At 70.2% G+C, this 103,451-nt stretch carries 61 protein-coding genes and 7 pseudogenes; 30 read left to right on the top strand and 38 right to left on the bottom strand.

Annotation, left to right across the window (positions count from 1 at the left end; translation table 11 throughout):
* Positions 1 to 253: 253 nt before the first annotated feature.
* The 3 genes from ACIBLC_RS36125 to ACIBLC_RS36115 form a co-directional block, all read right to left on the bottom strand.
* On the bottom strand, positions 254 to 3,691 hold the full coding sequence (locus ACIBLC_RS36125; protein WP_399215656.1) for a BTAD domain-containing putative transcriptional regulator: 3,438 nt from the start codon (positions 3,689 to 3,691) through the stop codon (positions 254 to 256).
* 108 nt (positions 3,692 to 3,799) lie between these two features.
* The gene (locus ACIBLC_RS36120; protein WP_399215655.1) at positions 3,800 to 4,222 is read right to left on the bottom strand and encodes a DUF6924 domain-containing protein; all 423 of its coding nucleotides are present in this window, start codon (positions 4,220 to 4,222) and stop codon (positions 3,800 to 3,802) included.
* Positions 4,223 to 4,255: 33 nt separating this feature from the next.
* Positions 4,256 to 4,681, bottom strand: coding sequence for a DUF6924 domain-containing protein (locus ACIBLC_RS36115; RefSeq protein ID WP_399215654.1), 426 nt, complete (start codon positions 4,679 to 4,681; stop codon positions 4,256 to 4,258).
* A gap of 240 nt (positions 4,682 to 4,921) precedes the next feature.
* On the opposite strand from ACIBLC_RS36115, the gene ACIBLC_RS36110 reads away from it, so the two are divergent.
* Positions 4,922 to 8,326: a right-handed parallel beta-helix repeat-containing protein gene (locus ACIBLC_RS36110; RefSeq protein WP_399215653.1), complete on the top strand. Its 3,405-nt coding sequence runs from the start codon at positions 4,922 to 4,924 to the stop codon at positions 8,324 to 8,326.
* Between the two features lie 114 nt (positions 8,327 to 8,440).
* Here the strand turns inward: ACIBLC_RS36110 and ACIBLC_RS36105 are convergent, their stop codons facing one another.
* The 10 genes from ACIBLC_RS36105 to eccD form a co-directional block, all read right to left on the bottom strand.
* The gene (locus ACIBLC_RS36105) at positions 8,441 to 9,523 is read right to left on the bottom strand and encodes a type VII secretion system-associated protein (protein WP_399215651.1); all 1,083 of its coding nucleotides are present in this window, start codon (positions 9,521 to 9,523) and stop codon (positions 8,441 to 8,443) included.
* Between the two features lie 50 nt (positions 9,524 to 9,573).
* On the bottom strand, positions 9,574 to 24,816 hold the full coding sequence (locus ACIBLC_RS36100) for a hypothetical protein (RefSeq protein ID WP_399215650.1): 15,243 nt from the start codon (positions 24,814 to 24,816) through the stop codon (positions 9,574 to 9,576).
* 3 nt (positions 24,817 to 24,819) lie between these two features.
* Positions 24,820 to 25,161 (bottom strand): hypothetical protein, encoded by a 342-nt coding sequence (locus tag ACIBLC_RS36095; RefSeq protein WP_399215649.1) that lies wholly within the window; start codon positions 25,159 to 25,161, stop codon positions 24,820 to 24,822.
* A 79-nt stretch (positions 25,162 to 25,240) separates the two neighbouring features.
* On the bottom strand, positions 25,241 to 25,681 hold the full coding sequence (locus tag ACIBLC_RS36090; protein ID WP_399215648.1) for a YbaB/EbfC family nucleoid-associated protein: 441 nt from the start codon (positions 25,679 to 25,681) through the stop codon (positions 25,241 to 25,243).
* A 73-nt stretch (positions 25,682 to 25,754) separates the two neighbouring features.
* On the bottom strand, positions 25,755 to 28,409 hold the full coding sequence (locus ACIBLC_RS36085) for an AAWKG family protein (RefSeq protein ID WP_399215647.1): 2,655 nt from the start codon (positions 28,407 to 28,409) through the stop codon (positions 25,755 to 25,757).
* A 30-nt stretch (positions 28,410 to 28,439) separates the two neighbouring features.
* The gene (locus ACIBLC_RS36080; RefSeq protein WP_399215646.1) at positions 28,440 to 28,874 is read right to left on the bottom strand and encodes a type VII secretion system-associated protein; all 435 of its coding nucleotides are present in this window, start codon (positions 28,872 to 28,874) and stop codon (positions 28,440 to 28,442) included.
* Positions 28,875 to 29,038: 164 nt separating this feature from the next.
* Complete coding sequence (locus ACIBLC_RS36075) at positions 29,039 to 29,344, bottom strand: WXG100 family type VII secretion target (protein WP_399215645.1); 306 nt, start codon at positions 29,342 to 29,344, stop codon at positions 29,039 to 29,041.
* Positions 29,345 to 29,396: 52 nt separating this feature from the next.
* A complete protein-coding gene (locus tag ACIBLC_RS36070; protein ID WP_399215644.1) occupies positions 29,397 to 29,741 on the bottom strand; it encodes a hypothetical protein in 345 nt (114 codons plus the stop codon).
* A 98-nt stretch (positions 29,742 to 29,839) separates the two neighbouring features.
* The gene (gene eccB / locus ACIBLC_RS36065) at positions 29,840 to 31,348 is read right to left on the bottom strand and encodes a type VII secretion protein EccB (RefSeq protein ID WP_399215643.1); all 1,509 of its coding nucleotides are present in this window, start codon (positions 31,346 to 31,348) and stop codon (positions 29,840 to 29,842) included.
* A 118-nt stretch (positions 31,349 to 31,466) separates the two neighbouring features.
* Positions 31,467 to 32,867, bottom strand: coding sequence for a type VII secretion integral membrane protein EccD (eccD, locus tag ACIBLC_RS36060; RefSeq protein ID WP_399215642.1), 1,401 nt, complete (start codon positions 32,865 to 32,867; stop codon positions 31,467 to 31,469).
* 639 nt (positions 32,868 to 33,506) lie between these two features.
* Here eccD and eccCa point away from each other — a divergent pair.
* From eccCa to ACIBLC_RS36030, 6 genes are all read left to right on the top strand, one after another.
* Positions 33,507 to 37,484: a type VII secretion protein EccCa gene (gene eccCa / locus ACIBLC_RS36055; protein WP_399215641.1), complete on the top strand. Its 3,978-nt coding sequence runs from the start codon at positions 33,507 to 33,509 to the stop codon at positions 37,482 to 37,484.
* A 362-nt stretch (positions 37,485 to 37,846) separates the two neighbouring features.
* Positions 37,847 to 40,903, top strand: a complete 3,057-nt coding sequence (locus ACIBLC_RS36050) for a BTAD domain-containing putative transcriptional regulator (RefSeq protein WP_399215640.1) — start codon at positions 37,847 to 37,849, stop codon at positions 40,901 to 40,903.
* Complete coding sequence (locus tag ACIBLC_RS36045) at positions 40,900 to 41,745, top strand: alpha/beta fold hydrolase (protein WP_399215639.1); 846 nt, start codon at positions 40,900 to 40,902, stop codon at positions 41,743 to 41,745. Before ACIBLC_RS36050 ends, ACIBLC_RS36045 begins: the two co-directional genes overlap by 4 nt.
* A gap of 278 nt (positions 41,746 to 42,023) precedes the next feature.
* Complete coding sequence (locus ACIBLC_RS36040) at positions 42,024 to 43,238, top strand: ricin-type beta-trefoil lectin domain protein (protein ID WP_399215638.1); 1,215 nt, start codon at positions 42,024 to 42,026, stop codon at positions 43,236 to 43,238.
* A gap of 29 nt (positions 43,239 to 43,267) precedes the next feature.
* Positions 43,268 to 46,063, top strand: coding sequence for a BTAD domain-containing putative transcriptional regulator (locus ACIBLC_RS36035; protein WP_399215636.1), 2,796 nt, complete (start codon positions 43,268 to 43,270; stop codon positions 46,061 to 46,063).
* A 164-nt stretch (positions 46,064 to 46,227) separates the two neighbouring features.
* Positions 46,228 to 47,529: a S8 family serine peptidase gene (locus ACIBLC_RS36030; RefSeq protein WP_399215635.1), complete on the top strand. Its 1,302-nt coding sequence runs from the start codon at positions 46,228 to 46,230 to the stop codon at positions 47,527 to 47,529.
* Positions 47,530 to 47,643: 114 nt separating this feature from the next.
* Here the strand turns inward: ACIBLC_RS36030 and ACIBLC_RS36025 are convergent, their stop codons facing one another.
* From ACIBLC_RS36025 to ACIBLC_RS36005, 5 genes are all read right to left on the bottom strand, one after another.
* On the bottom strand, positions 47,644 to 49,752 hold the full coding sequence (locus ACIBLC_RS36025) for a xanthine dehydrogenase family protein molybdopterin-binding subunit (protein WP_399215634.1): 2,109 nt from the start codon (positions 49,750 to 49,752) through the stop codon (positions 47,644 to 47,646).
* Between the two features lie 47 nt (positions 49,753 to 49,799).
* Positions 49,800 to 50,789 (bottom strand): FAD binding domain-containing protein, encoded by a 990-nt coding sequence (locus ACIBLC_RS36020; RefSeq protein ID WP_399215633.1) that lies wholly within the window; start codon positions 50,787 to 50,789, stop codon positions 49,800 to 49,802.
* A complete protein-coding gene (locus ACIBLC_RS36015) occupies positions 50,786 to 51,346 on the bottom strand; it encodes a 2Fe-2S iron-sulfur cluster-binding protein (protein WP_399215632.1) in 561 nt (186 codons plus the stop codon). Before ACIBLC_RS36015 ends, ACIBLC_RS36020 begins: the two co-directional genes overlap by 4 nt.
* 90 nt (positions 51,347 to 51,436) lie before the next feature.
* Complete coding sequence (locus tag ACIBLC_RS36010) at positions 51,437 to 51,925, bottom strand: DUF5709 domain-containing protein (protein WP_399215631.1); 489 nt, start codon at positions 51,923 to 51,925, stop codon at positions 51,437 to 51,439.
* A gap of 130 nt (positions 51,926 to 52,055) precedes the next feature.
* Positions 52,056 to 52,964, bottom strand: coding sequence for a DUF3152 domain-containing protein (locus tag ACIBLC_RS36005; RefSeq protein ID WP_399215630.1), 909 nt, complete (start codon positions 52,962 to 52,964; stop codon positions 52,056 to 52,058).
* A gap of 161 nt (positions 52,965 to 53,125) precedes the next feature.
* On the opposite strand from ACIBLC_RS36005, the gene ACIBLC_RS36000 reads away from it, so the two are divergent.
* The 5 genes from ACIBLC_RS36000 to ACIBLC_RS35980 all read left to right on the top strand — a co-directional run bounded on the left by ACIBLC_RS36000 (position 53,126) and on the right by ACIBLC_RS35980 (position 57,549).
* Positions 53,126 to 53,824, top strand: a complete 699-nt coding sequence (locus ACIBLC_RS36000; RefSeq protein WP_399215629.1) for a response regulator — start codon at positions 53,126 to 53,128, stop codon at positions 53,822 to 53,824.
* Positions 53,825 to 53,867: 43 nt separating this feature from the next.
* Positions 53,868 to 55,343, top strand: coding sequence for a sensor histidine kinase (locus ACIBLC_RS35995; RefSeq protein ID WP_399215628.1), 1,476 nt, complete (start codon positions 53,868 to 53,870; stop codon positions 55,341 to 55,343).
* The gene (locus tag ACIBLC_RS35990) at positions 55,340 to 55,864 is read left to right on the top strand and encodes a hypothetical protein (protein ID WP_399215627.1); all 525 of its coding nucleotides are present in this window, start codon (positions 55,340 to 55,342) and stop codon (positions 55,862 to 55,864) included. Before ACIBLC_RS35995 ends, ACIBLC_RS35990 begins: the two co-directional genes overlap by 4 nt.
* A 148-nt stretch (positions 55,865 to 56,012) precedes the next feature.
* Positions 56,013 to 56,435, top strand: coding sequence for a PPOX class F420-dependent oxidoreductase (locus tag ACIBLC_RS35985; protein ID WP_399215626.1), 423 nt, complete (start codon positions 56,013 to 56,015; stop codon positions 56,433 to 56,435).
* A 55-nt stretch (positions 56,436 to 56,490) separates the two neighbouring features.
* Positions 56,491 to 57,549 carry an NAD(P)-dependent oxidoreductase gene (locus tag ACIBLC_RS35980; RefSeq protein WP_399215625.1) on the top strand — a complete coding sequence of 353 codons (1,059 nt, stop codon included), beginning with the start codon at positions 56,491 to 56,493 and terminating at the stop codon, positions 57,547 to 57,549.
* Here ACIBLC_RS35980 and ACIBLC_RS35975 read toward each other — a convergent pair.
* The 3 genes from ACIBLC_RS35975 to ACIBLC_RS35965 form a co-directional block, all read right to left on the bottom strand.
* On the bottom strand, positions 57,513 to 57,863 hold the full coding sequence (locus ACIBLC_RS35975; protein WP_399215624.1) for a hypothetical protein: 351 nt from the start codon (positions 57,861 to 57,863) through the stop codon (positions 57,513 to 57,515). The two genes, ACIBLC_RS35980 and ACIBLC_RS35975, sit on opposite strands and share 37 nt — an antisense overlap.
* 40 nt (positions 57,864 to 57,903) lie before the next feature.
* Positions 57,904 to 58,599 carry a type 1 glutamine amidotransferase domain-containing protein gene (locus ACIBLC_RS35970; RefSeq protein ID WP_399215623.1) on the bottom strand — a complete coding sequence of 232 codons (696 nt, stop codon included), beginning with the start codon at positions 58,597 to 58,599 and terminating at the stop codon, positions 57,904 to 57,906.
* A 161-nt stretch (positions 58,600 to 58,760) separates the two neighbouring features.
* Positions 58,761 to 59,348 (bottom strand): PadR family transcriptional regulator, encoded by a 588-nt coding sequence (locus ACIBLC_RS35965; RefSeq protein WP_399215622.1) that lies wholly within the window; start codon positions 59,346 to 59,348, stop codon positions 58,761 to 58,763.
* A gap of 96 nt (positions 59,349 to 59,444) precedes the next feature.
* Between ACIBLC_RS35965 and ACIBLC_RS35960 the strand changes: the two genes are divergently transcribed.
* From ACIBLC_RS35960 to ACIBLC_RS35950, 3 genes are all read left to right on the top strand, one after another.
* Positions 59,445 to 59,837: a nuclear transport factor 2 family protein gene (locus ACIBLC_RS35960; protein WP_399215659.1), complete on the top strand. Its 393-nt coding sequence runs from the start codon at positions 59,445 to 59,447 to the stop codon at positions 59,835 to 59,837.
* A 57-nt stretch (positions 59,838 to 59,894) separates the two neighbouring features.
* Positions 59,895 to 60,269 (top strand): ferredoxin, encoded by a 375-nt coding sequence (locus tag ACIBLC_RS35955; RefSeq protein WP_399215621.1) that lies wholly within the window; start codon positions 59,895 to 59,897, stop codon positions 60,267 to 60,269.
* 129 nt (positions 60,270 to 60,398) lie between these two features.
* Complete coding sequence (locus ACIBLC_RS35950) at positions 60,399 to 61,577, top strand: acyl-CoA dehydrogenase family protein (RefSeq protein WP_399215620.1); 1,179 nt, start codon at positions 60,399 to 60,401, stop codon at positions 61,575 to 61,577.
* A 430-nt stretch (positions 61,578 to 62,007) separates the two neighbouring features.
* Here ACIBLC_RS35950 and ACIBLC_RS35945 read toward each other — a convergent pair whose 3' ends face one another.
* The 6 genes and pseudogenes from ACIBLC_RS35945 to ACIBLC_RS35920 form a co-directional block, all read right to left on the bottom strand.
* Entirely contained in the window at positions 62,008 to 62,961 is a 954-nt protein-coding gene (locus tag ACIBLC_RS35945; protein ID WP_399215619.1) for an SGNH/GDSL hydrolase family protein, read from the bottom strand.
* A 154-nt stretch (positions 62,962 to 63,115) separates the two neighbouring features.
* Entirely contained in the window at positions 63,116 to 63,772 is a 657-nt protein-coding gene (locus ACIBLC_RS35940) for a response regulator (RefSeq protein WP_399215618.1), read from the bottom strand.
* Positions 63,769 to 65,106: a sensor histidine kinase gene (locus ACIBLC_RS35935; RefSeq protein ID WP_399215617.1), complete on the bottom strand. Its 1,338-nt coding sequence runs from the start codon at positions 65,104 to 65,106 to the stop codon at positions 63,769 to 63,771. The genes ACIBLC_RS35940 and ACIBLC_RS35935 overlap by 4 nt, the downstream gene beginning before the upstream one ends.
* Before the next feature lie 556 nt (positions 65,107 to 65,662).
* Positions 65,663 to 67,879 (bottom strand): annotated as a pseudogene (locus tag ACIBLC_RS35930) (MMPL family transporter); the annotation flags it as partial.
* Positions 67,880 to 68,069: 190 nt separating this feature from the next.
* Positions 68,070 to 69,005 carry an NADPH:quinone reductase gene (locus ACIBLC_RS35925; RefSeq protein WP_399215658.1) on the bottom strand — a complete coding sequence of 312 codons (936 nt, stop codon included), beginning with the start codon at positions 69,003 to 69,005 and terminating at the stop codon, positions 68,070 to 68,072.
* A gap of 65 nt (positions 69,006 to 69,070) precedes the next feature.
* A pseudogene (locus ACIBLC_RS35920) lies at positions 69,071 to 69,205 on the bottom strand (PadR family transcriptional regulator); the annotation flags it as partial.
* A gap of 709 nt (positions 69,206 to 69,914) precedes the next feature.
* Between ACIBLC_RS35920 and ACIBLC_RS35915 the strand changes: the two are divergent.
* A complete protein-coding gene (locus tag ACIBLC_RS35915) occupies positions 69,915 to 72,104 on the top strand; it encodes an RICIN domain-containing protein (protein WP_399215616.1) in 2,190 nt (729 codons plus the stop codon).
* Between the two features lie 232 nt (positions 72,105 to 72,336).
* Positions 72,337 to 73,335: a LacI family DNA-binding transcriptional regulator gene (locus tag ACIBLC_RS35910; protein WP_399215614.1), complete on the top strand. Its 999-nt coding sequence runs from the start codon at positions 72,337 to 72,339 to the stop codon at positions 73,333 to 73,335.
* A 162-nt stretch (positions 73,336 to 73,497) separates the two neighbouring features.
* Here the strand turns inward: ACIBLC_RS35910 and ACIBLC_RS35905 are convergent, their stop codons facing one another.
* Positions 73,498 to 75,765 (bottom strand): glycosyl hydrolase family 95 catalytic domain-containing protein, encoded by a 2,268-nt coding sequence (locus tag ACIBLC_RS35905; protein ID WP_399215613.1) that lies wholly within the window; start codon positions 75,763 to 75,765, stop codon positions 73,498 to 73,500.
* A gap of 643 nt (positions 75,766 to 76,408) precedes the next feature.
* On the opposite strand from ACIBLC_RS35905, the gene ACIBLC_RS35900 reads away from it, so the two are divergent.
* From ACIBLC_RS35900 to ACIBLC_RS35870, 7 genes are all read left to right on the top strand, one after another.
* Positions 76,409 to 77,692, top strand: a complete 1,284-nt coding sequence (locus tag ACIBLC_RS35900; protein WP_399215612.1) for an extracellular solute-binding protein — start codon at positions 76,409 to 76,411, stop codon at positions 77,690 to 77,692.
* Positions 77,693 to 77,790: 98 nt separating this feature from the next.
* Entirely contained in the window at positions 77,791 to 78,639 is an 849-nt protein-coding gene (locus tag ACIBLC_RS35895) for a carbohydrate ABC transporter permease (RefSeq protein WP_399215611.1), read from the top strand.
* A complete protein-coding gene (locus tag ACIBLC_RS35890; RefSeq protein ID WP_399215610.1) occupies positions 78,636 to 79,454 on the top strand; it encodes a carbohydrate ABC transporter permease in 819 nt (272 codons plus the stop codon). The genes ACIBLC_RS35895 and ACIBLC_RS35890 overlap by 4 nt, the downstream gene beginning before the upstream one ends.
* Positions 79,455 to 79,680: 226 nt before the next feature.
* Positions 79,681 to 81,996 (top strand): beta-glucosidase, encoded by a 2,316-nt coding sequence (locus ACIBLC_RS35885; RefSeq protein ID WP_399215609.1) that lies wholly within the window; start codon positions 79,681 to 79,683, stop codon positions 81,994 to 81,996.
* Between the two features lie 360 nt (positions 81,997 to 82,356).
* Positions 82,357 to 83,214 (top strand): oxygenase MpaB family protein, encoded by an 858-nt coding sequence (locus tag ACIBLC_RS35880; protein WP_399215608.1) that lies wholly within the window; start codon positions 82,357 to 82,359, stop codon positions 83,212 to 83,214.
* A 63-nt stretch (positions 83,215 to 83,277) separates the two neighbouring features.
* Positions 83,278 to 85,557 (top strand): tetratricopeptide repeat protein, encoded by a 2,280-nt coding sequence (locus ACIBLC_RS35875; protein ID WP_399215607.1) that lies wholly within the window; start codon positions 83,278 to 83,280, stop codon positions 85,555 to 85,557.
* Between the two features lie 90 nt (positions 85,558 to 85,647).
* Positions 85,648 to 87,219 carry a phytoene desaturase family protein gene (locus tag ACIBLC_RS35870; RefSeq protein ID WP_399215606.1) on the top strand — a complete coding sequence of 524 codons (1,572 nt, stop codon included), beginning with the start codon at positions 85,648 to 85,650 and terminating at the stop codon, positions 87,217 to 87,219.
* Between the two features lie 28 nt (positions 87,220 to 87,247).
* On the opposite strand, the gene ACIBLC_RS35865 is transcribed toward ACIBLC_RS35870, so the two are convergent.
* Entirely contained in the window at positions 87,248 to 89,041 is a 1,794-nt protein-coding gene (locus ACIBLC_RS35865; RefSeq protein WP_399215605.1) for a serine hydrolase, read from the bottom strand.
* A gap of 171 nt (positions 89,042 to 89,212) precedes the next feature.
* On the opposite strand from ACIBLC_RS35865, the gene ACIBLC_RS35860 reads away from it, so the two are divergent.
* Complete coding sequence (locus tag ACIBLC_RS35860) at positions 89,213 to 90,340, top strand: NAD(P)H-dependent flavin oxidoreductase (protein ID WP_399215604.1); 1,128 nt, start codon at positions 89,213 to 89,215, stop codon at positions 90,338 to 90,340.
* Entirely contained in the window at positions 90,337 to 91,899 is a 1,563-nt protein-coding gene (locus tag ACIBLC_RS35855) for an acyl-CoA synthetase (RefSeq protein ID WP_399215603.1), read from the top strand. The genes ACIBLC_RS35860 and ACIBLC_RS35855 overlap by 4 nt, the downstream gene beginning before the upstream one ends.
* Positions 91,900 to 92,060: 161 nt before the next feature.
* On the opposite strand, the pseudogene ACIBLC_RS35850 reads toward ACIBLC_RS35855, so the two are convergent.
* Positions 92,061 to 92,799, bottom strand: a pseudogene (locus tag ACIBLC_RS35850) (IS701 family transposase); the annotation flags it as partial.
* Positions 92,800 to 93,013: 214 nt separating this feature from the next.
* On the opposite strand from ACIBLC_RS35850, the gene ACIBLC_RS35845 reads away from it, so the two are divergent.
* Together ACIBLC_RS35845 and ACIBLC_RS35840 are read left to right on the top strand one after the other, a co-directional pair.
* Positions 93,014 to 93,346, top strand: coding sequence for a type II toxin-antitoxin system PemK/MazF family toxin (locus ACIBLC_RS35845; protein WP_399215602.1), 333 nt, complete (start codon positions 93,014 to 93,016; stop codon positions 93,344 to 93,346).
* Positions 93,347 to 93,530: 184 nt separating this feature from the next.
* Positions 93,531 to 94,028 carry a GNAT family N-acetyltransferase gene (locus ACIBLC_RS35840; RefSeq protein WP_399215601.1) on the top strand — a complete coding sequence of 166 codons (498 nt, stop codon included), beginning with the start codon at positions 93,531 to 93,533 and terminating at the stop codon, positions 94,026 to 94,028.
* A gap of 4 nt (positions 94,029 to 94,032) precedes the next feature.
* Here the strand turns inward: ACIBLC_RS35840 and ACIBLC_RS35835 are convergent.
* Positions 94,033 to 94,907: pseudogene (locus ACIBLC_RS35835) on the bottom strand (IS5 family transposase).
* Positions 94,908 to 95,450: 543 nt separating this feature from the next.
* Positions 95,451 to 96,405 (bottom strand): annotated as a pseudogene (locus ACIBLC_RS35830) (ISAzo13 family transposase); the annotation flags it as partial.
* Positions 96,406 to 96,939: 534 nt separating this feature from the next.
* Here ACIBLC_RS35830 and ccrA point away from each other — a divergent pair.
* Both ccrA and ACIBLC_RS35820 read left to right on the top strand, forming a co-directional pair.
* A complete protein-coding gene (gene ccrA / locus ACIBLC_RS35825) occupies positions 96,940 to 98,307 on the top strand; it encodes a crotonyl-CoA carboxylase/reductase (RefSeq protein ID WP_399215600.1) in 1,368 nt (455 codons plus the stop codon).
* On the top strand, positions 98,304 to 99,290 hold the full coding sequence (locus ACIBLC_RS35820) for a 3-oxoacyl-ACP synthase III family protein (RefSeq protein ID WP_399215599.1): 987 nt from the start codon (positions 98,304 to 98,306) through the stop codon (positions 99,288 to 99,290). The genes ccrA and ACIBLC_RS35820 overlap by 4 nt, the downstream gene beginning before the upstream one ends.
* 227 nt (positions 99,291 to 99,517) lie before the next feature.
* On the opposite strand, the gene ACIBLC_RS35815 is transcribed toward ACIBLC_RS35820, so the two are convergent.
* The 6 genes and pseudogenes from ACIBLC_RS35815 to ACIBLC_RS35790 form a co-directional block, all read right to left on the bottom strand.
* A complete protein-coding gene (locus tag ACIBLC_RS35815; protein ID WP_399215598.1) occupies positions 99,518 to 100,450 on the bottom strand; it encodes a LuxR C-terminal-related transcriptional regulator in 933 nt (310 codons plus the stop codon).
* A 344-nt stretch (positions 100,451 to 100,794) separates the two neighbouring features.
* Positions 100,795 to 101,205 (bottom strand): hypothetical protein, encoded by a 411-nt coding sequence (locus tag ACIBLC_RS35810; RefSeq protein ID WP_399215596.1) that lies wholly within the window; start codon positions 101,203 to 101,205, stop codon positions 100,795 to 100,797.
* Between the two features lie 524 nt (positions 101,206 to 101,729).
* Positions 101,730 to 101,900, bottom strand: a pseudogene (locus ACIBLC_RS35805) (metallophosphoesterase); the annotation flags it as partial.
* A 356-nt stretch (positions 101,901 to 102,256) separates the two neighbouring features.
* Positions 102,257 to 102,496: pseudogene (locus ACIBLC_RS35800) on the bottom strand (hypothetical protein); the annotation flags it as partial.
* Positions 102,481 to 102,828 carry a transposase gene (locus tag ACIBLC_RS35795; RefSeq protein ID WP_399215595.1) on the bottom strand — a complete coding sequence of 116 codons (348 nt, stop codon included), beginning with the start codon at positions 102,826 to 102,828 and terminating at the stop codon, positions 102,481 to 102,483. The gene ACIBLC_RS35795 and the pseudogene ACIBLC_RS35800, both read right to left, overlap by 16 nt.
* 65 nt (positions 102,829 to 102,893) lie before the next feature.
* Entirely contained in the window at positions 102,894 to 103,292 is a 399-nt protein-coding gene (locus ACIBLC_RS35790) for a transposase family protein (RefSeq protein ID WP_399215657.1), read from the bottom strand.
* Positions 103,293 to 103,451 lie beyond the last annotated feature (159 nt).

The raw sequence follows: 103,451 nt of genomic DNA, 5'->3' as shown, positions 1-103,451 counted from the left end.
CCAGGGCGAGGGTCTGGGTGACGTCGTTGACGTTTGCCGCGGTCGTGATGACCGTGAGGGGAGTGCCGAGGCAGTCGCAGATCAGGTGGTGTTTGTTGCCCGTTTTCCGCCGGTCGACCGGCGACGTACCAGTGTCGGCGCCCCTTTTTTACGCGGATGTGAGAGCCGTCCACGCAGGCCCTCGACCAGTCGAGGCGGCCGACCGCGTTCGGTTCGGCCAGCAGGATCCGGTGCAGCTGGTCGAAGACCCTTCCTACGGGGCGAACGTCCGGCGCCGGTCTCCGGCGGCTCGCAGATCCGCTGTGGCCCGGCGGGCGGCGGTTATGTGGTGGGCCGAGTTCCAGGCGTGCGCGACCCGTTCAGCCTGCGCGTAGGAGTCGGCCGCGGCCTGATCCTCTTTCACCAGCCGGTACAGGTCGCCGAGGGCGTGGGCGAGGGGACGACTGGCGTAGGCGCCGCCGGCGGTGCCGCCGAACTGGTTCCGGACGGGCGTCAGGTGTCCGATCAGCACGGTCGCGGCGTCGGTGTCGCCCTGCAGAACGGCGAGTTCGCTGCGGTAGTCGAGCTCCAGCCCGTACAGGTGGTCCGTCATCGGCCGCGACGGGAAGGACACCAGCCGCGACTCGTCCGTGCGGCCCAGGCGGGCCAGGACGAGCGCGTGCAACACGGCGATGGGGTCGCCGACGGTCGCGTGCAGGTCCCGGACGTCCTGCTCGATCTCGGACGTCCTGCCCTGCGTGAGCCGGATGGTCATCAGGCCCAGTGTGCGCGGGGCGGCGGCCTGGTGCGCTCCGATGCGCTGCAGCAGGACGTCCGCCTCGGCGTATCCGGCCTCCGCCACGCCGAAGCGGCCCGTGATCGTGGCCAGCATGGCCGAGGCGAGGGTGTTGATGCCCTGCGCCCACAGCATCCGGTAGCGGCGCGCTATGTCCAGGCCGTCGGTGGTGTGCCTGCGTACCAGGTCGGGATCGTTGCGTGCGGCGGCCGTCAGGGAGTCCAGGTGCTCGCACACCCAGCGGTAGGCAGGCAGATCGTAGGTCAGGGCGAGCCGGCGCAACTCGGCGACGAGGGGCGGGCGGGCCGTGTTCTGCGCCTCATGGGGCATCAGCCTCGCGGATGTCATGAGAGCGGAGGCCAGCAGACGGGGGTCGCCGTCAGCGCGAGCCAGGGTCAGTTGGGTGTGCGCCGCCTCGGCGGCCCGCGGTGCGTCCTCGGCGGCTACGGCGTCCACGAGGACCTGGAGCACTCGTGCGCGCGTCGGATCGTCCAGTGTGCTGTCCTGCGCCAGTTGCTCGAGTCGGGTCAGCGCGGTCCGGTCGAAGAAACCCTCCAGCCTGCTGCGCCACAGCGAGGGTTCGGTCCAGGCGCCGTAGACCGCCGCCACCAGATCATCGCGGTTGGCGAGTATGGCCAGGTCGACGGCGCGCTGCCGGGTTCTGCGGGCGGCGTCGGTCGCGCCGGCCCGTACCTGCGCACCCAGCAGGCGCACCAGGAGGACGACCATGGCCTCACGATGCCCGTCGGAGTCGGACGCGGCGGCGGCGTGCGCATCCAGCGCCTGTTGGATCAGGTCCACGGCCACGTCGTGGGCGTACCGCCGCTCGGCCAACTCGGCCGCGCGCAGCGCGTAGTCGATGGCCAGGGGCGCGGTCGAGCTTCTGCCGGAGCGGGCGAAGTGGTGGGCCAGCGCGGCGAGATCGTCCGGGCGCCGGCAGCGCAGTTGCCGAGCCACGCGGTCGTGCAGACGGGAACGCCGTACGACGGACAGGTCCGTGTACACGGTGTCACGCACCAGGGCATGCACGAAGCGGACGCGACCGGGGCCGGGCTCGGTCAGCAGATCCGCGGCGAGGGCGGCCTCCAGTCCGCACAGGAGCGTGTCCTCGTCCAGGTCGGCCGCGTCGATCAGGAGCGAGACATCGGCTTCGAGTCCCACGACGGCCGTGAGCTGCAGGGCGGAGCGAGCGTCGGCAGACAGAAGAGCCAGGCGTCTGCGCAGCACGTCGCGCACGCCCTGCGGGACCTCGGAGACGGCCACCAGAGCGCCCTCACGGGCCAGCAGCCGCGCGCTTTCCAGGATGTAGAAGGGGTTTCCGCCGGTGCGGTCGGTGAGCGCCGTCACGGTCCTCGCGTCCACGGGCCGGCCGCAGACGGCCTCCACCAGTGTCGCGACATCTTGTGCCGGCAGACCACCGAGCGCGATCCGGTGCGGAGAGCCGGGGGCGAGATGGGCGAGGGTCTTGCCCAGAAGTTCCCCCGCTTCGGCCGGACGATAGCTGGCGACGGTGAGGAGGGGGACGCCGGTGACCGCGGCCGCGGCTTCCAGCAGGGCGAGCGTCTCGCCGTCGGCGCGGTGCAGGTCCTCCAGGAACACGGCGAGCGGCTGCCGGCCCGCCGCGTCCCGCAGCCAGGCGGCGAAGGCGCGGTGCGTACGGAAGCGTCCGACGGTCGCCGCGTCGCCCGTCGGGGCCTCCCCGGCACCGGGTTCGCCCAACAGCGCGGCCAGTTCTCCCGGTTGGGCCGGGGGGATGTCGCGGGCGAGTGCGCCTAGAGCCTCCACCCAGGCCCAGGCGGGCGGCGCTCCCTCGTACTCCGGGCAGCGGCCGACCACCACGAACCACCCGTCGGATCGCAGGTGTTCGGCGAACCGGACCAGAAGCGCCGTCTTCCCGGCGCCGGCTTCGCCGGTGACCAGCGTGGTACTGGCCGCGTGCCGGGCGGCCAGCGCGGCGCCGGCGACCGCGCGCAACTCGTCGTGTCTGCCGACGAAGGGGGCGCGTCCGTTCGTGGACAGGTCGGCGGCGGCGCCGGTGTCGACAGCGGTAGCCGCACCGGCAGCTGCAGTGGTAGGGGCGACAGTTGCCGGTACGGGGGTCGCAACGGCGTTGTCCAACAAGGCAGTTGTCGATGCCGGAACTGGTTCCGGTACGACCGCGCGGAGCACGTCGAGCCGCCGGGCCAGCACGGCCTGCTCGAGCTCGACCAGGACGGGCGAGGGATCACAGCCGAGTTCGTCCCGCAGTATTCGCGCGGCACGACGCAACGAGGAGAGAGCGCCGGCCTGCCGGCCGCACGCCCAATGGGCGAGCGCCAGCAGTCGCCACCCCTCCTCCCGCAGCGGGTTCTCCTCGACCAGGGCCTGGGCGGTCAGCGTCGCCTCGTCGGCGTGCCCCGCGCGCAGATCGGCGTCGACGGCGAGTTCCCGCGCCTGTGCGTACAGCTCGGTCAGCCGGTTCACTTCCGACGCGGCCCACATCTCGTCCGCGTGCTCCAGGAACGCGGGGCCCTGCCACCATCCGAGGGCCTCGGTCAGCAGTTCGCGGGCCTGGCCCACCGGAGCGCTCCGGGCACGACCCACCTGCGCCTCGAAACGCCAGGCGTCCACGGCGTCCGGGGGCAACCGCAGAACGTATCCGGGCGGGGCGGTGACCAGAACGGTCGCGGGCGCCCGTGCGGGCCGCCGCGGTTCGAGCAGGCGGCGCAGGTTCGACACGTAGGCGTGCAGGGAGACGATGGCCTTGGCCGGGGGAACTCCGCGCCACACGGCGTCCACCATGCGGTCCACCGACACCACCGCCCCCCGGGCCGCGACCAGTAGCCCGAAGACAGCTCGCTGCCGCGGGGAACCCAGTTCGACCGGTGTTCCCTCGACGTCGGCACCCAGGGAACCCAGGACTCGTATTCGCAGCACGGACGGGAATGTACCGGAGATGTCCCCCGGAGAAACTCCGGCGCACCAGGCCGGGGCCGGGGTCCGGCGGACGGGCCACCGTGCCGCCGGTGAGCACGTGCTGTCGGGTCAGCGATAGACCCCGTCGGGGGCGAGCCCTTCCACGTAGTCGCCGAAGTCCGCGTTCGCCAGCGACAGATTCGCCTCGATCTCGGCGAGCGCCGACGCCGTGGCCGGGAACGTTCCGCCCGGGCCGTCGTCAGCGACCTCGACAACGAGGAGAACACGGTCACGCGCTGACGCCACCGGCTGCGCGAAGGTGACGGCATCCGCCACGAAGACACAGGGATAGTCCGCGTGGTCGGGGACGAGGGTCACGAGCTGCCGCGCCGTCATGCCTTCGTACCGTGCTTCGTCCACTGTGCGCAGATCCACGAGCAGGCCCTCGGGGACGTAGCCGCGCAACCATGCGCACAACTGCTCCCACGCCGTCTGATCGGTGAAGTGGGTCCTGACCAACAGGACGCCACTGCCCCCTGGAAGTTCGTTCACAGGAAACTCGTTCTCTCTCAGCTCGATCCCTGATCAGAAACCCCGGAACACGCCGTCCTCGTCCGCGGCTGCGACGAATTCGTCCCAGTCCATGTTGGCCCAGGTGAGGTTGTTCTCGATCGACCACAACTGCGAGGTCACCACCCGAAGTTCCGCGTGCCGCGCGGAGCCGGTCCGGACGACGAGGAGCGGGTTCCCCGGCGCGCTGAGTGCGTGTTCGTCGGCGATCACCACCAGCTGCTTCTCCGGTGGCGTCAGGCCCGCTATCCGCTCCGGCGAACAATCCGCGTACGCGACGTCGTCGACAACGTCGACGTTCGCCAGGAAGTCATCCTCGGAAGGTGTTCCCACGCGCACGAGCAGGGTCTGCCACGACCGCTCGTCGGAGAAACAGGTACGCACCAGGGGAGCCGCGTGGTTGTGGCACGGCAGTGGCGCGGGCGTGAGTGGCTGGGGCACGGTGTGATCCTCGCGAAAGGGCTGCTGACGCACGACCGCGTGCAGCGCGGGCAAGTCAGAGAGAGCGTACGCGAGTTCGAGACCGCAGGAGTCCGGTCCCACGGTCACTTCCTACGCACAACGGGCTGCCTATGATCCGGGTGCCCACAGCCGACCCCATCGGCGCGGCTCCGTGGCCAAGGCCCCGGGTCACCGCGCCGTCCGCGTACCGCGTGTACGTGGCTCAGGAGGTTTTGAACAGTGTCACGGCAGGTGCTCACAGTCTGCCCGGACCGCCCTGACGGGTACCGCACCATCAGCGAAGCCTTGGCGCAGGCACGTGCCGGTGCCGTCATCAGCGTGGCTCCGGGGCGCTATCCCGAAAACCTCACGGTGCGCACCCGGGTGACGATCGTCGCCTCCGGTGGCCGGGACAGCGCCGAGATCTGCCCCCGCCACGGCAGCGCCCTGGTCCTCATGGCCGAGGAGGTCATGCTCACCGACCTGCTCCTGCGCGGCGGCGAGGAGGACGTGCCGGTGGTCGATGTGCCCCGGGGGCAGGTGGCCATGGAGCGCTGCACCGTCGTGGGTTCCGGGTGGACGGCGGTGCTGGCCCGGCTGTCGGGGTCGCTGGCCATGCGAGGCTGCCGGATCAGCAACCCGGCGGGCGCGGGCGTCGTCGATGTCGCCCCGGGCGGGAGCGTGGTCGAGGACTGCGTGGTCGAGCATGTCGGATCGTCCGCGATCGTCCTCGGCGAGCAGTCGCGCGCCACGATCCGCGGCTGCCGTCTGCGGGACGCCCGCGGCAACGGTGTGCTGGCCAACGGCGAGGCGCGCGGCTCCGTGGAGGACTGCGAGATCTCGGACACCGACAAGCCTGCCGTGGCTCTGGAGGGACTCAGTTCGACGACGGTGCTGCGCACCGCCGTCCACGACGTGTCCACAGGTGTCTTCGTGACCTCCGGCGCCCGCCCGGTGTTGGAGGACGTCACCGTCACCGTGACCTCGCAGGCGGGGATCGTCGTGGCCGCCGGAAGTGATCCGACGCTGCGGCGCTGCCGCACCGCGGAGACCGCGGCGACCGGGTTGTTCGTCGGCGAGCGGTCGCGGGGGACCTTCGAGGAGTGCGAATTCCTGTCGTCCGCCGGCCATGCCATCCATGTACTGGGCGGAGCGACCCCCGTTCTCGATCGTGCGGTGGTACGCGACTGCGCTGACGCGGGCGCGGCCGTCCTGCTGGCCGAGGACTCCGCCGCCGAGTTCGACCGGCTGGAGATCGGTTACGCGGCCGGAGTCGCCGTCTCGATCCGTTCCGGCGCCAACCCCCTGCTCCACCGTGCGGTCGTGCGCTCCCCGGGAACCGACGGTGTTGAGGTCAGCGACGGCGGGCGCGGCCGGCTCGAGGGCTGCCTGATCGAGGACGCGGGCGCGAACGCCGTCCGGATCACCGACGGCGGCAACATCTTCCTGGGCGACTGCACGCTTCGCGCGGCCAAGGAGAGCGGGGTCCTCGTCTCCGAGGGCGGCAGGGTGACACTGCGCGACGGTGAGATCCACGCGAGCGGCGCCTCGGGAGTGGTCGCGGGCACCGGTGCGGACGTGACCGTCACCCGGGCCCGGATCACCGCTTCGGGAGCACACGGAGTCCAGGTCTCGGCCGGGGCGCGGGCCGCCCTCGCCCAGTGCGAGATCACCGGCGGTCTCGGTGACGGCATCCGGGTCGACAGCGCCGACGCGGTGTCGGTCACCGGCTGTGTCACTCGTGACAACCGGGGGTCCGGCCTGCGCCTGACCCGTGCCACCGAGCGGCTGGCCGTCGAGGACCTGTCCAGTGGGGACAACGCCGTACCGGACTCCTGGGGCACGGAACTCAGCGGCGACGGAGCCCGGGACGCGGGACCGGCCGCCCGCGGCGGCGAGGATCCGAGGGGCCTCGCCGACCCGCGGGCGCAGCCGCCGACGGCCAAGGGGCCGATGGCCGAACTGGAGGCTCTGGTCGGCCTGGAGGGCGTCAAACGACAGGTCGCCACGCTGGTCAACCTCAACCAGCTGGCACAACGCCGGGCGAAACTCGGCATGCCCGTACCGCCGATGAGCCGCCACCTGGTCTTCGCGGGACCACCCGGCACGGGCAAGACCACCGTGGCACGCCTCTACGGCGGAATCCTCGCCGAGCTCGGCGTGCTGCGCTCAGGACATCTGGTCGAGGTCTCCCGGGCCGATCTGGTGGCCCAGGTCATCGGTGGCACGGCCATCAAGACCACCGAGGCGTTCAAGGAGGCACTCGGCGGAGTGCTCTTCGTGGACGAGGCCTACACACTGCTCTCCGACAGCAAGGGTTCGGGGGCCGACTTCGGTCGGGAGGCCATCGACACCCTCGTGAAACTGATGGAGGACCACCGCGACGACGTGGTGGTCGTGGTGGCCGGGTACACCGCGGAGATGGAAGGTTTCCTCACCGCGAACGCCGGGCTGGCCTCCCGTTTCACCCGCAGCATCGAGTTCGCCGACTACTCCGACACCGACATGGTGACGATCACCGAGAACATGTGCACGGCTCACCGTTACGCGTTGCACTCGAGTACGCGTGACGCACTGGTCCGTCTCTACGAGCGCATGCCACGCGACGCGGGATTCGGCAACGGCCGCGCCGCACGCCGTGTGTTCGAGGAGATGGTCGACCGCCAGGCCGTCCGGCTCGCGACCGTGGTCGACCCCGCGGAGAGCGATCTCACGCTGCTGCTTCCGGCCGACGTCGGCGACGACGAGGACGGGCAGGGCGCGACGGGCCCCCGCGACCCGGGGGAACTGCTCGCCGGGCTGGAGGCGATGGTGGGCCTGGGCGCGGTCAAACGCGAGGTCGGCGACATGGTCAGCGTCCTTGCCGCTGCCAAGCAGCGCGAGGCCGTCGGTCTGCCCGCCCCGAGACTCGGCCACCATCTGGTCTTCGCCGGGCCCCCCGGTACCGGCAAGACCACCGTGGCCCGCCTGTACGCGGACCTGCTCCACGCGTTGGGTGTGCTGCCGCGTGGCCAGTTGGTGGAGGTGGCCCGTGCTGATCTCGTGGGCCGGTATGTGGGCCACACCGCCCAGTTGACGCGCGAGGTGTTCGAACGGGCTCTGGGCGGCGTGCTGTTCATCGACGAGGCGTACGCCCTCACGCCGGAGCACGCGCCCTCGGACTTCGGCCGTGAGGCGGTCGACACCCTGCTGAAGCTGATGGAGGACCATCGTGACGAGGTCGCCGTGATCGTCGCCGGGTACAGCGACGAGATGCGGCGGTTCCTCGCCTCGAACCCCGGCCTGGCGTCGCGCTTCTCCCGCAATGTGCACTTCGAGGACTACACCACCGGGGAACTGGTCACCATCGTCTGCGCGCAGGCGACCGAGTCGGGCTACACCTGCGTTCCCGGGACGGTCGACGTCCTGCACACGTACTTCGACGCGCTGCCCCGGGACCGGTCCTTCGGCAATGCCCGCACCGCCCGGCAGCTCTTCCAGTCGATGACGACACGCCAGGCCCGGCGGCTCGGCGGCCTGGCCTCGCCAGGCCTTGAGGAGCTTCAGCAGTTGCTGCCCGAGGATGTGCCCGACGTGTCGAGCACCGCGTGGACACAGGCCGAGCGGTCCGTCCAGCAGAACCCCGGCCGGCACTTGTCCGTCTGAGTGGAGGGGCCGCGGCCGGCCTCCAGCTCTTGGTGCCGATAGAGACGGACGTGGACCGACGTGGGCCGAAGTGGGCCCTGCGACGCACGCGGGGACCACTTCGCCACGGGTCGGTCAGCGGCCCTCCGTTGTCATCAGCGCTGAGGCCACGCTCTCGGAAAGGGTGCGGGACGGCGCAGCGTTCGGCGGCTCGGGGACTTCCGGAGCATCCGTGACGCCGGCCGGCCGCGCCATGGCGTCGACTGCGGGCGGCTCGGACGGCTCGGACCGGGGCGTGGACGCCAGGGGGTCGGGCGTGGAGCCCGCGGTCTCGATACTGAAAGCGGATCCGACCGATGGGTCGCTGTCCTCGTCCGGTGCGCCGCCCCGCTCCGAGGTGAGGTCCACGTCCCGTGACGTGTCGTACGGCTCGGTCTCCACATGCGTTTTCGCGAGTGCCCGGTCGAGTGCGTCGGGTTCGACGCACATGGACACGGGCGCGGAGCAGTTCAGGTAGAGCTGATGCTCTTCCGGCAGCTGTTCGGCGAGGTCCGACACCGTGTGGATCTCGTACAGGAGACGCCCCGCGGTAGCCAGGTGAGCCTGCGAGGTGAAGGCGAGCACGACGGGGCTGCCGTCCGGCGCGACCGCTGTCACCGGTCGGCCGTCCGGGCCGACGAGCACCGCCACGTCAGCCTGTGCGAGAAGATCGGGCACCTCGTGCTCGCGCCCGTAACCCGCGGCGGCTCGCTGCACTGCGGCGTCGATCGGATCGGTGGGCCGGGCCCAGCCACGGGCAGCCGGGGACCGCACATAGGACGGGTTGTGCCGCCACTCCACGATCTCGCCGGAGGCGTCGGAACGCCACTCACCCACGACCGTCCACTCGGGCGGAGGCCAGGCCTGGGTCCAAGAGGGATCGACGAGGGCGAACCAGTGGTCACCGGCCAACAGGGCGGCCTGTGCGATGTGTTCGGGCGGCGGCGGTACGGCCTGGGCGAGGGCGTTGTCGACCGGGTCAGCCTCGGTGAGGGCGTCCTCCCGCTCCGGGGCGAGGTCCTCCGGAACGACCGGTCGGCTGAGGATCGGGGGAGTGGCGTCCTCGTAGGCCTCGGTCAGCGTGGGGGCCGAGCCGTCCACCGCCTCTTCCCGGCTCCGGAGCAGGTACGGCAGGTCGTCTGTCAGGGCGTTGCCGGTCTGCGGCGTGCTGTCAACCATGATGCTGTCTTTCCCTATTGCTGAGTCGACACTGCTGCGTCGACGGCCGGTTACGGAATTGACGGTGCGCGGTTCTCGTCCTCATCGGGGCGTGGCACGGCGAAGCGGAAGCGGCCGTCGTCCCGTACGAGGACCGCACGCGTTCGTCCCGCGTTCGCCGTTGTCTCCGTGCCGGTGTCCCGGTCGACCACGGTGAGGTCGAGGAGCAACAGCCGCGCCAGGGCGGTCACGGCAAGGGCTGTGGTCGCCGTGTCCCAGCCGTTGGACCGCAGTAGTCGCAGGCGTGCGGACAGCAGAGGTGTCAGCTCGTCGGGTCCGACGGTGACGGTTCCGTTCTCCTCCGCCAGAAGCCGGATCTCCTGAGGTGTCATGCCGATCCGCCGAAGCTCTTCCGCGGTGGCCGACAGCGGGCCCGGCGAGAAGTCCGGAGAAGGCTCCGGCAGGTCTGCCTCGCTCAACTCGGCGACCGAGCTTGCGCGGAGGGAGTCGACGACGTCCGGGTGCGGGGTGCCGTCCTCGCGATACCAGACGGTTTCCAGTTCGGAATCCCGGACGGCTTCCATAGCGGCCTCGACGAAGCCGTCGCCGGCACCCAGCACCGGGCGGAGTACGAGAACGGTGCCGCTCCGCATGACCAGGGTGTCCGGCTCCGCGGGCCGATCGACGACGCTGTCGGGGTTCGGCGACCGGTCGTCGGCCGCCTCGTCGTCCGGCCAGTCGACGGTGACCGTCGCCGTGCGACGGGTCAGCGGATCCTCGTACAGGGCCCTCGGCGCGTCGTCGAACACGTCCTCGAAGGTGAGGTCCCGCACGGTGAGGGGCTCGGTCGCGGCCGGCTGCAGCTCGGCGAGCTTGAGATCGAGCCACCGCTGCAACTCCGCCCGGGTGTTGGACGCACGCAGCAGGCCCGTCGTCTCCGCCGAGTCACGGCTGTTGCCGCGTCCGGCCACCCGGATCTCCGGAGGCCGGAGCCCTCGTGCCCGGTCCCGCACCGCGCGCACGGCGATCCGCTGGGCGAGGTCCTCGATACGTCGCGCCTCCCGCGCCGGCACGTCCTTGCCGCCCTTGCCGAACACAACCGTCAGCGCGGTTTCGGCGCGCTCGTGACGGTCCTTGCTTCCGGGCTCGCGCAGCGATGTCCATTCGATGCCGTCAGGAACGTCGTCGCCGAGGACGACGGTCGCTGTACGGCGCGTGACCGGATCGACTCGGTTCTGGTCCGAGGTGTCCTCGAAGCCGTACTGGATGTCGAGCCGGCTGGTGGTGAGCGGATCGGCGGTCGCACCCTGCAACTCCCGCAGTGCCGCCGCGAGATGACCTTCGAGGATGCGTGCGGTGTTCTTTGCCCGGGTTCTTCCCGTGTAGGCGGCGTGGTCGGTGCTGTTGCCCCGGCCTATGACGCGGATGGCCTGGGGCTTTCGTCCCTCGGCGCGGTCCCTGAGCGCCCGCGACACTATGCGTCGAGCGAGTGCGCGGACGTCCCGGTCCTGGTCCGGTTCGATCCATCGCGATCCGCGCGGGAAGCGCACGGTCAGCGGCTTGTCGATCGGGCGCTCGGCCTCGGGTGAGGGCCGCGTCCCCGGTACCTCGTCCGTCTCGCCCGTCCCGCCCGGGACGTTGGGCTGGTCGGCCTGCGTCAGGAACACGGTGCCTTCGGAGACCGGGAAGACGCCGTCGCTTGTCGCGGGCCCCGGAGCGGGGAGGAAGCGTCCGGTCGCCGGTGAGGCGCCGCCGGTCACAGTGGGCTCCTGCACGGGCGCGACTCCGGCACGGCCGGTGCCGGTCGCCGCGGCCGTGCCGTACAGGCGCTGGAAGAGGGGCATCAGCTTGGGCTCGTGTGTCGCGATCCAGGCGGCGCCGTTCGCGCGCGGGCGGCCGGTGCTGGAGTCGTACCCGCTGTTCATCCCCAGGTAGACGCTGGTCAGTTGGATGAAATAGGTGAGGGGGAGCCGCGACGAGAGATTCTCGGTGGGCGTTCCGCGCATGTCACGGCGGACTCCGTCGGGCCAGGGCGCGTCTTGGCCGAGTGCCTTCCGGGCCCTGAAGGAGGCGGCCATGCGACGGCGATCGTCGACACTCAACGCGAACGAGTAGAGGGTCTGGGCGAGTATCCGCAGAGCGTCCGCGGGGGCGGGCAGCGACTCCTCCGCGATCACCGTGTCGGTGATCCCCCCGGCGGACCTGGCCCGGTCCCACTGAACGCCGTTGGCCTCGGTGGTACCGCGGCGGTCCTGGAACGCCGGGAGATCCACCAGCCTGGTCCCCGGAGGCAGGACGGTGACCGCCGTGCCGCTCTTCAGCAGGCGGGCGGTCACCTCGGGATCGGCCAGGAGCCGGGCGAGCAGATCCCGGGCCTGCCGTCCGGCCGTCTCGGATCCCGAGGGAACCTCGACCATGAGCCGCGCCGCCGTGGCGGCGAACTCGTGTGCGTCGAGACGCGATTCGAGGGTGTCCACGAACCCGTGGTGGACCGACAGCCAGCGCCGGTGCTCGGGCCTGAGGCCGGCCAGAACGCTCGCACGCTCCTGTGGGCTCCGCTGCGGGAGCTCGCGCAAAAGTCCTTCGGCGTTCGCAGGACGTACGACGTCGTTGCGCGCTCGGTCGAGAGAGGCGACCGGTGAGTCCCCGAACCATTCCCTCACCGCGTCGAAGGCCAGCTCCTCCGCCGTCGTCCGGTCGGTCGGGTTGACCGGTCCGTCCAACCGGGCCTGCTCCGCGGATCCGAACAGCCGCCGAAGGATCGGCACCAGCGCGGGCTCGTTCGCCTTGACCCAGTCGGCTCCGTTGTTGACCGGCAGGTACGTGCTGGGGTCGTATCCCGCGTGTGCGCCCATGTAGGCGGTCACCACCTGCGCGAAATACTCGTCCGCGTCGATCGAGGAGTAGTTGTCCGTCGGGTTGCCGAGGATGTCCCGTCTGATGCCGTCCGGCCAGGACGCGTCGGGTCCCGCACCGCGTTTCACCAGATACGTCGCGTCGATGACGTCGCGCTCGTGCGCGGTGAGGGCGTGCCCCATCAAGGCGTGGGCCATCTCGTGGACCGCCGTGGAGTCACCGGACCAGGCGGCGCCCTCGCCGACGGCCGACGGTTCGCCGAGCAGGTTCTCCTCGGGGATGACCACCGTGGTACCCATCGAGATGCCTCTGGTGTTCTCCACGGAGCGGCCGGTAGCGGTCTTCCGTCCACGCAGCGACATCGTCTGCGGAAGATCGGTGATCTTCATGTCCTTCGGGAGGACGACGACCCGTACGCCACGCGTGAGCAGTGCCGCCGCGGCATCCGCGTTGCCCAGCGTGTGCGCCACGATGCGGTGCGCTTGGACACGGGCCGAAGCCGCCTGCCCCACAGCGGCCGGTACCTCGACCAGCAACTGCGCCGCCAGCCGGGCGAACTCGGCGGCCGGCAGATCTGTCTTCAGGCGGTCAACGAGGCTGATGCCGAGCGAGAGCTGTCGCCGGCGTTCCACGGGCATGGAGGCCAGCTCTCCTCGGGCCGCCAGCTCACGCACGGCCTGTGCGGCATGGGCGACCTGCGACTGCTGGAGGGGCGTCAGCACCTGCGCCGGCGCTGTTGTCCGGCCGGCCGTCACCGCGGCCGGCGGTGAGGTGTACGTCGTTCCACCGGAGACGGCGGAACGACCGTCGTCGGCCGCGGTCGGAGCGGCGAGGATGCGCTCGCCGAGGACCGAGCGGGGTGCGGCCACCACGGTCGGCCGCTTCGGCGTGGTGCCGGGCTCCGCGGACCGGTGCGTCACGGGCTCGCCCGTGAACGTCGTACCGCCGGGCTGTCCGGTGTCGTGAGTCCTCTGGGGCGAGGGGATGGACGTACCGGACGTGCCCTGTGGCCTTTCCATGCTCAGCGCGGCCGGAGCCGACGTGGGCGGCGCGGAACCGTACAGGCGGTTCAGGAGCGGTAGCAGTGCCGGCTCGTGGGCCGTGACCCAGGCGGCGGTGTTCGCCCGAAGGCGCCCGGTGTTCGGGTCGTGCCCCGCGTTGAGTCCCAGGTAGCTCCTGGACAACTGCACGAAGTAGGTGGCGGGGTTGATGGAAGCGTAGTTGTCCTTCGCGGCTCCGTTCCGGTCCCGCCGGATGCCGTCGGGCCACGGCGCGTCCGGGCCCCGGCCCATTCTCGCCCGGTAGGCGGCGTCGACCAGAAGCCGATCGTCGTCGCTGACGCCGTGCAGGAACACCGTGCCGGCCAGAGCGTGCGTGACATCGCCGTGCTCGCGGACACGATCCTCGACGGAGGCCTCGGCGCCGCCCCCGAGGAACTGCCGCTCGGGCACCACCATGCCGATCTCGTTACCGAGGGTGGTCACGTCGTCGTAGCGGAGGCCGCCGTGGGTCTTCCCCCGCAGGTGCCGCAGTTGAGGCAGCTCGGTCAGCCGCGTCCGGTCCGGCAGCACGACCAGATACGAGCCCTTGCCCAACAGCCGTGACGCCACGTCCGGATCCATGAGCAGGCGGGCGAACAACGCTCGCGCCACCGCCGGTGACGTCTCGGGGGCCGCCAGGCCGTCCGGTGCGTCCAGCATCAACTGAGCGGCTGTTTCGGCGAACTGAGGCGGCTGGAGGCGGGACCGCAGAGTGTCCACGAACCCCTGGTGCACGGAAAGCCAACGCCGGTGCTCCGGGTCCAGCGAGGCGATTGCCCGTAGGCGCTCTGGCCCGTCCAGGCCCGGAAGCTCACGAAGTAGCCGGTCCGCGTCCGGCGGAGGCGTCGCGACCTGGCGCAACTGCCGGGACAAGGCGTCCGGTTCAACAACTCCGTCCACCCCGTCCGGCTCGTCACCGAACAGGGCGCGGACACCGTCGAAGGCCTCGTCCTCGCGAACCGTACGGTCGACGGGATTCGCCACCTCCTCGAAGCGTGCTTCGGCCACCGGCCCGTAGAGAGGCACGAGCAGGGGCATCAGCTCCGGCACGTTCGCCTCGACCCATTCGGCGCCGTTCGACCGCACACGCAGAGTGTCGCCGTCGCGTCCCGCGTTGACGCCGAAATAGGCCGCACTCACCTGTGCGAAGTACTCGAGGACGTCGGTCGCGGAATAGTTGTCCATCGGGTTGTCCAGCAGGTCACGCCGAATACCGTCGGGCCATGGCGCGTCGTACCCTCTCTTCTGCCGGTTCACATAGGACGTCTCGATCAGTCTCTTCGCCTCGTCGCCCAGGACGAGTTGGTGGATCGCGTGAGCCAACTCGTGCGGCACGTCCGATGCGCCATGTGATCTCGCGCCGCTCAAGCCGAGTTCTCCCAGGAGGTTCTCCTCGGAGACCACGACCAGGCCACCTTCCTGAAGGGCTCTGACTCCGTTCCAGGAGCGACCGTCGTCGGCGGTCAGGTCCCGGAGGTGGCGGAACTCCGGGAAGTCGGTGACAGGTGTGCTCTTCGGCAGGACCAGCACCTGGACACCGCTCTGCAACAGGCGCCTGGCGACATACGCGTTGCTCAGTACGCGGGCGACCATGTCGTGTGCGACGCGTCGCGCCGAGGGTGCGCGTTGCGCTCCGGCCGGGACGACGACCATGAGTTCGGCTGCCAGCCGCGCGAACCCCCGGGGGCCCAGCGCCGACATGAGGGCACTCATCAGGAGAGGGTCGGCGCCCATCATCCGCCGCTGCTCGGCGGGCAGTTGGGGAATCGAGCCCTCGGCCAGCGCACGACGCACGGAGCGCACGGCTTCTTCGGTCGTTTCCGGGGTGAGGACCGGGGAGGCTTCGGGCACCGGGCTCCGGCTCCCGCTGTCGTCCTCGGCGGGCTCCCGTGCCGAGAACACCGCTCCGCCCGACACCGGCGAACCGGGCCGAGCGTCAACGGGCGGTGGCGGTTGGAAGCCGCCCGCGTCGTGGGGACCCAGGGCGACGCCGTGGTCGACCTGGTTCTCGCTCTCGTCGGTGATCCAGCCGACATGCGACCATCGCCGCATCTCGTAGGGGTCGACGCCCTTGGCGTACTCGCCGTTCGCCATGCCCAGTTGATAGGTGTCCGCCTGTGCCGTCGCCGCCCGCGCATAGAGCGCCGGGCCGGTCACGATCACACCGCTGCTCGCGAGTTCCTGACCGTCCCAGTTCGTGACCTCGTGGGGGATGGCGTCGATGGCACGCCTGAAGAAGGCGGACTGTGGGACGGTCATCATGAAGGCGTTGCCGTACCGGCCGTCCGCCATGGCATGCAGAGCCACGTCGGCCTGAGTCAGGCGACCGACCGGCGTTCTGAGCAGTCGGGCAAGATTGGCGCGCTGGTGGTCGTACGTCCGTTGGTCCCGGAACATGGGCCCGATGAGGGGAATGTCGGAACGGCTCATCTTGCGGGGATCGGAGAACATGTCCGCTCGTCCCGGCGTGATGTCCACATCGCTGAAGACGCCGCCCTCGCGGAGCAGGATGGCCAGTTGCGCCACATCCTTGCCGATGGGGAAAGCCGCCGGATTCGTCCGGGCGTTGTTGTAGATCGTGCGCAGCTTCACCAGTTGTGCCTGTTCCGGAGTGAACCCCTGGTTTCCGGGAGTCACCTGAATGCCGGGCGGCAAAGCTGTGTCGACGCTACGGAACCGCACTCCCGCTTGCAGCAATATGTTGTACGGCTCCTCGTACCAGGTGCTCAGCATCGGTCCGCCCGGATACGCCGGAGCGGTGTCCGTCCACAGATTGACCACCCACCCGTGGTCCCTGGCCCGCTGAGCCCAGTCGAGAATGTTACCGATGGCCCCAGGGCTCATCGGACGCCCTATCCAGAAGAAATGAATCCTCTTGGGCGGCGCCGCGAGAGCCGTGTTGTAGCTGGGGGCTTGCAACTGCTGGTCCGTCCACAGCCGAAGCCGCTGTGCCTCGGCCCCGAACGGCGTGCGGGCCAGCGCCGTACCGCGGTCCGCGAGCCGGTGCTGCATGATCCGTACGGCACTCAGCCGTGCGGTGCCGAGGAACATTCCCACCTGGGCCATGATGAGGTCCGTCTGTTGCTGCGTCAGCGGACCGTTCCATTTCGTCAGATCGCCCACCGGCGTGTCCACCGGCGGAGCCGTGTAATAGACCACGGGTGGTGGCGGCAGTATTTCGACTTCCTGGAGGTGGGTGGCCGGGCCGATACCGTGCGGGAGGCTGTCGGCACTGGCGTGCGTGGTCGGCCACTCCGACGCCGGTTCGGTTTCGTCCGGGGAGGTGTCACCGAACAGCGCGCGGACGGCCGCGTACTTCTCGTTCTCCTCACGCGTGGTGGTGACGGGGTTCGCCGGCGAGGTCACGCCGACCCGAGGATTGTTTCCGTAGAGCCGTCGCAGCAGAGACAGCAGCCTCTTTTCGTGGGCGCGTACCCAGTCGGCTCCGTTGTTGCGAGGCTGTTTTGTGAAGGGGTCGTGTCCGTGGTTGACGCCGAGATAGGCGTTCGTCAACTGTGCGAAGAATTCGTGGGCGTTCTTGGCGGAGTAGTTGTCCACTTCCTTGTTCGACTTGTCGCGGCGCGGGCCGTCCGGCCATTGCACGTCAAGACCCCCGGCCCGGCGGGCAGCGAAAACCTCTCCGATCAGACGGCGTTCGGCAGCGGTCAGTCCGTACCTCTCGACGGCATGAGCCGTTTCGTGCACTGTCGTCGAGTAGCTGTCCGCGTAGGTGCCGTTCGAGAGAGCGGGCATCTCGCCGAGGAGGTTCTCCTCGGTGATCGCTGTCACGCGTCCTGAGCCGCCTCGTACGTCGTCCCAGACGCGGCCGTCGCCCAGTTCTCGTCCTGCCAAGGAGGCGAAGGGTTCCAGTGCGGTCATCGGGAGGTCCCTGGGCACGATCACCACCCGTGACCCGCTCGCCAGCAGTCGTGCCGCCACGTCGCTGTTCGCGAGCAGTGCGGAGATCAGCCGATACGCCTCACGTCTCGCCGAGACGGGTTGATGCACGCCGGGATGTACGTCGAGCAGCAGGGCCGCCGCCACGTTCGCGAACTCCGCCGCCGACATTGACTCCCGCAGGGAGGAGACCAGTTCGGCTTCGGAAGCCAGCCAGGCCCGTTCCTCCTGCCGCAGTATCGCCACCGACGACACCAGGTCCGCGGGGGAGGTGCTCCGTATACGCGCCGACAACTCGCCGGCCCACGACGGAACAGCCACCTGCCCTGACAGCGCGTCCCCGGACACCGACACCGCGTCCCCGGACACCGATGCAGGTTCGGCGGAGATCCGGTGCACCGTCACACCCGACGACGAACCATCCGACTCCCCACCACCGAAGGCCACACCCCCCGACACCTCCTGCACTCCCGCACGCGACGCCGGAGGCGCGGGCAGGAACGAAAACGGGTTGTGCGCGCCAGGAGCACCGGGCAGGTCGACCTGGTTCTCGCTCTCGTCGGTGAGCCAGCCGACATGCGACCATCGCCGCATCTCGTAGGGGTCGACGCCCTTGGCGTACTCGCCGTTCGCCATGCCCAGTTGATAGGTGTCCGCCTGCGCTGTTGCCGCCCGCGCATACAGGACCGGGCCGGTCACGATCACACCGCTGGTCGCGAGTTCCTGGCCGTTCCAGCTCGTGACGCTGTTGTCGATCAGATTAATGGCGCGCGAGAAGAAGGACGTATGCGGGACTGTCATCATGAAAGCGTTGCCGTACCGGCCGTCCGCCATGGCATGCAAGGCCACGTCGGCCTGAGTCAGGTGATCGGGCGGAATTCCCAGCAGTGCGGCCATAGCGACGCGTTGGTCCTGGTACGTCCTCTCGTCCCGGAACATGGGCCCGATGAGTGGAAGGTCGGAGCGGCCCATCTTGCGAGGTGCGGAAAACATGTCCGCTTGTCCGGGCGTGATGTCCACATCGCTGAAGACGCCACCCTGACGGAACAGGATCGCCAGTTGCGCCACATCTTTACCGATGGGGAACGCCCCAGGATTCGTCCGGGCGTTGTTGTAGATCGTGCGCAACTTCACCAGTTGTGCCTGTTCCGGGCTGAGCGCATGGTGCCCAGGTGTCACAGAGATGTTGGGCGGCAGAGCTTCATCGACAGAACGGAAACGCACTCCAGCTTGCACCAACATTTCATATGTGGGCTCGTGCCAGGTGCTCAGCCTCGGTCCGCCGGGATAGGCCGGATTGGTGTCCGTCCACAGATTGACCACCCACCCGTGATCCTTGGCCCGCTGCGCCCAGTCAAGGATGTTCCCGACAGCGCCGAGGTTCATCGGACGCCCGATCCAGAAGAAATTGACTATCTTGGGCGGTGTCGCGAGAGACGGATTGTGGTGACCGGCATCCAGCGACTGGCTCACCCACTGCTCAAGCCATTGCGCCTCGGCCTCGAACTGTGTGTGGATCAGAGCCGCACTTCGTTCCGTGAGCCGGTGCAGCATGATCCGCGCGGCGCTCAGCCGCGCGGTGTTGAGGAACGTCCTCACCTGGAACTGGACGGAATCGGTTTGTGCTGGTGTCAGCGGTCCGTTCCACCTCGTCAGATCGCCCACCGACATGTCCGGTGCCGGATACGAGTAGTACACCGGGGGAGGCGGCAGCGTCACACCCTCTTCCGCCACGCGCGGCAGCGCACCGCGTGGCCTCGCACCGGCTCCCCCGTCAGCAGTCGGCCGCCCGGACGGAGTCCCCGCGTCCTTTGTCGACGTGTCACCGAACAGCGCGCGGACGGCCGCGTACTTCTCGTTCTCCTCGCGGGTTTCGGCGACCGGATTGGCGGGTGATGTCGCAACGACCCGAGGATTGTTTCCGTAGAGCCGTCGCAGCAGAGGCAGCAGCCTCTTTTCGTGGGCGCGCACCCAGTCGGCCCCGTTGTTGCGAGGCTGTTTTGTGAAGGGGTCGTGTCCGTGGTTGACGCCGAGATAGGCGTTCGTCAACTGCGCGAAGTATTCGTGGGCGTTCTTGGCGGAGTAGTTGTCCACTTCTTTGTTCGACTTGTCGCGGCGTGGACCGTCAGGCCACTGTGAGTCCGGGCCTTGAGCCAGTCGGGAGGTGAAGACCTCGTTGATCAGGCGGCGGTCGGTGTCGGTGAGTCCGTGTCGTTCGACGGCGTGCACGACTTCGTGCACCGTCGTCGAGTACCTGTCCTCGTACACGCTGTTGGCGAAGGGTGTCGTCTCGCCGAGGAGGTTCTCCTCGGTGATCGCTGTCACTCGTCCCGAGCCGCCTCGTACGTCGTCCCAGACGCGGCCGTCGCCCAGTTCTCGTCCTGCCAAGGAGGCGAAGGGTTCCAGTGCGGTCATCGGGAGGTCCCTGGGCACGATCACCACCCGTGACCCGCTCGCCAGCAGTCGTGCCGCCACGTCGCTGTTCGCGAGCAGTGCGGAGATCAGCCGATACGCCTCACGTCTCGCCGAGACGGGTTGATGCACGCCGGGATGCACGTCGAGCAGCAGGGCCGCCGCCACGTTCGCGAACTCCGCCGCCGACATTGACTCCCGCAGGGAGGAGACCAGTTCGGCTTCGGAAGCCAGCCAGGCCCGTTCCTCCTGCCGCAGTATCGCCACCGACGACACCAGGTCCGCGGGGGAAGCGCTCCGTATACGCGCCGACAACTCGCCGGCCCACGACGGAACAGAAGGAAGAGCCGGAGCCGATTCCCCGGAAGCGGGCATGGGAGAGAGGCGATGCACCGTCACACCCGGCGACGAACCACCGAACGCCACACCACCGGAGACCCCCTGCGTGTCCACATCTGGGGCCACACCCGACGAGGGCGGGGGCGGGACCGGCAGGAAACGGCCGGGGGCCCGTTCGGAGGAGGCCGGGGGGTTCGATGAAGTGGCAGGTGCTCCCTGGGTCCTTCGCGGCTGAGGCTGATGGGTAGCCAGGTCGCGGGAGAGTTCCTCCGCGGCGGCAACGTCGCGTGGGTTGCGGACGATCGCGGCCGCGACCGCGTACACGGCTCGGTGCGAAAGCGGCAGCTCGCCGAAGTCCGGGTCGGAGTCGGGCCGGAATCCCACGACGCGCTGGTGGTTGCGCACCATGGTGAGCGCGAGCAGAAGGGCGGCGTCCCGGCGGGGACTGACCGAGTGGGCGAGGTGATCCCACTCGGCTCGGACGAATTCGGGTGCGGCCTCCTCCTGGGCGGGCGTGAGGCCGGGACCGTACTGGACCGTGACGGCGACGCCACGTGCGGGTACGGCGGCCGTGCCCCTCGGTATCGGCTCGGCGGCGGTGTCGGTCTCGATGCGGAAGTCGTCGCCGGTGAGTCTGAACCTGCGGGTGGCCGACTGCTTGTCGTCCAGTACGGCGGTCAGCCGGTCTCTCAGATACCGGTCGGTGGCCTGCCCACGGAGGCCGTCCAGAGTTCTGGAGGCGGCGCCCGGCAGCGCGAGGCGGGACCGCTGCTGCCGGGCGACGGCGACGTGGATCACCGGTAGGGGTGTGCCCAGGAGCCGGTTGGATAGCGCCTGTTCCGCGATCAGCTCGACCAGGGTGTCGAGCTGCCGTTGGTCATCCGGGGCGATCGTCGAGGATCGATCGGGGAAGGCGATCGTGACGGGAGCCGTACTGAAGGCCGGGGCCGGTGCGCTGCGGTTCCGACGGCGTTGGCGCGCGATCGCGGCAGCGTCGAGAGAGGCGGCCTTCATGTCCTGCGAACGGGTGTCAGGGGTGACCGCGGCTCCGCTGGCGAGCATGGCGCCGAGCTGCTCGACCGCGGCCGGTGAGAGGTCGTTCAGACGGGCGACGAGGTTCTCGCTGGCCTCATGTGCGCGCAGCGCCGCCGCGAGAGGTTCGAGCCCGGGCCGTACAGCTGCGTTCCACGGAGCCGCGGGGGGCAGTTCGCTCTCCGGGCTCTCGGTGGGCTGGGCGTCCTCGGCGATCATCTGGGTGCGGTGAACCGGGACCGGCCCGCCCACCTGTGTCATCGCCGAGTAGTGGTCGTCCTCGTAGTACAGGTACAGGGACTGGGGCGCCGACGGGTTGAGCGGGTTCGCGAAGGCCATGTCACGCGGCAGGCCCCTGATCGTCTGCACGGCGGTGATGTTGAGGCCGAGGGCGACGGCGGTGAGCTGCGGCACCTGGTCGTAGAACGGGGTCGCCCACATGTCGGTGTTGCGCAGGGCGAGTTGGGCTGCCGCGCTGGGCGTCAGATCGAGAAGGTCCCGCAGCCGGGGCTTGAGCCTCGCGATGCCCCGGTAGCGGTCGGCCAGCAGGCTGTAGGCAGCCTCGCTGCGGGGGGTGACCTCGGAGAGCAGCCGAGCCGCTTCGGCACGCATCGCGGCCAGGCGACGGTCGGCTGCCAGCCGGGCGCGGTCCTGCGGCCGGACGAGCGCGGGGTCGGGGGTGAAGTCCGGCAGCAGCCGGGCCGCCATGCCGACCGTGAAGTCCCCGACGATCGCCCGGTCGGTGGGGGCGTCGAATCTCCGGGTCAGTTCACGGGGGTACTGCGGCCGGCTCAGATCCTCTTCGATCCTGGCCAGTTCCCCCGGCGTCAGCTCGGCGGCCCTGTGGCCGAGGAGGTCCTCGAGTTGGTTGAGGGGGAGGTCGTTCAGCAGGGTGAGCAGCGGCGTGGGGCCGGAGTCGAGGTTCCGTCGCTGTGCCTCGGCGGCGGGTGTGTCGCCGGCCAGCCAGCCGGCCACCCGCTCGCGGAGCTGCTGGACGTTCAGCTCGCTCAGCGGTGAATCGGCAAGCTGCCGAGTGGAGTTGGCGAGGACCGAGGTGAAGAAGCAGTCGCCGTCCGGCTCCACCTGGAGCACCTGATACCGCACGTCCTCGACCGACACCGTACGGACGACGTCGCGCTGTCGGAACGCGGGGAGAGCGGGATCCGGCCTGCGCCTGCCCGCTCCGGCGGACGGTCGTTCAGTGACCGGCCGGGTGGCGCTGCGGGGGCCGGTCGGGCGCGTGGTGGGGGCGGAAGGAGACGTGGTGAGGGCGGTCGGTGCCGTCCCCGACCCGGCGGGCCGGCGGCGCTCCGCTCCGGGTACCGCTGTGCCACGGCCCGGCTCGACGGCCGGGGTCGTCCGCGTGCGTCCCGCTTCGGTGACATCCGCCGTCGTTTCGAGCGACCGAGGCGGTACGGGCGTGGCCGGAAGGCGCCGACCGGCGGCCGGGGTCGCCCTCGCAGCCTCCGCCGCGAGCCGGGCCTGCTCCTCGACGGAAGGGTCGGTGACGGCCCTGCGGGACGCGTGTTCCTCAGGCTGGCGGGGACCGCGGGGCCCGCCCGTACGGGCCGCGTCGCCGGAACCGCCGACGGTCCGCGCGGTTCGCGCCGCGTCGGGCTGCCGCCGGCCGCTGCCGCCGGGCAGATAACCGCGCACCGCCCTGGGACGGCCCACGGCCAGCCGGCGGGACAGGGCTTCGGCCTGATCGATGTCGTTGTTGACACGCAGGTCGAGTGCCACCGCGTAGACGGCCAGGTGGCCCGGGTCCATTGCGTCGAAGGCAGGCTGGAGTCCGGGCTCGAAGGCTGTCAGAACCTGGTGGGTCCTGACGATGTTGTGGGCGAGGGTCAGGTCGTCCGGACCGGGGGTGTTCGTCTGCCACTCATCGGAGAGCCGGCTGCGCAGCGCGTCCTGGTCGGGGATGGAAGGGGACGTCTGCGTCCGCGAGGTCTCTCCGGCCCCGGTCTCGGTGACCGCGGGACGAACCGGCGGGGGAGTGGTGGAGGTGTCGGTGCGCGTCGCTTCCGAGGGGAGTGCGGAAGCGGACGACGGGCGGGCGGACTCAGAGGTCGTCGCGGTGGTCCCCGCCGTCCCCGTCGTCGCGGCCCCGGTCCGTGCGGCGTTCGGTGCGGACTGGGGCGCCGAGCGCGGCGGTTCGGCGGCGGTCGCGGGAGATGCGGGAGACGACGCGGTCGCCGGCCGAGAGGTCTCCGCGGGGGCTCCGGGCACGGCACGGTTCGTTCCGGCCGTCGTCGGAGAGGAAGGCGTCCTCTCGGAGGAGGCGGACGCCGCCTGGGAGCGGCTCCCCTCGGCGGGCGCGGTGCTGGTCGTACGGGCGGTCTCGGAAACCGCGGAGGCGGGAGAGCGACCGGCTTCCGTGACGCCCGCTCGTCGGGCGGAGTCCGCGGAGGTGTCGGTGGAGGTCGTCGCGCCGCTCCGGGTCCCGGAGGCGTGGGTTTCGCGGGGTGCCTCCGCCGATTCGGTCCGTGTGTGCGAGGCGGGTGTCGTGGTCGGGGCCGTCCGGACCTGCGTCGCTCCAACACCCGACACCGTGCCCGTGCCCGGTTCTCTTCCCAGTGAGTCGAGGGCGTCCAGGCTGTTCACCGCGTTCGGAGCGCCGCCCCGGCCCGCGGACTGGCGGTAGCCGCCTGAGCCTGACACCGTCCCGATCTTGGCGGCCGGAGCCGGGGATGCCGTTCCTCGGTTCCCCACTGTCGCCTGCCGCAGGTCGCCGACTCCGCTCGCGACCCCCTGGTGCAGCATTCCGGTCGTCAGTTCACTCGTCCCCGACAGGGCGAATGCCATGCCGAACGCGCTCCACGACCAGGGAGTACCGAAGAAGGCCATCGCCAGCAACGACTCCGGAAGTGCCTCCGTCAGGCCGTCCGCGACGAACTCCGAGACCTTGTTCGGCGAGGAAGTCACCGAATCCATGACCGACCGGCTGTTGTTGCCGCCCGCGGGAGGATTCCGTACGGCCTTCGACGCGACGTCGTCCGACAGGTTCTTGGTCAGACCTTGTCCCGGGCCTTTGCCGAACAGCCGGTTGAACTTCTCCGCCAGTCCGCGCAACGGACCCGACAGCCAGCCCGCCGCACCGCCGAACGCGGCGCTCTGCAACACCGCTTTCCAGTCCACTCCGTGCGGCTTCATGTCCGGCTCGTTGAACGCCATCAGCCCCAGACGCACGATCAGTGTCTGGAAGGCCTCCTCCAGCGCCTCGCTCAGACTCGGCAGCAGGTGCGAACGCCGCAGGAACAGATCGAGCGCCGTCAGGAACGCGGCCCGGCTGCGCACCTTCGCCGCGACCGCCTGACCACCGGCCGCCGGGTTGAACCACGCCGTCGCCGCCAGGATCGTCAGCTCGATCAGCAGACGGATCAGCTCCGCGACGATCTGCCACTTGCTCTCCTGGATGTTCAGCGACTGGTCACGGTGCCCGGCCGCCACCTCCTTGAGGTTCCGCTCCAGCAGTTGGAGGTGGTTCACGCCTCCGTCCGAGCCCGTCAGCACCGACATCGCGCGTACGTACTCACGGCCCGCGTCACCCGGCAACGAGTCACCGATGTGCCGCACCGAGTACGTGATCTCGTTCTCGAGCGACGCCATCCGACGCCCGAAACCGTCCAGCGTCTCGCCGCTGACCTTCGCGCCCGTCTCGCTCGCCTCGATGAAGCCGGCCCCGATGAGAGCCGTGATGAACGCGTTCCACTCGGGAGAGACCCGCAGATCACCCATGGGTCAGTGCCTGCCGTCGTACGCCGCCTGTGCGTCCACGATGCCGTCGACAGCCTCCGTCCGGGCCTTCTCGACGTGTCGTGCCGACCCCGCCGTGTTGTCGACCACCGCCACGATGGCGTCAGTGATCTGCCGCCCCGCGTTCAGCGTCCGCTTGTAGGTCGTCCTGATCTGTGGTCCCACCTGCTGGGCGTAGTCGTCGTCCTGGCCGGCCCAGCCGCTGAGAGCGGACTTGTAGTGGGCGAGGTCGTTGACGAGCGCATGCGCGTGTTCCGCGATGTTCGCCAGGACCTCCGCGCCTCTGCGGGTCAGGTTCGGGTCGGCTTCGAACGAGCTGTGGGACATGCTTCCTCCGGGTCGGGCTGCTGCAGTGGGGTCGTCCGGTGCGCACGGGACCGGCCTGCTGAGTACTGCGGTAGGCACCTCAGGCGGTGTCCTCCACGATCTCGTCACGCAGTCGGCCGCCCGGGTTCTTCCTGGGGCCGGCCCCGCCTTCGCGGACCATCGAACCGAACAGGGCGTCCCAGTCGATCTCCGCGCCGGGCACCCCGGCGACCTGCGGCACGCCCTCGGAGATCGGACGGTAGGTGTCGAGCACCTGCCGGGCCATGCGGGAGCGCGCCTGGCCGATCGTCTCCAGGAGTACGGATGCCAGCTGTGCCGGTGCCATGGACCGGTACTTGCCGTCGTGGAACCTCATCGCCGTCACTTCGCCCTGCGCTCCGACCGTGACCTCCACCGAGCGGTCCTTCGACATGACGACGACGGACGCCTGCCGCAGTGTCTGCTCGGCGCCCGTGAGGGCGGCCCTGGTGGTCTCCAGCGCTTCCATCGCCTTGGCCAGTCGCTCTTCGACGGGTTCCATGACTGCGTCTCCTTCTCTCGCGCTCTCGTGTTCTCGCGTCGGTGTGGGGGTTCCGGGGCGTCGCCCGTTCGCCTCAGTCGTCCCGGCCGAGGACCGCCGGGGCCGCGGCCACGTCGGTACCCCAGACCTCCTCGTCCTCGGAGAGCCAGGTGGTGCGGTTGCGGTCCTCGCTCTGGGTGGCCTGACCACCCGGTGCGCCGCCCGCGCCGAGGGGCATGAACGGCATGCCGGAGCTGGTGGTGGTCCTGGCGGTGGCCTGTTCGGCGACGGCGGCGGTTCTGGCGCCGGTACGAGAGGTTCCGGTTACCGCGCTGTCGGTGTCGGCGTACCCCGACCTGACGCGTTCGGTCGCCGCGGTCATCTCCCCGTTGAGGCCGCCCGCTCTGGAGGCGGCGGCCAGGGCACCGGGGTTGACGCTCGGGCTGGAGGTGAGACCGGCGCCGGTGGTGGCCGTCCCACCGAGCGCGCCGGAGAGCGAGGAGGTGTAGGGGACGTCGTCGTAGAGGAAGTCGCCGTCTGTGGCGGAGTCGGTGACAGTGCCGAGCAGTTCGTTCGGAGTGGACGTCGAGGACGTGTAGGACGGTGAGGACAGGTCGGACGAGCCGTTCAGGCCGCTCACGATGCTGCCCGTGCCGCTGGGGTTCAGGGACGAGGTGTCGATCGTGCTGCCGTCGGCCATGTCGACCGTGTAGGTGCCGTCCGGGTCGAGGGTGCTGACCAGGCCGTCCGGGTAGGTGGTCGTGATGCTGCCGTCCGCGTTGACGGTGGTGATGCTGCCGTCCGCGTTGGTCAGGGTCTCGCCGACCTGCAACTGCCCCTGGTTGAGGGCGCCGTTGGCGCTGGTCGTGGTGTACGAGCCGTCCGGGTTGATGGTGCTCCGGCTGCCGTCGTCGTACGTGGTGGTCACGGTGCCGTCCGCGTTCTGCACGGAGGTGCTGCCGTCGGCTTCGACGAGGGTGCTCAGGCCGTCCGGGTCGGTCGTGAGGGTGCTGCCGTCCGGGTACGTGGTGACCTCGGTGCCGTCCGGCCTGGTCGTCGTCGTGCTGCCGTCGGGGTTGGTGACGGTGATGCTGCCGTCCGAGTTGACCTTGGTGGTTCCGCTGTTGGCGGTGCCGAGACCGCCGTTGAGGGCGCTGTTGAGCAGTGAGGTGTAGGCCGGTGACGTGCCGAGGCCGGAGTCGGTGGTCTGGGATCCGGTGCCGTCGCCGGTGGTGCCGTCGGACAGCAGACTGTCGGTGTCCAGGCCGCCGTTGAGATCACCGTTCGTGGTGGCGCTGGAGAACACGTCGTTCAGCGCGTCGTTCGTGGACGAGGCCACATTGCTCAGCGCGTCGTTCTGCCCGTTCAACGCGTCGTTGGTGGACGAGGCGATGTCGTTCAGCGCGCTGTTGACCGACGCGTTCTGGTTGCTGAACATGTTGGCGATGTCGTTGACGTCGAAGTCCGAGCCGCTGGTGTCGTTGGTGTCGTCACTCGTGCTGCTCGTGCTGGTGAGACTTGCGGGGGGCGCCTCTTCGAAGCCGTAGGCGGGGTCCCAGTCGGAGTTGAGCAGTTGCGACCAGGTCGCGCTCAAGGTGGTCTGCGCGGTCTCGGCGGCCGGGTCGAGGTTCGCCGTGATGTTGTTCGTCCAGCGGGAGACGGCCTCCTGGGCGACCTTCGCCCAGGAGTTGGGGTCGGTGAGCGGACCGTAGGCGGGGACGTTCTCCTTGAACCCCTCCAGCAGGTCGTACGAGTAGTTCGTCCCGCCGTAGGCCGTACCGTAGTGGGCCTCTTTGGTGACGACCTTGGCGGCGTTGTTGGTGTCGATCCACTGCTTGAGTTCGTTGAGGACGTCCGTGAGGACGGCCTCCGGGTTCCAGTGGGCGGCCGGGGTGTTGGCGGAGCCGTCGGGGGCCTTGCCCGTGACCGGTCCGTTCTGGTCGTTGCGCCACTTGTCGTGGGCGTCCTTGAGCGTCTTGACGGCTTTGCCCAGGGCCTGTTCGGCGAGGATCAGGCCGTTGCCCTGGAACGTCCTGCTGACGTAGCCGTCCACCACGCTGGCGGCCGAGGTGGTGAAGTTCCGGGGCGCGAACTGCTCGTGGTAGTGCTTGTACTGCTTCCGGAGCGTGTCGAGGAGGTTGACGAAGACACCCGCCGCGTTTCCCTGCCATGCCGCGTTGTCCCGCCCCATGGCGTTCACCCAGCCCTCGAGGCGCTCCTCGTGCTCCTGGAAGAAGAGTTCGGCGCGATCGAGGGACTTGGCACGGTAGGAGAAGGTGCCCAGGTCGACGGCGTCGGTCTCGCTCACCGTGAGCCCGTCGAAGGAGAAGCCGGTGGTCTTCCACGGTGAGGCGGAGAGCTGGGTGAGGGCGGAGCCGACGCCGAGGGAGTACTTGTTGAAGTTGGTGCCGGCCACGCCCTCGCCGCGCTGCCACGGATAGCCGATCCGCACGACGTACAGGTCCAGGTTTCTGGCGTTCTCCATGGGGCCGCCGTCACCGGTTCCGGCGAAGAAGAGCACGGAGGTGAGACCCGCCTGGGCCAGGTTCTGGGCCACGGTGGTCGCGTTGGTCTTCCCCACGTTGGTGATGGTGACGGAGATCCAGGGCATGTCGACGGCACTGTCCTCGCCCGCCCCGCCGCGGTTGCCCTTTCCCTGCAGGTCGGTCGTGACCGAGGCCCGGGTCGGAACCTTGTACCCGGTCGCCAGGTAGACCGTCTGCTCCCAGGGCCCGGTCTCTTCTGCCATCGTGGGTGACTCCTGATACGTGTGACGCGGTCAGAGGGTTGTGGTACTGCCGCCGAGGTCCTGGCCGACGTCGGCCATGGCGGAGATGAACTGGCTGCCGCTGATGGACTGCAGCGACGCTCCGGCGGTGTCGAGCAGCGTCGTCACGGTGTCCCTCAGGTCCATGTCCATGTCGCCGAAGAGCTTCTGCTGCTTCACGAAGACCCCGTCGACGGTGTCGGCCAGCGACACCAGGTTGGTGCGCAGGGCGTCGCCGTGGACGGTGCCGGCAGCGCCCATGGGGCCGATGGCGAGCTGCTTGTTGGGGGTGGCGCTCAGGGCCGAGTAGATCGTGAACAGGGCCTGGACAGGCGGCTCGTCGGGGGTGTCGTGCCGCATCTTCCTGACGTCGCCGAGAAACGTCTGCAGTTCGTTGTCGGCGAACTGCGTCACCGATCCTGCGTCGAGATGGGTGAGGTCTGCCATGGCTCCTCCGTGGCTGATCGGTGCGCCTGTTCGGGGCGTCGGACGTCGGGCGGGGGTGCGGGTGCCGGGCCTGCCGCCGGTGGTCGGGGTGGTCCGCCAACGGCCGCGAGGTCGAAGCGAGAGTGGGGCGAAGGCGGGCCGCCCCGACGGTCGGGCCGGGCCGCTCAGGACAGTTCGCTCCACATCTGGGCGAGACTGTTCTCCGTCTGCCGGTAGTTGTCGGACACGTTTCCGAGCAGGGTGGCGTGGGACATGAGCAACTGCTCCATGTTGGTCACCGCGCTGTCCCACGCGGCCTGGGCGGTGCCGTACGCCAGTGCGTCCCGGCCCTGCCAGGTCGTCTTGAGCTCGTTGAGCTCACCCTCCAGGTTGTCGAGCGTGGTCTCGATCGCCCGGGTCTGCTGGATCATGTCCTCCACGCCCTGGTCGACGTGGTTGTACTCGACGTGAATCACACCGTCGGCGCTCATGGGAACTCCTTCTGTCGTGAGGTCGGGTTGCTGTGTGCCCGGACAGGCGGGATCAGCGGGACAACTGGTTGAAGACCGAGTCGGAGGCGCTCTGCGAGGTGCGCACCATGTCGGTGTTCTTCGACTGGGTGCCGGTCTGCTCGTGCATGGTCTGGTTGAGGTTGTCGATCAGACCCTGCAGCTTGTTGAGGATGATCTGCGCCTGCTCGTCCCACTGCTGAAGCAGTTTCTGGAACTCGCGGCCGTCCTCGGAGGCGGCGCTGTAGCTGGTGGCCAGGGCGCCCGCCGTGGTGTCCACGTCGGTCTTGCAGCGCTGGATGGCCTGGTGGGCGGTGGTGAGGGCGTTGATGCCCAGTTGGGTCGACGCCCTGGATGACTGCTGGAGCGGAGTGGCCATGTGCGTTCCTCATTCCCTTGAGTTGATGCCTTGAGTGGGTTCCCGCGGGGCGTATCGATGTCCGGGCAGTCGGTTCGCCCAGGCCGGAACAGGGGGGGTCAGTTCGTGGCCGGTGCCTTCCCGGGGCCGCGTTTCGAGGTGCCGGCGGCCTTGCAGTCGCCGACGGCGGTGATGTGCGCGGGGGCGCTGCCTGCCGCCGCGGCGGGGTCCAGGTCGGGTCCGGTCGGAAGCATCGACAGGAGGGCGGCCGGCAGACCGGCCGGTTCCGTGCCGTCGTATCCCAGGGCCGCGATCGCGTCGCCGGAGACCATGCGGTACTTCACTCCCGCCTCGGTCACCAGGTAGGTGGTGTCGCCCAGTTGTCCGCCGGACGCGCTGAGGGCACGTACCACGGCTCCGGCGCCGGGGCGTACGGCGATGGCGTCCACCGGGGAGCAGGCCGGCTGCACTCCGTCCGGGGCCGCGGCGGGCGCGGCGGACAGGCTGGACACCGTGGAGACACTGGTGATCGGGCCCTGCTTGCCGGGCCGGATACCCGCGCACAGGTTCTGCCGCTGCTCCGGCTCGACCAGCCGAGGGGGCCCGGACGGCCATGCGAGCGACGTGCCGGGCGTCGTTCCGGACGGCGTGAGGTGGTCGTCCACGGTGTCGGTGGCGAGTGTCACCGGGGCCGGCCGTTTCCCCGCGTAACTGTCCTCGCGGGTCCGCGGGTCGCCCAGGACGAGCGCCGCTTCCGTGCCGCTCACCGGTACCAGGCCTCGCGCGGCCAACAGGTAGTACCGCACCGGCGAATCCGGGACCTGCACGGTGAACACCTGCCCGATACGAGTGGAGCGCCCGTCGAGGGACGGCCCGTCGGAGCCTCGGCCCGGAACGTCCATGGGGCTCAACTCGGGTCCCAGAGGCAGGGTGTTGAGGAACTCGGCGGAGACCGCGCGAGGGGTCGCGTCACCGTAGCCGAGGGCACGGTCGGCGCCGTGCTCGATGTCCACGGACAGGCGGCGGCCGCGCCAGATCAGATATCTGTCCCCGTCGGGGGCGGCCACCAGCAGGGCTTCCTGGGTGGTCAGTCCGTCGGTGGTGGCCGGCTGGGAGCCGATGACCAGCGCGGTGGTGGCCGACGGTGTGCCCTTGTCATCGGTGAACAGTCCCGAACACACCAGCCAGGAGCCCGAGTTCACATCGCCGGTGGCCGGCAGGTCGTCCGGAGCGCCGGGGATGCCGACCGCCGCGCCGTGCGGCGTGCCGCGCAGTGAGGCGCCCGAGACCAGCTTCGTGGACAGGTCGGCTCCGCCGATCAGCCGCGCGGAGGCGTAGTTGAGGATCGGGCGCAGGGCGCCGTCCTGGTAGATGTAGCGGGTTCCGGTGTCCTTGCGGACGATGACGGCCCCGGCGCTCTTCCAGGAGTCGTCGCCGCCCGGCGACATCAACCCGAACAGCACGCAGCCGGCCGCCGCCAAGGCGCCCAGCAGCAGCCCCCAGGCCGCGCCCCTGCTGGTCCGGCCCGCAGGGCTGTCCGGGGCGTCCGGGTCGGTGAGCAGCATGCCGGAGGTGAGGCGGCTCATCATGAAGACGTGGGCTTCGACCTGGTCCCTCTTGGACTGCATCGGTTCCTCCTCTCGCTGATCTCTCAGTGGCTCGGACCGGCCGAGCGATTCGGTTGTCCGTATGTCTGCTGTCGGTCGTCCGATGTCCGTACGCTCGGCCCCCGTGCGGACCGGGCGGTCAGCCGAAGACCCCGCGCATACGGCCGTAGACGCCCAGGATCCACAGCACCAGCGGCAGCAGGGCGATGGCCGCCGCCGAGTGCAGGAGTTCCGCGGCCCGGCCCCAGTGCGGGACGAGGCGGCGGCCGGGCAGGGCCCAGCAGAGCACTGCCAGGACGGCCGTCGCGGCCGACAGGAGCACGACGAGCAGCAGCCTGTCGTGGGTGCCGGAGCCGACGGCGAGCGCTGTCACCAGCACAGCCGCACCCCAGACGCCGGGGAACAGCACCGCCACCCGCTGCCAGATGTTGCCGACGCCTCGGCTGTGCAGGACGAGCAGCAGGGCGAGCACTGCGGTGGTGACGCGGGCGGGCGTGCTGGGTTCGGGGGCCAGGGCCGTGAGGGCGCCACCGCAGATGACGCCGACCGCCGTGTACAGCACGGTCATCCACGCCTCGGCGCGGACGGTACGGGTGACGAGGCGCTCGCCGGGCTCGGGGTCGATCCCCTGCTGCAGTTCCCCGGCGTTGGTCGGCAGCGGCGGCATGCGCAGTCCAGCCAGCCAGAACGAGAAGGCCGGCACGAAGCCGCCGAGCAGCACGGTGCACACCGCGACGAGAGCCGCGGCGTGGGCGGCGGGCAGGTCGAAGAGCACCATGAGGAGTGCGGCGAGCCAGACCGCCGTCGCGACCATGGCCGAGGCCAGGAAGAAGCGGGCCGGGCCCGAGATGAGAATCAGGGCGAGACCGGCCCCGGCCGCCCAGGCGGCTGCCGCGGACAGCAGTCGGCCGCCCGTCGCGCCCGGCCCGGAGCCGTCGTCCGTGCTGAGCGTCGGCAACAGCCAGCCCGTCAGCGCGAGACACGGACCGGCCGTCAGGGCCAGGGCCGTGGCGGTGCCGTTGTCGGCCATGGCACGGCTGGCCGCACCCGCGCCCACGGTCAGCAACAGTCCGAGCAGGGCCGCCGTGACCGCGCGGAGCGCGACCGGGCCGCCCGGCAGTGCCAGGATCAACAGAGCGAGAGCCACGGTCGACGCGAGCAGGACGCGCAGCAACCACCGGGTCGCGGCCTGCGACCACTGGTGCGGGCGCTCGCGGAGAGTGCTCGCCATGCCGTCCACCACGTCGTCGAAGTGGGCTTCGGGCAGTGCCGCGACGCGTGGGCGCAGATGCAGTGTGTCGCCGTCGCGCAGGCCGAGGGACTGCGCGGTCGCCTCCAGGTCGAGGGGCGCGCCCCCAAGGCGCTGAAGCACCCAACCGCCGTGCTCCAGGCCCAGTTCCTCCATCTCCTGGCCCGCATAACCGGTCACGATGGGGAGCAGGTCGGCGAACGGGATGTCCACGGGCACGGCGAGGTCCACAGACCCCTCGGAGGTCCGTACGGTCACCCGGCACAGGCCGGCCACCGAACTGTCGGTCACGCTGGTACTGCCTCTCTTCTTTGAACAGGGGGCGGGACGGGCGTCGAAGGATCCGTTCGGTCGACGAGTCGCTCGTCGGCGGCTCCCGTCTCGTCGTCCGCGAGGGCGCGGCAGGTCGACCTTCCACGTCCACCGCCGCGGAGCGCCCGGCCGCGCTGAATCCGGGCGAAGACTGCACGGATTCAGCGCGGACACAGACGGCACGCGTCCGAAGGCACGGCGGGCAGCCGGTCGGCGTGCCGCTGCGGCTCCGTAGAGGGCGATCGTAGGGCGAGGCCTGTGTCGAAAAACTGACCGCGCGGCAGCCGTCGGCGCTTGCCAGGACCTGGCGGAACACACCGGTACGCCTCGCGCACCGAGCGTGATCGGATGCCCGTACCGGCGGACCGGCATGGTCCCGCGCACGACGCACGGGCATTCTTTGCGCACTGGTGCGCGCCTACGATCGCGGCGAGGGGTGCGGGGTTTCCCTGCCGGAAGCGACGCCACGGAGATCCGTCACGAGGACCCGACGGGCGACGGCGGACCGGGCGGTGAGTGCCCCGGCCCCAGCGGGCACCGCCGAGCCGGGGTCCGCGCCGGCCCGGCGATCCCGCCGCGCGAGGCGAACCGCCGGATTCCTCGAAGGAGCCCCGTCCCATGTCCGTGGAACTCTTCCGCAGGCCTGCCCGCCGCCGCGGTCCCGACATGCCCCAGGGCGAACTCAGTCTCCAGGAGCCGCCCACGCTGGCGGAGGCACAGGCGGACGCCTCGGCGGTCTGGACGTTCCTGCCGATGGGCATGATGTCCGCGTCGATGCTGGTGATGTTTCTGAGACCCGGCGAGAACACGGTCATGAGCTACATCGCCATGGGCATGATGATGATGTCCATGGTGGCCATGGTGGTCGGGCAGGTCATGCGCAGCCGCGGGGAGCGCAAGCGCCGTACGAAGGGTGAACGGCGCGACTATCTCAGGTACTTGGCCCAGGTGCGCCGCAAGGTACGGCGGGCGGTCACCGACCAGCGGCAGGCGCTGATCTGGCGGCATCCCGACCCGACGGTGCTGTGGTCGATGGTGCGCACCACCCGGCTGTGGGAACGCCGCCCCGCCGACGACGACTTCGCCGAGGTCCGGATCGCCGTGGGCGACCAGCGGCTGGGCGTCCGGCTCAGTCCGTTGTCCACCAAACCGGTCGAGGATCTGGAACCGCTGAGCGCCCACGCGCTGCGCCGGTTCATCCGCGCGTACTCCGTCATTCCCGATCAGCCGGTGGGCATCGCACTGCGGGCCTGGTCGAAGGTGCTGATCCGCGGTGACGAGGAACAGATCAGGTCGGCCGGGCGTGCCGTGATCGCGCAGCTCGCGGTCTTTCACGCGCCGGAGGACGTGTGGGTGGCGCTGTGCGTGTCCGACGAGAGGCGCGGGGAGTGGGAGTGGCTGAAGTGGCTGCCGCACGCCCATCACCGCAGCGACCGCGACGGCGCGGGACCGGTCCGTCTCGTGGCCCCGTCGGCCACCGAACTGGACAACCTGCTCGGTGCCGAGTTCCAGGAGCGTCCCGCCTTCGACCCGGACGCGATGCCGGGCCGCGAGGAGCCGTTCACCGTTGTCGTGGTGGACGGCGGCCGTGTACCGTCCGGTCACCGCCTGGACGGTCAGGGATTCCGCAACGCCGTCGTCCTCGATCTGAGCGGCGCGCTGACCTGGCGCCCCGGACGCACCAACCTGCGGTTGGACCTCACGGACCGCGCGCTGCACGTGGTACGCACCGACCGCAGCCGCCAGGAGCAGACCACTGTGCTCGGCCGGCCGGACCGGATGGGGCCGGCGACCGCCCGCGCGCTGGCCGCGCTTCTGGCCCCGTACCGGATGAGCCTGGCCACCGACAGCGCCGAGCCGCTCGCGTCGGACATCCAACTGACCTCCCTGCTAGGCATCCCCGACCTGCACCGGCACGATCCGGCCGACTACTGGGCGGCCCGGACCTCGGCGGCCGACCGGCTACGTGTCCCGATCGCCGTCGGCGCCGACGGCGCGCCCGTCGAACTGGACATCAAGGAGTCCGCGCAGGGCGGCATGGGCCCGCACGGCATGCTCATCGGTGCCACCGGCTCCGGCAAGAGCGAGCTGCTGCGCACCCTCGTCCTCGGTCTGGCGCTGACACACTCGTCGGAGACGCTGAACTTCATTCTCGTCGACTTCAAGGGCGGCGCGACCTTCCTGGGCCTGGACGAACTGCCGCACACCTCCGCCGTCATCACCAACCTGGCCGACGAGGTCGCGCTCGTCTCCCGCATGCAGGACGCCCTCCACGGCGAACTGATACGTCGTCAGGAACTGCTGCGCGCGGCCGGCAACTACACCTCGGCCCTGGAGTACGAGCGGGCGCGTGCCGCCGGCACCCCCCTCGAACCACTGCCCAGCCTCTTCGTAGTGGTGGACGAGTTCAGCGAACTCCTCGCCGCACACAGCGAGTTCGTCGACCTGTTCGTCATGATCGGCCGCCTCGGCAGATCCCTGGGCGTGCATCTGCTGCTCGCCTCGCAGCGCCTGGACGAGGGCCGGATGCACCAGTTGGAGAGTCATCTGTCCTACCGGATCGGCCTGCGGACCTTCTCGGCGATGGAGAGCCGCGGAGTGCTGGGCGTGCCCGACGCCTACCACCTTCCGTCACAACCGGGCAGCGGCTACCTCAAGAGCGGGGTAGAGGCGCTCACCCGGTTCAGGGCCGCCTACGTATCGGGCGCCTACCGGCGGCGACGGGGTGCGCTGGCTCCGGCCCAGGTGGCCGAGCAGGTCGCCCCGTGGAGCGTCGGCTGGGTGGCGCCCCGCCAACTGCCCGATCCCGCACCGGAACCGGACCCGAGCGCGGAGGAGGAGGCACAGGCACAGAGCCTGCTCGCCACCGCCGTGGACCGGCTGCGTGACTCCGGGCCGCCCGCCCGCCAGGTGTGGCTGCCGCCGCTGGACCTGCCGCCCACGCTGGACCAGTTGGTTCCGCCGCTCACGGTCGACGCCGTGCGCGGGCTGACCGTCGAGGCCGCTTCCACCGGCCCCGACAGGCTGATCCCGGGGGCGCTGCGGGTCCCGGTGGGCATTGTGGACCGGCCGTTCGAGCAGCGGCGCGACCCCTTGCTGGTCGACCTGTCCGGGGCGGGCGGGCACGTCGCCATCGCAGGCGGCCCGCAGAGCGGCAAGTCAACGCTCCTGCGCACCCTGATCACCTCTCTCGCCGTCACCCACACCCCGCGCGAAGTCCAGTTCTACTGCCTGGACTTCGGCGGTGGCAGCCTCACCGCGCTCGCCGGACTGCCCCACGTGGGAGGCGTCGCGGCGCACGTCGACAGCGAGCGGATAGGCCGTACGATCGCCGCGGTGGCGTCGGTGCTCGCCGAGCGGGAGCGGTTCTTCCTTGAGCAGAGCATCGACTCCATGGCCACCTATCGGAAGCGGCGCGCCGCCGGGGAGTTCCCGGAGGAGCCCTACGGCGACGTCTTCCTGGTCGTCGACGGATGGGGAACCCTCCGGCAGGACTTCCTGGAGCACGTCACCACCCTGTCCCAGTTCGCCCAGCGCGGCCTGAACTACGGCGTGCACCTCATCGTCACCACAGCCCGCTGGGTGGAGCTCGCCGCGCAGGTGAGGGACCAGGTGGGTACGCGCCTGGAGCTGAAGATGGGCGATCCGATGGAGTCGGTGATCGATATCCGGCGTGCTCGAACGGTGCCCCGGATCGCCGGCCGTGGCCTGACCGCCGAGACGAAACTGCACTACCTCGGCGCGCTGCCCCGTCTCGACGGTGTCCAGCGCCAGGAGGACCTGGCCGAGGGCGTGCGCGAGATGGTCGGGAGCATCGCCGAGAACTGGCACGGTCCCGCGGCCCCGGCCGTGAAGATGCTGCCCGTCCGGCTGGCCGCGGCAGGTCTTCCCGCGCCGGAGGGGGACCTGCGGATCGCGCTGGGCCTGGAGGAGGAGAAGCTCGGCCCGGCCTGGCACGACTTCGCCGACCATCCCCACCTGGTCGTCGTCGGGGACTCCGAGACCGGCAAGACCAACCTTCTTCGGCTGGTCGCCAAGGGCATCACCGAGCGTTACAGCCCCGACCAGGCGAGGGTCCTGGTCGTCGACTACCGCCGGGAACTCGTCGAGGCCGTCCCCGAGGAGTACCGGCTCGGCCACGCGGTCTCCATCGACCAGCTCCGCGACATGACCGACGGCGCCGCCCGGGCCCTGCGTTCCCGTATGCCCGGTTCGGACATCGCGCCTTCCCGCATGCGGCAGCGCGACTGGTGGCAGGGACCGTCCGTGTTCGTCCTGGTCGACGACTACGACCTGATCGGCGCCCCGCTCGGGCGGAGCCCCTTCGAGCCCCTGCTCGACTTCCTCGCCCTCGGATACGAGGTCGGCTTCCACCTGGTGGTGACCCGCTCGGCGGCCGGTGCCGGCCGCGGGCTCGGAGATCAGGTGCTGCGTCGCATGCTGGAGGTCAACACGCCCGCTCTGCTGCTCTCCTGCCCGCCCTCCGAGGGCTACCTCTTCGGAAGCGTGAAGCCACGTGTCCTCGTGCCGGGCCGGGCCCTGCGCATCACCCGGCGCAAGACGGTCCAGATCCAGACGGGCCTGCTGGAGGACTGAGGCGGTGCGGTGCCGCGGGTGGAGAGGCGTACCGGCCGGGTGCCGCGGGTGAGGGAGGCGGAGCGGCCGGGTGCCACGACGTCGTGCCGCGGCACGCGCCAAGTCGTTGCCAAGCCGGTCTCCGACGTCCCCGAGCCCGTCTCCGGCCGGTCCTCCATGTCCGGAGACCGTCTCCGGGGCTTTCGGGCCGGGGTGCGGCCGGCGCCCCGGCGGGTAGCGGCGCGAAGGCCCTGTTTCCTGGGTGCCATGCGGTCGCCAAGGCCATCCCAAGACGGCTTCCCTAGGGTCCCCGACGTAATTGATGATCTTGGTGCGGTCGGTCGTGAGACGACGTCGGTGCCGGAGAGTACTGAGGCGGCACGATGTCGGCGGAAGCGGTAGACGAAGGTCGGCGGGGACTGTGGCTCACCGTGCTGGGCCCGGTCGGTGCCTGGCGTGACGGAGCCCCTCTGGAACTGGGTCCCCCGCAGCAGCGCGCACTGCTGGCCCTGCTGCTCGCCCGACCCGGGCAGCCGATGGAGGTCGAGCAGATCGTCGACGCGCTGTGGGCCGACGAACCACCGGCCAGTGCACGGACGTTGGTCTATCGCTACATCGGTCTGCTGCGCAGGATCCTGGAACCGGATCTCGGCCCCCGTGAGTCTGGACGCCGACTGTTGCGCGGCGCCGGCGGCTACCGCGTCGACGCGGACCCCCGCACGCTCGATGTGCTGCGCTTTCGACAACTGGTCGGCGAGGCCCGGCTCGCTCGCGACGGCGGGTCTCCGCAGGACAGTGCACAGACGTACGTGGCGGCGCTGGCCCTGTGGCAGGGCCGCGTCGCCGACGGCGTCCACCCCCTCGTACGAATCCATCCGATACTCACCGCGCTGGACCGTGAGCGGCACGGCGTGGTCAAGGAGGCGGCCGATGTCGCCCTGCGCTGCGGGCGAGGCGGTGAACTGCTCGCGGCACTGCGCCGGTGTGCCGTCGAACGCCCGCTGGACGAGCCGCTGCACGCTCGGCTGCTGGGGGCCCTGATGTCGACCGGTCGTGCTCAGGAGGCGCTACGCGCGTACGGTGCCGTCCGGGCGCGGCTGGCGGACGAACTCGGCATCGGTCCGGGGCCCGAGCTGCGGACCGCCGCGCGGCAGATCCTGGGCACACCCGTCGTTCCGGCGCTCGCCGGAAACGGTCGGCGCGAGGACCCGGTCACCGCGGACCGGACGGGATCGTCCGCGGGGAGTTTCCTGGTCCCCGCCCAACTCCCGCCGGACCTCCCGGTGTTCGTCGGGAGGCAGCGGGAAACCGCCCTGATGCCCAGCGCGGACGACCTCCGCGACCAGCCCGCGGTCGTCGCTCTCAACGGACCGCCCGGCGTGGGCAAGTCAGCCTTCGCCCGCCGCTGGTCCCGGCGTGCCCGCTCCGGCTTTCCCGACGGGCAGCTCTACGCCGATCTGCGCGGCTCCGCGCACCACGGGCCGCCCGCCGAGCCCACCGCGGTACTCGGGAACTTCCTCCGGTCCTTGGGGATTCCGGCAGCCGAGGGACCCGACGTCGATCGGTCCCGGCGCTACCGGGAGGCACTCGCGGGACGCCGCGTCCTGGTGGTCCTGGACGACGCCCGGGACGCCGCGCAGGTGGCGGATCTGCTGCCCGCCACTCCTGGCTGCCTGGCCGTCATCACCAGTCGCGGCCCGCTGCCGGAACTGGCGAGCAGCGCACAGCACACCAGCTTCCTGACTCTGGAACCCTTCTCCGCCGACGAGGCCCGCGACTGCGTGGCGGCCCGTATCGGCCAGGACAGGGTCACCGGCGACGAGGACGCCGTCGCGGCGATCACGACGCTGACCGGTGGACTGCCCCTCGCCGTGGCCGCCGTGGCCGCCCGGCTGGCCGGCCGGCCGGCGTTCTCGCTGAGCGCTCTCGCCGCCGACCTTCGGGAGTGCAAGCTGAACCTGAACGCCCTCCCCGAACTCCGGTCGGCCTTCGACGCTTCCTACCGGATGCTGTCGCCCGATGCCGCACGACTGTTCCGGCTCCTGGGCCTGCACCCGGGTGAGACGGCCTCAGCGCCCCTCGCCGCGAGCATGGCAGGCGTGCCGTTGGAACGGGTTCGCCCCCTCCTCGGGGAACTCGTACGCGTCGGGCTCGTCACCGAACGACTGGAGGACCGGTACGAGTGGGTGCGGCCGGCACGGGTGTACGCACGGGAACGTGGGCGCGCAGCGGAGCGCGACGCCGGGAACACCGGCCCGCACGGCTTGGGGGCCAACTCGCCAGAGGCGTGCGACACCACGGCATCCACGGCACGTACGGCATCCCCGGTACCCGCCGCGCTCGGCCAGACCTCCGGCTCCGCCGCCCGGCAGGACATGCACCGACTGCTCGATCACGTCCTGCACACCGCCCACGGCGCGATACGGGTGCTGTCCCCGAACAGCACCGCCCTCACCCTGCCGGCTCCGGCTTCCGGTGTGGCCGCGGGCAGGCACGAGGGCGTGCCGCAGGCACTGGCCTGGATCGGTGCGGAGCGCGCGACGCTCGCCCGGATGGTGCGGACGGCCGCCCAGGACGGGTTCGACCGGCACGCCTGGCAGCTCGCCTGGGCCCTCGAACGCCTACTGGAACAGTGGGAGTTGCCCCATGACGACTTCGGGTGCCGACGAGCGGCACTGGACTCCGCCCTGCGGCTCGATGACCCGGTCGCCCTCGCCCACTCGCATCGCGCGCTCGGCCGTTCGGAGGGGCGCCTGCACCGGCCGCACGAAGCGCACGGTCATCTCCGCCGCGCGCTCGACCTGTTCGACGAGGTGAACGACCCGGCAGGGCTGGCGCGAACACACGGGGAACTCGGTCGGCTTCACGAGCGACAGGGGCACCACGTCCATGCCCTGCACCACCGGCAGGAGGCCTTGGAACGGTACCGGGAGGCCGGTGACCGGGTGGGCCAGTCCGGCGCGCTGCGGGAACTCGGACGGACGCACGACCTGCTGGGCCGGCCCCGCCAGGCGCTTGCCCGCACACGCCAGGCCCACGAACCACTGCGGGGCCTGGCCGAACCCCACGCCCAGGCGGCGGTCTGGTGTGCCCTCGCCCGCTGCCACGACAGACTGGGCAACCACCGCCGCTCGCTGGCCGAGTACCAGCGCGCTCTTGAGCTGTACCGGGCCGCCGGCGACCCGCACCTGGAAGCCCGCGTCCTCGTCCGGCTCGGGGACGCACACCGGGACGCCGGGGACGCGGCGGCAGCCCGTAACGCCTGGCAGCGGGCGCTGGCCGTGCGGGACGGCATGCATCACGCGGTGGCAGGCGTGAGCCTGTCCGCCGACCCGATCAGGGACCGACTGCGCACCCTCGCCGCCCCCACCCGCGGTTCGTCGGCGTCGAGGGCGGATCCGCGGCCCGCGCTGCGCGTACTGCCCGGGACACGGGCATGAGACAGCTGCCGGACGACCGCGGCCGGCTCTTCCACACGATCGACGGCGAGGGACCCTCGACCGTGCTTCTCGTCCACGGCGAGGCCGGCGATTCCGACGACTGGGCACCGCAACTGGAGGCCTTCGGCGCCGGGCACCGTCTGATCGCTCCCGACCTGCCCGGTCACGGCCGTTCCCCGGCCGCTCGGCACGGGCACACGCCACGGGACCTCGCCGACGACCTCGCCGGGCTCCTCGCGGCCCTCGACACCCGCCCCGTGATCGCCGTGGGACATGCGGCAGGCGCCGTGATCACCTCGGTGCTCGCCGTCGAACGGCCGGACCTGGTACGGGCGTTGGTGGCGGTCAACCCCCGCTACGGCCTGCACCCGCGGCACGCCGCGGCGATGGCGGCGGCGGTCCGGGTGCCCGATCCCGCCGCGGCGGTGGCCCGGTCCCTGGCGGCGGAGGAGGACGCGGCGGACGGGCACCCGCGCTGGCTGCCCGCCTGGCGCCGACGCCGGGCGCTCACCACGGACGGTGACGTCCTCGTACGCATGCTCACCGCCCTCTATCACCCGTCGACCGGGCCCGCGGTGCGGCCCGCCGCCGACGCCTACCTGTCCCGCCGGACCTGTCCCGTTCTGACCGTCTGCTCACGCCGCTGGGCCGAAGCCAGGAACGCCGGCCCCGACTGGGACCGGTCGGTCGGCCCGCATCCCGCCGGCGACTCGGTCCTCTGGGACGGCGTGGGCCACTGGCCGCACCAGGAACGGTTCGACGACTTCAACGCGCTCGTCCTCGACTGGGCAGACCGGCTGCCCGCCGCCGGAGCCGGCGCGCGGGGGCCGGCACCGCTGTGACACCCGATACCGCTGTGAGACCGCACCGCGGGGGCGGGCGCGGACCCCTCGGCCCGTCAACCGGACGAGCCGTTCGTCCGGCTCGACCGAGGTCAGTTTCCAGTCACTCGGCCGCCCTAGGCTTGCCCGGTCGGGCGGCCCCGGTGTCGCTCCAGGGCGCACGCTCCGGTACGTCCGGGAGCGGATGCGACGGCCCGACGACCTTGCACACGACCACCGCCGCACATCGCCCGAGATGTGCGAGCGCGACCGATCACACGCGATCCAGGAGGGTGGACATGACGCGCAGGGAAACACCCGGCCCCGGGTCCGCAACCTCGTCCACGTCCGCGGGGGCCACAGGGGCCACCGCCGCCTTGGCGGAGGAGGAGAGCCGGGAGCTGCCCGAGAACGGCGACGTCTCGGTATCCGGGGACACCGGCGAGGGAACGTTCGCCGGACCGGCCAGTCTCCGGCGGGCCCGCGCCTTCGCCCTGCTCATCCCGTCCGCCGAGCCGGAACCGGTTCAGGTCCCGGCCGCCACGGGCGAGAACGGCACCCCGGACGCCGAGGGCAGCGACGTCCGGGCCGGTACCGGCCGGAGCGAACACGCGAGCACGAGCACGCGTGCTGAGGAAGGGGAGGGTACGGCCACGGCAACAGCAGCCGGCCATCCCCCCGACGACGACGGCACCGACCCCACCGCCCGAACCGTCTCCAAACAGACCGTCATCGGAGCCTCCCTGCTCGCCCTGCTGGTCGCCGGAACCTCCTTCCTGCTTCTCGGCCGAGGTGACGAACGAACACCACAGGGGCAGCGGTCGGCCGAGGGGGAGTACACCCAGGACGGAGAGCGCACCGGGGCCGTGCCCGGCGCGGCCCCGTCCGGGACCGCCGCGGCACGGCCCCGGAGCAGCACGGCGGCCACGTCCGTACGCGGTGACAAGGCCGACGGGAAGGGAAAGAGCGCCGCTGACGCCACCCCGTCCGGCCGCGGGACGGCGAAGGGTTCGTCCTCGACCGGGGCGGACAAGTCCGGGGCGGGCGCGAAGACCGCCAAACCGGCCACATCCACCGCCGTCGGTTCCTCGGGGACCGTCACCGAGAGCGGGTCCGGGACCACCACACTGGCGGTGACGTCCCTGGTCGGTTCCGAGTCCGGCCGCTGTATCGACGTCACGGACGGCACGGCCTCGGCCGGTACCCCGCTCCAGATCTGGGACTGCACCGGCGCCGACTGGCAGCAGTGGACCCTCCGTTCGGACAGTACGGTACGCGCCCTCGGCCTGTGCATGAGCGTCGCCGGGGCGTCGGTGGACGACGGTGCCGCCATCCAGCTCGCGAAGTGCACCGGTGGCGCGGCGCAGCGCTTCAGCCTCAACTCCGCCGGGGACCTGGTGAACGCGAAGGCGGACAAGTGTGTCGACGTCCGTGACCGGGCGACCGGCAACGGTGCCCGGCTGCAACTCTGGTCGTGCGAGGGGGCCGAGAACCAGAAGTGGTACGAGGGGTAGCGGGTACGGTCCGGCGGGAGACCGAACGCATGAGTGACGACCTGCCCGCCCTGCGCTTCTCGGTGCTGGGCCCGGTGCGCGGCTGGCTGGCGGGCACCGAACTCGACCTCGGGCCGCCGCAGCAACGGGCCACGCTGGCCGTACTCCTGGTGCGCGCGAAGCGTCCCGTGCCGGTCGGGGACATCGTGGACGTGCTCTGGGGTCAGGACGCGCCGCCGAGCGCCGCCAACGTGATCCACCGACACGTCGGCATGCTGCGCCGTCTCTTCGAGCCTGGGCTGCCGAACCGCGCCGAGGGACATCGCCTCGTACGGGGCAGCGCGGGATACCGGCTGCGGGTCGGCGTCGACGATGTCGATCTGAGCCGTTTCCGTCACCTGCGGGAGAGAGCCCGCGAGACGGACGGTGCCGGTGGGCCGGAGGAGACGGTGAAACGACTGGCCGAGGCACTGTCGCTGTGGCAGGGTCCGGTCGCCGCCGGGATTCCGCTCACCATACGAAGCCACCGGGTCTTCACCGCGCTGGACCGTGAGTACCTGACCACCGTACGAGAGGCCGCCGAGGCCGCCCTACGACACGGGGTACCGCAACACGTCGTTCCCATACTCGAACGGTGCGCGGCGCGCTACCCGGTCGACGAGCGGGTCCACGCCGATCTGGCTCTCGCGCTGGCCGCCACCGGCCACCAGGCGGAGGCCCTGGACGTGTGCCGGATCGTGGGGACTCGCCTCGCCGAGGAGCTGGGGGTGACGCCGGGACCGGAACTGCGCGCCGCTCACGAGCGTGTGCTCGAAGGAGGCGGACCGGCCCGGGCCGTCGCGCGCCCGCGCGTGGACACATCCGCGACGGCGCCGTCGGGCAGGGGCCTCGCGCGACGCCCCCATGATCGGCAGGAGCAGGAGCAGGAGCAGGAGCAGGAGCAGGAGCAGGAGCAGGAGCAGCTCCGCGGCTCCGAGGAGCGGCTGCCGCCCGCCTCCGCCTCCTTCGTGGGCCGGTCGGCCGAGACGGCGCTGTTGCTGGCCCTCGCCGACGACACACTGTCGAGGCAGCGGGCGTCAGCCGTCGGAGTGCTGTGCGGTCCTGCCGGAATAGGCAAGACGGCGTTGGCGGTGGAGGTCGCCCACCAGCTCCGGGATCGCTTCCCCGACGGCCGGTTCCATGTCGCGCTGCGCGGCTTCGACGCGTCCGGGCCGCCCCTCAGGCCGGTCGAGGGGATGCGTCGCCTGCTGCACGCGTTGGGCGCCTCGAAGCCACAACTCCCCGAGGATGCTGAGGATGTGGACGCCCACACCGGCTTGTACCGCAGCCTGACCGCCGGGCGTCGCATCCTGCTGCTGCTCGACGACGCCCACGACGCCGGACAGGTGCGGCCCCTGCTGCCCGCGGCTGCGGGCAGTCTCACCCTGGTGACCAGCCGACGCCAACTGTCCGGCCTGGTCACCGAGGAGGCGGCCCGCCGCGTCGTCCTGGCACCGCTGGCACCCGCGGAGTCACGGGCGTTCCTGCTCGGCCGGATCCGCTCGGAAGAACTCGGCGTCGGGCCACAGGCGGTCGAAGAGCTCGTCGCTCGTTGCGCCGGGTCGCCAGGAGCGTTGAGCCTCGCGAGCGAGCGGGACCTCGTCTGCTCGGAGGACGTCCTCACCAACCGGCCGGCTCTCCCCTCGGACTGCGCCCCGGAAGCGCTCGACGGCGGCACGGACCGTCTTCCACACCCGCTGGCCACCTCCTACCGGGCGCTCGGTACCGGGGCGGCCCGGCTGTTCCGGCTGCTGGCGCTGCACCGCGGGACCGAGATCGATGCCGAAGTCGCGGCCTCCCTCTGCGGGGTGGAGCCGAGACGAGCCCGCGAACTGCTGGACGAACTCGCCGACCTGCACCTGGTGACCGAAGAGGCCATAGGCCGCTTCACCCTGCCCGCTTCCGAACGCCGTTACGCTGCCACGGTTTTGCGCGAGGAGGAAAGCGCACCAGCACGTGGCGAGGCGGTGCACCGACTGCTCGTGCACATCCTCGCCACCGCGAGGGCCGCCTCCCGGACGCTGGAGCGACCGGAGCCCTCGCCATGGCTCTGCACCGAACCGGCCCTCGACGTCTTCCCCGACGCCGATGCCGCTTGGCGGTGGTACACAAAAGAACGGCGAGGACTCGTCGAAGCCGTCCGCCTGGCCACGCGTGAACCGGCCTTTCCCGCCTGGCGGTTCGTCGAGGCACTGGAACCCATGTGGCGGCGCGCCGGTCACCTGAGTGCGTGGGCCGCGGCGGCCCAGGAAGCGGACGAGGCCGCACGGCGGGCGGGCGACCTGCCCGGAGTGGCCCGCACCCGGCACAGCCTCGGTCGCGTACACGCTCTCCTCGGTCGGCGGGAGGAGGCACTGACCGCTCTGGGGGAGGCGTTGGACCTGTTCACGGCGTCGGGTGACCTGCGCGGTGCGGCTCGGGTACACCGCGACCTGGCGGTCCGGGACGACGAACAGGGACATCACGAAGACTCGCTGCGCCACGCCCGCTCGGCCCGGGAACTGTACGAGAGGGCGGGCGACCGGCGAGGAGAGGCGCACGCGTTGTACGACGTGGGTCGCGCCTACGAGCGCCTCGGCGCCGCCGACGAGGCCATGCGCTGCTTCGACCGGTCGGCCCGGCTCAACAGAGAACTGGACGACCCACTCGGCGAGGCCACCGCCTGGGATGCCCTGGGCGACGCGCACCACCGCCAGGGCTACGACGATCAGGCGCGGGCCTGCTACGAGAGAGCCTCGGCCCTGCTCACCGAACACGATCCTGCCGCAGCGCGATGCATCGACACGAAACTCAGCCTTCTGGGCTGAACCGAGCTGCCCTGAAACGGATGTGACCGGGCTGAACCCACCCACCGACCCCGTCCCACCCCGACCGGACCGACGCCGCCCCGAACGCCACAGCCGCCGCCGACGGTCACTGATCCGAACCCTGGCGTCCCGCGGCCACGAGCCCCGAGAGAGAAGACCAAGCAATGTTCGCCCCCCGGCTCGCCCGGCCCGCCCCCGGGACCCGTCGACTCGCCACGCTCTCCCGCGTCCCGCGGCCCCTGCCCATCGCGCTGTGTGCCGCACTCCTCACGGTCTGCCCTGCCCCGGCCGCGCAGGCAACCGCCCCGTCACCGACAGCGACCACCGGAGCCACCGGATCGGGCGAGACCGTCCGGCTCCCCGTCATACCCGGCACGCTCGCTCCAGACGCCTCCTGCACCAAGGAATCGCCGACGGTCATGGATGCCACCCCCTGGACGCACGAGGTGCTCGGACTGTCCGAGGCGGGGAAGTACGCGCAGGGCGACGGCGTCACGGTGGCGGTCGTCGACACCGGTGTGATGCCGGGTGCGCGGGCCCTCAAAGGGCGCGTCACCGCTGCGGGGGATGCGGGGGAGGACTGCGTGGGCCACGGCAGTTTCGTGGCCGGGCTGATCGCGGGCTCGGCCGTCGACAGCACCGGGGCCGACCTCGGAGGCATGGCGCCCCACGCCCGTATCCTCGCCGTCCGCGGCACGGACGCCTACGGCCGCACCGACGCGGACCGAGTCGCCGCCGGTATCCGCGAGGCGGCGCGGGCCGGGGCTCAGGTGATCGCGGTACCGCTGGCGCTGTCCGAGAAGAGCGGGGCTCTCACCTCGGCCGTACGGTACGCGGCCACGCGCGACTGCCTCGTGGTCGCGGCAGCCGCACCTGACACCGGCTCGGGGGACGACACCGCGACGCCTGCCGCCGGCCCCGGCACCTATTGGCCCGCCGCCGCGGAGGACGTGCTGTCCGTCCTCGACTTCGGCCCGGACGGCACCCGCCCCGAGGGGGCGGCCGAGCCCGCGAGCGCCGACCTTGCGGCACCGGGTGACAAGGTCGTCGGCACCGGCCCGCGCGGGCGAGGAGCGTTCACCGGCAGCGGACCGTCCTTCGCGACCGCCTTCGTCGCCGGGGCCGCCGCCCTCGTACGCTCCCGAGAACCGCGGCTGACCGCTCAGCAGACCGCGCGCAGGCTCACCTCGACCGCCTATCCGGCGGACGCGCCACGCCTGGACGTCTACGCGGCTCTGACCTCCGTACCGCACGGACATACGTCCGCCGCGCCCCTGCCTGCCTCGCCACGGCCGGTGGTGCTGTCCCTGTCGGACGGCACGGGAGCCATGCGCATCGCCGGGTCCGTGGTGGCGAGCAGCCTGGTCCTGCTCCTTGCGGCGGTGGCGGTACGAGGGACGGTCCGAGGACGCAGGCGCCGGGACGAAGCGTCGGTGGAGGACTCAACCGCCGTGCCGTTGCATTGAGCTGCACCACTCCGGCAGGCATCCACAGCCCGTGCGGGTGCGGAGTTCCATGACGCGGGGCGCTGGTCACCTGCGGCGACACCCGTTGGTCCGTGGGAGACGGAACACCCGGGATCAGTCCGTCAGGCCGGACAGCACACGGTCCGGGGTCAGGGGCAGTTCGCGGAACCGGACACCGGTGGCGTGATGTACGGCGTTACCGATGGCCGCGGGCGTACCGACGATGCCGATCTCGCCGATGCCCTTGCTGCCCATCGGGTTGAGATGGGGATCGTCCTCGTCGATCCAGTGGGCCTCGACCGCCGGCACGTCGGCGTGTGCGGGGACGTGGTAGCTGGCCAGGTCCGATTCGGTGAAGTCGCCGAAGGCGGGATCCATGGTGCTGCCCTCCGTCAGGGCCATGCCCAGGCCCATGGTCATGCCGCCGATGAACTGCGAGCGGGCGGTACGGGCGTTCAGGATGCGCCCGGCGGCGTACACACCCAGCAGGCGGCGTACCCGGACCTCGCCCGTGACCGTGTCGACGCCGACCTCGGCGAAGTGGGCGCCGAAGGCGTGCCGCGCGTACGCGCTGTCGGCGTCCGCGGTCCCTTCCGTGTCGGCGGTCGAAGCGAGGCCCTCGGCGGGCAACGGTCCTGTGTGGTCCGCCAGGGAGGTGCGCAGCCGTGTGCACGCCTCGTGAACCGCCCAGCCCCAGGAGGCGGTGCCGGAGGAACCGCCGGCCAGCGGAGCCGAGGGGAGGTCACTGCTCCCGACCTCGGTGCGGACCCGGTCCAGCGGGACGCCCAGGGCGTCGGCGGCGATCTGTGCGAGGACGGTACGGGCTCCGGTGCCGATGTCGGTCGCGTCGACGCGCACGGTGAAGCTTCCGTCCGGCAACGCCTGGACACCGGCGGTGGAGGGCGAGACCAGCACGGGGTAGGTGGCGGCGGCGACCCCTGACCCCACCAGCAGAGGGCCCTCGGAGCGGGATCGTGGACGGGGATCGCGGTGCGACCAGTCGAAGCGCCGGGCGCCCTCGCGCAGGCACTCGACCAGGTGCCGGCTGCTGAACGGTCTGCCGCTGTCCGGTTCGGTCTCCGGCTCGTTGGCGACGCGCAGCTCGACGGGGTCCATGCCGAGAGCGACGGCGAGTTCGTCCATGGCCGATTCGAGGGCGTACATACCCGGTGCCTCGCCGGGCGCGCGCATCCAGGACGGGCTGGGCACGTCCAGCGGTACCACGCGGTGGCTGGTGCGGCTGTGCGGTGCCGCGTACATGACGCGGGCGGCCGTGGCGGCCTGCTCCACGAACTCCTTGATGCGGGAGGTATGGGTGGTGACCTCGTGCCGGAGCGAGGTGAGCCGGCCCTGCTCCGTGGCGCCGAGGCGAAGCCGTTGCAGGGTGGGCGCGCGATGGCCGACGACACCGGGCAGGAAGCGGCGGGGCAGGACCACGGTGACGGGACGGCCGGTCTGCCGCGCCGCCATCGCGGCCAGCACCACGTGGGGTCGCGGTGTCCCCTTCGACCCGAAGCCACCGCCGACGTGTTCGGACACGACGGTGACCTGATCCTCGGCGACTCGGAACAACCCGGCCAGCACGGCGCGTACGGTCGTGGCCCCCTGGCTCGAATCGTGCACGACGAGCCTGCCGTCGTCCGTCCACCGTGCCGTGGCCGCGTGCGGCTCCATGGGGTGGTTGTGGAGGGGAGGCACCCGGTAGTCGGCGTCGACGCGGACCGCGGCGGACGCGAACGCGCCCTCGGGATCGCCGTGTTCCCGCTCCGCCGGAAAGCCGCCGTTGGCCTCCTCGGGGAGATAGCTTCCGGGATGACTCACGGTGAGTGTCACGTCATGGTCCCGCACGGCGTAGTCGACACGGACCGCGGCGGCGCCTGCCCGGGCCGCTTCCAGCGTTTCGGCTACGACCAGGGCGATGGGCCAACCGCGGTGCGGCACACGGGAGTTCTGCAGCACGGCGAGTGTGGGGTCGTCGGGGTCGGCGAGCCGGGGGGCGTCCTCGTGGGTGAGCACGGCGAGGACTCCGGGGAGTCGAAGTGCCGCCGCGGTGTCGATCGCGCGGACCGATCCAGCGGCGATCGTGGCGGCCACGGGCCATCCGTGTGCCCGGCCGGAGGCGGGGTGTTCGGCGGCGTAACGGGCCAGGCCCATGACCTTGTCACGGCCCTCCCGGCGCTCGGCGGGCGCGCCCAGCGCCTTGTCGGTGTCGGTGTCGGCCATGGAGTCCTCCTGGAGATGCCGGGGTCGAGGTCCTGACGGGATCCGGTTCAGGCGGTGGCCGGTGCCAGTCGCGAGAGGACGTCGAGGGCGAGGTTGCGGGCCAGACGCACCTTGTAGGCGTTGTCGCGCAGGGGTTGTGCGGCGGCGAGTTCGAGATCCACGGCGTGCTCGAACGCGGCGGCCGTGGGCGCGGCGCCGAGCAGCGCCTCCTCCGCGATCCGGGCACGCCAGGGTCGTGCGGCCAGCGCGCCGAAGGCGATCCCGGCGTGCCGCACGACGCCGTCCGCCGTCCCCAGCACCACCGCGACGGAGGCGAGGGCGAAGGCGTACGAGGCGCGGTCGCGGGCCTTGCGGTAGAGGGACGGCAGCCCGGCCGGTACGGCCGGGAGAATGATCGCGGTGATCAGTTCGCCGGGGCGGATCTCGGTGTCCCGCTCCGGATGGTCACCGGGCAGCCGGTGGAACTCGGCGGCGGGGAGGACGCGTTCGCCCTCGGGCCCGTACAGCTCGATGTGGGCGTCGAGAGCGGACAGCGCGACGGCCATGTCGGAGGGATGGGTGGCGATGCACTGGGGCGAGTGGCCGAGCACCGCGTGGTCGCGGTGGACGCCGTCGCGGGCTCCGCAGCCGCTGCCCGGCTCACGCTTGTTGCACGGCTTGCCGGTGTCCTGGAAATAGGGGCAGCGGGTGCGCTGGAGAAGGTTGCCGCCGGTGGTGGCGATGTTGCGCAACTGCCCGGAGGCGCCCGCGAGCAGCGCCTGCGAGAGCACCGGATAGCGGTCACGGACCGTCGGGTGGGCCGCGAGGTCACTGTTGCGGACGGTCGCCCCGACCCGCAGCGCACCGTCGGGCAGTTCCTCGACCGTGTCCAGAGGGAGCCGGCTGACGTCGACGAGGGTGGCGGGCCGCTCCACCCCGAGCTTCATCAGGTCCACGAGGTTGGTGCCACCCGCGAGGTACCGCGCACCGGGATGCGACGCGTACGCGTCGGCCGCTTCCTCGACGCTGCCCGCGCGTACGTAGGCGAAGGACTTCATGACATCACGTCCTCGATGGCTTCGACGATGTTCGGGTACGCGCCGCACCGGCAGAGGTTGCCGCTGAGCCGCTCGCGGATCTCGTCGCGGTCCAGCGGTACGGGCCGCCCGGAGGGGGTGGCGGGGTCGGTGACGTGGGAGGGGTGGCCGGCCGCGGCCTCCGAGAGCGCGCCGATGGCGCTGCAGATCTGCCCGGGGGTGCAGTAGCCGCACTGAAAGGCGTCGCGGTCCAGGAAGGCGCGCTGGAGCGGATGAAGGTCGTCGCCGTCCCCGGCGAGTCCTTCGACCGTGGTGATGTCGCTGCCGTCGAGGGAGACGGCGAGCAGCAGACAACCGTTGGCGCGACGGCCGTCGACCAGGACCGTGCAGGCGCCGCACTGACCGTGGTCACAGCCCTTCTTGGATCCGACGAGGTCGAGATCCTCGCGCAGCACGTCCAGAAGCACCGAACGGTGGTCGACGGTGAGCGTGTGCGGCTTGCCGTTCACCCGCAGCGTGAGCACGGAGCTGTGGACGTCGGGTGTTGCGGAGGTGCCGTCAGCGGGGTCGCGATCCATGGAAGGTCTCCCGTACGTAGAGGGCGTTCGGGTCGGCTGGAGTGGATGGGGACAGCGCCCTTCGGGATGCAAGGGGGTACGGGACGAGTGCTACGGCAGGCCGTCGTTCTCGTCCGGGATCAGGTGGACGGCCGCCTCCTCCGCCGAGGCCGCGCCGCCGTCGATGCCCACGTCCTCGGCGAGCATGTCCTTCTCGGCGTCCTCGTGCGCGCCCTCGTCCGGAGCCACGAGCCGGCCCGCACGAGCCGCCCCGACCTCGCCGTCCAGCACTTCTCCGTCCCCCTCGTCCAGGTCGCCCAGGCCGTCGTCCGCGCGGGGCTCCTCCAGCGCCGGATCGCGGCGTTCCTCGGCCAGCCTCTGGTCCAGGCTCTCGCCCTCGCGCTGCTCACGCGCGGTGGTGCCCTGGTGGTCCACCGCGAGCGGACGCTCGGGCGGTGACCAGCCCTCGTCATAGGGGTCGCTCTCCCGGTCACTGAGAGTGTCCTCCGGATCGAGGATGCCCTCGTCCTCCCGGTCTTCGGGGCCTCCGGGCTGGTAGACCTCGTCGCCCATGACATCGTCCTGGTTCTGACTCCCCATGGTGCGCACCTTTCCGCTGGATTCGTGTGTTTGCGTCCACCTGTCCAGGCTGGCCCCGTCCACACCATCCGGCATGCCGGAGACGTGAACGGACACTCTGCGTAACCGGCGCGGCTGCCGCGCCCCTCTGTCAGGATGCGGCGGGCCCGGTGATGGGGCGGCCCGCGGTGTCGTACGGCCAGACGTTGGGGGTGCAGCCGTGCATGCCCTTGATCTGCTGCATCATCGCCGGGGCCGGCTCGCCCGCGCCGGGGCAGGTCACATGGCCGTGGCCGAGGAAGTGGCCGACCTCGTGGTTGATGATCAGCGCCCGGTAGGCGTCCACGTCCTTGGCGTACACCGGAGTCGCCAGCAGCCAGCGCCTGAGATTGACCACGACGTCCTTGCCGACGCTGCAGTTGACCTCGCCGCCGGTGTCCAGCCCGTACCTGCCGCAGATCTCGTCCACGGTTCCGGGTGTGGCGAGCCGTACGACGAAGTCGGGCGTGCCGCTGGAGACGCGCCGGAACGCGGACTCGCCGTCGGCCGTCCAGCCGCGCGGGTCGGCGAGTATGCCCTCCACCTGCCGGGCGACGCCGGAGGCCGACTGCTCGAGACCGTCCTCGACGACGACTTCGTAGCGCAGCAGCCGGCTGCCCTTCCCCACCGTCCCGCTCCCGCCTCCGGCGGTGGTGAACGTGCCGGGACCCGACGCGGGGATGTCGGACGAGGAGGGAGTGCCGGTCCCGCTGGGCTTGATGTCCGCCCTGTCGCTCTCCTCGGTACCGGCCGCCGAGTCGCTCGGCTTCGGGGAGCGGTCCGGTGCCGGCTGCGAGGGCAGTACGGCCGCCGCGCCGGGTCCGGGAGCACCGGGCGGTGTCCAGTTCATCGCCAGGGTGGCGACGGAGGTGAACACGGCGAGCGCGGCCAGGCCGCCCAGCAGGGGCCCTCTCCTCCTGCGGCCGTTCCCGCGGCCGTTCCCGCCGCCGTGCGCGGGGCCTCTGCGGCGACGGTGGGCACGCGAGGTCGAGGGCGTCGCACGTTGGTGGGTCCTGGTCATGGCCGTCAAGGCTGTGTGCGCGATGTGATGGGACCTGGCCCAGTAGATAACGAAACGGTAACGTCCGGTCGTGGTCCGGGCTATGTGATCGTCCCGTAACAGTTCCCCGGCCGGAGGTCGTCCCCGCCTCAAGTCATTTCATCCGTACGGATACTGGGCGCATGCCACGTGTCCTGCTCATCGAAGACGACCGCGCCGTGCGGGAGGGCGTGCTGCTCGCACTGCGCCGTCAGGGACATGACGTCTGCGCCGTCGGGACCGGCGAGGACGGACTCGCCCGGCTGCGGTCGTTCCGCCCGGACGTCGTCGTGCTCGATCTGATGCTGCCCGGCCTGAGCGGGCTCGAGGTCTGCCGCCGGATCCGTACCGAGGACCAGGTGCCGATCATCATGGCGACCGCCCGGGGCGACGACACGGACATCGTGGTCGGGCTCGAGGCCGGCGCCGACGACTACGTCGTGAAGCCGGTGCAGGCGCGCGTACTTGAAGCCCGCATCCGTGCGGTCCTGCGCCGAGTCGGCGCCGCGCCGGCCGTGGGCGGCATACCGAAGATAGAGACCCATGGCGAGGGCGGCGAACTGGCCATCGACCGCTCCGGGCTGACCGTCACCCGGCAGGGCGTGCCGGTCTCCCTCGCCCCCTCCGAACTACGGCTCCTGCTGACGCTCTCGGCGTCGCCCGGCCAGGTGTTCACCCGCCAGCAACTGCTGGAGGCGGTCTGGGAGCACAGCTACCACGGTGACTCACGGCTGGTGGACGCCTGCGTCAAGCGGCTGCGCACCAAGATGGGCGAGCCGGCGGGGCAACCGCGTTACATTCAGACCGTGCGCGGCTTCGGCTACCGGTTCCGGTCCCGGTGAACGGGAGCCGGGCGTACGGAAGTACGGATGAACGGGTGACCACGTGAAGCTCCCGTTGCGCGGCCTGCGGGGCCGGCTCCTCGTGGCGTTCGTGCTCGTCGCCGCCCTCGCCACCCTGACCACGGGCGCCCTGACCTTCAGGGAGGCCCGCACCGGGGTGCTCCAGCAGAGCCAGGACGCCGTGATCAAGCGACTCCGGTATCACGTCAACGCCATCGCGGTGGGCATCAGTTACCCCCCGAGCCCGGCCGACCTGGAGTGGGTCGCCAGGGAGGTGGCCCGCGCCGAGCCCGCGCAGAACTGGCGCGTGCTGGCCACCTACGGCGAACTGCGTGCCACCTCCACTCCGCAGGACGGGTTCACCGAGCTGACGCCCGCCATGCGGTCGGCCGTGGCGGGGCGCCGGGCCGCTGTCTTCCAGCGGGTGTCGACGGACGGTCACTCCTCGCTCGTCGTCGGCCTGCCGGTCACCTTCGGTACCCCCGCGGAGCATCCCGCGTCCGGCGTCGCGGTCTTCCTGACAGTGCCGCAGACCGGTGAACAGGGGTATGTCGACGCCCTGGTCACCGCCATCGGGCGGGCCGTCGTGCCCGCGCTCGGCCTGGCCGTCCTGCTCGCCCTGCTGGCCGCCCGGGGTGTGCTGCGCCCCGTTCGGGAGCTGCGCCGAGCCACCCGCAGCATCGCCGAGGGGCACCTGGACACCCGGCTGGCGGTCAACGGCTCCGACGAACTCGCCGACCTGTCGCACACCTTCAACGAGACCGCCGCCGCGCTGGAGGAGTCCGTGGCCGAACTGCGCCGGATGGAAGCGCGTGCCCGCCGCTTCGTCGCGGACGTGTCGCACGAACTGCGCACCCCGCTGGCCGCGATGTCGGCGGTCACCGACATCCTCGACGAGGACGCGGCGGGCCTCACGCCGGACACCGCGACGGCCGTACGGCTCATCAGCGGCGAGACCGTGAAGCTGGCCCGCCTGGTGGACGACCTGATGGAGATCTCCCGCTTCGACGCGGGAGCGGCCGGGCTGCAGCTCGACGACCTCGACCTCGCCGAGTCCCTTCGCCGCACCCTCGCCTCCCGCGGCTGGCTGGACACGGTGGACACCCGGCTTCCCCCGCCCGGCGAACTGCGTGCCCGGGTCGACCCGCGCCGTCTCGACGTGGTGGTCGCGAACCTGGTCGGCAACGCGCTGCGGCACGGGGAACGGCCCGTACAACTGCGCCTGTACGCACAGGAGACGCCGTCCGCGGACGGAAGCGGGCGAGTGGTCATCGAGGTGCTGGACAGCGGGCCGGGCATTCCCGCCGACGTGCTGCCGTACGTCTTCGACCGCTTCTACAAGTCGGACACCGCCCGGACCAGAACGGAGGGCAGCGGTCTCGGGCTCTCGATCACCGCCGAAAACGTCCGGTTGCACGGCGGTACGGTCCGGGCGGTGAACCGGGCGGAGGGCGGCGCCGCGTTCGTCGTCGAGATACCCCTGCGGTACGAGGTCCCCGGTCGGCGAGGGGAGTCATGAGGTCCGTACGCCGGTTGTCCCGGGCCGCGTTGTTGTGCACGGCCGCGCTGTCGCTCTCGTCCTGCGGAATCCCCGAGACCGGTGTGGTGGAGGCCGGGGAGCCCGCCACCGGCATTCGGCCGGCCCAGGTCCTCTACTTCGTCAGCGAGGGCGGCCCGCTCGCAGTCCGCAGGCAGGTCCCCGGTCCTGTCGGCATCGAGACGGCCGTGGAGATGCTGTTCCAGGGCCCGGACGTCGTGGAACGCCGGAGTGGCATGATCACCGAGCTTCCGGCGCTGACGGGCGTGGCGACGGTCCGGACGGACGGCCCGCGGGTGTCCGTCGAACTGCCGTGGGGCACCGGGCCGTTGACCGAGCTGGCCATCACCCAGCTGACTTGCACGGTCGCCGACGCCCGCGTCTCCTCGAACCTGGTCCCGGGCACCGACACGGCATCGACGGAAGTCACCGTCACGGTCCCCGATGCCTGGCAGGCCGAAGGCTCCAGCAAGGCGTGCCCGTCCGCGACCGGTGCCGAGTGACGACGTAACACACACGAAGGTTCGGCGGGACGGTGCGGAGTCCCGCTCCGGGCATGTGGCAGCGTGGGCGTGTGTCCCGTGGATCAGCGCCCGCGGGTCTGCGCGCGCCCGCCGTGGGCCGCGCGCGAGACGACCAAGAGGAGACCCCGTGTCCAAACCGCCGCTTCCCGAGGCCGCAGTCGCCATGCTGGGCAAGCCCAACCCGGCCGTCATCACCACCCTGCGGTCCGACGGGCAGCCGGTGTCCACAGCCACCTGGTATCTCTGGGAGGACGGACGGGTGCTGGTCAACATGGACGAGGGCCGCAAGCGGCTCGACCACATCCGCGCCGACCCCCGCGTCACGCTGACGGTGCTCGACGAGGGTGACTGGTACACCCACGTGACGCTGATCGGCCGCGTCGTCGAGACGCGCGACGACGAGGGGCTGGCCGACATCGACCGGCTGTCCCGGCAGTACCTCGGTCAGCCCTACGCGCAGCGGGACCGGGGTCGTGTCAGTGCCTGGATCGAGGTCGACCGCTGGCACGGCTGGGGCGGCCTCCGGGACAGCGGCCAGGCGGCCGGCTAGGTCTTGCCACCGGCAGGTGGTGGTCGGCCGCCGGACCGGTCAGGGGCCCACCTCGATGTCCGACGGTCACCCGCCCCGGCTCGACGGACTCGTCCGCGCCGCCGCCCCAGTCGTCACGTCCACAGCCGGACGACGAACGACCACCATCACGATCACCGAACCGCACCTCGTCGCATGGACCAGGAAAGTTCCAACGCACCGCATGGACAGGGAAGTTGAAGACATGACCGACAAGCTCACCGTGAGTGTCCTGGGCACCGGAATCATGGGGGCCGCGATGGCCCGTAACCTCGCGCGCGCCGGGCACTCCGTCCGGGCCTGGAACCGCAGCCGGGACAAGGCCGAGCCGCTGGCCGAAGACGGTGTGACGATCGCCGCCGACCCCGCCGAGGCGGTCCAGGGCGCCGATGTCCTCCTCACCATGCTGTACGACGGTCCCGCCGCACTGGACGTGATCCGGCAGGCCGCGCCGGCCCTGCGCCCCGGCATCTCCTGGGTGCAGTCGACGACGGCCGGGATCGAGGGAGTCGGGGAGCTGGCCGAGTTCGCCCGCGAGCACGGGCTGGTCTTCTTCGACGCCCCGGTGCTCGGCACCCGACAGCCCGCGGAGGCAGGGCAGTTGCTCGTGCTGGCCGCGGGTCCGAGTCAGGGCCGGGACGCCGTGACGCCCGTCTTCGACGCGGTCGGCGCCCGTACCGTGTGGACCGGCGAGGACGGCGCGGCGGGCAGCGCGACCCGGCTCAAGCTCGTCGCCAACAGCTGGGTCCTCGCGACCAACAACGCGGCCGGCGAGGTACTGGCCCTGGCCAAGGCCCTCGGCGTGGATCCGCAGAGCTTCTTCGACGCCATCGCCGGCGGCCCGCTCGACATGGGCTACCTGCGGGCGAAGGCCGGGCTAATTCTGGACGACCGGCTGACTCCCGCCGCCTTCGCCGTGTCCACCGCCGCCAAGGACGCCCGGCTCATCGTCGAGGCCGGCGAGCAGAACGGAGTCCGCCTCGACATCGCGGCCGCCGGAGCCGAGCGCCTCGCCCGCGCCGCCGCCCAGGGGCACGCGGACGAGGACATGGCGGCCGCCTACTTCGCCAGTTTCGACGAAGGGCGCGAAGGCTGACCGCGCACCCGGTCGCCGGGGGCCGACTTCAGGCCGGTGAACAGGGCGAGGCGGATTTCGGGCGCCTCAACAGAGGTCTCGCAGAACAACCGGGCCTTCTCATCGAGGAGTTCGACCGTGTGCGGAAGTGTCGCCGGTCGGGACGCCCCCGACGCGCTCGGCGTACGGGCGTCCTCGGCGGCCCGCCGGGCCGGGCCCGTGCCCGTGCGGGCGTACGGCGAGCCGCCGGGGGGCGTAGTCCTGCTCCGGACTCCGGACGTGCTGGTGGACAGCGGTCCGGGACCCGCCCGCCGTACCTGGTCAGGCAGCCCCACGCGGCGTCGAGGACCCCGTCGAGCCGGTCGCCGCCATTCCTCAGGCCAGCTTCTTCAGCAGTTCGTCGGCGAGCGGGGCCGCGGAGGCCGGGTTCTGGCCGGTGACCAGATTGCGGTCGACGACCACGTGCGGAGCCCAGGGCTCACCCTCCTGGAAGTCGGCACCCGCCTCGACGAGACGGTCCTGGAGCAGCCACTCGGCCTTGTCGGCGAAACCGGCCTGCGTCTCCTCGGCATTGGTGAAGCCGGTGATCCGGTAGCCCGCGAACGGGTTGGCGCCGTCCGGTCCTGTGGCGGCGAGCAGCGCCGCCGGGCCGTGGCACACCACACCGAGCGGCTTGCCCGACTCCAGCGCGCGGGTCAGCAGCCGGCCGGACTCCTCGTCGACCGACAGATCCTCCATCGGACCGTGACCGCCGGGGTAGAAGACCGCGGCGTAGCCGTCCAGGTCCACGTCCTCCAGCTTGACCGGCTTGCGGAGCTCGTCGAACGACGCGAGGGCCGCTGCGACCCTGTCGGCGCCGTCCTGCCCGCCGTTGACCTCGGGGGCGAGGCTCCCCTGGTCCACGGTCGGCACGACGCCGCGCGGCGTGGCGACGACGATCTCGTGGCCCGCGGCCGTGAACGCCTCGTACGGTGCGACGGCCTCGTCGGCCCAGAAGCCCGTCGGGTGCTGCGTGCCGTCGGCGAGCGTCCAGTGGTCGACGCCGGTCAGTACGAACAGGATCTTCGACATGGTGCGTTTCTCCGGGGGGTGCGGGCCCTGACGGGCGTGGACAGCGAATGGGACTGTTTCCCTCGCATGCCCTGACTCTCTGCGTTCACCTCGTCAGGGCGGCGACGTCCTCGACGCTATGCCGCTCGGGGACAGCGGACCAACAGGGAACCCGGCGGCGGTCATAGGGCATCCAATGGCCCGGCCTGCTGCCGCACGGCGGCGCGCTGTTCCAGAACGCGCAGGGCGCGTTCGGCCCACCGGATGTTCTCCTCCTCGAAGGCGCGCCCCCGCATCAGCGTGAGATAAGGGCCGACGCGCTCGCTCCGCGCCAGAAACTCCTCCTCGGCGCGTCCGTCGAGAAGACGGTCGCGCAGCCGCTCGTAACGGGCCAGCTTGGCGCGCGCCCACTCCAGCCGCTCGGCGACGGCCGCCCGTACGGCCTTCTCGTCCCCCGCGTCGACGGCCTGGACCTTGACCAGCAGCTCGTCACGGATGGCCGTGGGCCTGGGGGGCTCGGCGGTGAAGTCGCGCAGGGCGCCGAGGCCCGCGTCGGTGAGGGAGAAGAGCCGCTTGTTCGGCCGGCGCTCCTGCCGGACGAGCCGGGCCGCGATGAGGCCTTCCGACTCCATGCGGTCGAGCTCGCGGTACAGCTGCTGCGGGGTCGCCATCCAGAAGTTCGCCACCGACCCGTCGAACCCCTTGGCCAGGTCGTACCCGGACGCCTCGCCCTCCAGAAGCGCGGCCAGAACCGCGTTGCGCAATGCCATGGCTCCAGGCTAGACGTCACTCACTCCCGCGACTAATCTGTTCGACACCTATTCAATTAGTTGAGTATGAGCAATCGAGTACGAGAGGCGGGCGTGATGCACCCCTTCCGCAAGGCCGTAGAGGCGGGAGACCTCGCCGCGATCGAGGATCTGCTGGCCGAGGACGTCGTCTTCACCAGCCCCGTCGTCTTCAAGCCCTATCCGGGCAAGGCGATCACCGCGGCCATCCTGCGCGGTGTCACCCGCGTGTTCACCGATTTCCGCTACGTCCGTGAGATCGCCGACGCGGGCGGCCGGGACCACGCGCTGGTCTTCAAGGCGACGGTGGGTGGCAAGGAGATCGAGGGCTGCGACTTCCTGCACCTCGACGACGACGGCAGGATCGACGAACTGACGGTCATGGTCCGGCCGCTGTCGGCGGCTCACGCGCTCGCCGAGGCGATGGGGGCGCAGTTCGAGCGGATCACGCGGGAGGCGGCGGGCGCGTAACCGCGGCGTCTCGCCCCTTCTGGGTTTGGTGCGATCCCCTTCGGCTACCCGGCTGTTGTGACGACAACGGCATCCCAAGAGGAGCTCTTCCGGTTTCTGGAGGACCGCTTCGCCTGCGCCCAGGCCTGTAGTGAATGTGCCCGGACCTGTGCGCTGCGTGCGAGCTTCATGAATCCGGACGGACCGAATGAACAGCGGCTCATGCGGCGCGAGGGCATTCTGTGCGCGGAGGTGTGCGACGCGACGTGTCGTGCGCTGTCCGAGCAGGTCGATCAGGACGAGGCCGGCATCCGCGCACAGTTGGAGTGGTGCCGCGCTGTCTGTCTCCAGAGCGCACAGGTCTTCGACGAGTGCGAGGGGGCGCAGGACGCGGCGAAGGCCAGCCGTGAGTGCGCCCAGGTGTGCGTGGAGTTCATCGCCACGCTGAGCTGAGCACCGCACAGTCCGCGCCCCGACTCGTGTGAAGCCGTCACCGGCATTCCCAATTTCTGCAACGCGTTCTACCGTGTGCGCCGTCAAGCCCGGGAGAACCAGCTCGGTCAGTGGGAGCCAGGAGGCGCCGTGCATCTCGAATACACGCCAGAGCAGCAGCGGTTGCGCACCGAACTGCGCGGCTACTTCGCCGAGTTGGTGCCCGACCACTCCTACGCCCGGTACGCCGACCCGGCCGCGCAGAAGCGCTTCTACCGTGAAACCATCCGCCGGCTGGGCGCGGACGGCTGGCTGGGGGTGGGCTGGCCCAAGGAGTACGGCGGGCGCGGGCTGAGCCCGATGGAACAGTTCATCTTCTTCGACGAGGCCGCCCAGGCGGTCGTACCGCTGCCCCTGATGGCCCTGAACACGGTCGGTCCGACGATCATGCGGTTCGGCACCGAGGAGCAGAAGCGGTACTTCCTGCCCAGGATCCTGTCCGGCGAGATCGACTTCGCGATCGGCTACAGCGAACCGGACGCGGGCACGGACCTGGCCGCCCTGAAGACGAAGGCCGTCAGGGACGGCGACGACTACGTCGTCAACGGCCAGAAGATCTGGACGACGAACGGCGACACCGCCGACTGGGTCTGGCTCGCCGTCCGCACCGACCCCGCCGCCCCGCCGCACAAGGGCATCACGATGCTCCTGGTCCCGACCTCGGACCCCGGCTACTCCTGCACCCTCATCAACACCCTCGCCTCGCACGACACCACCGCGAGCTACTACGAGAACATCAGCGTCCCCCTCTCGCGGCGCGTCGGCGAGGAGAACAAGGGCTGGCGGCTGATCACCAACCAGCTCAACCACGAGCGGGTCACCCTCGCCGCGCACGGCACCATGGCGATCCGCGCCCTGCACGACGTGCAGCACTGGGCGATGGAGACCAAGCTCGCCGACGGCCGCCGCGTCGTCGACCTGCCCTGGGTGCGCCGCCGTCTCGCCCAGACCCACACCAGGCTCGACGCCATGAAACTCCTCAACTGGCAGATGGTGAACGCCGTCCAGCAGGGCACCCTCACCCCGCAGGACGCCTCCGCCGTCAAGGTGTACGGCTCCGAGGCCCGCCGGGACGCCTACGCCTGGCTGATGGAGGTCGTCGCCTCCCCGGCGGCCCTCAAGGAGGGCTCCGCGGGCTCGGTCCTGCACGGCGAGCTGGAGCGCGGCTACCGGTCGGCGGTGATCTTCACCTTCGGCGGCGGCAACAACGAGATCCAGCGGGAGATCATCTCGTGGATCGGACTGGGGATGCCGCGGGTACGGCGTTAGCCTGCCGCTGCCGAGCTGCGCCGGATGGAGACTCAGCCGCCGACGTGAGCGAAAGGGGCGGCCCAGGCCCAGCCGGCTCCTTCGTACGTCTTCGCGTTCGGTGAGGCGGGACAGCCTGCGGCTTCGGTCGGGCCTGTCGGTGGAATCCCGTTCACGGACAGCCTCGATCTCTCCGGTCGGAGCGGGCCCGGAGGCGTTCGGCCGCCGTGTTCGGAGCAGGCGGAGAGTGTGAGGACCCGGCCGCGGATCGTGAGGTGTTCCGGATCGCGGCCGGGCCCTTCCTCGCACCGAGCGCCTGTCCCCACGGACGGCCGGTGCGTACCGGGCGCGCGCTCCGCTCGAGCACACGCGCCCGGAGTCGCAGGTGTGAAGGACGTGGATGAGGCGGGCTCCCCCGGTCACCCGCGGTTTACGTCCTGCCCGGGTGTCGTCAGTTCCTCATGGCGCTCAGGACGGCGGTGGCCATGCCTCGTTCACCGTGTTCGTTGGGGTGGACGGCGGCTGCCGGGCTGCTGGGCCGGAGGGGTTCGATCCAGCGCGTGCCGGCGGGCGAACAGGCGTCGTGTCCGGCGGACGGGGCGTACGTGTCGACGTACGTCGCTCCGGCGGCCCGGGCGCGTTCACCGAGCATGGTGTTGAGCTCCCGCTGCTTCTGGCGCAGGAACGCTATGTCGCCGGGGGCGAGGGGCAGTTCGCGGCCGCACTCGGTGCCTTCGGCGGGCAGGATCGCGGGGTAGCCGACGACGTAGACCCTGGCATCGGGCGCGCGGCGGTCGATCTCGGTCAGAGCTCGGGCGAGACGGTCGCCCGTGGCGCGTATCTTCTGGGCCACTACGTCGGTGTCGCCGGATGTGTACTCCTCCTTGCAGGGCGCGTTGTCGCTGACGTCTGTGAGCCTGCCGGCCAGTTCGAAGAGTGATCCGGTGGCGACGCACCTGGTCATCATCGAGCTGAAGCCGATGTCGTTGCCGCCGATGCCGAGGGTGACCACCCTCGTGGCGGCGGAAAGGGCCGAGAGCTGGGCGGGGTTGGTGGCCTGGTCGGTGTACTGGGGGGATGTGAGGTCGGTGATGGTGGCGCCGCTGCAGCTGACGTCGCGGAAGTCGGCCGCCTCGATACCGAGTTTCTTCGCCACGACGGACGGGTAGTTGCGGCCGGACCGGTCGCAGCCGGCCGGATCGCCGGTCTGGGGAGGGATCTTGGGGCCCGAGGTGTACGAGTCCCCAAGAGCGACGTACGGCCCCTTGGGCGGTGCCGACGCCGATGTCCTCTCCACTCGTGCCTCAGCGGCGTCGTTGTTCGAGTTCTGTCCGACGCTGACGGTGGTGACCAGTACCCCGCACGCCAGGGCCACGCCCAGGCCGGTTCGTGCCAGTGATCCCATTGCTGTGTCCTGTTCCTTCGTCGTTGATGCTCGACTGCGGTGCTGCCGAGGTGGTCGGGCTTCGGGGACGTAGCGGTGAACACGGTTGAGGACGTGGGGAAATGGCCCGGGCATCGGACGGGCCGGGAGAGCGGGGCGAGAGGGACGCGGCGGGTCAGGCCGGGCGGACGAGTCCGGTGTCGTACGCGAAGATCACGGCCTGGACGCGGTCGCGGGCGTCGATCTTGGTAAGGATGCGGCCGATATGGGATTTGACGGTGGATTCGGCGAGGTGGAGGCGTTCGGCGATCTCCGTGTTGGTCCAGCCGCCGGCGATGGCGGTGAGGACTTCGCATTCGCGCTGGGTGAGTTCGTCCAGTCGGAGCTGCTGCTCCGGGGAGTGTCCGGGGAGGCGGTCGCCGAAGGTGTCGATGAGTTTGCGGGTGAGGCCGGGCGAGATGACCGCGTCGCCGGCGGCCACCGCGCGGACGCCGGCGACGAGCTCCTCGGGAAGGGCGTCCTTGAGCAGGAAGCCGCTGGCTCCGGCGCGCAGGGCGTCGTAGGCGTACTCGTCGAGGTCGAAGGTGGTCAGGACCAGGACGCGTGAGCGGCCACCGGACTCGACTATGCGCCGGGTTGCCTCGATGCCGTCCATGCCGGGCATGCGTACGTCCATCAGGACGACGTCGGGGCGCAGTTCGGCGGTCGTGCGGACCGCTTCGGTACCGTTGGTGGCCTCGCCGACGACGGTCATGTCGGGCTGGGCCTCCAGGAGCATGTTGAAGCCCATGCGCTGCAGGGCCTGGTCGTCGACGATGAGAACTGTGGTCATGGGCGGTGCTCCGGGGACGATGGAGGTTCCCCCTGCTCGGGAGAGGCCGAGAGACTGGGGGAGGGCGGGCTGGGGACGAGGAACGCGCGGACGGTCCAGCCCCCGCGGGAGTTGGGGCCCGCGGTGACGGTTCCCTTGTAGAGGGCGACGCGTTCACGCATGCCGACCAGGCCACGGCCGCCCCCGGATCGCGGAGGACGGGTTCGCGGAGAACGGGGCGGGCCGTCGTCCTCCACGGTGACGTGGAGGGCTTCCGGGCCGGCGGTGAGGGACACGCGGACCGAGGTGTCGGAGGCGGCGTACTTGACGGTGTTGGTCAGGGACTCCTGGACGATGCGGTAGACGGACAGTTGGAGACCCGGTGGCAGGCGTGTGAAGTCGCCGTGGGTGTCCAGGGTGACGGTGGGACCCGCCGCGCGGACGTGCTCCAGCAGCGAGTCGAGATCGCTGAGACCCGGCTGTGGGGCGAGCGGTGCCTCGTCCACGCGCTCGTTGTCGTCGCCGATGACGGCGAGCAGGCGGCGGAGTTCGGCGAGGGCGTCGCGTCCGCTGGCGCTGATGATGCGGAGTGTCTGGGCGCCGCGTTCCGGCTTCGTCTCGGTCAGGGCGGCGGCGCCGTCGGCGAGGCCGACGATGACGGAGAGGGTGTGGCCGAGGATGTCGTGCATCTCGCGGGAGACGCGGGCGCGCTCCTGCGCGGTGGCGAGGCGTGCCTGTTGGTCGCGTTCCTTCCTCAGGGTGTCGATGTAGGCGCCGGCCAGTCGGCTCAGCAGACCGAGCCCCGCGAACGCCGCCATCGCGGTCATCGCCAGCATGGTCACGACCTCCGGCCGGGTGGCGTGCTCCAACTGGCGGCCCCTCCAGAACACCGCGGCCCACGCCACGAGCTGCACGGTGGTGACAATGACCGCGAGGGCCAGTTGGCGCGGGGTGCAGTGGCGGCCGACGTTGAAGAGGGCCACGACGCGTGCGGACTCGGAGCCGGTCATCACCCCCAGGGGGAGCGCTGCCACGGACGCGGCGGTGGTGAGTGCGAAGACGAGCATGGGCCGGCGCTCACGCCACAGGAGAGGGACGGCGAAGGCGGCGATGAGTGCCACCTGCGCCGGTACGTCGCCCTTGTTGAAGGGGTTGAGGTAGGAGGTGGCGCCGAGCGCGGCGCAAAGAGCCGGAATCCCCCAGTGGCGGATCTTGGGGTGCGCCCGGTCGGCTCGCTGCCACGCGGCCAGCCGGAGGAGTACCGAGGCGATCACACGCTGTTCGGAATCGCCGGCGAGGGTCTCCAGGGTCCGGTCTTCGCCCGGGCGGGGGGCGGCTGCGCTCGGCACGGTCACGAGGAGTCCTTTGCGGGTCGGGAGCCGCCCGCCGGCTCCGGGGGATCGGACCGGCGGGCGGGGCTGGGACGGCCGGTGGGAGGCGGCCGTCCCGGTGGCAGGCCGGGCGGTGGTCGCCGGCTGTCGCTGGGACTCGTTTCTGTCAGCGCTTGCGGAACATCTTCTTCCGTACCTCCTTCGTGGCGCCGGCTTTCGACTCGGCCGTGTCGGTGGGCGGGGTGGCGTCACCGGTGCGTGCGAGACGCTGCTTGAACCTGGACGCTCCCGGCTTCTCGCTGCGGAGCTTCGCGCGACGGCTCGGCGTCTCCGTGTCGCCAGGGCCGTTGACGCCGGTGGAGCCGCTGTCCGAGGCCGCGTCGCTCCCGGCGCCCGTGTCCGAGAGGTTCTCGGCGCCACGGTGGTCGGCGCGGCGCTGCTTGAGTCCGGGCAGTCCCCGGGGCCGGCCGCGGTGGTGTCGCGGAAGCGGCGACGTGAACGTGGTCGTGTCCGAGGCGTCGGCGCCGGAGCCGCTGGTGAAGGCCTGCGGGGCGCTGTAGCCGCCCGAGCCCTGGTGGAGCCCGGCGCCCACACCGGCGAGTACGGGCTCGGGTGCGGTGCTGGTGCTGTCGGCGTCCAGTGTGTGGCGCAGCTTCTCACCCTCGACGTCCACGTTGGGCATGGCGCGGTCGAGCCATCCGGGCAGGGCCCAGGCGCGGTGGCCGAGCAGGGCCAGCACCGCCGGGACGATGGTCATGCGGACCACGAAGGCGTCGAAGAGGACGGCGGAGGCGAGTCCCAGGCCGACCGACTTGATCAGTGCGGCGTCGTCGAGGAGGAATCCGGAGAAGACGGCGATCATGATGACCGCGGCGGCGGTGACCACCCGGCCGCTGTGCCGGAAGCCCCCGATGACGGCCTGTGTGGGAGTGGCCCCGTGGACGTACTCCTCGCGCATCCGGGTGACGAGGAAGACTTCGTAGTCCATGGCGAGGCCGAAGACGACACCGATCAGCAGGATGGGCAGCACGCTGACGATGGGCGCCGTCTGGTCGACGCCGAAGACGTCCGCGAGCCAGCCCCACTGGAAGACGGCGACCAGGACGCCGAGGGTGGAGGCGATGGTGAGCAGGAAGCCGAGGGCGGCCTTGAGCGGGATCAGTATCGAGCGGAAGACCAGCAGGAGCAGGATGAGGGCCAGGCCGACGACGATGGCGAGGTAGGGGATGAGGGCCTGGGCGAGCTTGGTGGAGACATCGATGTTGACGGCGGTGGTGCCGGTGACCATCAGGCCGGCGCCGGTGTCCTTCTTCAGATTCGTGCTGTGGTCGCGGATGCCGGCGACCAGGTCCTTGGTGGCCTGACTGGTCGGGGAGCTCTCCGGGACGACACCGATGATGGCGACGTCGCCGGCCTCGTTGAAGGCCGCGTCGCGAACCGAGGCGACGTCGTCCAGCTTGCCGAGCACCGCGGTCGCGTCCGCTGCGGCGGCCTTCGGGTCGTCACTGCCCCGGGCGTCGACGACCACGGTCAGCGGGCCGTTGAAGCCCGGTCCGAAGCCCTCGCTGAGGGTGTCGTAGGCCAGGCGCTGGGTGCTGCCGGGGGGCTTCATGGAGTCGTCGGGCAGGGTCAGGCGCAGTGACATGGCGGGGATGGCCAGCAGTCCGAGGCCGATCACCGAGACGGCGAGGACCTTGACGGGGTTGCGGGTGACGAACTTCGCCCAGCGCACGCCCATTGACTCGCCCTCGCCGCGCTCCAGGGCCTTCATGCGGCGGGACAGCAGTCCGCCCTTCATGATCCGCATACCGGCGAAGCCGAGCAGGGCGGGCAGCAGGGTCAGCGCGATCACCACGGCGACGGCGACGGCGAAGGCGGAGCCCAGGCCCATGGAGGTGAGCATCTGGATGCCGATGACGCTCAGCCCGGCCAGCGCGATGATCACGGTCAGGCCGGCGAAGACGACCGCGGAGCCGGCGGTGCCCAGGGCCCGTCCGCAGGCCTCTTCCGGGTCGTGCCCGTCGCGGATCTCGTTGCGGTAGCGGGACACGATGAACAGGGCGTAGTCGATCGCGACGGCCAGGCCCAGCATCAGTGCGAGCGCGGACGTCTGGGAGGCGATGTCGAAGAACTGGGTGGCGACGGTGATCGACAGGATGGCCGCACCCACGCCGAGGATCGCGGTGAGCAGGGGCAGTCCGGCAGCGATCAGCGAACCGAAAGTGATCATCAGGGCGACGGCGGCGATGCCGAGACCGATCAGCTCGGCGGCCTTGCTGGCGGCGGTTTCGGCGACGGCGTCGCCGCCCAGGCTCACCGTGATGCCGGCCTTCTCGCCCTGCTCCACGACAGTGGTCTGGACGTCGTGCGCGGCGTCACTGACGTCGGCCTCGGCGACCTTGTACGTCACCCCGGCGTAGCCGATGGTGCCGTCCTTGCTGACCTGGCCGCTGCTGAAGGGGTCGGAGACACTCGCCACCTGCGGTGACTTCTCCAGCTTCGCCACCAGCGACTCGACCGCGGCCTTGGTGGCCGTGGCGGTCAGCTTCTGCCCGTCGGGTGCTTCGAACACGACCCGGGCGGAGGCACCGCCGGCGGATGCCTGCGGGAATTCCTCGCCGAGCAGGTTGATGGCCTTCTGGGACTGGGTGCCGGGAAGCGTGAAGCTGTCCGAGGTCTTGCCGGTGGAGCTCATGGCGCCAATGCCCACGGCGGCCAGGACGGCGATCCACAAGATGAGGACGAGGCGTCGTCGCCGAAAGGCGAACCGTCCCAGTCGGTACAGAAAGGTGGCCACGGATTACTCCCACAGGAGAAGAGATCGTTACGTGAGTGCACGGGGTCGAACGACCCTTGATCTCAAGCTAGGGGCGGTTTCTCGCGCTCCCTGCCTCCTGTGGGACCGAACCGTCGGGGTGCGGTTAGTACCCCGGTACTAGTGCCCCTCGTCCTCGTGGCACTGCGACCGGTGACCGGCGATGTGCTGGTCAGGAGCTGACAGTGATCAGTACCCGGCCGCGTCCGCCGGCGTCGACCCGGTCGTGGGCCTTGGCGATGTCCTCCAGCGGATAGCGGTCGCCGATGTCGACGGTGAGGTCGCCGGTGGCGGCTGCCGCCGTGAGAGCGCGGGCGGCCTGGCGCTTTGCCTCGGCCGGGAAGTCGTCGCTGCCGAGCAGGCGCACGGTGACGTTGTTGAACAGCAGCGGCCAGAAGGGGAGTTCGGTGCGGTCGGCCTGGGTTCCGTAGGCGGCGATGACGGCGTCGGGCGCGGTGACGGCGTTGTCGAGGTCGGCGTTGGCGGACAGGGACACCTCGATGACCCGATGGACGCCGTCGGGAGCGTATGAGCGGATCGCCGCCGCCGGGTCGTCGGTGTCCAGGGCGACCGCGTGGGAGACGACGGCCGGGTCGACGCCGTCGAGATCGCCGCCGCGGCGGACGGTGCCGATCACGGTGGCGCCGCTCCAGCGGGCGAGTTGGGCTGCCAGGGAGCCGACGCCGCCGAGTACCCCGTGCACGAGTACGAGCCGGCCGTCGACCGGGCCGTCGGCGAACACCGCGCGGTGGGCGGTGATTCCGGGGATGCCGAGACTCGCGCCCAGCTCGTCGCCGAGGTGGCCGGGCAGCCGGACGGCCTGCTCGTCGGGTACGACGGTGTACTGGGCGGCGGTGCCGAAGGCGCGGTAGGACTGGGCGCCGTATACCCATACCCGCTGCCCCACGCGGTGGGCGTCGACGCCCTTGCCCACCGCGTCGACGATGCCGGCGGCATCGCTGTGCGGGACGACTCTCGGGTACGGCGTCGAGGAGCCGAGCCAGCCGCGCCGCTTCTTGGTGTCGCCGGGGTTGACGCCGGAGACGGTCACGCGGACGCGGACCTCGCCGGGGCCGGGCTCGGGGTCGGGGAGTTCGCCGACGTGCAGGACGTCGGCGGCGGGGCCTTGTTCGTCGTATCAGGCAGCGAGCACGGAAGTACCTCCGGTGTCTTTCAGGATGACGCGGGCGGCTGTTCGCCCAGCACTTCGCGGAGCCGGCCGCGCTCGGCGCGGCCGGTCGCCCGAGCGGTCAGGAGCATGCCGCGCCGGTAGGGGTCGGTGACCTCCTCGGCGCCCATCGGCCGCTCCCGGACCCGCGGCACGAGGAAGGCATCCTCGGGCGCGGCGGTGTGCGTCTCCGTGAGCATGAGACCTCACCCACTCCTCCGAATCCCTCGGCCTGCGCATGCCCTTCGGCGGCGTCGAGCGGAGCGGCGTCGGCCGAGAGTTCGGCGAGGTCGGTATGAGGGAGTACGTCGAGACGGCCGCCCAGGCGAGCTCGGACTGCTTCTGTGGACGACGAGCCGACTTCGTATCCCGGTGGGTCTGGCCGTCATGGTTTCCACCACGTCAACACTTGATGCCGGTCAGCGTACGAAACATTTTCGGAAACACACCAGTGACACAGCGGCGCCGCGTCCTAATACTTTCCCCATCCGGCTCACGTCTCATCGACCGAAATTCGGATCCATGAGTGACCGCTGTCGGCTGCGTACCCCGTCTCATGGCGGTTCGCGAGGTCTTCTCGCCCAACGAAGGCTGATCCATGGGAATCAGTAGACCGCAGCCCTGCGGCCGAATCAAGGTGAGGGAAACAGTATGAGCTAGTTGGCGAATTACTCTGCCCCCTTGAGGTCGAGGGTCGGCAGGAGAACTCCGACGGCAATTCTGACGGCAACTGTCGGGCAGGTGGACGCCTTTCCGGTTGCGGTCCGATGTGAGTCGTTTCCTGTCTCGGTTACCGAGCTGTCTTTCTCAGCTCCTAGCGCCGCTAACCAACGCTCAGAGGAATCGCAGATGATGCAGAAAATGGCGCGGAAGGTCCTCGCGGCAGCGACAGCCTTCGGTCTCGGCGCGGCATTCGCCGTTGCCTCCGCGGGGAGTGCCTCGGCGTATCAGCCGAGCCAGACGAATCTGTATGTGTCGCAGGACAGTGCCACGTGCAGCAAGAAGCCCTGTGTTCTTTATCCGAAGTCGGCCCAGCTTCCGAGCGGTCGCATCGTGGCGTCGTTCGAGAACAGCAAGGGCGATCCGGTGGGACAGACGCTGCCCGTCCACAAGAGTGACGACGACGGCACCACCTGGCAGAAGCTGACCGATGTCAAAGCGCCCGCCGCGCTGTCCAGCGACCCCAAGTACGCGAAGTACACGAGCAACTGGACGAACCCGTACCTCTACGTGCTTCCACAGGACGTCGGATCCCTGACGGCCGGCACCCTGCTCCTGGCGAGCGTCGTCTCGGGCGACGACTACTACTACAAGGAGCGCAAGGCCGCCGACCCCAACTGGACAGCGGACGGGGACGGCGACCGCAAGGACGTGGCGATCGCGTTGTACTCCAGCACCGACGACGGCGCGACCTGGAGCATCCAGAACATCATCGCCGCCGGTGGGTGGCAGGGCAGCCGCGTCTCGAACGCCAACACCAACAGGCAGTCCGACCCACTGTGGGAGCCGTACCTGATCGCCCGCAACGGTCAGCTCGTCGCCTACTACTCCGACGAGCACGACTACCTCGGCTTCGACGCCACCACCGGAGTACCGGCCCGCGACCCGGACGACGACACGGCGACGGACTCGTACAACCAGATCCTCGTACACGCGACCTGGGACGGCACCAGCGCTGCCTGGACCCAGCCGATCGTCGACGTCCCGGGTACGACCGAGAACCTCAACGGAAAGACACTGATCGGCAACGGCCGCCCCGGCATGACGACGATCGCCCCGACCACCGACGGCAGATGGCTGCTCACCTACGAGTACTGGGGCGGCGGAACGAACGTGAGATACAGGCTCGCGGACGACCCGCTGAAGTTCTCCCCCAACAGCGTGACTGACCTCCCGGTCACCAACCTGCCGGTGCCCTCCGGGGGACACGCGCTGTCGACGAGCGGCAGCCCGGTGCTCGCCCCGCTGCCGGACGGGCGGATCCTCTACAACGCGGCAAGCAGCGGCAGTGTCTGGGTGAACGAGTCCGGTAGGAGCGACGGCACCTGGAAGGAGTACCAGACGCCGGTCACAGGCGGCTACAGCCGCAATCTCCAGTACGTCGAGGACACGAGACGCGTCGTCATCCTTCAGGCCGACTTCGGCTCGGGCTACGGTCCCATACGCTACGGCGAGGTCGACCTCGGCCGGTCCCAGGGCGCCTACAGCACGCTCGTCAACCGTGCGACCGGTCAGGCCCTCAGCCCCGACGCCGGCAAGACTCAGGACGCCAACCTCACCGGGAACGTCCCCGATCTCGTCCTGCGGAACCGCGCCGCCACCGACGACACACAGCGCTGGCACCTGACCGCCAAGGGCAACGACGTCACGCTGCTCAACAAGGCCGGCGGCCGCTCGGCCGCGATCTGGACCGGCAGTGCCACGGCAGGGCAGAAGCTCGCCCAGTGGGTCGACGACGGTGCCACCGACAAGCAGTGGACCCTCGTCCCCTCGACCGACGGCTACTACAAGATCCGGTCCGTCCGCGGCACGAGCCTGTTCATGACCGGGGCGACGCAGAACGGTTCCGTCGATCTAGAAGCATCGATCGACGCGTCCGGCAATCCCTCGGCGGACGACGCGCAGGAGTGGCAGCTCGTCCAGGATCCGCTGCCGACGGATACGAACTTCACACTGAAGGGTGCCAACTCCGGCCGCTGTCTCGACGTGCCGAACGGCCTGACAGGCGTACAGGTGCAGATCTACGACTGCTCCGGGAACGCGAACCAGACCATCACACAGACCGCCGCCGGCGAACTCCGCGTCGCCGGCAAGTGCCTCGCCGCGGACGCTGACGGGACCACCCCGGGTACCAGGCTCATCCTGTGGTCCTGCAACGGGAAGTCCAGCCAGAAGTGGTGGTTCCGTCTGGACGGATCCGTGATCAACCGCTCCAACGGCCACGCTCTCGACGTCACGAACTCGGCGACGGCCAACGGATCGAAGGTGCAGCTGTGGACGGCTCTCGGCAACGCCACCCAGAGGTGGAGCCGGGGATAGTACGCAACCAGCGGGGTGTGGCCGCGACGGTGCGGCCGCACCCCGGGTGAACGGGGTGTGATCGAAGCCGTCCTGCTCTCCCTCGAGGGTCCCAGTGGGCTTGACCGATGCGGGTGCCTTGCATCCGGGTATTTCGGTCCGTTAGCTTGCGGCGGAGTTTCCAGTGACAGCTCAAAGGCGAGGCGCACGGGTGACAGGTCGGGGCAGGACGCGCGAGGATGCGCAATACGGGTTGCTGACCAGCATCGCCGGCGAGGCGGGGGTGTCGCTCAGCACCGTGTCCAAGGTGGTGCACCGGCGTCAGGATGTCGGTGCGGCGACGCGCGCCCGGGTCGAGGAACTGCTCGCGCGGCACGGGTACGTTCGTCCGGGAGAGCCTGATCCCGGCGTGCCCCGGCAGATCATCGCGGTGTTCCGTGACCTGTCAGGCCCGTACACGTTGGAAGTCGTCCGTGGGATCGTGGACGCGGCGGACGCGCTGGGCGTGGACGTGGTGACCGGGACGACCGGTCGTCGTTCGATCTCCCAGTGGCTGGAGGAGTGTGTCGCGCTCGACGCGGTCGGACTGATCTTCGTGATCTCGATGCTGGCCGAGGACGACCAGCGCCGCATCGTCGAGCAGCGGCTGCCGGTCGTGCTGATCGACCCGCTCAGCGCGCCGAGCCACGACATCCCGAGCATCGGCGTGACGAACTGGAACGGGGCCCGGGAAGCGGTGCAGCACCTGCTGGGACTCGGGCACATTCGGATCGGGATGGTCGCGGGACGATCGCACTCGCTGGCCGGGGCGGCGCGGCTCCACGGCTACCGGGCCGCGCTGGAGGAGGCAGGGCTCGCGTACGACCCTACGATCGTGCGCTCGACCGATTTCGACTTCGGGGAGGCGCTGCTCGCCACCCTGCAGATCCTGCGCTCCGATGACCGGCCCACGGCCGTTTTCGCGGCGAGTGACGCGCAGGCGCTCGGTGTCCTGGAGGCTGCCCGTCAGCACGGGCTCCGAGTCCCCGAGGACCTTGCGGTCATGTCCTTCGACGACACCCTCGTGGCGGCCATGGCCTGCCCGCCGCTGAGCGCTGTTCGCCAGCCCTTCGAGGAACTGGGCCACGAAGCCACCCGGGTTCTCGTTCACATGGCCGAGGGACGGCCGCCCGCGTCGTCGCGGATCGAACTGGCGACGGAACTCGTGCTGCGTACCTCGACGTCGGTGCGCCGCCCGGTCGGTACGGAGTGAGGGCCTGCCTCCGTCACGACGCGGAGCAGGCCGAAGTCGCGCGGTTGCCGTGTCCGGCGCCGGCCTGCTTCTGATCCACCGACCAGCAGTGGTGCATTGGCCGGATCGGCTCGACCGGCGCTGCCGAGAGGTGGCGTCCGGCGAGAGCCCGCCCCTCAGGTGTCAGACGAGCGTGACGGACACGGTGGTGGGGGCGTTTGGCAGGAGGTGCACAAGCTGCCGCCGGTCCGCGGCACCACGGCATACAAGGGTGACGTCCCGCTCGACCGGCGACGTGAGAACCACCCGGGCAAAGCCCTCCGGCACGTCCCACGTCAGCTCGTCGACGCTCACCCCGGCGCGCGTGGCGATGCCGCGCAGACTGCCGGAGCCCCACTCCGGTGGCAGGGCGGGCAGGAGTTCCACGATCCCGGGACGGGAGTCGAGCAGCATCTCCACGACCACGGCCGGCAGACAGTGGGCGGCGTCCGCGTTGTAGATCTCCAGATCGGGGTTGTGCGAGGTCATCAGCGACCGGAAGACCATGTTCCGGCCCACGATCTTGAGGACGTTCTCCCTCGCCGTCCCGCTGTCCTTCAAGCGTGCGGCGACCAGGGCGCGGTGCAGGCTGCCGTGCGCGGAGAGGTTCTCGTCCCTACGTCGCAGCAGGGCCTCGCGAGCGGCGGCAGCCAGGTCAGGGGTGTCGTCCGGGGTGATGTCGTGCAGCGGCCACACCGGGTAGAGATGGCTGACGTGCCGGTGGTCGCCCGCGGTCTCCAGTCCGGGCCACGCCCACTCGGCGAGCGCCCCCCGGTCGTCGATGCGATACGGCGGCAGCCGTGCGGCCAGCGCGCGCCAGCGGTCGGTCGCAGCCTCCTCGATGCCGAGGTGGGTACAGACGTCGGCGGCGGTGGTGAGGGCGTGCCGGGCCGCGGCCAGGTCCATGGTGGCGTTCACCCCGCACATGCCCCGCCCATCGCGAGGGCCGACCTCGGGGGAGTAGGAGGGGACCAGGACGACGTGCCCGTCACTGTCCTCGCGGATGAGGAAGTCCTCGAAGAAGACGGCGGCCTCGACGAGCCAGGGGGCGAGGGTACGGGCGAGGAAGCCGTCGTCTCCGGTCGCCTGCCAGTACTCGTGCAGGGGGAACAGCAGCCAGTCCGCGCCCGCCAGCCACATGGTCCAGGGCCAGTTGTCGTTCAGGTGGAAGAGCAGCCCGTGTTCGCCGTCGGTCCGGCTGGGGGCGAGGACCCCTCGGGTGCCGTGGATCGTGCGGGCGTTGGTGCGCCAGTCGTCGATCTGCCCCCGGATCAGCGCGGCGTAGGGCGCGATGAGTTCGGGCATTCCGGTGAGGACAGCCCCGGCCATCTGGAGGTTGATGTTGGCGTCGGTGGTGTAGTCGCCGGACCAGGCGGCACCCCATTCCCCCAGCCACAGGCCGGTCAGCCGGGGCGGGAGAACCCCGCTGGAGCTGAGCAGCAGGTAGCGGCCGGAGTGGAACAGCGCCTCGATCAGTGCGCCGTCCAGCGTCTTGGTGTCGGCGCGGGCGATCAGCTCACTCACGGGGAGGCCGCGGGCGCTGTCGGGCACACCCAGGTCGAGTTCGGCGCGGCCGTGGAGTTCGCCGTGGACGGGCGCATGGCGGGAGAGCAACTCGTCGTATTCGGCGGGCAGTTCAGCCAGCACCGCGCGGAGCGCGTCGATGCGGGGGAGGGGCGCCGACCGGTCCATCCGGGTCAGCAGAACAATGCGCGTCGCTCCCTCGACACGGACGGTGTCCCCCTCCGCCGTGACCTGGCCGCCGGTGACGACGGCCCGGGTCACGCCGGTGAATCCCGCCGCGCCTGGACCGGGCGGATACTCTCCCACGACCCCAAGTGACGCCTCCCTGTCCCCGGTGGCCTCGGCGGAGGTCGTGAAGGTGACCTCTGCGGGGCGGCCGGCCAGCTCGCCGGACAGCCGTATACCCAGGTCGAGCCGCGGTCCGGTGATCTCGACGACCGCGACGGCGTCCGTGCGCGACACGAACGCACGCCGCACCCAGTCCCGTTCCCCGTCGAACCAGGTGACCCTCACCTCGCCGGTGGCGAAGTCGGTGACCCGGCGGTAGTGCTCAACAGGGCCTTCACCGCCCGCCGTATCCACATGGAGCACGTGCCCCGGATGGAAGGACTGTGTCCAGGCCATCGCCCTGCCATCGGAGAACTCGCGCTGTGCCCGCTCCCGTTCCCCGGCAAGAACCAGGTCACGGACCTGCTCAAGACGGTCGGCGACGGCCGGTGGCCGCATCCCGAGGGACTCGTTGGGCAGCACGTAACGGTGGTGGTTGTGAACGATCCGCTCCCGGTGGGGATGCCCGAACACCATGATTCCGTACTCGCCGTTGCCCGAGAGGAAGGCGTCCTCCCAGCGGTCCGCAGGCTGTGTGTCGTGGATGCTGTGCACCGGCATTCCCGGCCTCCCGGAAGTAACTGCCTGAGCGGCTCGGACAGGCTGCGGGGGAGCCTACAGGGGGTGGTCGCTCCGGCCTCGAAAGACTTTCGCGCCCGTTGAGTCCCCCCATTACCGCAGGTGTACGGGGCCTTCGGTGCTCTGCGTATGTCGTTGGACAGCGCCCTCGGGGCCGCCATGGCCCCGCCGCCACTGGGTGCAGTGAGGCAGTCCTTCGGGCGGCTGGTTCAGGAGGCCACGTGTGTCCTGCCGAACCTCGCCGAAGGCAGGCCCCCGCGTCGTACGCGCAGGGCGCCCGCGACGACGCGCATGCGCACCCGCGACGGAACTGGTCGTGCGCATGTCCACGGCGCCGCCCGAAACCGGGAATTACGGGCGGCCTTGAGCCTGGTTTCGCAAGCCCTCGGACTACGAAAGTCTTTCGGAAGTGATTTCGCTCCGATATTGCCGTGGCCGAATTGCGCCGCTTAACGTGACCGACGCCAGCTCAACCGCAGGAGCAACGGGACCGCAACACTTGCGCAACAGCACCTGACGGCCATGGCCATCGACTCAGATCCCTCAGTGCGGGCAGGCCCGGGACGGCCTGCCGGGTGCAGGGCACCCGCCACGGGGATCCTGCCGACTCGAAAGGTGTTCAACGATGAACAGAGTGTCCCGGAGATGGTTCCTCACCGCGACGACGGCGACCGCGCTGAGCGCCACCGTGGCCGGCTGTGGTTCGTCCGGCAGCTCCACGTCCTCGCTCACGGGCGACGTGGACTTCTGGACGCTGCAGGACCCGACCAACTCGGTCCAGAAGGCGGCGGTCAACACCTTCAACTCCGCCGGCGAGGGCAAGGTCAGCATGACCGTGATCGCCACGGACGGGTACAAGGACAAGCTGCGGACCGCGATGGGCTCGGCCAAGATGCCCGGACTGTTCTTCAGCTGGGGTGGCGGCAGCCTGAACGACTACGTCACGGCCGGCAAGCTGGTCACGCTGGACACGGCCCTGGAGTCGCACTTCCTGCCGTCGGCCCTGGCCGCGGGCAAGGTCGGCGGCAAGCTCGTGGGCATCCCCTGTCGGGGCACCCAGCCGGTGTTCCTCTTCTACAACAAGAAGGTCTTCGCCGACGCCGGCGTCGAGCCGCCGAAGACCTACGCCGAGCTGCAGAACCTGGTCAAGGTCTTCAAGGGCAAGGGGGTCACGCCCTTCGCGCTCGCCGGCAACGCCAGCTCCTCGTGGACCGAGCTGATGTGGGTCGAGTACCTCCTCGACCGCCTCGCGGGGCCGGAGCTGTTCGACAAGATCCAGGGCGGCGACTGGTCGCAGTGGAAGGACCCCGCCGTCCTCAGGACCGCGCAGATGATCAAGGAGCTGGTGGACAGCGGCGCGTTCGGCAAGAAGTTCGGATCGGTCAACTACGGCGCCGGCGGCACCTCCACGCTGCTCAACAAGGGCAAGGCGGCGATGGTGCTGATGGGCTCGTGGGAGTACGCGACCCAGCAGAGCGAGGCCCCCGACTTCGCGAAGAACGACCTGGGGTACGTGGCTTTCCCGGTCGTGGAAGGAGGCAAGGGCGATGCGGGCAACGTGGTGGGCAACCCCACGAACTACCTCTCGGTGACCACCTCCGCCGCCAAGCAGACCGCGTCGGACTTCCTGAAGACCACGTACAGCGACAGCTACGTGCAGGGACTGGTCGAGAAGGGTGAGGTGCCGGTCACCTCCAACGCCGCGCAGTACCTCACCAAGGCGGCCGACCCGGCGTACGCCAAGTTCCAGTACGACCTGGTGCAGAAGGCTCCCTCCTTCACCCAGTCGTGGGACCAGGCGCTCGGCCTCACCCTCGGTACGCCGCTGCTTACCGAGATCCAGAAGCTGTTCAATGGCCAGAGCTCGCCGGAGCAGTTCGTCAGCGCGGTTCTCGCGATCAAGAAGTAGGAAGGCGCGTCCACGTGGTCTCCGCAACGACTTCGCGGCCCGTGCGTAAGCAACGGGTTCGTGACAGGGACGCTCCACCCACCCTGGAGCGTCCCGGCGTGGCCTGGGCGGTTCCCGGGCTGCTGTTCTTCCTCGTCTTCGCCGTCGCGCCAATGGTGGGCGTGCTGTACCTCTCCTTCACGCACTGGGACGGCCTGAGCACACCGCAGTTCACCGGCACGGAGAACTGGTCGCGGTTCTTCGGCGACAGCCAGGTCTGGCAGTCCACCCTGGTCACGGGGGTCCTGCTGGTCGGGAACATCGTGGTGCAGGCGCCGGTCAGCATTCTGCTGGGCGTCTGGGCGGCCGGTCACCAGCGCAACCGGGCGATCCTGTCGGCGGTGTTCTTCCTGCCGCTGCTGCTGTCCACGGCGGCCACGGCCATCATGTGGCGCCAACTGCTGGACCCGAACTTCGGCCTGCCGGCCAAAACCGAATGGCTGTTCGGGAGTAATCCGATGGGTACCCAGCAGGGTGCGATCGCCTGCCTGGTCCTCGTGACCACCTGGCAGTTCGTCCCCTTCCACAGCCTGCTCTACCAGGGCGCAGCCCGGGCCGTCCCGCACACGCTCTACCAGGCGGCCGCGATCGACGGTGCGGGGCGGGTCAGGCAGTTCGTCCACATCACGCTGCCGCAGCTACGCAACACGATGATCACTTCGACCATCTTCATGGTCGTCGGCGGTCTCACGGCCTTCGACATCGTTCTGCTGCTGACCAACGGCGGCCCCGGCACCGACACGGCGATCCTGCCGTTCTCCATGTACCAGACGGCCTTCCGGACATACGACTACGGCTACGCGAGCGCCATCGCGAGCTTCCTGCTCCTGCTCGCCACCGCGGCCTCGGTCCTCCTCACGAAGCTGAGTGGCTACGACAAGATGACGAGCACCCTGGAGGGGCTGTGAGAACCCGCCCCAACTACGTGGCCGGCGTCGCCGCGTTCGGCTGGCTCCTGATCATCGGCGTCCCGCTGTACGCGCTGGTCAACACTGCGGTGCAGCCGCAGACGACGTACACCGACAAGGGTCCCGTCTCGATCCCCGACACCGTGACACTGGAGAACTTCCGCACGGTCCTGGACAGCGGCTTCCCGGAGTACATCTGGAACACCGTCGTCGTCGCGGTGGCCACGGTCGTCATCGTGCTGGCGCTCGCGATCCCGATCAGCTACGCCGTCGTGCGCGGACGGGGCTGGATGACCACGGGCGTGTTCCGCCTCTTCCTGCTGGGCCTGGCCATCCCCTCGCAGGCGGTGATCATTCCGCTCTTCCTGATCATCAACAATCTCGGCTTCTACGACACCCTGTGGGGCATCATCCTGCCCACCGCCGCGTTCGCGCTGCCGGTGAGCGTGCTGGTTCTCAGCGGCGGTATGCGGGACATCTCCACCGAGTTGTACGAGGCGATGGCGCTGGACGGCGCGAGCCCGGCCCGGACCCTGCTGACCCTGGTCGTCCCGATGTCGAAGTCGGCCATCGCGACCACGTCCGTCTTCACGGCCCTGCAGGCGTGGAACGGCTTCCTCTTCCCGCTGATCATGACCCAGTCGAACGACAACAAGCTGGTGACGCTGGGCCTGTACAACTTCGTCTCCGAGTACGGGGCGAACGTGCCGGCCCTGCTGGCCGCGGTGCTGATGTCCGCGGTCCCCATCCTCGTCGTCTACCTCTTCGCCCGCCGGGCTCTCGTCGCGGGCCTGATGGGCGCCGGCGGCAAGTGACGGTGCCGCGCCCCGCCGGATTCGCCGGGGGGACGCCACTCGATCCGAGGCCCTGGCGCCGGCAGGCGCCGACCGGCACCTCCCCGTGACGTTGTCCGGCGCCTCCGCCTCCGCGTGACCGCCGAACCGTCTGTCCGGGCCCCTCCTGTACCGGTCGGCGGTGCTTCCTCGACCTCTCCGACCACCCGCGCGGCTCCCGCGCACCCGCAACAGAACGGATGAGACCTTGACGATCAGCGACGAGCGCCCGACGACCGGGCTGTGGAACGATCCCGCCCTGCCGGCGTCCGTTCGCGCGAGGGCCCTCCTCGACGCCATGACCGAGGCCGAGAAGGTCGCACAGCTCGGCAGCACCTGGCCCGGCCACGACGATTCCGGGGACGTGGCCCCGATGCAGGACACCTTCCGCGGCTCCGAGAGCTTCGAAGAGGCGATCGTCGACGGTCTCGGGCACCTGACCCGGGTGTTCGGCACGGCGCCGGTCGACCCGGAGACGGGCCGCAAGCGCCTGGCGGAGTTCCAGGAGCGGGTGACGGCGGCCAACCGTTTCGGCATCCCGGCCATCGCCCACGAGGAGTGCCTGACCGGGTTCACCACCTGGCAGGCCACGGTCTACCCCACACCGCTCGCCTGGGCGGCCACCTTCGATCCCGCCCTCGTCCGTCGAATGGCGGCGGCCATCGGTTCGGACATGGCAGCCGTCGGGGTCCACCAGGGTTTGTCCCCTGTCGTGGACGTCGTACGCGACTACCGCTGGGGCCGGGTGGAGGAGACGCTCGGCGAGGACCCCTACCTCGTTTCGGAACTCGGCCTGGCCTACGTGCAGGGGTTGCAGTCGGCCGGAGTCGTCGCCACCCTGAAGCACTTCGCCGGCTACTCCGCCTCCCGGGCCGCCCGCAACCACGCCCCTGCCGCGGTCGGCCCCCGCGAACTCGCCGACCTGATCCTCGTGCCGTTCGAGAAGGCTGTGGTCAAGGGCCGTGTCGGCTCGGTCATGAACGCCTACAACGACATCGACGGCGTGCCCTGCGGCGCCAGCGAGGAACTCCTGACCCGGCTGCTGCGCGAGAGCTGGGGCTTCGAGGGGACGGTGGTGTCCGACTACTGGGCGATCGCGTTCCTTGCCTCCCTGCATCACGTGGCGGCCGACATCCCGGACGCGGCACGTGCCGCGCTCCGGGCCGGGATCGACATCGAACTGCCCCACACCACCGCATACGGGGAGGCGCTCCTGGGCGACGGTGTACCCGTTGAACTCGTCGACCGCGCCGTGCTGCGGGTACTGACCCAGAAGGCCGAACTCGGCCTGCTCGACCCCGACTGGAATCCCGGGCAGTACATCGCTCCCGCGGACTTCGACTCGGCCCGAAACCGCTCCATCGCCCGCGCGCTGGCCGAGGAGTCCGTCGTCCTGCTCGACAACCCCTCGGATCTGCTACCGCTCGCGGGTGCGCGCTCCGTCGCCGTCATCGGCCCCGCGGCCGACGACGACCGGTGCCTGTTCGGCTGCTACTCGTTCCCCAACCACGTACTGCCCCACCATCCCGACACCCCACTGGGCGTCGGGGCACCCACGGTGCTCGGCGCCTTCCGGCAGGAGTTCCCTGGCGTCGAGGTGCACCACGAGACCGGTTGCCAGGTCACCGGCGACGACCGCAGCGGCATCGCCGCCGCGGTGGCTGCGGCGGCTGCGGCCGACGTGACGGTCCTCGTCGTCGGCGACCGCTCCGGCATGTTCGGGCACGGTTCCTCCGGCGAGGGCTGCGACGTCGGCGTACTCACGCTTCCGGGAGTTCAGGACGAACTGGTGAACGACGTTCTCGCCGCGGCGGAGCGAGCCGTCCTCGTCGTCGTCTCGGGCCGCCCGTACGCGATCGGCAGGCACGCCCGGAACGCGGACGCGACCGTCCAGGTGTTCTTCCCCGGCGAGGAGGGTGCGGCGGCGATCGCCGGAGTCCTCTCCGGGCGGATCAACCCCTCCGGACGCCTTCCGGTGCAGATCCCGGGTGACACGGCCGGGCAGCCGGGCACCTACCTGGCGCCCCCGCTCGCTCTCAAGAGCGACGGAGTGAGCAACATCGACCCCACGCCCGCGTTCCCGTTCGGCCACGGCCTGTCGTACACGACCTTCGCCATCGGGGACGTGCACGTGGACGAAGCCGCCGTGCCTGTCGACGCGACGATCACGGTACGAGCCGCGGTCTCCAACACCGGGGGGCGGGCGGGCACCTTCGTGCCCCAGCTCTACCTCACCGACCAGGTCGCCTCGGTCACCCGCCCCGTGCGCCAGCTCATCGGGTTCGCCCGTGTCGACCTCGCCGCCGGTGAAACCCGTGTCGTCGAGTTCCAGGTCCACACGGACATGACCAGCTTCACCGGAAGGGACCTGCGCCGGCGCGTCGAACCCGGCGGGATAACGTTCACCGTCGCCCGGTCGGCGGTCGATCCCGGCGTGCCCGTCCCGGTGACCCTGCATGGAGACGAGCGCATGGTGGACCACACCCGCACCATGACCACGCCTGTCACGGTGCTCCCGGGCTGAGGTTCGATACACCGCGGGCCATGACGACTTCGGCCCGGGATGTGCCACGTCTCCGGCCGAAGTGCCGCCCGCGCGGAGCATGGGAGGGGGCGACGGCCGTGATCAGGGTCCGGGTACCGCGTTGTGCGGCATGACGGCGCCCCGATGCTTCGGCGTCCCCGGCACACAGCGCACGGCACCTTCTTCGCGACCGGCCCGGAATCGGATGGGGCGCGGCCGGGAAGCTTGTCACCGGGGAACGCCCGCGGTTGCTGTCCGTCTCTGCTGATTCCGTGCCTCCAGCAGCTGAAGCCACATGGTATCGGTGCAGGTCATCAATGTTGGGTGGTGCCAACTGGGAATCCTGGTCACACTGTTGGTATGGAGGCCTTGAAACCGGGTGATCCGGGACTCTTCACCCCCGGTTCGGTGACCTGGCAGTTGCACGGCGACCCGATGATGTGGGTCGCCGGAATCCGCGCGCTCTACCTCCAGGCCCTGCACCCGCGAGCGGTGCGCGGAGTCATGCAGAACTCCGACTTCCGGCGCGACGCGTGGGGCCGCCTGAGGCGCATCGCGGACTTCGTGGCGACGACCACGTACGGGACCGGTGAGGTCGCGGAGGAGGCGGGGGCGCGCGTGCGGAGGATTCACACGATGCTCACAGCGGCCGACCCGGAGACGGGGGAGCGCTACCGGATCGACGAACCCGAACTGCTGCTGTGGGTGCACTGCGCGGAGATCGACTCCTATCTGCACGTCCTGCGGCACTCGGGGTTCCGCCTCACCGACGCGCGGGCCGACCGCTATATCCACGAACAGCGGGTCAGCGCACGGCTGGTGGGACTCGACCCCGAGGACGTACCCGCGGACCGGGCCCAACTCGCCCGCTACTTCGAGAAGGTGCTGCCCGAGCTGGCGGCGGGACCGGAGGCGCGTGACGTGGACGACTTCCTGATGCGCCCGCCGACGCACCCCCTGCTCGTACCGGCGCGCGCCGTGCTGTGGCGGCGCGTGGCAGGACTCGCGTACGCCGCCCTGCCGCCGTACGCCCACGAGTTGTACGGCAGACCGGCCCCGTCGCCCGCCGCGGTGAATCGGCGCCTGCGTGTCACGGGCACCATGCTGCGCTGTGTTCCCGCACGTCTGCGCTGGCAACTTCCGCCAAAACACATTCTGCGCGCCATGTCACGACTCGGCCCCGGCTCGCGCCCCGCGCCGTACAAAGCCGACAGATAACTCGCCATACTGGACGGGCCGGGGAGGGCGCGGGGCGAGCATCGACGGGGGCGGTCGCGGGAGATGGCGGAGACGAGGCTGATCCAGGGCCGGTACCGGTTGCTCGATCTCATCGGGCGCGGCGGTATGGGCGAGGTGTGGCGTGCCCGGGACGAGTCGCTGGGCCGGCAGGTGGCGGTCAAGTGCCTCAAGCCCCTGGGCCCGCACCACGATCAGTCCTTCACCGGGGTGCTGCGGGAGCGGTTCCGGCGCGAGGCCCGGGTGGCCGCCGCGCTCCAGCACCGCGGGGTGACGGTCGTCCATGACTTCGGCGAGTCCGACGGCGTGCTCTATCTGGTGATGGAGCTGCTGGAAGGGCGCAACCTCAGCCAGCTCCTGGAGGACAACAAGCAGCACCCGCTGCCGGTCGCCGACGTGGTCGATGTCGCCGACCAGGTGTCGGCGGCCCTCGCCTACACCCATCAACAGGGCATCGTGCACCGCGACCTGAAGCCCGCGAACATCATGCGGCTCACCGACGGCACGGTGAAGATCTGCGACTTCGGCATCGCGCGCCTCGGCCACGACATCGGGTTCACCTCGCGGCTGACCGGCACCGGCATCGCGATGGGCACCCCGCACTACATGTCGCCCGAGCAGATCAGCGGCACCGAGGTCGACCAGCGCAGCGACCTGTACTCCTTCGGATGCGTGCTCTACGAGATCGCCACCGGGGCGCCGCCGTTCGACCTCGACGACGCGTGGGCGGTCCTCGTCGGCCACCGGGACACACCTCCGGAACCGCCGCGCCGCCACCGGGCCGAACTCCCCGAGTACTTCGAGAAGATCATCTTGGATCTGCTCGTCAAGGAACCCGAGGGGCGCCCGCAGGACGCCCGCGAACTCGGCCGCCGCATCAGCGCGGGCCGCACCACCCCGATGTACGTGCCGACGGTGGTGACGCCCGCCCTGGTGCGGTCGGGCCCGGATCAGAGGCTGTTGGCTCCCTCGGTCCAGTCGCGTCCCGGACAGCCGCCGTCCCGCGAGGCACGGCTGCCCTCCTGGACCCACGGCATGACCACGGGCCACAAGGCGACCGGCGCCGGACTGCGCGTCACACCGCCCGACGCCTCCGCGGGCCTCACCGGCGAGTGGATCGCGCGTCCGTCGACCGCGGTGGGACGGGTGCCCGAGCGCGTCGAACGCCCCACCCCCGCACCGGAGGTGCTCACCGCCCTGGCGGGACGGCACAACGCGGGACTCAGCCTCGGTCGGCTCGGCCGGTGGACCGAGGCGGGCGAGGTGCACCGCGCGGTCACCGCCGAGCGCCAGCACGTTCTGGGGCCCGACCATCCCGACACACTGGCCAGCCGTTACGAGGTCGGCTTCACCCTCAGCCGCACCGGACGCCCCGCCGAGGCCCTGCGCGAGTACGCGCACGTCGCCCAGACCAGGGAACGGGTACTCGGCCCCGAGCACGCCGACACACTCGCCGCACGGCAGGAGATGGCGTACGTGCTCGGGCAGCTCGGCCGCCATTTCGAGGCCCACCAGGCCTATACGTCCGTACTCGCCGCCCGGGAGCGCGCCATGGGCCCCGAGCACCCGGACACCCTGCGCTGCCGCCACAACCTCGCCTTCAACCTGAGCAGACTCGGCCGCCTGGAGGATTCGTACCGCATGGCGAGCGAGGTGGCGTCCGTCCGTGCCCGGGTGCTCGGCGCGACGCACCCCGACACGCTCGTCACGCGGTACGAAGTCGCCTACGCGCTCGGCCAGTTGGGGCGGTGGCCCGAAGCGCTGCACACCTACCGCGAGGTGGCCGAGGCCCGTGCGCAGGCACTGGGCCCCGATCATCCGGACACCCTCGCCGCCCGTTACGAGGTCGGCATCAGCCTCGGCCGCCTCGGCCGCAGCGCGCAGGCCCTGGACCTGTACCGCGACCTGATCGACGACCGCGTCCGGGTGCACGGCCCCGCGCACCCCGAGACCCTGCGCGCCCGGCACGGCCTGGGCGTCAACCTCGGCCGCATGGGCCGTTGGGAGGAGGCCCTCGCGGAGTCCCGCGACGTGTGCGCCATCCGGGAGCGCGTCCTGGGCGCGGACCACCCGGACACCCTGGTGAGCCGCCGCGAGGTCGCCGTCGGCCTCGGCTGGCTCGGCCGCTGGGCCGACGCCCTCACCGAGTACCGCGGCGTCGCCTCCGCCCGCGAACGCGTCCTGGGCGCCGACCACCCCGACGCCCTCGCCAGCCGCAACGACGAGGCCCACTGCCTGGAACAGCTGGGGCACGGCCAGGAGGCGGTGGAGCTGTACCGGAGGGTGGCGGCCCTGCGCCAGCAGCGGGCGTCCGGGGGACACTGAACGGCGCCGGACACGTACGCGCCCATACGGGCGCCCGCCGCCTGCCGCGTACCCCTGGCCGTCGTAGATCATCGCGTGCTACCAAGAAGCATGCCTGCACTCGAGGGATACGACGCCGTGATCGTCGGCGGGGGCCACAACGGACTCGTCGCCGCCGCCTACCTGGCCAGGGCCGGGCGGTCGGTGCTGGTGCTGGAGCGGCTGCGGACGACCGGCGGCGCCGCGGTGTCCACGCGGCCGTTCGCCGGGGTCGACGCGCGCCTGTCGCGCTACTCGTACCTGGTCAGCCTGCTGCCCCGGAAGATCGTGCGGGATCTGGGGCTGGACTTCCGGGTACGCGGGCGCACCGTCTCCTCGTACACACCCGTGGAGCGGGACGGGAAGCCGACCGGGCTGCTCGTCGGCGGCGGCGAACGGCGCACCCGCGAGGCGTTCGCGCGGCTGACCGGGTCGGACAGCGAGTACGCGGCGTGGCGGCGGTTCTACGGCATGACGGGCCGCGTCGCGCAGCGGGTGTTCCCCACGCTCACGGAGCCGTTGCCCACCCGCGAGGAGCTGCGCGGGCGGGTCGACGACGAGGAGGCGTGGCGGGTGCTCTTCGAGGAGCCGGTCGGCGTCGCGGTCGAGGAGTACTTCGCGGACGACCTGGTACGCGGTGTCGTCCTCACCGACGCCCTCATCGGGACCTTCGCGGACGCCCACGACCCCTCCCTGCGTCAGAACCGCTGCTTCCTCTACCACGTGATCGGCGGCGGCACCGGCGCCTGGGACGTGCCGGTCGGCGGCATGGGCGCGCTGACGGACGCGATCGCCACCGCGGCACGCAACGCGGGCGTCGTGATCGCCACCGGTCACGAGGCGGTGCGGATCGAGACGGACGGCCGGGCCGCCGAGGTCACCTACCGCAGCGCGGACGGCGAGGGCGTCGTCGCGACCCGGCACGTCCTGGTGAACGCCTCGCCGCAGGAGCTCGCCCGCCTCACCGGTGACGAACCGCCCACCCCCGCCGAGGGCGCCCAGCTCAAGGTGAACATGCTTCTGAAGCGGCTGCCGAGGCTTCGCGACACCTCCGTCGACCCTCGCGAGGCGTTCTCCGGGACCTTCCACATCGCCGAGGGATACGAGCAGCTGGCCACCGCCCACGCGCAGGCCTCGGCCGGCGAACTGCCCGCCGCCCCGCCCTCCGAGATCTACTGCCACTCACTCACCGACCCGAGCATCCTCGGACGGGACCTGGTCGAGCAGGGATACCAGACCCTCACGCTCTTCGGGCTGCACACGCCGGCCCGGCTCTTCGAACGGGACCACGACGCCGTACGCGACGAGCTGCTCAAGTCGACCGTGGCGCAGCTCGACGCCCACCTCGCCGAGCCGCTGGTGAGCTGCCTGGCCATCGACGCCGACGGCCGCCCCTGCATCGAGGCGAAGACCCCGCTCGACCTGGAACGCGACCTGCGGCTGCCCGGTGGCAACATCTTCCACCGCGACCTCGCCTTCCCGTACACGCAGGAGGGCACGGGCCGCTGGGGCGTGGAGACCCGCCATCCGAACGTCATGCTGTGCGGGGCGGGCGCGGTGCGCGGCGGCGGGGTGAGCGGGGTCCCCGGGCACAACGCGGCGATGGCCGTGCTGGAGGATCGGGACCCCGGACACCTTCGCTAGCCGGCACGCGGAGGCCGGTGGCGGTGCCTCAGTCGCCGGACTCCGCCCAGCCCACGGCCTCGATCCGGGCGGCGTCCGCGGGCCGTGCCTCGTCGAAGAGGACCCGGCCGGCGGACTCGACGCGGAGCGTGTCGACGTACGCGCCGCGACCGACGTACAGCCGGTCGGTCGTGTACCGCCAGCGTGCGGTGAGCTGCCGCGCCTGGGGCAGGTCGGCGGTGAGCCGGTGCCAGACCCGCCCCGACCAACCGGTGACCGTGCCGGTGGGGTGTTCCAGTGGTTCACCGCCGTGCGGGGCCGCGGTCGTGAAGGGCACCGGCTGCCAGGTCGTACCGCCGTCGGCGGAGGTCTCCAAGCAGAGAAGGTCCGACTGGGGCTCGGTGTCCCACCACAGGGCGCAGCGCAGGCGCGCCGGACGGGTGCCGGTGTCGAGTGCGGGCAGGGCCAGCGTGGCCGTCGTGGTGCTCGCCGTCCCGGAGAACCAGGACGTGCGGCCACGGGCGGGGCGTACCGGTACGGCGCGCGCCAGACTGTTCGCCGCGGCGACCCGGGGAGCGGAGCCGGATCGCCAACCGCGGTAGGGGTGAACGGAGTTGCCGAGGACGATCAGGAAGGAGTCGGTCGTCGGGTCGAGGACGATCGAGGTGCCGGTGAAGCCGGTGTGGCCCGCGGTGTGCGGGGTGGCCATCGCGCCCATGTACCAGTGCTGGTAGAGCTCGAAACCGAGGCCGTGCTCGTCGCCGGGGAACGCGGTGTTGAAGTCGGTGAACATCAGGTCCACCGTCTTCGGCTCCAGGATGCGCGCCCTGCCGTACGCACCGCCGTTGAGCAGCGTACGGCCGAGGATCGCCAGGTCCCAGGCGCAGGAGAACACGCCCGCGTGGCCGGCCACCCCGCCCAGCGAGTACGCGTTCTCGTCGTGCACCTCGCCCCAGACCAGTCCCCGGTTCAGCCCCGACCAGGGCAGCCGGGCGTCCTCGGTGGCGGCGATCCTCGGTTTCCAGGAGGCGGGCGGGTTGTAGCGGGTGCGGTGCATGCCGAGCGGGGCGGTGATCTCGTCGCGGAGGAGGGTGTCGAGGGTGCGGCCCGTGATCCTCTCCAGGACGAGCTGGAGCGAGATCAGGTTCAGGTCCGAGTACAGGTACTTGGTGCCTGGTGGGTTGAGCGGCGCCTCGTTCCAGATGAGTTGGAGCTTCCCCTCGTGGGTGGGCGCGCTGTAGAGCGGGATCCAGGCGCGGAAACCCGATGTGTGGGTGAGGAGTTGACGGATCGTGATGTCCTGCTTGCCTCCGCCCGCGAACTCCGGGAGATACGAGGCGACCGTCGCCGCCAGCTCCAGCGTGCCGCGCTCGATCTGCTGCACCGCCAGGATCGACGTGAAAAGCTTCGACACGGAGGCGAGGTCGTACACGGTGTCCTTGGCCGCCGCGATCCGCTGAGCGGCGGGGAACTCGACTCCGGTGTCGGTCTTCTCGTCGTAGGCCGCATATCGCACCGCCATGCCGATCGGCTGATGCAGGGCGACGGTTCCGCCACGTCCGGCGAGGAGTACGGCGCCCGCGTACCAGGGGTGGGCGGGGGAGGGGCCGAGGAACGCCTCGGCGTCGACCACGAGTTGCCGTAGCCGGTCCGGGAGCAGTCCTGCCCGCTCGGCCGATCCGTGCCGCAGGGTCGGCCGCCCGCCGCCGTCCTGCGCGGCTGCCGCTGCGGGCCCTGCGGGGAAGGGGGCGATGGCCAGGGCGCCGCCCAAGGCCAGTACCCGTCTGCCCACTTGACGACGGGTCGGCCCGCCCGCCGAATTGCCCACTGCTTCTTCGGTCATCGAGGAGTCTCCCGCCGCGCCGCCTGAAAGTATCTTTCCGGATTCGCCGTGCGGGGTGAAACTTTCCTGTCAGGTCAAGGGTGTGTCAACCATGGCAGGCGGTTCCAGGAAATCTGACGGAGCATCAGAAAAGGTCTTCCCTCGTCCGGAGGACTGCGGCATCCTGCGGCCATGCAGACGGAGCTGAGCAACAGACTGGGAGTCGAGCACGCCGTCTTCGGCTTCACACCGTTCCCCGCCGTCGCCGCGGCCATCAGCCGGGCGGGCGGATTCGGCGTCCTCGGCGCGGTCCGCTACACCGCCCCCGAGGACCTGAGACGCGACCTCGACTGGATGGAGGCGAACGTCGACGGCAGGCCCTACGGCCTGGACGTCGTCATGCCGGCCAAGAAGGTCGAGGCTCCGGGAGACCGGACACTGACCGAGGCCGACGTCGAGGCGATGATCCCCGAGGGGCACCGGCAGTACGTCAGGGACACCCTGGCCAAGTACGGCGTGGCCGACCTCGACGAGGGAGAGGCGTCCGGCTGGCGCATCACGGGCTGGATGGAGCAGGTCGCCCGCAACCAGCTCGACGTCGCCTTCGACTACCCGATCAAACTGCTGGCCAACGCGCTCGGGTCGCCGCCCGTCGACGTCGTCGAGCGCGCCCACCAGCGCGGGGTGCTCGTCGCCGCCCTCGCGGGAAGCGCCCGGCACGCCCGCAAGCACGCCGAGGCAGGCATCGACATCGTCGTCGCGCAGGGCTACGAGGCGGGCGGTCACACCGGGGAGATCGCCTCGATGGTGCTCACGCCCGAAGTCGTGGAAGCCGTCGACCCGTTGCCCGTCCTCGCGGCGGGCGGCATCGGCAGCGGACAGCAGGTGGCCGCCGCGCTCAGCCTCGGCGCGCAAGGCGTGTGGCTCGGCTCCATATGGCTGACCGTGACAGAGGCCGAGATGCACTCGCGCGCCGTCACCCGGAAGCTGCTGGCCGCGGGATCCGGCGACACGGTCCGCTCACGCGCCCTGACCGGGAAACCGGCCAGGCAACTGCGCACCGAGTGGACCGACGCCTGGGACGACCCGAACGGGCCCGGCACGCTGCCCATGCCGTTGCAGGGACTCCTGGTGGCCGAGGCGCTCTCCCGGATCCAGAAGCACGAGGTCGAGCCGTTGCTCGGCACGCCGGTCGGCCAGATCGTCGGCCGGATGAACAGCGAACGCGGCGTCCAGGAGGTCTTCGACGACCTGACCCGGGGCTTCGAGCACGCCGTCGACCGGATCAACCGCATAGCGGGAAGGAGCGACCAGTCATGAGCACGGTTGCCGGCACGCCGCCGAACGGCTTCTGGGCCCAGGCCGCGGCGGACCCTGGGCGTACGGTCCTCATCACGCCGGACGGAGAGGAGTGGAGCGCAGGCCGGCTGCACGCCTCGGCCAACCGACTCGTCCACGGACTGCGCGCCGCGGGCCTCGCACGCGGAGACGCCTTCGCGGTCGTCCTGCCCAACAGCGTCGAGTTCCTCGTCGCCTTCCTCGCCGCCTCACAGGCCGGCTTCTACCTCGTCCCCGTCAACCACCACCTGGTCGGCCCCGAGATCGCCTGGATCGTCTCAGACTCGGGCGCCAAGGTGCTCATCGCGCACGAACGGTTCGCGGATTCCGCCCGCCAGGCCGCCGACGAGGCCGGGCTCCCGGCCACCCACCGCTACGCCGTCGGCCCGGCCGAGGGCTTCCGGCCGTACACCGAACTCCTGGACGGACAAGCCGAGTCGGCGCCCGAGGACCGCACCCTCGGCTGGGTCATGAACTACACCTCGGGCACCACAGGCCGCCCGCGCGGAATCCGGCGCCCGCTGCCCGGGAAGCTCCCCGAGGAGACGTATCTCGGCGGCTTTCTCGGCATCTTCGGTATCAAGCCGTTCGACGACAACGTGCACCTCGTCTGCTCGCCGCTGTACCACACCGCCGTCCTCCAGTTCGCGGGTGCTTCCCTGCACATCGGCCACCGCCTGGTACTGATGGACAAGTGGACGCCCGAGGAGATGCTCCGGGTCATCGACACCCACAGGTGCACGCACACCCATATGGTGCCGACCCAGTTCCACCGGCTGCTGGCACTTCCCGACGAGGTGAGAGCCCGCTACGACGTGTCCTCCATGCGGCACGCGATCCATGGCGCGGCCCCGTGCCCGGACCATGTGAAGCGGGCGATGATCGAGTGGTGGGGTGAGTGCGTCGAGGAGTACTACGCGGCCAGTGAGGGCGGCGGGGCCTTCGCGACCGCCGAGGACTGGCTGAAGAAGCCCGGCACGGTCGGCAAGGCCTGGCCGATCAGCGAACTCGCCGTCTTCGACGACGACGGCAACCGGCTGCCGCCCGGTGAACTCGGCACCGTCTACATGAAGATGAGCACCGGCGGATTCTCGTACCACAAGGACGAGACCAAGACGAAGAAGAACCGCATCGGCGACTTCTTCACCGTCGGCGACCTCGGTCTCCTCGACGAGGACGGCTACCTCTTCCTCCGCGACCGCAAGATCGACATGATCATCTCGGGCGGCGCCAACATCTACCCGGCCGAGATCGAGGCCGCGCTGCTCACCCACCCCGCCGTCGCCGACGCGGCCGCCTTCGGCATCCCGCACGACGACTGGGGCGAGCAGGTCAAGGCCGTGGTGGAACCCGCCCCCGGACACGAACCGGACGCCGCCCTCGCCACGGCCATCCTCGACCACTGCGAACGGCAGCTCGCCGGCTACAAGCGCCCCAAGAGCGTCGACTTCATCGAGACGATGCCCCGCGATCCGAACGGCAAGCTCTACAAGCGGAGGCTGCGCGACCCGTACTGGGAGGGGCGGACCCGGGTGGTGTGACGGCGACCGGAGCCGCGATGTGCGACCGCGGTCGTGGTCCTCTGCGGGCGTCAGGGCGTCGATGAGCTCGCTGAGCTTTTGGCGGGTCGTCCCGGTCAGTTCTGGGTCCTGGAGCGAATGCCGCGTGAGGCGGGGCGGACTGCTCACCGGGGGCCGGTCTGCTTCTGCCAGGCCCGCTTGGGCACCTTGGCGGCCAGGGCATCCGCTCGGAACTTCCCGGCCGTGGTGGTGACTTCGTGGCAGCAGGCGACGGCGAGCACGTAGGCGACCCCGCGCTCTTCCAGCGCGGACCGCAGTTTCGGGTTGCCGCCGTAGACCTCGTCCCCCGCCACCCAGTCCGCGCGGTGCCCGGCTTCAGGGAACCAGCCGATCATGCGGGCGGCCAGCTCCGGCCTGGTCGCGAAGACGGTGTCCTCGTCCAGGCCCGCAGCCCGGCAGCGGTCCGGGTCGCATGTCCACGAGCGCGGAATGTACAGCTCGCGGTCCACTGCCGCGTGTCCGCGGCGGCCCGCGTAGACGAGATGGACGGCGACCTGGGAATTCTCAATCCTGCCGGTGGCGCCAGTGTACTGGCGCTGCACCCGACGGTGTGCGTGCCCTTCTTCACGTCCCCGGTCTCGTCGACGACCAGGACCGCATCTGGGTCGTGCAGATGCTCCACCACGTACTCCCGTACGTCATCGCGTACCGCATCGGCATCTCCACCTGGCCCGGCCCAGCAGGTGCTGCATGCCATCAGGACTTGCCTCCCCGGCCCACTCGGAGATCGTCCAGCAGTTCTTCCGCGGCAGGTCTGCCAGCAGCCCGTGCCCGAAGTCTCGTGCCCGAAGTCTCGTGCCCGAAGTCCCGCGCCCGAAGGCGTGGTTCGACCCGCGCGAACCTCGCCGCCATCCGGCCCATCAGACCCTCGACCGCCTCCTGCCACCGGGCAGGGTCTACGCTGTGAGCTGCGGCCACCACATGATCTTCGTTTGTCCACACAGCTCACGATGATCATCGGTGGCCACAGCCGCCTTTATCGTCGGCCCTGACCAGCCAACATTACGATCTGTGCCTGGAGTAGGCGGCGGTCGAAGGGGCGACGCAGGCGCGCCGTCCCGTATCAGGAGGACATATGCGACGTGGCGAAGTCTGGTGGGCAGACCTCGACGAGCAGCGGGCAGTCGTACTGCTGTCGGGAGAAGAGGCGTCCGGTTTCTTGGCGATGCAGGTCGTCGCTCCCGCGGGCACCGATATCGGCGGCGTGGCCGTTGAGGTGGCAGTAGGTGCCCCCGAAGGACTGCCTCTCGAAGGCGTCCTGAGAGTCGCACTTCCACGTCCCGACCTCATCCCTTGCAATTGGCTGGTCACCCTGGCCAGGGAAGACCTGATCGGGCAGGCGGGCGTCCTGCCGTCCGCGAAGCTCAGCGAGATCGAGGACGCCCTTCGTCTCGGTGGACTCAAGTAGGCAGAGGGATGGACGCCGCCGATGGCGCGGCCGGTCTCGTCGAGATGGTCAATGGTGGCTACGCCATATCAGCGGCGCCCCCACTCACAAGATCACGATCTACGGCTGGAGTACTAGGCCGTGTTGCGAAAGTGGATCAAGGGGCTCGTTCGGTGTCTGGTACGGGTCGTGTGATGCTGGCGCAATGACTGATCAACGCGAGGTTGTCATCGTCCGCTGGCCAGGTCAGGGCCCTTCCGTGGATCGGTTGGCCGAGTTGCTGGCGGCCTACCATCTGCGGACGGAGGCAGAGAAGGGCGAGGCCGTTGCCGATGTGGACGGGTTGCCGGACCGCTACCGGGCAGAAATCTTGGACCCGCGGGCCGCGTTCGCCGACGATGTCGTGCTGATGGCTCTGAGCGGCGACACAGCCGTGGGCTGCCTGGTGGTGACCGCCCCCGTCGGCGGCCGGTCAGAGGTCAAGAGGCTCTGGACAGACCCGGCATTCCGGAGCCGGGGCATCGCGTCCGCCCTGGTCGGCGCCGCGCTTGCGCATTCCGCGGAAAGCGGCGTCAGCATGGTACGGCTGTCGGTATGGAAGTGGCGGGCAGATGCCATCGCCCTGTACGAACGGCTCGGTTTCACCGTCGCCGAGTCGTGGGAGGAACGGGATCAGCTGGTGTGCATGGAGCGTGCCGTGTGAGGGGTCACAGCCACTCCTTGATGGCTGCGACCAGCACGGTTGCCTCGTATCGGACGGCGAGCTTGTCGTATCTCGTAGCCACAGCCCGGTGACGCTTGAGGCGATTGATGCCGCACTCCACCGCGTGGCGCTCTTTGTAGTCGGCCTTGTCGAACTTCGGCGGCCGACCGCCGCGCGAGCCGCGCTTCTTACGGTTGCGGACCTGGTCGGCCTTCTCCGGAATCGTGCAGCGGATGCCACGCCGGCGCAGGTAGGCGCGGTTCACGCGTGGCCCGTACGCCTTGTCAGCGCGGACCTTGTCCGGCCGGGTGCGCGGCCGGCCCAGGCCGAGGCGAAGCACCCGGATGGCCTCCAGAACCGGCTGGAACTGCGGGCTGTCGTGCCGCTGGCCCGCCGTGACCAGCAGCGACAACGGCTTCTGTCCCTGCTCAATCGCCAAATGCAGCTTCGTGGTCAGCCCGCCGCGCGAGCGCCCCAGGCCATGGTCGTCGGGCTCGGTCTCGACGCCACCAGGAGGCTCCTTCTGCGCGGCCCCTTTTTACGGGCCCCGGCAGCATGCTGGTGGGCCCGCGCGATCGTGGAGTCCACGCTGACCTCCCAGGTGATCAGGCCCTTCGCGTCGGCCGCGGCCTGCAGCTGTACAAAGATCTACTTCCAGGTGCCGTCCCGCTGCCAGCGCCGGAACAGGTCGTAGGCCCGGTCCCACGGCCCGTACCGCTCCGGCACGTCGCGCCACGGCGCACCGGCCCTGGTCCGCCACCGTATGCCGTCGATCAGCTGCCGCCGCGTCCACGTCTGCGGACGGCCTGGCTTCTTGCCCGTCGGCAAAGGCGGCTCCAGCCGGGCCCACTGGCCGTTCGTCAGATCTCCACGCCGCACGAAACGTGATCATCCACGGCCTTGATCCATTTTCGCAACACGGCCTAGTGCTCCAGCAGTACTTCGTGGCCTGACCTGGGGAAACGTCGAGCGGTGGGAGTGTAGCGGGCGGGAAGTCGTCACGGACGGCTTCTGCTCGCACGCCCCTCGAAGGAGCGCCCCCGATGGAAAGGTCGCCCCAGGCCGGGGAAGCCTCGGGTCGTGATCACCGAACAGGCAGCCGAGACCTGGGACCGCGACCTGGACCACCTCTTCACCACCATCGGGCGCCACTTCGGCCGTGTCGAACCACGCCGCCGCATGCGGGACTACGGGCGCGCACTGCTCGCCCCGGTGGCCCGAAAAACAGCTCGCAACTTGCCGAACACGCCGGCCACGCCACCCCGGACGGACTGGACCGGCACCTCGAACGGCCGGACTCGAAGTGCTCCTCGAAGCTCTCCTACCGGATCAACACCCGGGAACGGCAACCGACATGGCGGATCACAGCCAAGGTCATCACGTTGCACACCGCGATAGTCCAGTGATCAAGCAACGGCATTGTGTTCCCGGCGGAAAGTGACAGACAGCCACTTCAAGGCTCGTCTCGTAGGCGAAGTCCGCGAGTTCCTTCTTTCAGGCGCGCACACGGTAGCCGTTGGAGCCTCCGGCGTCGGCGGTGACCAGCGGGCGGGAAGCGTGCGGGTAGCGGCGGCGCCCCTCACCGTTCCACCAGCGGCGCAAGGTGGCCACCGCGAAGGCAGAGGTGTCCCCGTGTCGCAGCCCACCGACACCCAGCCGCGTCCGCGCCGATGTCGTAGATCCCGTACGGCACCGCTTTCTGGGCGCCATTCTCGGGGAAGTCGTGTGCGCGGACCTGCGCCGGCTGTCCGGCACGGTGCCACTCGCGTCCGATCACCGCGTAGTTGCCCAGCGTCTCCTTCCTCTTGGCATCCACGCTGATGACCGGCTGCCCGTCCGCGAGGTACGCCGTGACCGGGTCGTTGATGTAGCGGAACTGGGCGTCCCGGTCCGGATGCCGGGCCCACTCGGTGGTCCTGGAGGTGCCCTGCAGAGAGAAGCCCTCCGCCTTCAACAGCGCGGCCACCGTGACCGAACCGATCCGGTGCCCCTGACGCGTCAGCTCGGCCGCCAGACTCCGGGTGGACCTCACCGTCCACAGCAGCGGAGATTCCGGGTCGCCGCGCTGGTCCGGCTCGACCAACGCCGCCAACGCGGGCACCAGCCCCGGATCGGCCTCCCGCAAGGGCTTCCGACCCGCGCCCGGTGCCCGGACCCGGCCGGCGGGCTCCTCCGCGTGCTCCAGCTCCCGCTTCCCGCGCGACACCGTGGACTTCGCCACCCCGGCCGCTCCGGCCACCATGCGGATCCCGCCGTGGCCCAGAACGCGGGCCGCGGCGCCCAGCGTCAGTCGCAGTTGGCGCTCATCGGGATGCGGCAACAACAGCCCAGACGCATCCACCAGCTCTGTCTTTCGTCCCCTCCGACACCCCCGCATCCTGCGACCCAACAGCCCACGAAAACCGAAGAGTTATTGATCGGCAGGTCCCTGGCTCAACTACCCGAAGCGAAACAGGGAGGTTAACCATCCCTACCTGAGTTTGAGCCGCTCAGGAACCTCGACTATCAGATCGGGGGATACCCGGTGCGCCCACACGAACCTACGCTTCCGGCATTCCCTCACCAACCACGAGGAGCTCGTCCGGCATGCATCAAACAACCGCGCACAAACGTGCCGGAATTGTTCCCGCGCCCACACGTTCCTCAGGTCCGGCACTGGCTCGCCTTCGATTTCCTCCGCCGATGCACCGTTCAGTACGGCCTCGGCCAGAGAATCCATGGCGATCTCCTTCATTTTCTCCCGCCGACGTGGCACATGTTTCGAACTGGTACATGGCCGCACACCTGAATGCGGCCGACCCCGGCATCTTCCAAGGAGTAGAGGACAAGGACGTTCACAAGTCCGTCCAGGTCGGCCGGGTGGCCACGCCCGAACCGGCGCCGGACGAGGTCCTTGAGAGGAAGGGACGACATGGGTTCTGTGACTGACGCGGTGCTCGCGGGGGCGAGTCCCGAGGAGTTGGAGCATGCGGCTCTGCCGGAGGAGTTCACCGCGGCCCATCTGCGCATCGAGGACGTGGACATCTTCCGGGACGTCGCCGACAAGGACGTGCGCAAGACCCTCCGAGTCGGCCCCGTTCCGCTGCCGGAATTGGCGCCCGACGAGGTCCTCATCGCCGTCATGGCCAGTTCGATCAACTACAACACCGTCTGGTCAGCTACCTTCGAGCCCCTGCCGACCTTCCGGTTCCTCGCCGGTTACGGACGGCAGGGCGGCTGGGCCGCCCGCCACGACCAGCCGTACCACGTCCTCGGTTCGGACGCGGCCGGTGTGATCGTCCGGGTCGGCTCGGCGGTGCGGCGCTGGCGGGTGGGGGACCACGTCCTGGTGAACGCGGCATGCGTCGACGAGCAGGAGGCAGTCACCCAGGCCGACGGCATGCTCGGCGAGCACCAGCTCGCCTGGGGCTACGAGACCAACTTCGGCGGCCTCGCCCACTACTGCCTGGCCCGCGCAAGCCAGCTCATCCCCAAACCCGCCCATCTCACCTGGGAGGAGGCCGCGTGCGTGCCCGCTTGCGCCGGCACCTCCTACCGGATGCTGGTCTCGGACCGCGGCGCCCGCATGAAACAGGGGGACGTGGTGCTGATCTGGGGGGCGACGGGCGGTGTCGGCTCGTACGCCGTGCAGTTCGTCAAGAACGGCGGCGGCATCCCCGTCGGCGTCGTCGGGTCACCCCGCAAGGCCGAGGCGCTGCGGGCCCTCGGCTGCGACATCGTCATCGACCGCTCGGAGCTCGGCATCGGCGAGTCCGAGGGCGACGACTTCGAACAGGCCATCGCCGACGGCAAACGGCTCGGCTCGGTCATCCGCCGAGAGACCGGCGAGGACCCGCACATCGTCTTCGAACACGTCGGACAGGCCACGTTCGGGATGTCCCTGTTCGTCGTACGGCGCGGCGGCACCGTGGTGACCTGCGGCTCCAGCACTGGATACCGGCACCACTACGACAACCGCTATCTGTGGATGAAACTCAAACGGGTCATCGGCAGCCATGTCGCCAACCTCCACGAACAGTGGGAGTGCGCCCGGCTGTTCGGCCAGGGGCGCATCATGCCGGCGATGTCGTCGCTCTTCCCCCTGATCGAGGTCGGCGAGGCCACTCGGCTGGTGCAGCGCAACGACCACATCGGCAAGGTCGGCGTCCTGTGCCTGGCCCCCGAACCCGGTCTCGGCGTCACCGACCCCGAACTCCGGGCCCGGATCGGCGAGGACCGGCTCAACCCGCTGCGCCCCTTCGCCGCCGACGTGCCCGGCGCCCTGGCGGTGGCCCGATGACCACCCGTATCGGAATCCTCGGCACCGGCTCCTACCTCCCCAAGGAGGAGATCACCAACGAGGAGATCGCCCGACGCGTCCCCGGCATCACCGCCGAGTGGATCGGCCGCCGCACCCTCATCACCGGACGCCGCTACGCCGCCCCCGACGAGGCCACCTCCGACCTGGCCCGGCACGCGGCCACCGCCGCCCTCGACGACGCGGACGTCACGGCGGACCGGATCGACCACCTCATCGTGGCCACGTCCACCGGCGACGCCCCGCTGCCGCCCACTGCGTCCCTGGTGCAGAACGCTCTCGGCGCCCACCGCGCCGCCGCCTTCGACATCAACATCGCCTGCGCCGGCTTCGTCTACGCACTCGACGTCGCTCGCGCCCTCGTCGCCCAGCGCCCCGGAACGCTCGCCCTGGTCATCGGCGCCGACCTGTACTCGCGCTTCCTCGACTACGGTGACCGCGGCACCGCCGTCCTCCTCGGCGACGCGGCCGGCGCCGCGGTGATCGGGGCGGTGCCGGAACCGCAGGGCATCCTGGACGTCGAACTCGCCGGACGCGGCGACGCCCACGAACTGATCTGGATCGAGGGCGGCGGAAGCCGCGTCCCCGCCTCCGCCGACACCGTCGCGAACGGCGGTCACTATCTGCGGATGAACGGCCGCGGTGTCGCCGACTTCGTCATGCGGAACGTCCCCCCGATGATCGATCCCCTCCTGCGGCGCACCGGCACCACCCGGGACCAGATCGCGCACTTCGTGCCCCACCAGGCCAACGGGGTGCTCCTTGGTGAACTGGTCGAGCGCTGCGGCCTCACCGGCGCCCGCACCCACACCCCGCTCGTCACCTACGGGAACATGGGCGCCGCCTCGGTCCCCGTGGCACTGGACGAGGCGGCCCGCGCGGGTCTGCTGCACGACGGCGAACTGCTGTTGCTGGCCGGGTTCGGCGCGGGCATGGCGGCCGGGCTCTGCCTGCTGCGCTGGTGATCCCCGCCTCACTCTTACCGTCCGGTCTCTGGCGACGTGTTCACTCCCCCCCCCCCCCCCCCCCCCGAGGCTGCTATATCGAGTGTCTTCCCCTCGGCGACTCTGCGGGCGGCGTACGCCTTCGTAGTCGGATCGAGCCGCAGCCGGATCAGCGAGATGGTGTGAAAGGCCCAATATGATGCGCCGCTGGGACCGTACGCACGAAGTCTAGAACCATTCCATCAAGGTCACTCAATGGAAGCGATATTGGTCCAGTCCCTGGCCAGTTCTACGCGTGAGGAGATCTGCAACTTGGGGAATATTTTCTTCAGGTGGTAGGCCACAGTATGCGGAGACAGAAACAGATGCTTAGCCGTCTGCGTGTTGGTCATTCCTTGTGCTACCAATTGAGCCACTTTAGCTTCTGTTTCGGTGAGATTCGCGATTGCCGTCGGTGGGGTTGCGCGCCAACGGGATTGGGGGTGCCTAACACCGAGATCCCACAGTCTCTTCTTGATTCGCAAGGCATCGCGCGGGGCTCCCGCTGTCATATAGGCGTCAGCGCTCCGCTCGAAGATTTTTATAGCCTGATCCTGCTGTGACCGCTCACGGGCCAAGCGCTTTCCCACGTCTTCGATAGCCGAAGCTCGCGCCCAGGGATGGACTTGCATTTTCGCAGCGAGCCGCAGATCGACCAGATTTCGGTCAAATATACCTTGCGCATGGAGGGCTGATGCGGCTAGCGCATGATGCTGCGGGTTCATTTCGGCCAATTTTCCAGCTAGCTTCACTGCTTGCTGCGCCGTTGGCTTCTGGTCGACTTTCATCGCCAGCCGCACGATCCAGGGAGCGGCAGCCGACTGTGACAGGAATACGTTCCTGCTGACTGGGCCAAAGTCAACGAGTTCCTCGATGACTGGTGCGACGCCCTCGGCTCCCCTTTGGGCTTCGCGTACCCGCACGTTTACCCATGCGCACTGCCCCGCCAGCACGGTGAGACGCCCCATGAGTGCATCGTCGGCTATCATCTGCATGTGCGATGAAGCTACATTCACCTCTACGCGCCGCACAGCGATCAATGCCAGGATGAGGTGACTCGCGATACGGAGTTTATCGATACCCTCGTCTTGCGCAAGCACCTGTTCACTCAGGGTCGCTGCTGCATCCAGGTCTCCGGCCATGAAAGCCAAGTGTGACCGTGCTAGCGATAGTCCGGCCGGCGAGATCACCGGACCGAAGAGGCTGCCATTCGGATCCTCTGGAGGGTAGAGAAGTTTCGTTACGCGATCGAATTCTCCTCTCCTTGTCAGCATAAAAGCCAACCACATTGTGGTATGTAAGTCACAGTCGCACGAAGAGTCGGTGGCTGTCTTTGCGGCGGATTCTTCAGCGAGATACAGGCCGCGGTCGGACCAGCCATTCAGCCAAAGAGCTATCGCCTGTCGGATGAGTTGGCATTTTGCGCATGCTGGAGTACCGGAAAGTACGCGCACAGAATTTCCCCCAGAAATAGCCTATTCGCCATTTAAATTCCTGTAACGTGCGTGCGTGCGTGGGGGCTTCCGTGGCCGCACAGACTGCTCCAGTCGTGTGGCACACGCCGTGAGCTGTGTTGTTTGCCGCGAGCCTCTTGATGCTGGGACGCCAAGTCATACGCACCAGCTTGGCGTTGAGCCATTCGGCGACCTGCTCCGAGTTGGACACCGTGGCGGACAGGCGGACAAGCCGACCATGCGTACCCGCGAGTCCTCGTCCCGTCCATCTCCCCCGGCCCAGGCACGCCACCCCGTACGTCAACCGCGGCCGAGCGGCGCGCCTCAGGATCCGCACGCAACCAACCCTGCAACGACCGCAACTCCCCCGTGGCCGACCCGTCCCACACCTGTAACCGCACCCCGTGACCCCCCTGACCCCGTGCGCCCAACCCGACCACCATGCACAACTGATCGCGAAAACCGCTACAGGACAATACCTCCACCGATCAGGCAAAAATACCCCTGACCAGGCAAAACGCCAGCCAAGCCCCTGGGTGCAGAAGCTACCCAAAACTCCCCGTCCATTCCCGCCGAAACCCACACAGGTACAGGACGGAGCCCCCACAGCCCACCAAACGCAGTTAGAAGCCGTATTCCTATCGACCATGGTTGCGGTTCTGCTCGAACATCGGGCTTGGCCCCGTGATCTCCGGTCGCGGAGCGCATGAAGACAAGGCCTCCGGTGCAGCACGAGGGGCGTTGATTCCAACCCGTGCGCCTCGGGAGGCCCTGATGTCGCAGTTGCACGCGGTTACGTCCCTGGAGTTCAACTCGGCGCGCTCGGTGTGCGATTGCCTCGCTCACCGGTTCGGGAACGCGGCCGATCAGCCGGAGAGGGCCCCGCTCTACAACTCGGATATGACGCACGCCCAGTGGGCGGTGGTCCGTGATGAGATGCCGACACCGGGCTGGCTGGAGGGGAGGGGCGGCCGGCCAGTAGTTCAAGGGTCCAGCGGATGTCGGCGACTTCACCGGCGACCAGCAGCCAGTCCTCGTCCGGCGGGTCGAATCTTTTCCACCAGAGCGCGGTTTCGGCGTAGCCGACATGCAGGTCGCTGATGGCGAGCAGGCGTTCACGGCCGTCCGTCGACTCCACCTTCACCCCGCGCTGCCGGAGCCGGCCACGTCCAGGGCCCATCAGTACAGCGGCGGGAACCTCAGACAAGGCTCGGTGCTGGGAGATGCCTGTCTAGCTGCGCATGGTGCCAAACCTATAGGGTGTAGCTCCTTTCAAGGGACAGGCTGAGCTGGGCATTTGCCTGATCGGCCGGGCTGAGCACCGCATAGATCGTTTCGAAACCGCCAGGTCACGCTCGGGGCCGGATCAAGATCGACTGCCTGGAAGTCACGGATCGCGGCGATGCCCTCCTGGGAACCCGGTTCGATCACCCGGTCGCGCACCAAGCCACAGTTCATGCAGGTAGGGCCGTCCCTTGAAAGCAGCTACACCCGTCAGCGTTTGACTCGATTGCGTACGGCTAGGACCGCGAGGGCCAGGAGGACGGGTTCGGTCAGGCGGGAGGTCATCTCGATGTAGGTGCCGGCGGTGGTCAGGTCCTGGTCGGCGGAGCGGAAGACCACCGAGTTGAGGGTGACGTTGAGGGCCTTCTCGAAACGCTCGCCGGTGAAGCGGTCCCCGGTGGGGTTGCGCGGATCGTTCTGGCCGATCTCGAAGGTCACTCGCCCGCCGCCAGGGGCACCGCGGTCTCCTCCTCAGCATGTTTGCGCAGGCAGGAGCGGTGTTGATGGCAGGTCTTCTCCACGGCCGCGCCGAGGTTCTGCAGCAGGTGCCAGCGGTCTGCGACCTCCAGGGCGTCCGGCGCGGCTTCCTTGATCGCTTTGCTGTAAGCGGTGGCACGGTCCCTGCAGATGATCTCGGCGCCGGGATGTGCGGTGAGCCAGGCGGCGATGGTGCCGGACTCGCGGTCGGGCAGGACATCGACGACACGGCCGGATTCGACGTCGACCAGCAAGGTGCCGTACCGCTTTCCCTTGCGGAAGGCGAAATCGTCGACACCGAGCACGCGCGGCGCCTGCTCGGGTATGGCCGGCTCCGTGAGCAGGCCCAGCAGCCGTGTTCGGCCCGCCTTCAACTGCAGCCGCCGGCAGAGCCGTTGACCGGGACGACCACCAACTCGACCATGACCGCGTGCTGCCACTGCTTCAGTCCGAGACTGGAGCGGCGGTACCGCTCGCTGAGCTGGGGGACCTGCTCGACAAACGTCCGCCTCGGACACCGGCCGCGGTCGCAGAAGAACCGCCGGACCCGTAGCCGCACGGTCAGGCTCCGCCCGTTCACCGGCAGCCCGTCCAGGCCGCGCTCGTAGGACGAATGCACCCTCGATGCCCGCGAGTTACACCCCGGACAACGTGGTGGCGGCCCGCATGCAACGGCCTCGACGACCAGCCCCTCGGCAGCCTCTGTGACGCGCGTCAACCGCACATCGAAACCGGAGAACAGAACATCAGCGAGCGATTCGACCCCCATGTGCAGGATGTCCCCTAGAGGAACGTTCCTGCATGCGGCCTCCGACCTGGGCATTCACGGAACTGATGCTGTTGGTGATCTTCACTCGGTGGGGTGAAGTCTGCTGACCGTGGCTGTGTTCATGTTCTCGCGATGCTGCGCTGGTGGGAGCGGGGCGGT

The sequence above is a fragment of the Streptomyces sp. NPDC050535 genome, assembly GCF_044457665.1.
Classification (GTDB): domain Bacteria; phylum Actinomycetota; class Actinomycetes; order Streptomycetales; family Streptomycetaceae; genus Streptomyces.
This window is presented reverse-complemented; position numbering and strand designations above follow the sequence as displayed.

What these genes read in the sequence shown, in the direction of transcription:
- ACIBLC_RS36105 (WP_399215651.1), bottom strand. Translation starts at nt 9,523, where the DNA reads ATGGTTGACAGCACGCCGCAGACCGGCAACGCCCTGACAGACGACCTG.
- ACIBLC_RS36100 (WP_399215650.1), bottom strand. Translation starts at nt 24,816, where the DNA reads ATGGGTGATCTGCGGGTCTCTCCCGAGTGGAACGCGTTCATCACGGCT.
- ACIBLC_RS36095 (WP_399215649.1), bottom strand. Translation starts at nt 25,161, where the DNA reads ATGTCCCACAGCTCGTTCGAAGCCGACCCGAACCTGACCCGCAGAGGC.
- ACIBLC_RS36090 (WP_399215648.1), bottom strand. Translation starts at nt 25,681, where the DNA reads ATGGAACCCGTCGAAGAGCGACTGGCCAAGGCGATGGAAGCGCTGGAG.
- ACIBLC_RS36085 (WP_399215647.1), bottom strand. Translation starts at nt 28,409, where the DNA reads ATGGCAGAAGAGACCGGGCCCTGGGAGCAGACGGTCTACCTGGCGACC.
- ACIBLC_RS36080 (WP_399215646.1), bottom strand. Translation starts at nt 28,874, where the DNA reads ATGGCAGACCTCACCCATCTCGACGCAGGATCGGTGACGCAGTTCGCC.
- ACIBLC_RS36075 (WP_399215645.1), bottom strand. Translation starts at nt 29,344, where the DNA reads ATGAGCGCCGACGGTGTGATTCACGTCGAGTACAACCACGTCGACCAG.
- ACIBLC_RS36070 (WP_399215644.1), bottom strand. Translation starts at nt 29,741, where the DNA reads ATGGCCACTCCGCTCCAGCAGTCATCCAGGGCGTCGACCCAACTGGGC.
- eccB (WP_399215643.1), bottom strand. Translation starts at nt 31,348, where the DNA reads ATGCAGTCCAAGAGGGACCAGGTCGAAGCCCACGTCTTCATGATGAGC.
- eccCa (WP_399215641.1), top strand. Translation starts at nt 33,507, where the DNA reads ATGTCCGTGGAACTCTTCCGCAGGCCTGCCCGCCGCCGCGGTCCCGAC.
- ACIBLC_RS36050 (WP_399215640.1), top strand. Translation starts at nt 37,847, where the DNA reads ATGTCGGCGGAAGCGGTAGACGAAGGTCGGCGGGGACTGTGGCTCACC.
- ACIBLC_RS36045 (WP_399215639.1), top strand. Translation starts at nt 40,900, where the DNA reads ATGAGACAGCTGCCGGACGACCGCGGCCGGCTCTTCCACACGATCGAC.
- ACIBLC_RS36040 (WP_399215638.1), top strand. Translation starts at nt 42,024, where the DNA reads ATGACGCGCAGGGAAACACCCGGCCCCGGGTCCGCAACCTCGTCCACG.
- ACIBLC_RS36035 (WP_399215636.1), top strand. Translation starts at nt 43,268, where the DNA reads ATGAGTGACGACCTGCCCGCCCTGCGCTTCTCGGTGCTGGGCCCGGTG.
- ACIBLC_RS36030 (WP_399215635.1), top strand. Translation starts at nt 46,228, where the DNA reads ATGTTCGCCCCCCGGCTCGCCCGGCCCGCCCCCGGGACCCGTCGACTC.
- ACIBLC_RS36025 (WP_399215634.1), bottom strand. Translation starts at nt 49,752, where the DNA reads ATGGCCGACACCGACACCGACAAGGCGCTGGGCGCGCCCGCCGAGCGC.
- ACIBLC_RS36020 (WP_399215633.1), bottom strand. Translation starts at nt 50,789, where the DNA reads ATGAAGTCCTTCGCCTACGTACGCGCGGGCAGCGTCGAGGAAGCGGCC.
- ACIBLC_RS36015 (WP_399215632.1), bottom strand. Translation starts at nt 51,346, where the DNA reads ATGGATCGCGACCCCGCTGACGGCACCTCCGCAACACCCGACGTCCAC.
- ACIBLC_RS36010 (WP_399215631.1), bottom strand. Translation starts at nt 51,925, where the DNA reads ATGGGGAGTCAGAACCAGGACGATGTCATGGGCGACGAGGTCTACCAG.
- ACIBLC_RS36005 (WP_399215630.1), bottom strand. Translation starts at nt 52,964, where the DNA reads ATGACCAGGACCCACCAACGTGCGACGCCCTCGACCTCGCGTGCCCAC.
- ACIBLC_RS36000 (WP_399215629.1), top strand. Translation starts at nt 53,126, where the DNA reads ATGCCACGTGTCCTGCTCATCGAAGACGACCGCGCCGTGCGGGAGGGC.
- ACIBLC_RS35990 (WP_399215627.1), top strand. Translation starts at nt 55,340, where the DNA reads ATGAGGTCCGTACGCCGGTTGTCCCGGGCCGCGTTGTTGTGCACGGCC.
- ACIBLC_RS35980 (WP_399215625.1), top strand. Translation starts at nt 56,491, where the DNA reads ATGTCCGACGGTCACCCGCCCCGGCTCGACGGACTCGTCCGCGCCGCC.
- ACIBLC_RS35970 (WP_399215623.1), bottom strand. Translation starts at nt 58,599, where the DNA reads ATGTCGAAGATCCTGTTCGTACTGACCGGCGTCGACCACTGGACGCTC.
- ACIBLC_RS35965 (WP_399215622.1), bottom strand. Translation starts at nt 59,348, where the DNA reads ATGGCATTGCGCAACGCGGTTCTGGCCGCGCTTCTGGAGGGCGAGGCG.
- ACIBLC_RS35960 (WP_399215659.1), top strand. Translation starts at nt 59,445, where the DNA reads ATGCACCCCTTCCGCAAGGCCGTAGAGGCGGGAGACCTCGCCGCGATC.
- ACIBLC_RS35945 (WP_399215619.1), bottom strand. Translation starts at nt 62,961, where the DNA reads ATGGGATCACTGGCACGAACCGGCCTGGGCGTGGCCCTGGCGTGCGGG.
- ACIBLC_RS35940 (WP_399215618.1), bottom strand. Translation starts at nt 63,772, where the DNA reads ATGACCACAGTTCTCATCGTCGACGACCAGGCCCTGCAGCGCATGGGC.
- ACIBLC_RS35915 (WP_399215616.1), top strand. Translation starts at nt 69,915, where the DNA reads ATGATGCAGAAAATGGCGCGGAAGGTCCTCGCGGCAGCGACAGCCTTC.
- ACIBLC_RS35905 (WP_399215613.1), bottom strand. Translation starts at nt 75,765, where the DNA reads ATGCCGGTGCACAGCATCCACGACACACAGCCTGCGGACCGCTGGGAG.
- ACIBLC_RS35900 (WP_399215612.1), top strand. Translation starts at nt 76,409, where the DNA reads ATGAACAGAGTGTCCCGGAGATGGTTCCTCACCGCGACGACGGCGACC.
- ACIBLC_RS35880 (WP_399215608.1), top strand. Translation starts at nt 82,357, where the DNA reads ATGGAGGCCTTGAAACCGGGTGATCCGGGACTCTTCACCCCCGGTTCG.
- ACIBLC_RS35875 (WP_399215607.1), top strand. Translation starts at nt 83,278, where the DNA reads ATGGCGGAGACGAGGCTGATCCAGGGCCGGTACCGGTTGCTCGATCTC.
- ACIBLC_RS35870 (WP_399215606.1), top strand. Translation starts at nt 85,648, where the DNA reads ATGCCTGCACTCGAGGGATACGACGCCGTGATCGTCGGCGGGGGCCAC.
- ACIBLC_RS35865 (WP_399215605.1), bottom strand. Translation starts at nt 89,041, where the DNA reads ATGACCGAAGAAGCAGTGGGCAATTCGGCGGGCGGGCCGACCCGTCGT.
- ACIBLC_RS35860 (WP_399215604.1), top strand. Translation starts at nt 89,213, where the DNA reads ATGCAGACGGAGCTGAGCAACAGACTGGGAGTCGAGCACGCCGTCTTC.
- ACIBLC_RS35855 (WP_399215603.1), top strand. Translation starts at nt 90,337, where the DNA reads ATGAGCACGGTTGCCGGCACGCCGCCGAACGGCTTCTGGGCCCAGGCC.
- ACIBLC_RS35845 (WP_399215602.1), top strand. Translation starts at nt 93,014, where the DNA reads ATGCGACGTGGCGAAGTCTGGTGGGCAGACCTCGACGAGCAGCGGGCA.
- ACIBLC_RS35840 (WP_399215601.1), top strand. Translation starts at nt 93,531, where the DNA reads ATGACTGATCAACGCGAGGTTGTCATCGTCCGCTGGCCAGGTCAGGGC.
- ccrA (WP_399215600.1), top strand. Translation starts at nt 96,940, where the DNA reads ATGGGTTCTGTGACTGACGCGGTGCTCGCGGGGGCGAGTCCCGAGGAG.
- ACIBLC_RS35820 (WP_399215599.1), top strand. Translation starts at nt 98,304, where the DNA reads ATGACCACCCGTATCGGAATCCTCGGCACCGGCTCCTACCTCCCCAAG.
- ACIBLC_RS35815 (WP_399215598.1), bottom strand. Translation starts at nt 100,450, where the DNA reads ATGGCCGGAGACCTGGATGCAGCAGCGACCCTGAGTGAACAGGTGCTT.
- ACIBLC_RS35810 (WP_399215596.1), bottom strand. Translation starts at nt 101,205, where the DNA reads ATGGTGGTCGGGTTGGGCGCACGGGGTCAGGGGGGTCACGGGGTGCGG.
- ACIBLC_RS35790 (WP_399215657.1), bottom strand. Translation starts at nt 103,292, where the DNA reads ATGGGGGTCGAATCGCTCGCTGATGTTCTGTTCTCCGGTTTCGATGTG.